This window comes from Fusicatenibacter saccharivorans (assembly GCF_015557635.1).
Taxonomy (GTDB): Bacteria; Bacillota; Clostridia; order Lachnospirales; family Lachnospiraceae; genus Fusicatenibacter; species Fusicatenibacter saccharivorans.
The window spans coordinates 57,672-167,977 of the sequence record NZ_JADNOP010000008.1; the positions used below are offsets into that span (position 1 = coordinate 57,672).

The window sequence follows — 110,306 nt, forward strand, 5'->3', positions numbered from 1 at the left end:
TGGCAGCGCGGAAATTTGCGTATGTGCCGTATTCGAAATTCCGCGTAGGCGCGGCGGTTCTGGCAAAGAATGGAGCGATTTATACCGGATGCAACATTGAAAATGCGGCGTATACACCGACAAACTGCGCGGAGCGCACCGCGGTCTTCAAAGCCGTATCCGAGGGCATAACGGAATTTGACGCGATCGCCGTCTGCGGCGGTCCGGGAGAGGCAGAGCCGGAGGATTTCTGCACACCGTGCGGTGTCTGCCGCCAGGTCCTGCGGGAATTCGTTGATCCGAACGAGTTTCTCGTTCTTCTCTGCAAGGGCGACGGTTCCTGGAAAGAGATGACGCTCGAGGAGCTGCTGCCGATGGGATTCGGAAAAGAAAATTTATAAACAGAAGCCGGAAATAGAAAAAGTCCAGGCAGATACGGAAAGTACCGTATGCCCTGGACTTTTTTGTTTAATATACGAAAAATTATTTACTGAAATTTCGGCTCACAGGTCAGATCGCATCCCAGACGCTGGAACATTTTGCGGTCCACGTCAGAGAGCATAACGCTGGAGTGTACCTGGCAGCCCTTTAACTGCGGCAGGCAGGACAGCGCTTTCTGTGCATCCTCGCTCTGTGCAGCAGTAGCGGACAGCGCGATCAGAACCTCATCGGTATGAAGACGCGGGTTCTTGCTTCCGAGGTACTTGGTTTTCAGGGTCTGGATCGGAGCGATGGATTCCGGTGAGAGAACATGTACGTCATGGTCGATGCCGGAGAGCTCTTTTAATGCATTCAGCAGAAGCGCCGCGCTCGATCCGAGCAGATCGCCGGTCTTTCCGGTGATGACGCGTCCGTCCGGCAGTTCCATGGCAGCGGCCGGTGCGCCGGTCGCCTCGGCACGGACAAGAGCCGGGGAAACGGTGGTACGGTCTGCGGCAACGATGTTTTCCTGTTTCATCAGAAGCTCGATTTTGTAAGCCTCAGTCTCGGAGCGGGAGCCGTCTGCGATACCGTCCACAGCAGTGTAGTAGCGGCGGATGATCTCCTGACGGGAAGCCTCACGGCATGCCTCATCATCAATGATACAGTTTCCGGCCATGTTGACGCCCATGTCAGTCGGGGATTTGTACGGGCTCTCGCCGAAGATCTGCTGGAAGATCGCACGCAGAACCGGGAAAATCTCGACATCACGGTTGTAGTTGACGGTTGTCACGCCGTATGCCTCGAGGTGGAACGGGTCGATCATGTTGACATCGTTCAGATCGGCGGTAGCAGCCTCGTAAGCCAGGTTGACCGGGTGCTTCAGCGGCAGATTCCAGATCGGGAAGGTCTCATATTTTGCATAGCCGGCGTTTACACCGCGTTTGTGCTCATGGTAAAGCTGGGAAAGGCAGGTTGCCATCTTTCCGCTTCCCGGTCCCGGTGCGGTAACGACAACGAGCGGACGGGTTGTCTCGATGTACTCGTTCTTTCCGTATCCCTCATCGCTCACGATCAGCGGCACATTATGTGGGTAGCCCGGAATCGTGTAGTGAATGTAAACCGGGATGCCGAGCTTCTGCAGTCTCTTCTTGAAAGCGTCTGCACTGTGCTGTCCGGAATACTGCGTGATGACAACACTGCCGACATAGAGGCCGCGTCCGCGGAACTCATCAATCAGGCGGAGCACGTCGCTGTCATAGGTGATGCCGAGGTCGCCGCGGATTTTATTTTTTTCAATATCTGCTGCGGAAATCGCCATTACGATCTCAGCCTGGTCGGAGAGCTGCATCAGCATGCGCAGTTTGGCATCCGGTGCAAAGCCCGGAAGAACGCGGGATGCGTGGAAATCATCGAACAGCTTTCCGCCGAATTCCAGATACAGCTTGTTGTCAAACTGGTTGATGCGGTCGCGGATATGCTCAGACTGCATTTTCAGGTACTTCTCATTGTCAAATCCAATCTTCATGGTATTTTTCTCCCTTTTTATCCATGGTGTCTGTTAAAAACAACTGTTTTCATTTTACTATACGGAAAAGTCTCGTGCAAGAAAAAATTATCGTGGGAACTTTAGAAAATTAAGGAAAAAAAGAGCTGAAAATAAAAAAATCTCCTAAAAAGGAGAGAGGCCGGGACTTGTTAGGGCCCCGGCGGTATGAAAAAGAAATCTATCTATTAGAAAGGTTGGCATTGGAGACATGCTTCCAAGGGTGCTTTGCTGTCTCCTGGTTAAAATTTATATAAAAACAATAGAGGTTTGTGTTTGTTTCCTTCGTTGTTGATGAGATTAGTATACGGAAAAATTGTGACCAGAATGTGTACATGAGATAAAGCTTTTCTGAAGAGAAGATGAAAACAAAACAAAGAAAATCTGACGGAATCGTAAACAGAGGAAAGTTTTGGCGGAAAAAGGGGTCATGCAGAGGGGCAGCGGTGCATAGAATGCAGGGGAAGAAGGAAAAAGCAGCGATTCCGTGACGCGGAGCAGAGACGGGAAAACGCCGCAGGTCTCAAAACGGTGCGGAGCTGCTGGAACGGAGAAAGCTTGCAGAACGTAATCCTGGATATGGTCAACCGCTTTGGATATGTCGGCGTCCTGATTCTGATTGCCGTGGAAAATGTCTTTCCGCCGATCCCCTCCGAGGTGATTCTGACGTTCGGCGGTTTTCTGACGACATGCACCCGTCTGCATCCGGCGGGCGTTGTGCTGTCATCCACGGCAGGATCGCTTCTCGGGGCGCTGGTTCTCTATGGAGCGGGAACGCTTGTCAGCCCGGAGAGCCTTAGTGAACTGCTCGACAGCCGCCCGATGAAGCTTCTCGGATTTCACGCGGAGGATGCCTGGAAAACGATTACATGGTTTCAGAAGAAAGGCCAGCGGGCCGTTCTGTTCGGCCGGTGCATTCCCATCATCCGAAGCCTCATTTCCGTCCCCGCCGGGATGGCACGGATGGAGATGCCGAAATTTCTGCTGTTTACAATCATCGGAAGCACGGTGTGGAACATTCTTCTCGTCGGAACCGGTGCTGCGGTCGGTGTGGCGTGGGAGCAGGCGGCGGGATATGTGAAGATGTATGCAGATATCGTTTTTCTCGTGCTGGCAGCCGGAGCGGTATGCTTTCCGGCGGTGCATTTATATAGGAAGAAACACAAATGAAAAAACGTAAGTTGCATGAAATGAGGGACAAAATGTAAAAAATATACTTGCAATTCGACAGGAAGTGTGCTAATATACACATCAACAAGTAAAAGGGAGTAGCGAAACGCCGCGGGAAACAAAAACGCATCCCGAGTGGGTTTGAAATCGTCAGCCGATGTCGAGAGACGTCCGTATCAAATGAGAACGCAAGACTTTTATTGTGGCAGTCGTCATGATAGGAGTCTTTTTTTATACTCCTGAATACCAAAGACAACATGAACTGCCGGAGCAATCCAAACCGTTGCCAGCGGAACAAAAGTGGCGGAAAGAGGAATGTATGAGCAGCGAGAGAGTGAAAAAAGAATTATACGAAACAGCAATGACCGGAGAAAAGGCACTGACCAGTCTGATGTATGTACAGATGACACTGTACGCAGCCAAAAGCCAGAGAACGTACGCAAAGGTACGCGGCGAGGGCAGAGCGATGATGCGCCACACAGGGATCCACATGAATCAGTATTTAAGGGCTGCAGGGAATGATCTGGAAAGCTTTCGGATCCGCTTAAAGGAAACGCACCTGCCGGATGAACTTCAGCCGAAGGCGGGAGCGTTTCTGGTTCAGACGGTACATACTTTTGATACGACAGAGAAAAATCAGATGTACCGCCAGGAACTGCTGGGACTGGAAGCGAAAGTAAAAGAAATAGCAGAACAGATTGAAGGACTGCTGAAAGGCATGCGGGAACTTGGAGCATAAAAAAGGAGAGAACAGGAATCGGAACAGCAAAACGGTTCCTGTTCTTTTTTTGCGGTCATAGGATAGAAAAACGGATTTGCAAATTATGAGAAATCCGTCCTTTTCTGACACTTTTCCGCCAACCGCCGGCTGGCAGGTGGACTTTTTTCCGGCAAAATGTTAGAATAAACCTATTCAGAGTCTGGTAAGGATAAAGGAGAAAACCGTTTTGGCAGAAGAAATTGCAGTGAAAGTGATTGCCCGGATCCACACGGATTTCCCGGAAAAGTTCGGGATTCCGCGGCAGAGCGGGTTGATTGAAGAATTAAAGAGTACGATCGTCTTTGAACCGGAGTTCCGCGATGCGAATGCGCTGCGCGGCATCGAGGAATATTCCCATCTCTGGCTGATCTGGGAGTTTTCCGAGGCTGTGCGCGACACCTGGTCACCGATGGTGCGGCCGCCGCGGCTTGGCGGAAACAAGCGGGTCGGTGTATTTGCAACGCGCTCTCCGTTCCGGCCCAATCCGATCGGGCTTTCTTCGGTAAAGCTGGAGCGTGTGGAGCAGCATCCGGCACTCGGGCCGGTGCTTCATCTGTCGGGGGCAGATCTGATGGACGGTACGCCGATTCTGGACATCAAACCGTATCTGCCGCATGTGGACAGCCATGCGGAGGCACTTGGCAGCTTTACGGAAAAAACGAAGGAATACTTCATTCCCGTTGAAATTCCGGATGAGCTGCTGAAAAAAATTCCGGCGGACCGCCGGGAGGCACTGAAAAAAGTGCTGGAGCAGGACCCGCGCCCATCGTATCAGAACAGTGAAGAGCGCATTTACGGGCTTTCCTTTGCGGGAATGGAAATCAAATTCCAGGTAAAGGACCAGGTGCTGCATGTCGTGGGGGCAGAGCGCGCCGGAACGTAAACCGGCAGGAAAAGCAGGGGGATATACAAGAAAAATGGAGAAGGAGGAAACAAAAGTATGTTATATCCAAGTATGACATCGTCCCGGTTTGTCAGTGACCTTTCGGGCATCTGGGACTTTGCGACGAGCCAGAGTCTCCTGCGCGTGCAGGGCAACAAGAAGGGAATCTTCACCCGCGACCGCAAGCCGAAACTGGAGGCACATTATTTCCGGGAGAGATGGCATCAGATTCCGGATTTTGAGTATAAAAAATAAAGAACAGACAGGAAGAAAGTATGGAACGGAACGTAGATATAGACAAGATTTCAGATGGAAAACGATATGGAGCGAATGACATGGTAAAAGTGGGCTGCGACGACTGCCGCGGATGCTCCGCCTGCTGCCGCGGGATGGGCGACTCGATTGTGCTCGACCCGATGGATCTTTACCGGCTCGAGAGAAAACTCGGCAAAACGATGGAGGAGATTCTGACGGCGGGATATATTTCACTCCGCGTAGTGGACGGTGTGATTCTGCCGCATCTGAAAATGACGGAGCAGTCAGACCAGTGCAGTTTCTTAAATGATGAGGGCCGGTGCAGCATTCACGATGCGCGGCCGGGCTTCTGCCGGATGTTTCCGCTGGGACGGCTGTATGAGAACGGAACGTTTTCCTATTTTCTTCAGGTCAGCGAATGTCCAAAGGAGAATAAGACAAAAGTCAAAGTCCGCCGCTGGCTCGACACGCCGGAGCTCGGAAAGTATGAAGCGTTTACGAACGAATGGCATTATTATCTGAAAGAAAAACAGAACGAGGCGCGCCGGACAGAGGATGACGCGCTGCGGCAGCAGATCAGCATGGGAATTCTGAAGCTGTTTTATCTGCTTCCGTATGACACAAAGACCGATTTCTATGCGCAGTTTGCGGCTCGGATGGAAGCGGCAGGGAAAAACTGAAAAATAAACAGAAACAGGACAGCAGCCGTTGGTTCGAAAACAGAACCAGCGGCTGCTGTTCTTTGTATCGGTGGAGCAAAGGCTGCAGGACATAGAAAATCAAAATCATATTATAAGCGGCGGGACAGTGTTCTGGCATAAGCGAGGAAGGCTTCGCGGGTTTCACGCTTCCGTCTGCGGCTGCAGAAGACGGTCTGTCCGTTTTTCAGCAGAACCTCGCCGGTTGCCTGCACGAGCGCAACGTGGGAGAAATTGATCAGCAGACCTTTTCCGTTGCGGAAAAAACGGCCGGTTGAGGCAAGACATACCGTCAGGCCGGCAAATGTGCACCGGGTTGAAAAGTCACCCTGAACGGTATGCAGAATCAGCCGGTGCTGACAGGCCTCCACATAGATGAGATCATCCAGCGGAAACCGGATTCGTTCTGAGGCGCCCTGTGTGATGATGACCGGAATTTCGAGAAGAACCGGATCGTTGGAATTCAATGGAAAAAACAACTCTGAGTACAAAATTACCACCTCCTGAATTACTTACCGTTTGCGTCGATGTGCAGCCGTTCACGTCGAAGCGGTTGTCCGGCGCAGGAAAACATGATACTGTAACTATGAAATCATTACAGGAACGATCATATGATTACAAACTGTAGTTTAGCACATCCATAGGATTTCATTCAAGCCGAAAGGCCTCACTTCTGATAAAATCATTCGACGAACAGTGACGCACCGCGACACCAGAACTCGAAAAAGATCAAAAAAGTAAACTCCATGTAGAAAAAACACAGAAAAGAAAGTGAAAATCGAAAGAAAAGGAGGCATAAGCAGATTGACGATGTGAGATAGATTTGGTATAATATTCCAAAAATAAATATTACATATAACATTACTATAAAAAGAAATACAAAGGGCAGATGGAGAAGATTATGAAAAAAGAAATGGAAGAAATCAGAGAAAAGGTGCATACAACAGCAGATGCAGCATTATTCTTATGTTTTCAGGAGCTGAACGGAAGCCATTCCAAAGGTGTGATCCGCCTGCCGCTTCTGCATTACGATGTTCCGTTTGCGGGATACGGGGAAATGCTGCTTCGGATGAACCGGATTTATGATTTGCTCGGTATGCCGGATGCGGGAAGCTGTATGCGAAGCCTGCGGGAAGAAGAAAAAGACGAATGGGAATTTACGGAGGATATGAAAAACCGGCAGGAGACCACGCTTCCGGCCGGAACCGAGCGGATGGTCAGCATTCAGATTCAGTTCCGCCAGCACTGCAGTCTGCAGGGATTTCTGATCTGCGGAAAGCAGAAAGCCGGTTTCCGTTCGGCGCTGGAGCTTTTGTATCTGCTCGAAGACTGTCTGCGGGAGCAGGATGCCTGAAAACGGGAGAAGATGTCGAATAGAATGAGAGCGGGAGCTATGAAGGAAGAAAAAAAGATCAGAAAAAAAATTAAAATTGAGGATTTGCTGCCTAGGGATCCGGTCCGCGTCGATCTCGATGCGATTCTCGATTATGTCCAGGGGAAAGCAGTTCTTGTGACGGGAGGAGGAGGCTCCATCGGCAGCGAGATCTGCCGACAGTTAGCTGGCCACGGTGTCGGTCATCTGATCATTTTTGATATTTATGAAAACAATGCATACCAGATCCAGAAATCGCTGGAATGGGAGTTCCCGAGGCTTCACATGACGGTGCTGATCGGTTCGGTGCGGGATGAACGGCGGCTGCAGTCGATGTTTTCCCGTTACCGGCCGGATATCGTCTTTCACGCAGCGGCGCACAAGCATGTGCCCCTGATGGAGGACAGTCCGAACGAGGCGATCAAAAATAACGTGATCGGAACCTTAAAGACGGCGCGCACGGCAAGCCGGTATCACGTAAAAAAATTTATTCTGATTTCGACAGACAAGGCGGTCAATCCGACGAACATCATGGGAGCGAGCAAACGGCTCTGCGAGATGGTGATCCAGATGATTGGAAAACACAGCACCACGGAGTTTGCGGCGGTGCGCTTTGGAAATGTACTTGGCAGCAACGGCAGCGTCATTCCGCTGTTCCGCCGCCAGATTGAGCACGGCGGGCCGGTGACGGTGACGCATCCGGACATCATCCGTTATTTTATGACGATTCCGGAGGCGGTCAGTCTGGTGCTCGAGGCGGGCGCGTATGCGAAAAACGGCCAGATTTTTGTCCTGAACATGGGAGATCCTGTCCGAATTGCGGACCTTGCGAAAAACATGATCCGCCTTTCCGGGTATGAGCCGGGAGTGGAAATCGAGATCAAGTACATTGGCCTGCGGCCGGGCGAAAAGCTGTATGAGGAGCTGCTGATGAATGAGGAGGGGATGCAGACGACAGAAAACACCCGCATTTTTATCGGCCGGCAGATTGCTTTTGATGAGACGGTATTCCGAAAACAGATGAAAGAACTCGAGCGGGCGGCGGAAAACGAATGTCCGGACATCTGCGAGAGGGTAAAGAGAATGGTGCCGGAATATCAGTACGAAGGAGAAAAGAAGCATGACGGACCTTCATATACATATTCTGCCGGGGGTTGACGACGGTTCCCCGAATCTGTCCACATCCCTTGAGATGGCGGAAATTGCGGCAAAGAGCGGAGTGCGTATCCTTGCTGTGACACCGCATGCAAACCAGACGGGAATCGAGGGCGTGGAGGATGGGTATGTCAATTACGATTCGGAGCAGCTTTTGGAGCTGTTTTACCGTCTGGAACAGGAAATCCGGAAGGAACACATCCCCATCAGTCTGGTGCGCGGCATGGAAATTATGAGCATCGGGCCGCTTAACGAAAAAATCAAAGAGAGAAAGCTGATACCGCTTCATGAAAGCCGCTATTATCTGATCGAGGTGCCGTTTGACATGGCACCGGACGGGATCAGAAGGCGGCTGATGGAATTTCCGGCCATGGGAAAGATCCCGGTGCTGGCACATCCGGAGCGGTATTTCTGCGTGCAGGATTCGCCGGAGCTTCTGTATGAGTTCCGGGAAATGGGCGCAGTTCTGCAGATGAACAAAGGAAGCGTATTTGGAAGATTTGGAAAAGAAGCAGAGCGGACAGCACAGTATCTGCTGGAAAACCGTCTGGCAGGCTGTGCGGCAAGCGATGCCCACCGCGCAAATTACCGGACACCGGACATGAGACCGATCCGGGAATTTCTGTCGGAGTGGTACGGCGAATCGTATGCGGAGCTTCTGCTGAAGGTAAATCCAAGGAGAATTCTGGAGAACCGGCCGGTTCTGTATGAGCCGTCTCCGGAACGAAGGCGGAAAAGACGCTGGTTTGTCTGAAAAACGAAAGGAGACATCAAAAGGATATGCACAAAATGAGAGCGGCTGTTCTGATTTTATTTCTTGCCTCATCGCTCGCGTTTGGCGGGTGCCTGATGCGGCAGCGAACTGGAAAAGACGGGAAAGGGCCAGAGATTTCAATGGATAACAGTGAAATTTCGGTCAGTATCCACGCGGATGAGGCGGAGCTTCTGTCAGGCGTGACGGCGTACGATGCGAAGGACGGCGATGTGACGGATTCGCTTGCGGTAGAACATATTTCCAACTTTATCGAAAAAGGGCGGCGGAAAATCAGCATCGTTGCCTTTGATTCGGACAACAATGTCACCCACGCGGAACGGGAAATGGTCTATAACGACTATACATCGCCGGTCTTTTCCCTGGATGGGCCGCTCCGGTTCAGTGTGAATGCAGATGACCTGACGGAAGGAATTTCCGCAGAGGACTGTCTGGACGGAACGATTACGGACCGCATCCGGCTCTCGTATCAGGATGAGATCAGCAGCACGCCCGGGCTGTATCAGGTAACGTATTCTGCTGCCAACCGTGCCGGTGATGTGACGAGTCTTCCGGTGACGGTGGAACTCTACGACCCGGCGGAGGAGAGCGGAAAGCCGCAGATTACCTTAAGCGAGTATCTGATCCATCTGGAACTGCAGCAGGCGTTCGAACCGAAGGATTATCTGGAGCAGGTGAATGTGGATCAGATGACGTATGAAAAAGGAGAGGACGATGAACTTCACGCGGTTTCCGCGGAAGACAAGATCCTTGGGGAAGAAAAACTTTCCATAGAGAATCCGGTTGACACCGGAAAGGAAGGTGTCTATGAAGTAACGTATACTGTGACATCGGAGGAGGGACAGACAAGCTCCATCCGCCTGATTGTCTGCGTCAATGAATGAGGAGGTTCCAGATGGGAGAATACGACAGAACAGGAAACGGACAGAACGGCGAAGCAGACTGGGATCTTCGGAGCATTCTGTGTGATATGGCAAAAAACTGGTGGATCATCCTTCTGATTGCCTGTTCGGCGGCGATGATAACCTACACGGTGCTGACGGCAGTCCATCGGGATCAGTACACGGTGAAAACCACGTTTGCCGTGATGGGGCGCGGCGAGAATGCAAATGCAGCATCGAGCCTTTCTTCGACGTATGAGATGACGCAGAAATTTCAGGCGATTCTGGAAAACAATATTTTAAAGAAAAAAGTGATGGAGGAGCTGGGATGCTCATCCTTTCCGGCGGACATGAGCGCTTCAATTGTGCCGGAATCCAATTTAATGGAGCTTTCCGTGACAGCCGATTCGCCGGAAACAGCCTTTCGGGTACTGCGGTCGGTGCTGAAGAATTACACAACCATTTCAGATTATATTATTCCCAATGTAGTATTGGAGACACTGCAGCAGCCGCAGGTTTCCGGCAATCCGTCGAACCGGATTCCGACGGAAAAGTACGCTGCAATGGCATTTCTGGCGGCCGCGCTTGGTACGGCGGCGCTGGTGGGCTTCTTTTCCTTTCTGCGGGATACCGTCAAAAATGAAACGGAATTTGGCCGCAAGATTGATGCGGATCTGCTGGGAACCGTGTACCATGAAAAAAAGAGGAAAAACAGCTCCATGCTGATCACGAATCCGGCGCGGAGCTTTCCCTATGTGGAATCCCTGAAGCGCATTGCTTCCCGTGTGCGCGGAAGACTCGACCGGAGAGGGGGAAAAGTGCTGCTGGTGACCAGTGTGGCGGAAAATGAAGGAAAGTCGACGCTTGCCGCCAATCTGGCGCTTGCCCTTTCAGAGGAACAGAACCGTGTCCTTCTTCTGGACTGTGATTTTCGTCAGCCGGCGCTGTATAAGATTTTTGAACTTCCGCAAAAGGCCGGAAAAGATTTCGGACAGGTAGCAGCCGGAAAGGAGCCGGCGTCCAGCGTTTTTGAAAAATATAAGGATACGAATGTTTACATGGGCATCTGCCGGGAACGGCTGGAGGAACCGTCGGAAGCAGTCGGCGGTGAAATTTTCCGGCGGATTCTGGATATGTGCCGGACAAACATGGATTATATTATTCTGGATACGCCGCCGATGGGCGCGGCCGCGGATGCGGAGGAGCTTGTGGAGCTGGCTGATGGTGCGGTTCTTGCCGTTCGGCAGGACGGCGTGCTGACACGGGACATCAACGATGCCATCGACGCGCTGAACCAGAAAGAAGAAAAGGTCATCGGCTGTGTGTTCGGCAATGTTTATCCGGGATTCGGCGAGCGGATCGGAGGCAGCTATGGTTACGGTTACGGATACGGCGCCTATAGCAGGGCAGAACGATGAGAGGGAGCAAAAGAGCATGAACAGAGAAACGTATGAAACCTATTCCGCAGCGGAACCAGAGAAAATAGATCTGATCGCCTTTCTGGCGGAGTATTTCCAGGCGTTCCAGAAATTTTTCTTTGGTGTGCTGGCACTTGTAATCCTTGCAGGAGGCGGCTCCTTTCTGACGGCAAAGCTGCGGTATCAGCCGGTCTATGAGGCATATACATCGTTCGTGGTCGGATCGAACCGTGCGGTCGGTTATTCTTATTACGATAATGTAACGGCAGAGCAGCTTGGAAAGACCTTTCCGTATCTTGTGACAAGCGGCGTACTGAAGGATGTTGTAGCGCGGGATCTTGGAATCGGGGCGGTGACATCAGAAATTCAGGCGAGCGTGATGGAAAATACCAATCTTTTTACTATCCGTGTGCGGGACGCGTCACCGGAGACGGCGTATCGGGTGATGAAATCCGTTATCACGAATTATCCGGAGGTGGCAGAGTATATCATTGGTGCGACGACACTGACGGTGGTGGATGAAAGCGGTGTTCCGGCAGTGCCGGTTAACAGCCAGGATGCGTTGCGGGCCGGCACGTATGGTGCAGCAGCAGGACTTGCAGCGGCCTTCCTGCTGCTGTTCCTCTATGTGAGAACAAGAAAAACCATCCATTGGGCGGATGATATTAAGAAGCTGACGAATGCGGCATTCCTTGGAAATCTGCCGCAGGCGAAGATCAAAAAAAGAAGCAGCGTAAAGGAACAGACCATTACCATCTGCAATCCAAAAGTGCCGGATGCCTTCAAAGAGGCGGTGCAGCTGATCCGGACAAGGATGGAGAACAGAATAATCGGAAAAAGTGACTGTCCGGTCCTTCTTGTGACGAGTGCCGTGCCGGGGGAGGGAAAGACGACGGTTGCCGTGAACCTGGCGGAGGCGTTTGCGAAGAAGAAATACCGCGTAGTACTGCTGGACGGAGATCTGCGGAATCCTTCGGTGATGAAGTGTATGGGATTGATCGGACGGAAAGAGCGTGGAATTGCTGCCGTGCTGAAGGGACAGATGGATTGGGAGGAGGCACTTACCGACTGCCGGGATCTGACGCTGAAAATCCTGCCGGGAGCGGGAAGCACGCAGAATCCTGCAGGGCTGCTGCGCTCGGTACGGATGAAGACCATGATCGAAAGCCTGAAAGAAGAGGCCGATCTTCTGATCATCGACACGCCGCCGTGCGGAGTGCTTTCGGATGCGGCACTGTTCGGCGGAATTGCCGACGGAGCAGTTCTCGTGGTACATCAGGGAACAACGAAAGACCGGGAAGTCCGGCGCGCGCTGGAATTTTTCGAGGATTCGCAGGTTCCGGTCTGCGGCTATGTGCTGAACGGCGTGCAGGAGGGCACGACGGGCTACGGATACAGCAGCTATGGCGGCTACGGGTATGGAAAATATGGTTACGGTTACGGAAAGTACGGCTATGGGAAAGAGAAGGAACGCCGGAACAGTGACCGGACAGCAAGGGAGCAGGGAGGAAAAGCATGAGGGAGAAGAAAAAAGAAGTTTATCAAAAGTATCTGAAAAATCTGTTGGACCGTCTGCTGGCGCTTGTGGGAACGGCAGCATTATCGTGGCTGCTGCTGGGAGTCGGCATTGCAGTCCGCCTGGATTCTCCGGGACCGGTGCTGTTCCGGCAGAAGCGGGTGGGCCGGAACGGGCAGTATTTTTGCATATACAAGTTCCGCACGATGCGCATCGACACGCCGCATGATATGCCGACACATCTGCTGAATCATCCCGATCTCTTTATCACAAGAGTCGGACGCTTTCTCAGGAAAACATCCCTCGATGAGCTGCCGCAGCTCTTCAATATTTTAAAAGGCGACATGGCGCTCGTCGGTCCGCGTCCGGCGCTCTGGAATCAGGAGGATCTGATCTCTGAGCGGGAGCGGTACGGCGCAAACAGTGTCCGTCCGGGCCTCACCGGCTGGGCACAGATCCATGGGCGGGATGAACTTCCGATCCGGGAGAAAGCGGAACTGGACGGATATTATGTGCATCACATTGCATTAGGAATGGATCTCGAATGCCTCTGTAAGACAGCCGGCGCGGTACTGCGGCAGGATGGAATTCATGAGGGAATGATGGAAAACAGATGGCAGTAAATGGGGAAGAGAGAAGAAAAAAGTAAAAGCAAAGTGGATGCTGTCGAAAACGAAAGAAAATTACTGGAAAATAATGAGAAAAGTAATTGCATATTAATGGGAAGATGATATAATTTGCAAAAGAAATAATGAAATAAGTAATTAAATGATGCGGGATATTACATGAAACGGGAAAGAGCAATGAAAAAACGACTTCTGATTGTAACAAACCATTCGTATATGTTCTGGCAGTTTCGAAGAGAACTGGCGGAAGCATTGCAGAAAGAGTATGAAGTGATTCTGGCGATGCCATTTGTCGGGCATGAAGAAGATTTCCAGAACATGGGAATCCAGTGCATTCCAATATCCATGAACCGCCGTGGGGTGAATCCATTTACGGAAGCAAAGCTGCTATGGGATTATGAGCGTCTGCTGAAAAAAGTGAAACCAGATCTTATACTCACCTATTCCATAAAACCGAATATCTACATAGGCCTGCTCAGCGGCCAAAAGTAAATTCCGTATTATGCCAATGTACAGGGGTTGGGAACAGCATTTCAAAAACCAGTCTTAACTGGGCTTGTTACAATTTTATATCGAAAAGCGTTCCAAAAAGTGAAATACGTCTTTTTTGAAAACAAAGAAAATGCCAGTGAATTTTGTAAAAGAAAAATCATATCCGCCGATCGCCAGATCGTCCTGGCCGGGGCAGGAATTAATCTGGAAAGATACAAAATGCAGCCTTATCCGAAGCACACACGAATCCATTTCCTGTATCTTGGACGAATTATGAAAGAAAAAGGAATCGACGAACTGTTTTATGCCGTCCGGCATCTGAAAAAAGAAAACGAAAACTTTGTCCTTGATCTGGTTGGTTTTTTTGAAGATGAATACAAAGAGCAGGTAAAAGAACTGGAAAAACACAGCATCGCCCATTTCTACGGCTTTCAGTCGGATCCACGTCCGTTTTACATAGAAGCAGACTGCGTAGTGCTCCCCAGTTACCATGAGGGAATGAGTAATGTCCTTTTAGAAGCCGCCGCCACAGGCCGCCCAGTCATCACAAGCAATATTCCGGGGTGCAGGGAGAGCGTAGAAAATGGGAAAAGCGGTCTGCTGGTTGAGGTAAAAAATAAAGAGATGCTGTATGACGCAATGAAAGAGATGCTGCATTGCAGCAGAGAAGAACGAGAGCAGATGGGACAGGCGGGGAGAGAGAAGATAGAGAGAGAGTTTCGGAAAGAAGTTGTGGTGGAGAAAACAGTGCAGAGTCTGCGAGAGGATGAAAAAAGAGACTTTTAGTAAAACAAAAGGAGAGATGTGAAAGATGTCCATAACGAACTATTGGTTTCAATTAATTTGGATTTTGACAGCAGGGATAATTTTGACAAGATTTCTGCCGAAAAAGCAGGAGATCGTTATGGGAAGGATCGAAGAAAGATGGCAGATGGCACCGGCGGTGCTGCTGGTGATTCCGTACATAATAGCAGCAGCATTACGATCTGATAATTTTGGAGACACCTATGCATACCGGAGAGTTTTCAGCGAAGCACCGAATAGGATAGCTGAGCTCCCATTCTATCTTCAGGGAATAAAAAAAGATAAAGGTTTTTCCGTTTTCATGGTGGTTTTAAAAAGCTTTATTGGAAATTCACCTGTTTGTTTTTTTCTGATCATAGCTGCAGTACAAATATTATGCATGGCATTTATCTACCGGAAATATAGTGAAAACTATTGGATGAGTATATTTATTTTTGTTGCAGGAACGGATTACATGTCCTGGTGTCAGAATGGTATTCGCCAGTTTTTGGCAATTGCAATTATTATGGCGGGATTTCCATTGCTTCTGAAAAGAAAATATGTATCACTGACAGTAATTATCCTGTTAGGGGCAACGTTCCATGCGTCAGCGCTTCTTATGGTACCGATTATCTTTATTGTGCAGGGGAAAGCATGGAATAAAAAGAGTGTGCTGTGTATTTTAGGATGCATTTTAATACTGATATTTGTAAACAGGTTTACAGATGGGATGAACGATGCGCTGTCAAATACACAGTATTCTAATATGGTAACGGACTGGAAAGAGTGGGAGGATAATGGAACCAATCCAATCAGAGTATTCGTCTATTCTATTCCTATGATTTTTTCTGTGGTTGGAAGCAGGCAGATCAAAGAAGCGGATAACCCGGTAATTAACATTATGACAAACTTCTCAATCCTAACAAGTGGAATTGCAGTTGTATCGATGAAAACTTCCGGTATATTCATAGGACGGCTGATTTCTTATGGATCTGTGTATTCTGCGTCCATTTTGCTTCCCTGGGAAATGGAACATATTTTTACAGAGAATTCGGCGAAAATTATAAAAAGTGCTGCTGTTTTAGGATATATTGGATTCTTTTATTATCAGATGCATTTTATATGGGGGCTTATATGAAAAATCCAGAGATCAGTGTAATTATGGGAATGTATAACTGTGCGGATACGCTGTCAGAAGCAATTGAATCGATTTTAAACCAGACAATGAAAGAATGGGAGTTGATTATGTGCGATGATGGATCATCCGATGCAACGTACGAAGTGGCAGAGCTTTATAGGAAAAGATATCCGGAAAAAATGATCTTACTGAGAAACAGAGAAAACAGGGGACTTAATTATACCTTGAACCGATGTCTGAAAGCGGCCAAAGGAAAGTACATTGCAAGAATGGATGGGGATGATATCTGTCTGCCGGAACGATTTGCGGCTGAATATGAAACATTGGAAACAGAGAAAACAATTTCAATCGTAAGCACAGATATGGGATATTTTGATCAAACAGGAATATGGGGAAAGATAAGTCATCCGGAATATCCAAAGAAAAAGGATTTTCTGTATGGATCTCCGTTTTGCCATGCACCATGTATGGTAAGAAAAGAAGCATACGATGCAGTGGCTGGATACACAGAGAAAAAAAGTATTTTACGGGTAGAAGATTATCATTTATGGATAAAAATATATGAGGCGGGATACAGAGGTAAAAATATTCCAAAACAGCTTTATCTCATGCGGGATGACAGAGCAGCATATAAGAGAAGAAAGCTTCGATACAGAATAAATGAGGCCTACGTAAAAGGAATAGCGGTCCGAAAACTGGGGCTGCCGATAAGCGGATACCTATATACGATGCGGCCAATTCTTGTGGGAATTTTGCCAGAGAAAGTCTATGACTATTTTCATAAAAGAAAATTAGAAAGCAATGCAGGAATGATAGCCAGTGAATAAAAGATGTGATAGAAAGGGATGGATACATGATACCGAAGAAAATACATTATTGTTGGTTTGGGAAAGGGAAGAAATCCCGATTAGCTTTAAAGTGCATAGAAAGCTGGCATCAGTATTGCCCGGACTATGAAATGATCGAATGGAATGAAGAAAATTTTGACATAGACATGAATGGATATACACGAATGTGCTATGCGGAAAAAAAGTATGCATATTTAAGCGATTATGTCAGACTTTGGGCGGTGGAAAAATATGGAGGCATCTATTTGGATACAGACGTGGAAGTGATTCGGCCACTGGAAAAGCTATTGCAGGAAGATGCATATTTCGGATTTGAAAATAAGCGGTATGTAAATACGGGACTGGGCTTTGGGTCCATTGCGCATGGAACAGTAATTCAGGCGATGCTGAAAGAATATGATGCACTGCTGGATGGAAAAAATGGAGTAAAAATGTGTCCGGAACTGAATACAAAAGCATTGACAGCATTAGGCTTAAAACAGAATGGGCAGAAGCAAAAAATATGGGAAGCGGCAGTATATCCGGTGAATGTTTTGAATCCATATGACAGTGCAACGGGAAAGCTGGAAAAAACAGCAGATACGTTTTCTATTCACTGGTATGCGGCATCCTGGTTGAACAGGACACAAAAATTGCGAGGGAAGATAACAAGACCGATTCATAGGATTTGGGGAGTAGATGTATTTAAGAGGTTTCGAATATGAAGAGAACAATGTTACTTGTATCACATGCGTTGGAATTGGGTGGTGCGGAAAGAAGTCTGATAGGATTTTTAGAAGCACTGGATGAAAGCAAATGGGAAATAGATCTTTTTTTGCTTCGTCAGGAAGGAGAATTAATGGATGCGATTCCGGATAAAGTCCATCTGCTTCCGCAAAAAGCTGCGTATACAGTTTTGGCGCACCCAATGAAGGCAACTTTAAAAGAGGGACATGTTTTATTAACAATGGCAAGGCTATATGGAAAAACAGCGGCAGCGATTTATGATCATAAGCATAATTACCGAGACAGTGATGTGAATTTAGAATATAGCCATAAATATACCAGTCCTTTTATGCCGCGAATACAACCCCAAAAGGAGTATGATCTGGCGGTAAGTTTTCTGACACCACATTATATTGTGACGAAGAAAGTAAATGCTAAGAAAAAGATCGCATGGATCCATACGGACTATTCCCAGGTGCAGATTGATATTTTATCCGAAACAAAAATGTGGAAGGCATATGATTATATCACATCTATCTCAGAGGCAGTTACAAAAGAATTTTTGAAGAAATTTCCTACATTAAAAAATAGAATGATATTGATAAAAAATATTTTGCCGGAACAGCTCATCAAAAGACAGGCAGAAAGTTTTTCAGTGGAAAAAGAAATGAATGCATCGGGGATAAAAATATTGTCAATTGGCAGGTTCTGCTATGCTAAAAATTTTGATAATGTGCCGGATATCTGTCGGCAAATCAGACAGAATGGATTGGAAGTAACCTGGTATTTAATTGGTTTTGGGAAAAATGAAAAGCAAATCCGTAAAAGAATATGTGAGATGGGAATGAAACAATATGTAAAAATTCTGGGGAAAAAAGAGAATCCATATCCATATATCAGGGCGTGTGATGTTTATGTGCAGCCATCAAGATATGAGGGGAATTGTGTAGCTGTAAGGGAAGCTCAAATGCTTGGAAAACCGGTGATTATTACGGGATATCCAACAGCAGAAAGTCAGCTGAGAAACGGAATAGATGGAATCATAGTGCCGCTGGAAAACAGAGCGTGTGGAGAAAAAATCAGTGAAATATTACGGGAACCGAAACGGCTTGAAAAGCTGGTGCAGGAGTGCAGGAAAAAGGATTATTCTAACAGGCAGGAAATCAACAAAATAGAGTGTATTTGCAGAGGATAGAAATGAGAATACGAATTATCACTTGCCATGATGTATATAATGCAGGCGCAAGCTTACAGGCATATGCATTAATGCAATATTTGAAAGACTGCGGTCATGAGGTGAAAATTATTGACTATAAGCCGGACTACCTAAGCAGGCATTATAGTCTGAAAGCGGTAAATAATCCAGAATATGACAGGGCAGGAATTCGAGAGATTTATTTGCTGGTGAAGATGCCAGGAAGAATAAAAAAATTATTCAGTAAAAGAAAATATAGATTTGATGCTTTCCGGAAAAATGCGTTAGAACTGACAGATACAACATATAGAACGTGTGAAGAACTAAAAAATATAGAAGAAGCAGACCTGTATCTGGCAGGGAGCGATCAGATATGGAATCCAATCTTCCCAAATGGAAAAGATCCTGCATTCTTTCTGCAATTTACGGAAAAGGGAAGAAGGGCATCGTATGCGGCGAGTTTTGCAGTTGATGAGTTAAAAGAAGAAGACCGACAGCGTATGAAGAAATGGCTTAAATCCTTTGATGCTGTTTCGGTCAGAGAGCAGACAGGAGCTGCATTGGTGAAGCAAATGGGACTTCAGTCTCAAAGAAATTGTGATCCCGTTTTTTTGCTGAAACAGTGTCAGTGGAAAAAAATACTGCCGGAAACAGAGACGAATAAAAAGTATGTGCTGCTTTATGATTTTGATAAAAACTGCGTGGCAGAGGAAATTGCGGAAAAAATTTCTAAAAAAACAAAAACAGAGATCTGGTCGGTTTTTAAAACAGAAATCTGTGACAAAGTATGTGCAGATATTGGGCCGTTGGAATTTGTAAATTTAATTTTAAATGCGGAAGCTGTAGTTTCTAATTCATTTCATGCAACAGCGTTTGCATTAATTTTCCATAAAGAATTTTTTGTGATCGAAAGAAAAGAACGTATCAATACGCGGATGAATGATTTATTGAAAGTATTTGGAGTGGAGGACAGGAAGATGGATCATGTGAAAAAACTGCAGACAGCAAAAAAGATAAACTGGCAAAGGATCGAGTCCATCCTGCAGAAAGAGAGGAAAGAAGCAGAAGAATATTTAGCGAAAATAACAGGAGAAAAGAAAAATGAATAGGCCGGTAATATCTGTTGTGATCCCCGTTTATAACGTCGAAGCCTACATAGAACGTTGTGTAAACAGCGTGCGGAATCAAACGGTAGAAAATATAGAAATCATATTGATTGATGATGGATCACCGGATCGGAGTCCGGTTTTATGCGATCAATATGCGGAAAAAGATAGAAGAGTGCGAGTGATTCATAAAAAAAATGGAGGACTTGCGTCTGCAAGAAACAGGGGAATAACAGTGGCAACTGGAAAATATATTTTCTTTTTGGACAGTGATGACTGGCTGGAAAAAGACGGACTGCAGCAGCTCTATGAGCTGGCGCAGAAATATCAGGTAGATTTCGTCAGATATAGAGCATTGCGGACAGAATGGCCAGGGCTGGAAAGAAATGTTCCATGTCGGGTGGAAACAGTAAGAGAAATGCAGGGAGGAATTTATGATAGAAAGAGAATTTTACAAGAAATATATCCAAGACTGCTGGCTACGAGGCAATTAACTTTGGGACCTGTTGTTGGGGCATGGGGAGCATTGTACAGAACGGATTTTTTGAAGAAAAATCAGATATTTTTTTTCGAAGAGATTAAGTTTAGTGAAGACATCCTTTTCAGTGCAAAAGTGATTTTATGTACACAAAAATTTTACTATAAAGAAGAAGCCGGAATTTATCATTACTGGTATAATCCAGATTCTATTTCGAAATCATTTCGAGAGGGAAGATGGGAATCGTGTAAGAAAATAATAGAACATGCAGAGATAGAATTCAAAAATAGAAAAGAGTATTGTTTTGAGCAGCAATTGAACTGGCTGACATGGTTTGTTATATTAGTTGGACTGAAGGAAAGAGGTAAAATGACAGACAGGAGGGAGCGAAAAGTGTACTGTAAGAAACTGTTGAATGATCCTGTAGTGAGAAAATGTCCATTAAAAATACAGGAACTTGATGTGCCCGAAAAACAAAAAATATTGTTGTATATGATAAAGAAAAACTGGTGGTGGATATTCAGCCTGATTTAAAGGGAGGTTGAAAATGCTTTTTAAAAGAATAGCGGCATGGATTGCTTATGAAATACGGGAAGAAAAGATTACACTTTCTTCACAGGATGCGAAGAGAATACTGATGGATGTTGCACCGCCCGTGTCGCCGGATGTATTTTCTGAAAACAGGAGCAGAGAGATTCGATATGATCTCACGATTATAGTGCCTGTATATAACTCGGAAAACTGGCTGAAGGAATGTATGGAGTCGATCGTCCTGCAAAAAACAAAATATTCCTTTCAGATAATTGCCATTGACGATGGATCGACGGATCGAAGCGGGCAAATTTTAAATCAATACATAAAAAATCCATGTGTAGAAGTTATTCGGCAGGAGAATAAAGGGTATTCGGGTGCAAGAAATGCAGGACTTGAAAGAGTAAAAAGCAAATACATTATGTTTGTTGATTCGGATGATGTTTTATTACCGAATGCAATAGAGTGTTTGCTGTCAAAAGCGTATCTGGAAGATGCGGATATTGTAGAGGGAAATGGCTATCGCTTTGATAAAAATGGTTTTCTAGGAATGATAAAAAAAGAACATTTGCCAAAAGAAAGAAATCAATATTGGGGAGGCCCCTGTTTAAAGGTGATGAAAGCAAAACTGTGGGAAGGATTGAAATTTCCGGAGGGCTATTGGTATGAGGATGCAATTATCGGAGCTGTGATTTTTCCAATGGCGAATAAAGTGGATTGTTTGTCTGATGTAGTGTATGCATATCGAATTCATGGAGAGAGTATTACACAGAAGCATGATGAAAATCCAAAAAGAGTAGATTCTTATTGGATTATGCTGTTAATGGCTGAGATTCAAAAGAAAATGGAGATTCCTTTTGACTACGAGAATTATCAAAGGGTAATGAGACAGATTGTATTTACCTGCCGGAGGATTGTTATGCTGCCGGAAAAAATAAAAAAGGCTGTATTTGCAGGGGAATGTGAATTTGTCTGTACCAACTTTAAAGAGTATCTGAAGAAAAAGGACAGATATTATTTTCTTGCAAAAGCAATTTTAAATAAAGATTATAAAAAATATTCTATTTATTGCCAGGAGTTTATATGATACCGAAAAAAATTCATTATTGTTGGTTTGGGGAAAACGAAAAACCATTGCTGGTGATCCAATGTATCAAGAGCTGGCAGAAATATTGTCCGGGTTATGAAATTATGGAATGGAACAGCAATAATTATGATGTTCATAAAAATAAATATATGGAGCAGGCGTATCAGGCAAAACGCTGGGGATTTGTATCCGATTATGCCAGACTGGATATTATTTATCAGTATGGAGGAATCTATCTGGATACGGATGTCGAACTAATTCGATCACTGGATGATTTGTTAGAGACAGATGGCTATATCGGATTTGAGAAGAAAGCGGATGAAGAAGGTAATGAAGTTTATGTGAATACGGGACAGGGGTTTGGTGCATCTGCTTTTCATCCGGTCGTGAAGGCAATGCTGGACATTTATAAAGAGATTGATTTTGTTGAGCAGGAAAAAGAAAATTTAAAAACGTGTCCTTATTATAACACAGCGGCACTGGTAAAACTGGGAATGAAGAAAGAAAATGTGGAACAGGAAATTTGTAAGTTTCATATTTATCCAGCAGAGTATTTCTGCCCGATCAATTGGAAAAGTCATAAGTGTGAATTGACAGATAATACATATTCGATTCATCATTTTGAAGCATCATGGCTTACAGAAAAAGAAAAGAAAAAAAGAAAATATCTAAGAAATATGGACTGTATGATTCATCTGCCGAACAGAATATGCAGAAGTATTTTAGGAAAAGAGAGGTATGAGAGCATAAAGGAAAAAATAAAAGGGAAAGGATAGCGTATGGATGTTTCAATTATTATTGTTAATTACAATTCCATAGACTTAACAATCGATTGTGTCAATTCAATATTTCAACAAACTGCGGATGTAGAATTTGAAATTGTTATCGTGGATAATGCATCAAAGAACAAAGAAGCAGAAAGATTACAGGAGAAATTTGAAAACAGAGTTAAGATGATAGATGCAAAAACAAATCTTGGATTTGGAAAAGCGAACAATCTGGGAACAAAATACGCAGCGGGGGATTATGTATTCTTTCTTAATCCGGACACAGTTTTGATGAATAATGCAGTAAAAATTTTATGGGAAGAGATGAAAAACAATCCAGATATGGGATGTATAGGCGGAAATTTGTATACACCAGAGAGAATGCCGTGTCCGTCTTTTTGCTTAAAGTTTGATGATTTGTGTACGGAAAAGAGATATGCATCCTGGCGGTATTTGATGCTGTCAAAAGCAAAACAAAAATTATACAGAAAACATCCTGCATTGCAGATACGAAGAAAAGATTTTAATGATACCAATCAAAAGATAGAAGCTGCCTATATATTTGGGGCAGACATGATGATGAAGAAAAAATTCTTTGAACAATTAAAAGGATTTGATGAGGATTTTTTTATGTATGCCGAGGAGGAAGAACTGTCCTGGAGAATTAAAAAAAGAGGTAAAAAAATTTATAATATACCACAGGCAAAAATTATTCACCTGGAGGGAGCAACCTTAGATAAACAGCATGATTTTAATGAAAAACAATTTAAACTTCGAATAAATGGAACGATGACGTATTTCTGGAAACGATATGGGAGAGAAGGCATATATCAATTTTATAAATTTCGTGCATTAAGATATCAGAGACTCAAAAAAATTGCTGAGATTCAGAAGAAAAGCGATGTGAGCTTTCAGTTTGAAACTCGTTTGAGATGTCTTTTGGAATGTTTTGAAAAAATCATGGAAAAAACAGAAGGTGAGGGGAAGAAAAATGGCAGAAGTTAAAGATGGGAAAGGAGTTAAGCTGATTGCATTTTACCTGCCTCAGTTTCATGCAATACCATTAAATGACCAATGCTGGGGTGAGGGGTTTACCGAATGGACAAATGTACGAAAAGCACAAGCATTATTTTCCGGACATGATCAGCCCAAAATCCCACTGGACCTTAACTATTATGATTTAATGGATGATCAGGTAAAGATCTGGCAGAGTAATCTGGCAAAAAAATATGGGATTTTCGGATTTTGCTATTATCATTATTGGTTTAAACATGGTGAGAAGTTGTTGGAAAAACCGGCGGAACAAATGCTGAAAAACAAAAAAATAGAGATCCCATTTTGCTTTTGCTGGGCCAATGAAAACTGGAGTAAGAACTGGGATGGTGGAGATCAGGAAATCATCATGGAGCAGGATTATGGCGGAAAAGAAGAGTGGGAACGGCACTTTCAGTATCTGCTGAATTTTTTTCAAGATGAACGATATATAACAGTAGATGGGTGCCCATTGCTCGTTGTTTATAAGCCGGAACAAATGATCGATATTTATAAGATGGCATCGTATTTTAGAAGAAGAGCAAAAGAAGAAGGCTTTCCGGATTTATGTCTGGCATTTCAATTTCCGGCGTATTATTCAGATATGTATTACAGAAACGATATTTTTGATTATCAAATTGAATTTGAGCCTGTATATTCACGAAATATCGAAAGCCAGGAGCTACCTGGAACAAGCAGAAAAATTTCTTTGATCAGAAAATTTTGTGGAGAGGAAATGGTGTCGTTTTATCGAAAATGTCGAAAGAAGAAAGGAAGAATGTATTGGAAGAAAGAGCAGAGTCTGGGAATGTATTTTTACGATGAGATATGGGATTTGATTTTAAATGCGAAATGGAAGAAAAATTTTTGGCCGGGGTGTTTTGTGGATTGGGATAATACGCCAAGAAATAAACATGGAGTTATGGTCAGTGGATTTTCCGTAGAAAAGTTTGCTGAATATATGAAAATACTGGTACAAAGAGCACGGAAAGAGGAAAAGCCGGTAATATTTATTAATGCATGGAATGAATGGGGAGAAGGTGCTTTTCTGGAACCGGACACAAGATATCAGTATCGAAAGCTTGAAGCAATAAAAGAAGCATTAGAATAGGGAAAAGGGTAAATGAGAAATATAATTTCCGAAAAGAATGAGACAAATTGCTGTGGATGCGGAGCCTGCAGTAAATGCTGCCCCAGACATGCGATTTACATGGAAGAGGATGAAAATGGTTTTGATTATCCTAAAATAGATGAATCGAAGTGTACGGAGTGCGGAAAATGTTTAAAAGTCTGCAGTTTTGAGAAAAAAGAGCAATCACGAAAAGAAACGTATGCGGCACAGGCAAAGGACACTGATCTGGAAGAAAATGCTTCGGGGGGAATCTTTACCGTGCTGGCGCAGGAAGTGCTAAAAAGAAAAGGAATTGTCTATGGATGTGCTATGCTTTATGAAAACCAAAACTTAGTAATAAAACATATCGGGATAGATAAAATAGAGGAACTTTGTAAATTAAAGGGTTCAAAATATGTACAAAGCAATTTGGAAAATGTATATGTTGAAATTAAGCGGCATCTGGAACATAACGAGACTGTGTTGTTTAGTGGAACGCCTTGTCAGATAGCAGGACTGAGAGGATACCTTCAGAGAACGTATGCAAATTTATATACAATAGAAATTATATGTCATGGTGTACCGAGCGCAAAATTATTCCAGAATTATTTAGGATACATAGAATCGAAAGAAGGAAAAAAAATAGCAGGATTTTATTTTCGAGATAAAAGCAGCGGGTGGAAGTTATACGGAAAAATGATATTGGAGAACAGGGATGGAAGTCAGAAAGAAAGATATTTTGAACCGGAAGAAAGCTCCTATTATCAAATGTTTTTAAATGGATACACATACCGGAAGAGCTGCTATTTTTGTCCGTTTGCATCAGAATATCGTCAGGGTGATATTACCATAGGAGATTATTGGGGGATAGAGCTGGTGCACCCGGAATATTTGAAAAAATATGGAGGTGAAATAGAGAAAGAAAAAGGAGTCTCCTGTCTGATTGTGAATAATGATCAGGGAAGGACTATGCTTGCGAAATATGGAAGTAACATTATAAAATATCCGTCATCTTATCAGCGGGCAGCAAAATATAATGCACAGCTGGTACAGCCGTCTGCATTGAAACGGCAGCGGGAGAAAGTAATGAAACTGCAAAAACAGAACTATGCATGTGTGGAACGGTGGTATCAGAAACGAAGAAACAGAATTCTGTTTGTGAGAAAACTTCGTTCCATGATACCGAAAAGAATCAAAATATTTATAAGAAAAATCAAAGTTTAAGGTTAGAGAGAAAAAGATGGAACAACAATTTAAAACAGTTATTACGGCAAATTCAAAATGGATCAATCTTCATTTAAAGGAAACATATGAGTATAGAGACCTGATTTTTTTATTTGTGAGAAGAGATTTTGTTTCAAAATATAAACAGACAATTTTAGGGCCTTTGTGGGCGGTGATACAGCCCCTGTTAACAACCATAGTGTTCACTGTGATTTTTGGTTCACTGGCAAACCTGACTACGCTGGATGTGAAAGCAACAGAAGAAACCGTAATTCCGGCATTTCTGTTCTATATGGCAGGTACGATCTGCTGGAGCTATTTTTCATCGACGGTCAGCAGTACGGCAAACACATTTATAACAAACAGTTCTATTATGGGAAAGGTATATTTTCCAAGGCTGGTATCTCCGGCAGCGTCAACCATATCTAATTTGATTTCCTTCGGTATTCAATTTGCCATGTTTTTGATTTTTTTGCTGTATTTTATATGGAAAGGGAAAATGGAAATTCGATTGTCCGGGTATCTCTTTCTATTTCCAATATTGATCATTCAGATGATGATGCTGGCGATGGGAGTTGGAATTATTGTTTCAGCGCTTACAACAAAATATCGTGATTTGGCGATGCTGATAGGCTTTGGATTACAATTATGGCAGTATGGAACGCCAGTTGCATATGGATTGCGGCTTGTACCTGAAAAATATATGAAGACTTATATGCTGAATCCAATGACACCGATCATCACTTCATTCCGCTATATTTTTTTCGGAACAGGATATTTTCATGCAGGATACTATGGAATGGGGTGGGGAAGCACAATGATCTTATTTGTACTTGGAATTGTGTTATTCAATAAAGTGGAAAGAACATTTATGGATACCATTTAAGGAGAACAGGATGGCAGAAAAACAGATTATGGTCAAAATAGATCATGTATCAAAAGAATATAGACTGGGTGCAATCGGGGGAACAACATTACGGGAAGATCTGGAACGATTCCATGCAAAAATAAGAAAAAAAGAAGATCCGACACTGAAAATAGGCCAGAAAACACAAGAGTATGGAAAACGTTTTATGGCGCTGAAGGATATTTCATTTGAGGTAGAAAAAGGAGAAGCAGTAGGGATTATCGGACACAATGGAGCAGGAAAATCGACATTGCTGAAACTGCTGTCAAGAGTAACGGCACCAACAAAAGGAAGCATTGGAATGAATGGCCGTGTGGCATCTATGCTTGAAGTAGGAACGGGATTTCATCCGGAATTAACGGGACGTGAAAACATTTATATGAATGGGGCAATATTGGGGATGAGCCGTGCAGAAATCGGAGAAAAACTGGATCAGATTATTGCATTTTCCGAATGTGGAGAGTTTATCGATACGCCTGTAAAACGATATTCCAGTGGGATGTATGTTAAACTTGCATTTTCTGTGGCAGCTCATCTGGATAGTGAAATTATGATTATGGATGAGGTTCTGGCTGTCGGAGATATGAAATTCCAGCAGAAGTGTCTTGGACGGATGGGAAAGGCGGCAAATTCAGAAGAAAAAACGATTCTTTATGTGAGTCATAATATGAATACCATTCGTCAGCTTTGCACCCGCTGCCTTGTACTGGATCACGGCGAACTGATATTTGACGGCGGGGTAGAAAGAGCAATTGATTTGTATATGGATACAGCTGTTAAAAACGGAAGTGTAGATATTGATCTGAAAAATAAGAGAATGGCACATCTGCCGCCAGTTATTAAGGCGAAAATGACACATGTGCATCTTGTGGACAAACAGGTACCGGTATATGAATTTGAGGAAAAGCTGAAATTTGATTTGTCGGTTGAGGCCAAAACAAATATTTCAAATCTATCCGTGAGGGCAGAAATAAGATCAGCAGATGGAGGATCTGTTGCAGCGGGAATTTTGCAGGAATTTACATCCTTTTTTGCAGGAAGAAGCAAAATATTGGAAATGGAATTGCTGCTGCGTGGACTTGTACCGGGAAAATATTTCGTATTGCTGGTGATTTATAATGTAAACGAAATGGGAACTTACGATGACTTGGATGCAGTGTTTCCGGCATTTACATTTGAAATTCAGGATAGTAAACATGCTTTAAAGATTAACTGGAACGTAAATGCCTGGGGAAAAATTCGATTAGACGATTTGAAATGCGTGGGTGAGAGAGATGATTCCTAAAAAAATACATTATTGCTGGTTTGGGGGAAAGCCAATTCCAGATTCGGTCAGGCGATGCATGCAAAGCTGGCAAAAGTTCTGTCCAGACTATCTTATTGTAGAATGGAATGAAAAAAATTTTAATATAAAAGAATGCCCGCAGTATGTAATTGACGCATATCATAGGAAAAAGTGGGCATTTGTTACAGATTATGTAAGACTCCGGGTTGTGTATGAATATGGAGGGATATATTTTGATACAGATGTAGAATTAGTGAAAAAGATTGATTTTCTGCTAAAATACAGTGCTTTTTTTGGATTTGAAAATAAAAAATATATTTCTACGGGGCTTGGATTTGGCGCTGAACGGGGATGCGGTTTGTTGTATGAAATGATGGAGATGTATCAAACGATCCCGTTTATTTTAGAGGACGGATCAGAAAATAAGAAGACATGCCCGGTTATTAATACAGAAATCTTTTTGAAACACGGACTGGAACAAAAGGATAAGCAGCAGATTTTAGAGGGAAATATTATGATTTTACCATCCATTTGTATGTGCCCCATTGATTTTGAAACAGGATATAGAAGAAAATCAAAAAAAACAATTTCGGTTCATTGGTTTCATGCAAGCTGGATGGAAAGAGCAGAAAAAGAGTATCATAAAAAACATCGTCAGGCATTGTTAGAGGAAAAGAAAAATGATTGGAAATATCTTCCGAATCGTATGATTAAAAAGCTTTTGGGAGAAAAAATCTACTTGAAAATAAAAGGATGGATCAGATATGATAACGGTTAGTATTATAATTCCGGTTTATCAAGGGAAAAGCTATTTAAAACGGTGTATCGACAGTGTGCTGGCACAGAGTTGTCAGGAATATGAAATTATTTTAGTGGATGATGGTTCAACAGACGGTTCGGCCGAGATATGTGATGAATATGCTGAAAAACAGAAGACAATAACGGTGATTCATAAAGAAAACGGAGGGCTTTCTTCTGCTAGAAATGCGGGCTTAGAAATTGCATCAGGGGAATACGTAATGTTTATTGATGCGGATGATGTGGTGCATAGTAAAATGCTTGAAACAGAGCTGAAAGTTTTGAAAGAGGAAAACGCGGATATCTTTATCTGCGGATTAAAACGTTTTGCTGAGATAGAAGAAGTAGATACATGCGCTGAGTTGCAAATCAAGAATTGTGTGGAAATCCAGTCTGGATTGGAAATTGAAAGCAAACTTTTTTGTGGTCAAAACGTGGAAAAATATATATCCTGTTGTGGAAAATTATTTAAGAAAACAGTATTTAATGGAATCCGTTTTCCGCAAGGGAGGTTATTTGAAGATGAATATATTACGTATCAATTGTATTATAGAAGTGAGAGAATAGCAGTAACAGATATGGTATTTTATTTCTATTTTACAAATCCGTGTGGAATAACAAAAAATTTGACGCTCAATAAACGATTTGACGAATATGATGCACAGGAAGAAAGAATAAAATTTTTTAAGAAAAAAAGGTGTAAAGAACTTTATCAGGCGGCATTGTTAAAACTGCTGAATTCAGCGCAGTGGGATTTGATAAAGTGCCAAAAATGGAAAGAAGATTTTGATAAAGAACGAGGAGAAAAATTTCAACAGCAGTATAGAAAAGCACTGGAGCAGGCAGAAAAAGAGGGGATTGTACGTTTTAAAAATAATTATGATTTTTATGTATTAGCATATCCTGAAAAAGTCAACTTTTTTAGAGTGAGAAGACAATGGCAGAATCTGCTGAGAATGATTCGATCTAAAATATAAGATGGTTAGAAATAGAATGAGAAAACGATGTAAAAACGGGTACAAGCTGCGTAGGGTAGTGGGCATATTGGTTGTTATGCTTCTGTGCATAACAGGAAAAAGTGTTATAAAATCGAAATATAATCTAAACAGCATAACATATATACTGCAATCGAAGAAAATTTCGGAAGAAATTTGTCTGATACAAATAACAGATCTCCATAACAGCATCTTTGGTTCGGATAATAAACATCTGATTTCTAAAGCAGCAATGAAGTCACCAGATTTGATTATGATCACCGGTGATCTTCTAAATGCAAATGAGCCAGATAATCATATTGCGGTAACGCTGCTGGCAGAATTATCTGCAATCGCCCCAACATACATCTCCCTCGGCAACCATGAACTGGAATACGAGCAGAACTACGGTACAGACATTACCGCTCTCTACGAATCTGCCGGCGCCACCGTCCTGAACTATGAATATAAAGACATCACCATCAACAGCCAGCCCCTCCGTATCGGCGGCATTTACGGTTACTGTCTCCCGGACAAATATCTGGAAACTGGCGAAGCGGATCCAGGAGAGTGTAAGTTCTTGTGGGAGTTTGAGAACACCGACCGTTACAAAATCCTGCTCAGCCATCTTCCGATTGCCTGGCTGAAAAATGACGGGCTGGAGGAGTGGGACATTGACTGCGTATTTTCCGGCCATCTTCACGGCGGCCAGGTCATTCTGCCTGGCATTGGCGGTGTTTATGCGCCGGACATGGGATGGTTTCCGGGACAGCTGAAGGGGATTTTTGATTCGGAGGATGGAAAACGGCATCTGGTGCTGTCGTCCGGTCTTGGAAATACGGAATTGGTTCCGCGGTTCAATAACATTCCCGAGATTGCCTGCGTGGAGCTGATGCCGGATGGAAACCTTCATAAAACATAAAAATAACACAGAGCCGGATTCCAGATGCATGGAAATCTGACTCTGTGCGTTACATGCAGCGGCCTTATACAAACAGGGTACATCCCTGTCGCTTGAACTGTTCGATCTTTTCGTCAATGAGCTCCGGCGTTACACCGAGATGCTCGGCAAGACACTGCTTGCAGAAAAACTGTTCTGCGCCGCGGTTGATAAATTTACGGTGGGCGCCGATCTCGTTATGTGTGAGTTCTTTGCCGCACTGCATACAGCGTGCCATCAGAGTTTTACGACCTTTGCACGGTATACTTTTGATGCAAACGGCTCGAGCTCTGTGACAAGGGATGCATTGTTTGCACACAGGTTCTCGCAGGTCCAGACCTCAGTAAGTTCCAGAGTATGGCCGGTGGAGAACGGAAGGCCGATTTCATCGAGATTCATGGCTGCACGTGATTTTTCATCACTGAGATTGAACATACCGATGGCGAGATCTCCGTCTGCGAGTGCCTTCACATAGATCAGAACCTTGTCATTCCATGCATGGTTTTTCACTTTATACGGCTGACGGCAGAGCGGATCCTGGTTGATGCGGATCATTTCGTCATTCATGAGAATGCGGCGGGTTTCGTCGCTCATCTCGCGGATGTCGCAGCCGATCATCAGCGGGGAGCCAAGGAATGCCCACAGTGCATAGTGTGTCTGATACTGGACATCGCTGCAGCCGGCCAGTCCAACATTTCCTTTTCCATGCATGCCGACGATCAGCATGTCCATATCGTTGAAGCAGCCGACGCCGTTGTACGGATGCAGTTTTTCCTGCTGTGCCACGAGATCTTTGACAGAATCCCAGGTATCAAAGATGTCGCCGGTGGAACGCCACATGGAAGCGCCGGTTTCTTTGATCCACTCATGCGTTTCATCGGCACCCCAGGAGCAGGCAGAGAAGAGAATGTCGCGGCCGCAGTTCTCGAGTGCCAGTCCCATGCGGCGGTACAGATATTTTCCGTGCAGGATCGGGCTGTGGTAGCAGTAGTCGTATTTTAAGAAATCAACATCCCAGGATGCGAAAGTTTCCGCATCGACAAATTCGTGCTCATAGCTGCCAGGGTAGCCGGCACACGTCATGTTTCCGGCGCAGGAATACATACCGAATTTCAGCCCTTTGGAATGAACGTAATCGGCAACGGCTTTCATACCATGCGGAAATTTTTCCGGATCTGGCACAAGACGGCCGTTTTCATCGCGTTCACGTAAAGACCAGCAGTCGTCGATGACAAGATATTCGTATCCTTTATCGCGCAGGCCGCTCTCGGCCATGACATCAGCAGTTTCAAAAATCATTTTTTCATTGATATTTTCTCCGAAGGTGTTCCAGGAATTCCAGCCCATCGGCGGTGTAAGTTTGATCATAGTATTGACCTCCCGTAAGTTTTGATGTACTTTGAGTATAGATGGATTTCCAGAGCAAAACCATGGAATTTTAAGACAAAAGCATGGATTTTTGCTTCATAAAGAATAAAATACGGGAAAAGGAAAGAATATGCTTGTATCAGAAATGAACGGGATCCGGCCTGTCGATGCCGGGCGGCAGGACTGCCATGATCTGCATTCCTGGGGGCCGGGTGTACGGCAGTGCTATATTATACATTATATTATAAGCGGAAAGGGAACGTTTACCTGCGGGAAAAAGACGTACACACTTACCGCCGGACAGAGCTTTTTAATCTGTCCAGAGCAGGTGGTGCAGTACGCGCCGGATGAGAACGAGCCGTGGGAATATGTGTGGGTTGATTTTGTCGGGGAACAATGCCGGCAGATTCTGGCACGGTCGGTACTGAACCCACAGCAGCCGGCGGCGCCGCCTCTCCGTCAGGAAAGGCTTCTGCCGTATTTTGAGCGTCTCTGCCAGATGGAACTCTATCGCCGGAACAGCCAGGAGGCCGTCGGTGTGCTGCTTGCGCTTCTGGGCGTGTACCAGGATCTGGCGGAGCCGCAGCGGGAGGAGAGAAAGAAGGAAGATCCGCGGATCATGGAAGTGATGACTCTGATTGCCGCAGGGTATCACAGGAGTGAGTTCTGCGCGGAGACAATTGCGCGGAAAATGGCGGTCAGCCGCACAACGCTGAACCGTCTGTTTCAGAAGAAAATCGGCCGGTCACCAGGACAGTATCTGCTGGAATATCGGCTGCAGCAGTCAGAAAAGCTGCTACAGATGGGGATGACGGTCAAACAGACGGCGCTGTCGTGCGGATTTGAAGATCCCTTTTACTATTCCCGTGTGTTCCGGAAACACTATGGAATGCCGCCGTCGGATTACCGGCTGCAGTTTGCAGAAATTCAGTGAACGGCGGGCGTTACCGCTCGTCGGAGAGATAATTCCGCATAGAGCGCAGGGCGGACTTTTCCAGCCGGCTGACCTGCGCCTGCGAGATGCCGATTTCCCGGGCAACCTCCATCTGGGTCTGCCCCTCATAGAAACGCATGCGGATGATCTGGCGTTCGCGCTCATTGAGACGGGCGACCGCGTCCTGCAGGGCGAGGTTCTGCACCCAGTTTTCTTCTTTATTTTTCTTGTCACTTAACTGATCCATGATATACAGGGTATCGCCGCCTTCCGTGTAGACGGGTTCATACAGACTCATCGGGCTTTGGATTGCGTCGAGGGCATAGACGATATCCTCTTTTCCAATGCCGATTTCAGCGGCGATTTCTTCGATCGAAGGCTCTTTCTGGTTCTGCTTGAGATAAAGTTCGCGGGCGCAGATGGCGCGGTAGGCAGTATCCCTGAGGGAACGGCTGACGCGGATCGCATTGTTGTCACGCAGATACCGCCGGATTTCACCGATGATCATCGGCACGGCATAGGTGGAGAAACGGACGTTTAAGGTCGTGTCGAAGTTATCAATCGCCTTAATCAGGCCGATACAGCCGATCTGAAAGAGATCGTCGGCGTTTTCACTGCTGTTGGAGAAGCGCTTGATCACGCTTAAGACAAGGCGCAGATTGCCCTGAATGTAGCGTTCGCGGGCAGCAGCATCTCCTTCGCGGGCCTTTTTCAGCAGAGTCTCCTTTTCTTCGGCATTCAGTACGGGAAGGCGTGATGTATTGACTCCGCACAGTTCAACTTTATTGATCGCCATGGTATGCATCCTCCTGAAACATGGAACGTATGGTTACCGTTCGTTACTGTTATACGTTCATGATTGGCAGTTGGCGGGACGAATATACGAGAGCCCGGAAAATTTCATAAAGTTTTAGTCCTTGACAAAGCTTTTGGAAAATGATTTCCTGCTATTGTAGAAACGGCGGAAAGTGTGATAAGATAAGGGAAGTGTACGAAATGCGAGGTCTTGTTTTATGATGAGTGGAAAGGAACGAAGAGAAGAGATTCTTCAAAGAATAACAAACAGTAAGACGCCGGTCTCCGGTGCAGCGCTGGCGAAGAGCTGTGAAGTCAGCCGTCAGGTGATTGTCCAGGACATTGCCCTGATCCGCGCTGCCGGATACGATGTGATTGCGACAAACCGCGGCTACATCTGCAGCAGCCCGGTGAGAGAGACGCGGGTCTTTGAGGTGAATCACACGGATGAGCAGATGCAGGACGAGCTGAATACAATTGTGGATTTCGGCGGCGTTGTGCTGGATGTGATTGTGCGTCACGAGGTTTACGGAGAACTGCGGGCGGAACTGAATATCAGTTCACGAAATAAGGTGGCACTGTTTATGGAAGAAATCCGGCAGGGAAAATCACGGCCGCTGAAGAATATCACATCAGGGGAACATTTTCATACCGTATCGGCAGACTCTGCGCAGACCCTGGATCTGATTGAAGAAGAACTGCGAAAGAAAGACTACCTGGTGCGGACTGTGAAATAGGGGAAAAAGCCCTTATTTTCACAAAAAACTGTTATTCGAAAAAATTTTAAAATTTTTTCAAAAAGGTGTTGACTTTTCTCTTAGGATAGTGTAATATACATGATGTCAGCGGGAACGAGTGATAAACAAAGAGTTCTAAAGCGACAAAGAAATGTGCGTTTAGCTCAGCTGGATAGAGCGTTTGGCTACGGACCAAAAGGTCGGGGGTTCGAATCCTCTAACGCACGGACGGTAACCGTCCTGGTGAAAACCAGGGCGGTTTTTTCGTATGCAGAATGAAAAATAAAACAAGCGGCCTTTTGGTCAGCAGCCAGACGGCCGCGCTTTTTGAAAAAATCATGGGGAAACAACTTGTACGCTCATTGACACAAGTGAGATACATCTCCTATAATAAAGCCAAATTTAAGATCTCGAAAGGGGACAAGTTATGGCTAAGTTAGTAATTGATGCGAACAGAAAGCTTTCAAAAATCAATAAGGAAATCCAGGGACAGTTTTCGGAGCATCTGGGAAGATGTATTTATGAAGGACTCTATGTAGGAGAAAATTCCGATATTCCGAACGTGAACGGAATGCGTACCGATGTTGTTGAAGCACTGAAAAATATCAAAGTTCCGGTACTGCGCTGGCCGGGCGGATGTTTTGCAGATGAATATCACTGGAAAGACGGTATCGGACCGAAAGAAAGCCGCAAAAAAATGATCAACACCAACTGGGGCGGTGTTGTCGAGGACAACAGCTTCGGTACCCACGAGTTTTTTGAACTCTGCCGTCAGATCGGATGTGAAACCTATATCAACGGAAATATGGGAAGCGGTACTGTACAGGAGATGTCGGAGTGGGTTGAATATATGACATTTGACGGGGTATCTCCGATGGCAGACCTTCGTGCGGAAAATGGCCACGAAAAGCCGTGGACCGTCGATTTCTTCGGCATCGGCAATGAGAACTGGGGCTGCGGCGGAAATATGAATCCGGAATTCTACGGAAATATGTACCGCAGATATCAGACCTTTGTGCGTGATTACGATGGAAACAAAAAGATCCGGAAGATTGCCTGCGGCGCCAATTCGGATGATTATGAGTGGACGCAGGAAGTGATGAAAGCATGCTTTCGCAGAATCTCCCCACAGCAGCATGGCATGATGGATGGCCTGTCGCTTCATTACTATACGGTGCCGGAAACCTGGGATCACAAGGGAAGTGCAACGGAGTTTGCGGAAAAAGACTGGTATAAGACCATGAAAAAGACGATGTATATGGAAGAGCTGATCCGTCGCCACAGCGCCATTATGGATCAGTATGACCCGGACAAAAAGGTCGGCATGATCGTGGATGAGTGGGGTACCTGGTATGATGTAGAGCCTGGAACAAATCCGGGATTTCTGTATCAGCAGAATACCATGCGTGACGCACTGGTCGCAGGAATCAACCTGAATCTTTTCAACAAACACAGCGACCGCGTCAAGATGGCAAATATCGCACAGATGGTCAATGTTCTGCAGTCGATGATCCTGACCGAGGGGGAAAAGATGGTCAAAACTCCGACGTATCATGTTTTCGATCTGTATCAGGTACATCAGGAAAATGATCTTCTGGCAAGCTCTCTGGAAACGGAGCAGGTTGGTCTGGAAGATGAATACATGGTTCCAAATCTGACGGAATCTGTTTCGGTAGATGCCAACGGTGTACTTCATATTACGATGACGAATGTGGATCTGGAGAAAGCATATCCGGTAGAGGCGGTACTTCTCGGAAAAGAAGCCGGCGAGATCAAAGCCGAGATCGTAACCGGCCATATGCAGGATAAAAACACCTTTGAAGAGCCGGAGACGGTTGGCGTTCAGGGCTTTGACGGTGTGCAGGCAACAAAAGAGGGAATTTCCTTTACCATTCCGGCGTGCAGTGTGCTTCATATCGCCGTAAAATAGGAAAACCATAAAAACCAGAAGATATCTGGGATGAAAAAAGATTCGGTTCCGGAGGAGTTTGATGGACGGAAATACCAGGATCTGTAAAAAATGCCTGCTTCGTGAGATGGACGAGGCAGGCTTTTTTCAGAATATGTATGATTATATTGCGAGAATTCCGGCGGACGATAAAACGCCGGAGGAGGAATACGAGCGGCGGCTTTCCATCTGTAAGGAGTGTGAAAAGCTGCTGTCCGGCATGTGCCGCATGTGCGGCTGCTACGTGGAGATGCGGGCAGCGATTGCACTGCGGGACTGCCCGGGGAAAAAATGGTAGCAAAAGAGAAACCCCGCACAGCGGATCCTGTGAAAACAACGGATCCCTGTGCGGGGTTTTGAGAATCAGCGAAGTCGGTAAGATCAGTTGGGACTTGTTTGCGTCTCCGTTGCGACTTTCGGATCCTTGAAATAGCGGGACAGCTTCGGCACGGAGATGAACAGCGTCAGAAATTCGGCGACCGGAATCGACAGCCACACACCGTTGGTGCCAAGCACGAGCGGCAGAAGCAGCGCGGAGAGAACGATAAAGACGAAGGTTCGCAAAAAGGAAATCAAAGCAGAGGTCTTTCCGTCTGACAGTGCCGTAAAAATGCCGGAGGCGACGATATTCGTACCGCAGAACAGATAGGCGATGGAGAACAGATAACCACCGTGGCGGGTCAGTTCAAAGCCATAGGTGCCTTTCTGCATGAAAACGGCGGAAATGACCGGAGAACCAAAGGCAGCCGCAAGTGCAATGATCACAGAGCTTACCACAACGAAACGGATACTGATGCGGTAAAGCCGGATCAGCCGCTGTTTGTTCCGGCTGCCGTAGTTGAAGCTGAACACAGGTGCAACGCCGATACTGTAGCCGAGGTAAAGCGCAACAAAGAGAAACTGTCCGTACAGAATCGCCGTGATGGCGGCAACACCGATTTCGCCCTCAAATTTCAGCATCAGCATGTTGAAAAGGTAAGTGACAACGGCTGCAGAAAGATTGCTGACCATCTCGGAGGAACCGTTGAAGCAGCTTGTGGGGAGCAGGCCTTTGGAAAATTCCGGACGGGTGAAGCGAAGGCCTTTGCGGGCAAAGGTAAAGTATAAAATGCCGGCAACGGCCGGAATGCACTGGCCAAGACCGGTGGCAAGGGCAGCTCCGGCAACACCAAGATGGAACGGAACGACAAACAGATAGTCCAGAAGCATGTTGGTAATGCCGGCGGACACCGTAAGGGAAAGTCCGAGTCCCGGGCGCCCTGCTGTTACAAAGAAGGACTGGAACAGCGCCTGGAGAAGACAGACCGGGGCAAAGGAAAGGATCGTCCGCAGATAGGCGGTACCGTAATCCATCAGCACCGGCGTTGCACCGAGCAGACTGCAGATCTGACGGCAAAACAGGTTGCCGAGCACTGCGCCCAGAATACCGATGATCAGTGTGGTAAGGGTAAGGGCCGAAAAGTTACGGTTGGCTTCCTCCTGTTTTCCCTGTCCGATCTTTGCAGCGACGAAGGCGCTGCCTCCGGTACCGAACATGATGCCGACGGCAAGAAGAATGCTGACGGCAGGATAGACGATATTGGCGGCGGAAAGCGCCATGCTGTCCACGTACTGTGCGATGAAAAAGCCATCCACAATACTGTAGAGAGACATAAAGATCATCATGATGATCGATGGAAACGCAAACTTCAGCAGGGAGCGGAAGTTGAAATCCTTGGCGAGTGACTGGCTCATAATCAAAAACCTCCTTTTTATGTGTGAAAAGCCTTTTTCAGACACGCTTTAGATGGGAAAGATTTCTTGTGAAAATTTGAATCATTTGCTATTATAAAGGATAGGGTAACCCTATAGTCAAGTGCAAAAAAGGTGAAAAACAGGAAAAATTCCGAGAGCACATATTCAGGAAAAGGAGTCAGAAATGGGAAAACAGGAGTATTTAAGCGCGGGGCGATTTGCAGCGCTGGTAGGCACGACAAAGGAAACGCTCTTCCATTATGATGAGATTGGGCTGTTCGTACCAAAAAGAAGAGGGACAAACGGCTACCGGTATTATGCGATGGATCAGATTGAAACGTTTGATGTGATCGGAATGCTGCGGGAGCTGGGCATGCCGCTGGCAGAGATTCGAAATTATCTGGAACAGCGAAGTCCTGAAAAATTTGGAGTACTGCTGGAACAGGAGGAGAAGGTGGTGCGTGAAAAAATCCAGCGGCTCCGCGAGATGCAGCGCTGGATAGGGGAAAAGAAGCGGTTTCTGGCACAGGCATCGGCGGAATGCCGTGAGGCGTTTGAAAAAGATCCCTTCTGTCCTGTGGGGATTCATACCCTGCCGTTGCAGTATCTTGTCACGAATCACAGCGAGTCAGCGGATAATCTGGCAGTCAATCAGAAAATCGGAGAGCTCTATGCTTACTGCGGGCAATACGGAAATCGAAGTTCGTATAATGTTGGGTTTGTTCAGAAACGGGAAACACTGGAAACGGGGAATTTTCTGGATTACCGTGATTTTTATCTGATTTTTGATCGTGTGCCGGCGAAAGTGCGATACACGGTTCGGCCGGAGGGAGAGTATCTTTGCTATTATTATAAAGGACCATGGCAGGGAATTGAAGCGGCGTACCGGAAGCTGTTCCGGTATGCCACGGAACAGAGACTTTTGCTGGACGACCGCTTTTATGAGGAATATATGGTGGACGCGCTGACCAGTCAGGAAATGGAACAGTATATTACGAGAATCGCCGTAAAAATTCTAAGATAGACAGGGAGGAGGAGAAAAAACAAGATTTTTACAAACTTTTTTCATTCTCCTCTTGACCATGACGCAACGTCACCCATTATAGTGAAGGTACAACAAGTTGAATTGACATAAAACTGAGAAGATAAACACACCAAAAAGGAGAAAAAGCATGAAAGTATTAGTAACAGGCGGAGCCGGATTTATCGGCGGAAACTTCGTACATCACATGGTAAACAAATACCCGGATTATCAGATCGTAAACCTGGACCTGCTGACCTATGCGGGAAACCTGGAGACTCTGAAACCGGTTGAGGACAAACCAAACTACAAATTTGTAAAAGGTGATATCGCAGACGAAGCTTTCATCATGGATCTGTTTGAAAAAGAGAAATTTGACGTTGTTGTCAACTTCGCAGCAGAGAGCCATGTAGACCGTTCCATTGAGGATCCTGGCATCTTTGTTCAGACCAATGTAATGGGAACCCGTGTACTGCTGGATGCTTCCAGAAAATTCGGCGTAAAGAGATATCATCAGGTATCTACCGATGAGGTTTACGGAGACCTTCCGCTGGATCGCCCGGACCTGTTCTTTACAGAGAATACCCCGATCCATACCTCCAGTCCGTACTCTGCATCCAAAGCAAGCGCAGACCTGTTTGTACTGGCTTACCACAGAACCTTCGGTACCCCGGTTACCGTTTCCAGATGCTCCAACAACTACGGCCCGTATCACTTCCCGGAGAAGCTGATTCCGCTTATGATCAGCCGCGCACTGGCAGACGAAGAGCTTCCGGTATACGGAAACGGTGAGAATGTCAGAGACTGGCTGCACGTATCCGATCATTGCGAAGCAATCGACCTGATTATCCACAAAGGTAAAGTAGGCGAGGTTTACAACATTGGCGGACACAACGAGAGAACAAACCTTCAGGTAGTACAGACCATCCTGAAAGCTCTGGACAAACCGGAATCTCTGATCAAATACGTAAAAGACCGCCCGGGCCATGACAGAAGATATGCAATCGACCCGACCAAGATCGAGACTGAGCTTGGATGGAAACCAAAATACAACTTCGATACCGGAATTGCACAGACAATTCAGTGGTATCTGGATAACGAAGACTGGTGGAAACACATCATCAGCGGTGAGTATCAGAACTACTTCGTTGAGATGTACAAAGACCGTCTGTAAGAGAGAAAAGTGAAATGCAAAGGCCGCAAAAAAGCGGCTTTTGCGAAGGAGTGGTGGATATGGATCAATATTATACCACTGGTGAATTTGCCCGGATGGCCCATGTGACCATTCGGACAATTCGCTATTACGACAAAAAAGGGCTGCTGAAGCCGAGCTTTATTAATGAATCCGGTTATCGGATGTATTCGGATGAGGATTTTCTGAAGCTGCAGAAAATTTTATCGCTGAAATATCTCGGATTTTCCCTGAATGAGATCGGAAATATGACGATTCACGATACGAGTGCGGATATTCTGAAATCATTGAAAATGCAGATCGGACTTGTGCACAAGAAGATGGAAAATCTGGAGCAGATGGAAAAGGCGTTGCAGAATACGACACAGATTCTGGAGGAGACGAACCAGATCGACTGGACCGGCATTCTGAACCTGATTCATCTGACCGATATGGAAAAGATGCTGGTGGAGCAGTACAAAAACGGGGAAAACCTGAATATCCGTATTTCGCTGCACGAGCAGTATTCCCAAAATAAAAAGGGATGGTTCCCGTGGCTTCTGGAACAGATGGATTTTGACGGTGCGCGCCGGATTCTGGAGATCGGCTGCGGAAACGGGCAGCTCTGGAAAAAAGCGGAGCCATCCGTGCTGAAAGGAAAGTATATCTGTCTGTCTGACCTGTCGGACGGCATGATCCGGGATGCGGCGGAAAATCTGGGAGAAGAAAAGGCATTCTGTTTTGATTTCCGGACACTGGACTGCCAGAAGCTTCCGTTTCCGGATGCGGAATACGACCGGATTATTGCAAATCATGTTTTGTTCTATGTCCAGAATCTGTCCCGCGGTCTGCAGGAAATCAGCCGTGTGCTTTCAGATGACGGCGTGTTCTACTGCAGTACGTATGGAAAAGGCCATATGAAAGAGATTACCGATCTGGTACAGGAGTTTGATCCGCAGATCAATCTTTCGGAGGTGGCGCTGTATACTATTTTTGGTCTGGATCACGGAGAAAAGCAGTTAAAGCCTTATTTTGGCAGCGTAGAGAAAAGAATCTACGAGGACAGTCTCTGGGTCGACCGGCCGGAGCCGCTTCTGGACTATATCCTTTCCTGTCATGGAAATCAGAATGAGTATCTGTATCCGAGACAGCGGGAATTCAAAGAATTTCTGGAAAAGAAAATTCAGAAACACGGCGGAATTGCGATCACAAAAGAAGCGGGTGTGTTCATCTGCAGAAAATGAAATGGGTAAAACGAAAAAACGTGGAGGCCGACATGGAAGATGTGGGTCTCTTTTTTGGTAAAAACAAAGGCAGAGCATGTTTTTTTGTTGCCAGAGATCACAAAATGATGTATACTATAATAGAATGTCTGAATGTGTGTGACTGGGAGAAAGAACTACGGTTCACACGGCAAGGAAATGTCTGCTGTTTCCTGTGCCGGGCAACTTAGAGTATGTAAAGAAACACAAAAGAGGGATAAGGTATGAAGGATTTATTTGATGTACACTGCCATATGGTTCCGGGGGTAGACGACGGTGCATCGGATCTGGAAGAGTCTCTGGCCATGCTGAAAATGGAGTATCGGGACGGAGTCCGAAACATCATCGTGACACCGCATTATCGGCGTCGGATGTTTGAAACACCGGCAAAAAAGGTACATGAGCAGTTTCAGAAGCTGCAGGAGGCGGCAAAAAAGGAGTATCCGGATCTGTCGCTTTATCTTGGATGTGAGCTTCATTCCAACATGGATCTTCAGGAAATTCTGGAAAAACGAAAATACGTGACCATGGCCGGTTCGTCTTATGTTTTGCTGGAGTTTTCCGAGGGAGATTCCGCACAGCATATCCGTGAGAGGGTATACAATGTACTGTCCTGCGGCTATGAACCGATTATCGCGCATGTGGAGCGCTATCAGGCGACGGTAAAGGATGTTGGATTTTCGGGCGATCTGGTGGACATGGGCGCAAAACTGCAGGTCAATGTGGAAAGTATTCTCGGAAAGTACACCTGGGGTGCAAAACGGTACTGCAGAAAACTGATGAAGGAGGATCTGCTCAGCTTTGTCGGCAGTGATTCCCACAATACAAAAACACGAATCCCGAACATAGGAGCAGGTGTTGCCTGTGTTTCAAAGAAAATGGGAGAGGCATACGCCAACCGGATTTTCCATGATAATCCATTGGAAATCTTAAGGGATGCCGGAGAAATCTAAAAAAAGTCAGGAGAAGAAGATGGAAACGAATCAACAGAATCAGGATGAAATTGAAATCGATTTACTGGAACTGCTTCGTGTGCTCTGGAGCAAAATCGGCTATGTGATTTTAGCTGCACTGGCACTTGGCCTTCTGATGGTACTGGTCAGCAAGGTATTGATGAAGCCGCAGTATGAATCGACAACGAAAATGTATGTACTGTCCAAACAGGACAGCAGCAATACCGTAACAAGCGGAGACCTGCAGGCAAGCTCCCTTCTGACCAAGGACTATGCGGAGCTGATCCAGAGCCGTCAGGTGGTAGAAACTGTCATTGCACAGCTGAATCTGGATCTTACGTATGAGCAGTTTCTGAAGAAACTTACCGTTACCACGCAGAACGATACGCGTATTCTTTCAATCACGGTAAAGGATGAGGATCCGTATATGGCAAGCCAGATAGCGGATGCGATCCGTGTGGCAGCAGCAGATCATATCCAGAACGTTATGAACACCGAAGCCGTAAATGTGGTAGATGAGGCAAATATCCCGGATGAGCCGGTAAGTCCGAGCATCAAGAAAAACGGACTGATCGGTGCGGTAGCAGGAGCCTTTATCGCAATCATTGTTATCATTGTTGTTTATCTGACCAACGACACGATCCAGACGTCTGAGGATGTAGAGCGTTATCTGGGTGTCAGCACACTCGGTATCATTCCGATTAGAGAAGGACAGAAAAAGAGCAAGAAGAAAAATAAAAACGGCCGTGGAAGAAAAAAATAAGGGAGGATACGGAACGTGAATCAGGTAGTAGTAAAACAGGAAAAATCGGGTTATCAGATTGTGGAAGCCTACAAATCTCTCCGTACCAACCTTCAGTTCTGCGGAGAAGATAAGAAAGTCATTGCAATTACGAGCTGCACTCCGAACGAAGGAAAGAGCAGCGTATCGATGCAGCTTGGTATTTCACTGGCCGAGATCGGAAAACGAGTGATTCTGATTGATGCCGACCTTCGTAAATCCGTTCTTCTCGGAAGAACAAAAACAGAGAAATCGGTTCGCGGACTGGCACATTTCCTTTCCGGACAGGCAAGCCTGGAGGATGTGATCTGTGCTACCAATATCAAGAATTTTTACATGATCTATTCCGGCCCGTTCCCGCCGAACCCGGCAGAGCTTCTGGGAGGAAAGAATTTCCGCAGTCTTTTAAATGCACTCCGTAAGGTATATGATTATGTAATCGTAGATACCCCGCCGCTCGGCAGCGTAATCGACAGCGCCATTGTTGCAGAAATCTGTGACGGTTCCATCATGGTGATCGAGTCCGGTGTGATCAGCTATCGTTTTGCCCAGGAAGTAAAGAGCCAGCTGGAAAAGAGTAACTGTCCGCTGCTTGGCGTTGTCCTGAACAAGGTGGATATGCAGAAACAGGCTTATGGTAAATACGGCAAGTATGGCCAGTATAAGTATTATGGCGAGTACGGCCAGGAAGAGGAAGAGTAACAGCCATGAAAAGAGGAATTCTTGCAGGTCTGATTGTCCTGTGGCTGGCGCTTTTTGCCGGTACAGCTGCAGTGATGGTAACGAGTGACCGAAAAGGACCGGAAATCGCGGTTCCGTCCGGTGCGGATGTGACGTATGAGGAGGGAAGCGATACGGCTTTGCTGCTGGAAGGCGTTACGGCAACCGATGACAGGGACGGAGATGTGACCGATTCCGTGGTCATTGAAAATATTTTTCCGAATGATGACCGTACCGGTGCATCGGTAATCTATGCGGCAAAGGACAGCCACAACAATGTGACGAAGGTGACGCGCCGTGTGAATTATAAAGCGGCAGGGGATGCAGCTGCGCCGGAGGAAAACACGGAAGCAGAGGGCAGTGATGCCGCACCGGCGGAAAACGCAGAAGCAGAGGGCAGCGATGCTGCTCCGGCGGCGGAAGAAGCACAGCAGAATGATACCGAGGGTGTGAAAAATGAGACAAATGCCAAAATGGAAATCGAAGCATTGCCATCCGAAAGCCCGAGAATGTATCTGAATACGTACGAGACGACGGTGAAAGCCGGAAGTGAGCTGGACAAAATCAGCTATATCAAAGAAATTACGGACGATGCAGACAGTCAAGAGACGCTTTTTACAGACATTCAGGTGGACGGTGAGGTTGATACCGCGACACCGGGAGATTATACCCTGACCTACCATGTGACGGACAGCAACGGAAATCAATCAAATATGGCGGTTCTTACCGTACATGTTCAGTAAAAGCAGAACTGCTCCGATGGGAAAAATCCTGTCGGGGCAGTTTTTTTCGCTTTGCCAGGGGAAAATTTGACAGCAAAAAATGAGTATGGTAGAGTGAGAAAGTAAAAAGAAAAGAAAGTAAAGAAGGGGGCCAAAAGGATGCTTCGAATCTGGAAAGCGACAGAAAGGCAGAGGCTGGTGCCTGTGGAAATGGAGACGGCGTTTCCATTTTTGCTGGAACCAGACCATGTGGTTTCGCTGCTTGGAGGCGGTGGGAAAACGACGCTGCTGTATGAGATGGCAGGCTTTGGTGTCCGAAACGGACAGAAGGTGCTGGTTACAACCTCGACGCATCTTTACCGCCCACCGGAAGAATGGCGGGATCGCACCCTAAAAGAGGTGGAAAGAAAATTTCAGGCAGGCTGTGCGGCGATTATCGGAAGTGACTGTCGGGATCCAAAAAAGATAGCGATGCCGGAGGAGCAGCTGTTTGAGACTGCACGGAAAAAAGCAGATCTGACCCTGATCGAGGCGGACGGGACAAAACATCTGCCGTGCAAGGTGCCGGCAGAGCATGAGCCGGCGCTGCTTTCCTGTTCCGATCTTGTGGTCGGCGTGACGGGACTTTCGGCGCTTGGACAGCCGCTTGAAAAGAGCTGTTTTCGGGCCAAGCTTGCGGCCGAACGGCTTGGATGTCCTATGGATCACCGCATCACGGAAGAGGATCTGGCACAGTTGATCGCAGCAGAATGGGGACAGCAAAAAGATCTGGACGGCAGAGCTTTTTATGCGGTTCTTCATCAGTATGAGGAAAAGGAGCATAAAAAGGCGGTTCGGAAAATTGCGGAGCTGCTGCAGAGGCGTGGAATCCGACAAATTTTCGTCACCTGTGTGCCAAAGAACCAGATGACGGGAGAAGGCAGCATGGCGTGTTCCTGGCATGGAAGGGCAGACACGCTCCAGAGAGAAAAATCCGGAGCGAAAGAGCCGGAGTGAAAGATCCAGAGAGAAAGATCCGGAGCGTACAGGAAAAAAACGGAGGAGAAAAATGGCAGAATTTACTCATTTTAAGAAGGACGGCAGCGCCGTCATGGTGGATGTCCATGAAAAGCCGGATACGTACCGCATTGCGCGCGCATCCGGAAAAATCAGGGTGAATCCGGAGGTATTTGCGGCAGTACGGGATCACACAGCGAAAAAAGGAGATGTCCTTGGTGTGGCGCGGCTCGCAGGTATTATGGGGGCGAAGAAGAATGCGGAGCTGATTCCGCTGTGCCACATTGTGCCGCTGACAAACTGTGAGGTAACCTTTACCCTGTGTGAAACAGACCGTACGATCACGGCTGTCTGCACGACATCGTGTGTCGGAAAGACCGGCGTGGAGATGGAGGCGCTGACCGGTGTTTCGACGGCACTGCTGACCATTTACGATATGTGTAAAGCGATGGACCGCGGCATGGAAATCAGTGAAATCCATCTGCTGGAAAAGGATGGCGGGAAAAGCGGACATTATGTGTGTGAGGAGTAGAAGAGCGGATCAGAGCTGTAAGAGAAAGGATGAAAAAACAGGATGGAAACAGCAGAAGAGAAGAAAAACGCGGCGGCTTTCCGGGTAGGAATTGTAACCTTAAGCGACAAAGGCTATCGGGGAGAGCGTGAGGATAAAAGCGGGCCAAGAATCAGGGAACTGCTGCCTAAAGAGCAGTATGAGGTTGTTTCGATGCGTATTTTGCCGGATGAGCAGGAAGGGATCGAAGAGGAGCTGATCCGTCTTTCCGATCTGGAGCGGTGTGATCTCGTTCTGACGACGGGCGGCACGGGATTTTCCCTGCGGGATGTGACCCCGGAAGCAACGCTGGCGGTTTCAAACCGTGTGGCACCCGGTATTGCGGAGGCGATCCGCGCGGGAAGCATGGCGATTACAAAACGGGCGATGCTGAGCCGGGCAGTGAGTGCAATCCGTCATCGGACGCTGATTATCAATCTGCCGGGAAGCCCGAAGGCGGTGGAAGAGAGTCTTGGATTTGTACTTGATATCCTGCCGCATGCGCTGGGACTTCTGCGCGGAACGGACGGAGAGTGCGGAAGAAGCTGAAAAAAGAGGGAACAGGTAACGATGGAAGAAGAAAAAATTATTTTCTGTAAGAGCGGCGGCTGTACGGCAAAGCTCGGGGCAGGCGTGCTCGAACATATTCTGGAGAAACTGCCGAAAGGGGAAAAGGATCCGAATCTGCTGGTGGGCTATGACAGCAAAGACGATGCATCCGTCTACCGGCTGACGGACGACCTTGCGATGGTCCAGACGCTGGATTTCTTTCCGCCGGTGGTGGAGGATCCGTACACGTTTGGAAAAATTGCGGCGGCGAATGCCTTGAGCGACATCTATGCGATGGGCGGAGAGGTGCGGACAGCCCTGAATATCGTCTGCTTTCCGGAACAGATGGATCTGAATGTCCTCGGAGAAATCATGCGCGGCGGCGCGGAAAAGGTGCAGGAAGCGGGCGGATCGCTCTCCGGCGGTCATTCGATTGCGGATGACAGTGTAAAATACGGCCTTTCTGTCACGGGAACCGTGCATCCGGACCGGATCTGGCAGAACAATACGGGCCGCGTGGGTGATCTGCTCATTCTGACGAAACCGCTCGGAACCGGCATTCTCTGTGCGGCGCACCGCGTCGGGGAGGAAAACCCGGGGGGATTTCAAAAGGCAGTGGAATCGATGATGACGCTGAATAAGTACGCCTCGGAGACGGCACGGAAGTATAACATTCATGCCTGTACCGATGTAACGGGCTTTAGTTTCCTAGGACATCTGCATGAAATGATGGAGTCGGGCGTGTCCTGCCATATCTGGGCGGATCAGATTCCGGTGTTCCCGGGGGCTGTGGAAGCGGCGGAGGAGTTTCTGATCACTGCGGCAGGCCAGCGGAACCGGAATCATCTGGAGCAGCATGTGATCTTTAAGGATATACCGTTCGGCATGCAGGAGGTGCTGTTTGACCCGCAGACATCGGGAGGGCTTCTGATGGCCGTGGATGCCGTGGATGCAGAAAAAATGCAGAGAAAACTGCTGGAGCAGGGGATTCCGGCAGCAATCGTTGGAAAAATCACAGAGCCGGCAGGAACCGAAATTTATGTGACACAGAGCAGGAAATGGTAAGGCAGGGAGGATGAAAAATGGCAGAGATGGAGAAAAAGACAGTAAACGCAATGGGTGATGTGTGCCCGGTACCGCTGGTAAAGGCAAAAAATGCGATTGCAGAACTTGCGGGAAGCGGAAAAGTGGAGGTTCTGGTGGATAATGAAATCGCCGTGCAGAACCTGGAAAAAATGGCGCAGCAGAAAGGATATGGCTTTCTGGTAAAAGAGAAGAAAGAAAAAGAGTATCATGTGGAGTTCACCGTATCGGAAACAGAGCCGGCTGAAACAGAAGAGAAAACCGTATGCCTCGTACCGGCGGCAAAGAAAACAAAACTCGTCGTTCTTTCTGCAGACCATATGGGCGAAGGAGCCGAGGAGCTGGGTAAAATTCTGATGAAGAGCTTCCTTTATGCACTGACCCAGCAGGATGAGCTGCCGGATACGATTCTGTGCTACAACGGCGGTGCAAAGCTGACCTGCGAGGGTTCCGAGTCCCTGGAGGATCTGAAAGATCTGGCAGCGCGCGGCGTTGAAATTCTGACCTGTGGAACATGCCTGAACTTCTACGGCATCACTGAAAAGCTGCAGGTCGGCAGTGTGACCAACATGTATGACATCGTGGAGCGCATGAGCAGCGCAGACCGCGTGATTAAGCCATGATTTACCTCGATTCGGCGGCAACGTCGCTGTGGCATCCAAAAGAAGCAGAGGAGCGTATGATCCAGGCACTGCGCGGCTGTGGAAATGCAGGCCGCGGTGCACACGATGCGACACTGGATGCGGGCCGCATCGTCTTTGAGACGAGAATGCGGCTGGCAGAGTTGTTTCACGCGGAGAGTCCAGAGCGGATTGCATTTACGTGCAACGATACGGAGGCACTGAACACGGCAATTTTCGGACTCTTCGGGCCGGGGGATCATGTGATCACGACAGTCTGCGAGCATAATTCCGTTCTGCGCCCGCTGTATGCACTGGAAAAACAGGGACTGGAGCTTTCCGTGATCCCGGCGGATGTATCTGGAAGGATCGATTACGATCAGATGGAAGCGGCAGTGCGGAAAAACACGAAAGCGTTTGTCGTTACGCATGCCTCCAACCTGACCGGAAATATCACGGATCTTGCGCGGGTGTGCGAAATTGCGGAACACCATTCCCTGCTTCTGATCGTCGATGCGGCGCAGACAGCGGGGATTCTGCCGATCAATGTACAGAAAAGCGGGATCGACGTGCTCTGCTTTTCCGGCCACAAGGGACTATTAGGGCCGCAGGGAACCGGCGGAATCTACGTCCGTCCCGAACTTTCGATCCGGCCGCTCAAAATGGGCGGAAGCGGAATCCGAAGCTATGAAAAAGAACAGCCTGCGGCGATGCCGGAGCACCTGGAAGCTGGAACTTTAAATGTCCACGGAATTGCGGGACTTCTGGGAGCGCTGGAATATCTGGAGAAGACGGGGATTGAAATGATTTACAAAAGAGAGAGGGAGCTGATGCACCTCTTTCTGGAGGAAATTCAGGGAATCCCGGGACTTACTTTATATGGAACAGACGATCTGCAGCAGCGGGTACCAACGGCGGCATTAAACATCGGCTCCTGTGATTCGGGATATGTCAGCGACTGGCTGTATGAGAACTATGGTATTGCAGTCCGAAGCGGGGTACACTGCGCGCCGCTGATGCACGAAGCACTCGGGACACGGGAGCAGGGAGCCGTGAGGTTCAGCTTTTCCCATGTACTGACGGAAGAAGAAGTCCGGATTGCCGCGCAGGCTCTGCGGGAGTTTGCCGAAGAAGAAATGCAGCAGTGAGAGAGGCGGCAGCCGGCATCCGGGATACAAAAGAAGCTGGAAAAAGGAAGAAACGATATGAGACAGCGAAAAGAAACCTGGATTCTGACGTTTGCGGGGACAACGCAGGCGATGCAGATGGAGCAGTATGCGAGAGCGCACGGCCTGCCGGGAAGGATGATCCCCGTTCCGCGGGAAATTACGGCGGGCTGCGGCCTTTCCTGGAAAGCAGCGCCGGAAGAGGGAAAAGAAATCCTTGCGGCACTTCAGACGGCGGGACTTGCCTATGAGGCGGAGTACCGTGTGCTGTTGTAGAGGTGTGAGGTGGAAATGGAAGAAAAAGAAGAAACATTACGACAGAAGCTGCGGTACGACATGCGGCTGCGCGTCAGCCGGACGGATCATGCCTTCGGTCCCGGTGTGGCGGAGCTGATGGAGCATGTGGAAGCAACCGGCTCCCTTTTGAAGGGCTGCAAATGCATGCAGATGGCGTACTCGAAGGGATGGAAAATCTTAAAGCGCGCCGAGGAGGATCTCGGCATCCCGCTGGTACAGGGCAACCGGGGCGGCAGCAACGGCGGCCAGACGGTACTGACCCCGGAGGGAAAAGAATTCCTGAAGCGGTACCGGAAGTTTGAACAAGAAGTCCGCGCAGGCGCCGATGCGTCGTTTCAGAAGTGGTTTGGAACAGAAGAAAAATAACATTTTTTACGGGGACACGTTGACAAAACGGGTCCTTTCCTGTATTTTTATTAATGGAAAAAGCGTTATTCTCACACGAGAATAACGAGGCAGACCGCGGAAGACGGAAGAAAACGGCGGCTGCTGAAACGAAAGAAGGAAGACAGCGAAGATGAAAAAGAAAGACCTGATCGTGGTACGGGGAGCAGGAGATCTTGCAACCGGTACGATCCATCGTCTGAAAAAAGCGGGCTTTCGTCTGCTGGTTCTGGAAGCAGAGCACCCGGCGGCGATCCGGCGGCAGGTGGCTTTGAGCGAAGCGGTATATGCCGGCAGCGCCAGGGTAGAGGACGTGGAAGCCGTGCGCATGGACGTGGATCTCGCAGAGAAAAAGAACCGGAAAGAACTTCTGGAACAGGAAATGGAGCGGATCTGGAAGAAAGATGGTGTTCCGGTGCTCGTGGATCCGGCGGGACTAAGCATTGCAGCACTTCGCCCGGCCGTCGTGGTCGATGCGATTCTGGCGAAGAAAAATCTCGGGACGACAAAAGAGATGGCGCCGCTTGTGATTGCCCTCGGACCGGGCTTTACGGCAGGAGAAGATGTGGATGTTGTAATTGAGACGAAGCGCGGTCATAATCTTGGACGCGTGATCCGAAGCGGAAGCGCGGTTCCGAACACTGGCATTCCGGGCATCATCGGCGGGTACGGAAAAGAGCGTGTGATGCATGCACAGGCGGAAGGTATTCTGCGGAATGCGGCTTCGATCGGAGACATTGTGGAAGCCAGGGCTGTGATTGCAGAGATTGAGACAGAAAACGGGACGGTACCTGTGGAAGCATCTCTCTCCGGTCTGCTGCGCGGGCTGATCCGCGACGGCTATCCGGTGACGAAGGGATTTAAGATTGCGGACATCGATCCGCGGAAAGAAGAACTGCAGAACTGCTTCACGATTTCCGATAAGGCGCGGTGCATCGCCGGAAGCGTGCTGGAAGTGATCTGCGGGGAACTGGAATAGATTCAAATAGAAAAAGTGAGGCGTTTCAGATGAAACTGATGAAAACAGAAGACGCGGTAGGCCAGGTGCTCTGCCACGATATTACACAGATTATCAAAGGTGTGACAAAAGATGCGGTATTCCGCAAAGGCCACATCATTACAGAAGAAGATATTCCGGTGCTGTTAAGTGTCGGAAAGGACAACATTTACATCTGGGAAAAGGACGATACAATGCTGCATGAAAATGAGGCGGCACAGATTCTTTACGATATGTGTAAAAACGATCACATGCATCCGTCCGATGTCAAAGAAGGAAAAATTGAACTGATCGCGGACTGCGACGGCCTTTTGAAAGTGGACCGCGAGAAGCTGAAAAAAGTAAACAGCCTCGGCGAGATGATGATTGCGACGCGCCACGGTGATACATACGTGAAAAAAGGCGACAAACTGGCGGGAACGAGAATTATTCCGCTCGTCATCAAAAAAGAGAAGATGGAGACGGCACAGGCAGTCTGTTCCTACGGGCCGATCCTGACCTTAAAGCCGTTCCACAAGAAAAAATTTGCGGTTCTGACAACGGGAAATGAAGTGTATTACCATCGGATCGAGGACACCTTCACACCGGTTATCCAGGAAAAGCTGGCAGAATTCGGCGCGGAGATGATCTTTCATGAGGTTTACGATGATGATGCATCGAAGATCACAGACGGATGCCGCCGCGCGATGGAAGCGGGTGCCGATCTTGTCTTCTGCACCGGAGGAATGAGTGTGGATCCGGACGACAAGACGCCGCTGGCGATCAAAAATACCGGAGCACGCATCGTTTCCTACGGCGCGCCGGTGCTGCCGGGAGCCATGTTCCTTCTGGCGTATGCCGAAAATGGAACACCGATCGTCGGCCTGCCGGGATGCGTCATGTATTCGAAACGGACGATTTTCGATCTTGTCCTGCCGCGCCTCATTGCAGATGATGAGGTGACAGCGGAGGAGCTGGCCGGTCTTGGCGAGGGCGGTCTCTGCCTGAACTGCAAGGTCTGCACCTTCCCGAACTGCGGTTTTGGAAAAGGCAGATAAACGATGAAGGATCAGTATGACAGAACGATAGATTACCTGCGGATTTCCATCACGGACGCGTGCAATTTGAGATGCCGGTACTGTATGCCGGAGAGTGCGGCGGGCTGTGCACTGGAGCAGGCGGAACAGAATCCACCGCTTACCGTCGAAGAGATGCTGAAGATTGTGCACGCCGCGGCTGGGCTTGGCATCACGCATTACCGGATTACCGGAGGGGAACCGCTGGTAAGAAAAGAGTGCGTGGGGCTGGTGCAGAAAATAAAAGCAGTGCCGGGCACCGCATCCGTTGGGATCACGACGAATGGCGTGCGCCTGGCATCGTGTGCGAGGGATCTGAAGGCGGCTGGCTGTGACAGTGTGAATGTGAGCCTGGATACAGTGGATGCGGCAGAGTTTGCGGCGCTTACCGGACGCGATGCGCTGGAGCAGGTAAAGCAGGGCATCTGCGCGGCCAAAGAGGCGGGTCTTTTAGTGAAGCTGAATGCGGTGCATCGAAAAGAACTGCATGCGCAGGAACTGATTGAATTTGCAGAGCAGGAAAAAGTCCCGGTGCGGTTCATCGAGGTGATGCCGGTGGGCGCCGGAAAATCGTACGTGGGTCCGTCGAATGAGGCGCTGAAAACAGAGCTGGAACAGTGGTATGGGGCATGTACGCCGGACCAGGAAAAAGAAGGAAACGGTCCTGCGGCTTATGTGCGGTACGAAAAGCTGTCGATGCCCGTCGGCTTTATCAGCGCGATCCACGGAAAGTTCTGCGGAAGCTGCAACCGCGTACGGCTGACAAGCCGCGGCTTTTTAAAGCTCTGTCTCTGCTATGAGAACGGCGTGGATCTGCGGGAGGTTCTGCAGAACGGAACGGCGGCGGATCTGCGGGATGTGATGGCACAGGCAATCTTAAAAAAGCCGATGGAACACTGCTTTGAGCGGCCGAAGGATATGACAGAGCACCACCTGATGTCCGGCATCGGCGGATGAAATGACGGCGGTTCGAAAAGAAGAGGAAACAAAAGAAATGGGAAAAATCATAGGAATCTGTATCAGTGAAAAACGGGGAACGGCAAAGCACGAGGTGGAAACGGCGAAGCTGGTGGAAGACTGGGGCATCGAGGGCGATGCACACGCCGGGCACTGGCACCGCCAGGTGAGCCTTTTGTCGTATGAAAAAATAGAAGCCTTCCGTGCAAAGGGGGCGGATATTCCGCTCGGCGCCTTCGGGGAAAACCTGATCGTGGAAGGATATGATTTCCGGAATCTGCCGGTCGGCACGCGGTTTTCCTGCGGGGATGCGCTGCTTGAGATGACGCAGATCGGAAAGGAGTGCCACAGCCACTGCGAGATTTTCAAACGTATGGGTGAATGCATCATGCCGCGGGAGGGCGTTTTCGCGGTGGTGCTGCGCGGCGGCACGATTCAAAAGGGTGACACCATCGAACTGGTGACGGAAAAGTAGACCAGAGATCAGACACAAGGAGAGGAAACATGGACGAACTTTACCGGAAACTGCTTGCACAGCTGGAAGAGGGACAGGACACGGTTCTTGCCTTTATCACCGAAGGGGACGGCTCCATTCCGCGCACGACGGGCGCCTATATGCTGGTCGGCCGGGAAGGACGGGTTTTCGGAACTATTGGCGGCGGAAACCTGGAATATCAGGCGGTTCTGCATGCGCAGGAGCTGGTGCAGGAGAAGAAAAGTGAATACAGAGAATACGATCTCGGAACCGGAGAGGGGAAGGGGCTTGGCATGGTCTGCGGCGGCAGAGTGAAGGTGTGCTTCTATTTTATGAATGGAGCGCACGGCGAAGCAGAAAGTCTGGCGCAGGCACTTGCGGCGCAGGAGCAGTACCGCAGTTACTGGATTTTTTTTGCGCTGGACGGAACCGGCATCCGCGTGCTGGAAAAAGAAGCGTGGGAAATGCTTCCGGCGGCACAGGAAAAAGCGGGCCACTGCCGGATTCTGGAACTGGACGGGAAAACGTATTACGCCGAGGAATTCTGCTACGACGGAAAGGTTTATCTGTTCGGCGGCGGCCATCTGGCCCAGGAACTCGTTCCGGTGCTGCATCATCTGGATTTCTGCTGTATCGTACTCGATGACCGGGAGGAATATGTGGACAAAGCATTGTTCCCGGATGCCGGGCAGACCATGCTGGTGGATTTTACGAAACTGGACGAGATTCTTTCGATCCGGAAAAATGATTATCTCGTGATTGTGACACGCGGCCACCGGTGCGATGCGGATGCCGAGGCGTTTGCGCTTCGCACCGGCGCGTCGTACATCGGTGTGGTGGGAAGCCGCAGAAAGACAAAGTATGTGCGCGAAAAACTGGAAGCGCAGGGTTTTACCGGAGAACAGCTCGACAGTGTCTATGCCCCGATCGGAATCGAGATCGGAAGCGAGACGCCGGCGGAGATTGCAATCAGCATTGCCGCACAGCTCATTCAGATCCGGTCAGCAAAAACCGGAAAACGAAAAGGTGCACATCCGGCGCTTCATACGTAAATATACAAAATGAGGAGTCAATTATCATGAAAACGAAAACCGTATCCATTCTTCTGATGGCAGCTATGGCACTTTCTCTTGCCGCATGCGGATTTTCCAATTCCACAGATTCTTCCAGTAAGAGCAGCTCCAAGGCAGAGAGCACATCTGCATCCAGCGCTTCTTCGGAAGCAGAGAGCGCATCCAGCGCCAAGAGCACAGCAGACGGCGAAGTATTTGACGATACCACTGTCACCGTATTTGCCGCAAAGAGCCTGAACTCCGTAATGGAGACGCTGATCAGCGAGTACAATAAGACCCAGCCGAATGTCAAACTGGTTGGAAACTATGACAGCTCAGGAACCCTGATGACACAAATCGAAGAGGGTGCATCCTGCGACGTATTCTTCTCCGCAGCAGCAAAACAGATGGATCAGCTTGAGGAAGAGAATCTTCTGGTTGAGGGAACCCGCCACAATATCGTAAACAATCAGGTCTGCGTTGTAACCTATGAGGGAAACAATACAGAAGTTACGGGCCTGGAGGATCTGAACAAGGCATCCAGCATCGCACTGGCAGACGGTTCCGTTCCGGTTGGAAAATACACAAGAGAAGCACTGGTCAATGCAGGCATTCTGGAGAAAGCAGACGACGTATCGGCTATCACAACCCAGCAGGTTTCCGAAGCGCTCGGCGGCGTGGAAATCAATGAGTGTGCAAACGTAGGAGCCGTTACTTCCGCAGTTGCAGAGGGATCCAACGAGGTTGGTACGGTTTATTATTCCGATACCTACGGTCTGGAGGACCGTCTGAAGGTTCTGCAGGTCGTTCCGTACGATCTGACCGGAAATGTCATCTACCCGGCAGCACAGGTTGTCAACAAAGAGGCAGATGAGACCGAGCAGGCAGCAGCGAAAGACTTCGTAGAGTTTCTGACTTCTGATGAGGCAGCCGCCATCTTCCGGAATTATTACTTTGATACAGAGGCAGAATAAAAAGAAGATCCCACAAAAAACAGCAGGGATTTGGAATCACCGTCCGAAAAAGAAAGATTTCGTTTCTACGGACGGTGGTTTTGCATCAGAGAAAATCCGGGCAGGATGCGTGATGCAGGTATGCAGGGCTGCCATGGATAGAAAGGAAATGTTATGCAGGAAATACTGGATTTTTTACAGTCACTGGACTGGAGCCCGCTTGTCATTTCGATCAAGACCGGTATTGTGGCGACGATTCTGTCCTTTTTCTTTGGTATTTTTGCCGCGCGTGCGGTGATGAAGCTGCGTCCCGGCGCGCGTGCCGTAATTGACGGCTTTCTGACACTTCCGATGATTCTGCCGCCGACCGTTGCAGGCTTTTTCCTGCTTCTGATTTTCAGCCTCCGCCGTCCGTTTGGTGCTGCACTGTATGAGAATTTCGGTATCAAGGCAGTACAGACATGGCTTGGCTGTATTCTGGCGGCAACGATTATCGCGTTTCCGCTGATGTACCGCAATACGAGAGCGGCATTTGAGCAGGTGGATACGAACCTGATCTATGCGGCGCGGACGCTTGGTATGTCGGAGTGGAAGATTTTCTGGAAAGTGGTCATCCCATCGGCAGGTCCCGGCGTGCTCTCCGGTACGGTACTGGCATTTGCAAGGGCGCTCGGTGAGTACGGTGCGACGTCGATGCTGGCCGGAAATATTCCGGGAAAGACGGGTACCGTTTCCCAGAAAATCGCAATGGTGATTCAGGACGGGGATTATAAAACGGCGGGTTTTTGGTCTGTTGTCGTACTGCTCGTCGGATTCCTTACGATGACAGCGATGAACCTTCTGGGTAACCGGAGAAAGAAAAATCAGAAACAGTGGTAGAGAGGATAAATCATGGCGCTTGAAGTAGATATTACGAAAAAACTGGACGGCTTTTTTATGCATATGCAGTTCCGGGCGGAGCAGGAGATTTTTGCGATTCTCGGCGCGTCGGGCTGTGGAAAAAGCATGACCTTAAAGTGTATCGCCGGAATCGAAAAGCCGGATGAAGGGCGGATTGTCCTTGACGGCAAGGTGCTGTTTGATTCGGAGAAAAAAATCAATCTGCCGCCGCAGAAGCGGAAAGTCGGTTATATGTTCCAGGATTACGCCCTGTTTCCGCATATGAATGTTGTGCAGAATATTGAGGCAGGCATGGGAAAACGGCCGGACCGGAGCCGGACGGAATCGTTGATCCGCCAGTTTCAGCTGGAAGGGCTGGAGAAAAAGATCCCGGGACAGCTTTCCGGCGGACAGAAACAGCGCGTCGCGATGGCACGGATGCTCGCAGCAGAGCCGGAGCTGATTCTGCTCGACGAGCCGTTTTCAGCGCTCGATACCTATCTGAAATGGCAGTTGGAGCAGGAGATGTACAAACATCTGAAGGAGGCCGGAAAACCGGTCATCTTCGTATCACACAACCGCGATGAGGTGTACCGCCTCTGCGATACGGTCAGCTGTATGAACCGGGGAAAGATGGAAGTCATGGAACCGCTGAAGGAATTTTTCCAGAATCCGAAGACGCGCACAGCGGCAATTTTGTCGGGCTGCAAGAACATTTCGGCGGCCGAGCGGGTGGATGCGCACACGCTGCGGGCCGTGGACTGGGGCGTAACGCTGCACGTAAAGGAGCGGGAAATTGCAGACGATATCCGCGCAGTCGGCATCCGGGCACATTTTCTGGCCACAGTAGAAAGGCCGGGTGAGGAAAATGTATTTCCGGTCAACGAATCCGAAATCTGGGAAGATCCGTTTGAATGGAACATTTCGTTCCGGAAGAATGCCGAATGCAGCTGGCTGCAGTGGAAGATCGCAAAAACAGACTGGAGCCCGGAAATGGGGATTCCAAAGGAGCTGTATCTGAAGGAGGAAGATATTCTGCTGCTGACGGATTCCTGATGCTGGTGTGACAGATTTGGATAAAAAAAGATTGTTTTCGAAATCGTAATCGTGTTTCGAAAACAATCTTTTTTCATCGTTTACAGATTCATTACATGGTGATCCAGCCGAATGCATTTGCCACGGAACTGAACAGAATGATCAGTGCAAACACCGGGCAGAGATACTGGATCATGACAAGAAAGATTTTCTTTCTGCGGAAGCGGCTCTCGCCATGGATGATTTCTTCCTCGATTTTCGCCACACCAATGACTCTCGAAACGAGAAGACAGATGGCAATGGCAGCAATTGGCATCATCACGGAGTTCGTCAGGAAGTCGAAGAAATCCAGGAACTGCATTCCAAGAATGGTGACAGAGGAAAGCGGTCCGTAGCCAAGGCAGGAGAGCGTTCCGAGCGCAATCATGATAACGCCGATCAGAACGGTCGATTTTTTACGACCCCAGCCGAGCTCATCCTCAAAGGTGGAAACGGCGCTTTCTGTCAGTGCGATGGAGCTGGTCAGTGCGGCAAACAGCACCAGAAGGAAAAACAGAATACCGATCACAGTGCCAAAGCCCATATTGGCGAATACCTTCGGGATGGTGATAAACATCAGGGAAGGTCCTGCCTGCAGGGTATCCGGATTTCCGCCGGAGAAGGCAAAGACGGCAGGAATGATCATCAGGCCTGCCATGATCGCAATGGCAGTGTCAAAGATTTCGACGTTGCGTGTGGAATCCTCAATCGAGGTGTCTTTTTTCATGTAGGAGCCAAAGGTGATCAGAATACCCATCGCAATCGAGAGGGAGTAGAACATCTGTCCCATGGCGGCAACAACGGACATCCATGAAAAGTTTTTGAGGTTCGGAACAAGGAAATACTTCACGCCTGCCAGTGCGCCCGGTCTTGTTACGGAATAAACGGCAATGATAACGGAAAGGACGATCAGAATCGGCATCATCACCTTGGAAACGCGTTCAATGCCGTTTCGCACACCGGCGTAGATGATGGCGACCGTAATAAGGCAGAAAACGGCAAAACAGAGCTCTGTGGAAACTCCGTTTGAGATGAAGCCGGAAAAATAGCCGTCCTCTGCGAGCAGGGTACTGTTGCCCTTCACGTATTCGATCAGATATTTGATGACCCATCCTCCGATGACAGAGTAGTATGGAACGATCAGAATCGGGATAATGGCGTTGATCCAGCCCCCGGCGGAAAGCCATTTCGATTTGCCGAACGACTGGAAAGCGCCGACCGGGCTTTTTCGTGTCATGCGTCCGATGGCGGACTCGGCAACGATCATGGAGTAGCCGAAGGTGAGCGCCAGCAGGATATAAATGAGGAGGAAAATTCCTCCGCCGTATTTTGCTGCGAGGTAGGGAAAACGCCAGATATTTCCAAGTCCGACGGAAGCGCCTGCTGCAGCCAGCACGTAACCGATTTTGCCGGAAAACGAGCTGCGGGATTTGTTGTGTTTGTTCATAGAGTTCCTTCCTTTTGTGTGTTACAAAAATTTTGGGTTTATGGTCAGTTCTTGAAGATTTTTTATGCTGACACCATAAAGAAGATTGTAACATTATTGGGAAGGAAAGTCACTACTAAATTTTTTATTTTTTGCTGTCCGGCAGGGATTCCCCGGCCAGTTCCGCCATCAGCTCCGGCACGGTGGTCATGTGATCGAGACGCCATGCATTTTCTCCGCAGAAAAGGAGAGCGTTGTCGGTATCGCCATCGGCAGCGCGGGTCAGGGCAGTGGTAATACAGTAGGGAATGGAGGCTTTGTCGCATTTTTTGAGGCACTGGTAGCAGTGTGAGATTTTTTCCCGTTCCTGTTCGCGTTCCGTCAGAAACGGATTGCGGATTGCGCGGCCCGGCATGCCGACCGGACTGTGCATGATCGTGATATCTTCTTTTTTTGCATTCAGGTATGCCTGTTTGTAGCGGGGATCGGCATCGCATTCTTCCGTGACAACGAAACGGGTAGCCATCTGGACGCCTGCGCAGCCAAGCGACAGATAGTGGAGGATATCCTCGTGGGTGTAGACGCCTCCGGCAAAGACGACGGGGATGGTACAGGCATATTTTTCTTCGTAGACATGTACAATCTGCAGAATTTCCCGGATTTCGTCATCGTAGCCGCGCCGTGCTGTTTCTTCCACGGTTTCGGCGGAGTAGCCGAGATGGCCTCCGGCTGCAGGACCTTCGATGACAACGAGATCAGGAACGCGGTGATAGTGATTGTCCCAAAGCTTCAGAAGAACCTTGGCAGTCCGGGGAGGGGAAACGATAGGGGCGAGCTTGATGGAGCTTCCCTTTGTGTATTTTGGCAGATCGGTCGGGAGACCGGCCCCGGAGATGATGAGATCGGCTCCGTTTTCGATGCAGCAGCGGACGTATTCCTCGTAGTGGGTCAGGGCGCACATGATATTGACGCCGATGATGCCGCCGTTTGAAATTTCTTTGGCGCGGCGGATGTGGAAGGCGAGTGCGCGGAGATTGGCACTTAAGGGATCACGCGCGAATTCCGGATCGCGCCAGCCGGGCTGGGCGGCGGAGATGATGCCGATTCCGCCGGCTTTGGCAACGGCACCGGCGAGGGATGAGAGGCTGATGCCGACGCCCATTCCGCCTTGGATGATGGGGTATTTGGCGGTGAGATTTCCTATTTTTAAATTTGGTAACATATGAATTCTCCTTTTTGATAAATGGACGATCCCGTGCCCGCCGCCGTGTCGGGGATGTTCCTCCAGGATGGCGCATTTGCAGGAGGCCTGCAAACTCTTAGGCTATGGAATTTTGCGTTGCTTGAAAAAACGGCACTGTCTGAGTGCAGCGAGTTCGCCGTTTTTTCAAGCGCCCTTAGCAAAATCCCAAAGCCTTAGAGTTTCCTGGCCTCCGAAACCGCGCCATCCTGGAGGAACATCCCCGGCGCGGCGGCGGGCACGGGATCTGGTATTGGTAAAAATGTAATGTAAAAAACCTTACTATGTGGTTTTGAAAACTAGATATATAATACTTTGAATATCAAAGTATGTCAAGAGGGAAAATGAGAAAAAGGTGATTGATAGGGGGTGGGAGGTGTGGTAGAGTGGAGATAGAAAAAAATTAAGACAGGAGGCTGATGAAAAGATGTTAAAGGATCTGGTGTTGAAGAACAGGAGTTATCGTGGTTTTGATGAGTCGGTGCGGATTTCGCGGGAGACGTTGGAAGGATTTGTGGATTGCGCGCGGCTTTGTCCTTCGAGTGTGAATAAGCAGCCGTTGAAGTATTTTCTGGCGTGGGAGCCGGAAGAAGTGGAGAAGGTGCAGGGACTGACGAAGTGGGCGCGGGCGCTGCCGGAGATGGTTTTGCCGCATCCGGGGAAACGGCCGACGGGTTTTGTTGTGATCTGTCAGGATAAGGGGATTGATGAGAATCTGAACCGGTATCAGAAGGATGTCGGGATTGTGGCGCAGACGATGCTGCTTGCGGCTGTGGAGCAGGGGCTTGGCGGCTGCATGATCGGGAATTTTCAGGCGGGCGAGGTGATGGAAGTGCTTGGACTGCCAGAGGAGATCCGGCCGCTTTTGATTGTGGCGTTTGGAAAACCGGCGGAGGAGATTCATCTGGTAGATGTGCCGAAGAGAACGCTGGCGGATGAATTGCTGAACTGAAGATAGAAACTGAAGATAGAGCCGGAAAATTCCGGAAAAATGTCGGATGAACCGTCCTAAAAAGTTAGATCTAAAAAATCTGATTTCTTGGGGCGGTTCAAAGAATCCGGCATTTTTTTACTTTACAGGAAACTTCGTTGAATTTTCCTGTAAAGTCAAAAGCCCTCCGGGCAGGATCGCACTGCGGCGGAGGGGAAAGGAAAGCACAGGCTCTTATTAGTTTCGGTGTAGCCCGAAAAAGGGAAAATGTCCCATACTTTCTGGCAATCCGGGGAGATGTCTGGTGGGCAGGAAATGGTGCAAATAAAGATGTTTTTTCCTGCAAAACAGAACCTTTTTTCTCGAAAGGGATCATGATAAAATGAGAAAAAATGGGGGAATTTTCAAAAATAAGATGGAGGAGGATATTGAAATGAAAATTTATCACGCACAGGTGAATCATCTGGAAAATCCAATGGGGTTCCGGATGGAGAGAACGGTCTTTTCCTGGAAAGTGAAAGACGCGGAAGGAAAAAAACAGAGCTATGCGAGAATCCGTGTAGCATCGGATGCAGCGATGGAGCATCTGCTGTTTGATTCCGGAGAGGATGATAAGGCGAGCAGTCTTTTCTATCCGGTGAAGCTGGATCTGGAGCCGAGAACGCGGTATTACTGGAACGTGGAAGCGGGCAGTGATGCCGGGGAGACGGCGGTGAGTGAAGTACAGTTTTTTGAGACCGGAAAACGGAATGAAGCATGGACAGGAAAATGGATTTCCTGTGACAGTAAGGAGAACCGTCATCCATATTTTGAAAAAGAAATTGTTCCGGCAAAAGAGGTAGCGAAGGCCAGGCTGTATGTCTGCGGACTTGGACTGTATGAGGTGTATGTGGATGAGAAGCGTGTCGGGGATGAGTACCTGACGCCGTACAGCAATGATTACAATGAATGGGTACAGTATCAGACGTATGATGTGACAGAGGAGGTTTCAAAACAGGGAATGCTCCGTGTGCTGCTTGGAAACGGCTGGTACAAGGCGCGGTTTGGATTCAGTGCGTTTGAGGACAAGGGATTTTACGGCAATGAGTGGAAGCTGATTGCGGAGCTGCATCTGACGTATGCGGACGGTTCGGAAGAGGTGATTGGCACGGATGAATCGTGGCAGGTGCGGCGCAGTAAAATTGCATTCTCGAATCTTTACGACGGTGAGCACCGGGACGACACGCTGTCGGAACTGCCATTGGAGAAGGCGGTTTTTTGTGAGGCACCAAAAGGAGAACTGACGGAACGCATGAGCCTTCCGGTGACGATTCATGAGACGTTTGAACCTAAAGAACTGCTTCATACTCCGGCCGGCGAGCTGGTCTTCGATATGGGGCAGGAGTTTACGGGAATTTTCAAGCTGCATGTCAACGTGCCGGCAGGAACCAAAATTCATGTTCAGACAGGTGAGATTTTGCAACGCGGCAATTTCTACAATGACAATCTGCGGAGTGCAAAATCCGAATACATCTATATTTCCGATGGAACCGAAATGGATCTTGTGCCGCATTTTACGTTCTACGGCTACCGTTACGTGAAGATCGAAGGCATTCCGGATCTGAAAAAAGAGGATTTCACGGGTCTTTCTTATTACAGCAACATCACCGCGACAGGCTGGATGAAAACAGGAAGTGATTTGGTCAACCAACTCATCAGTAATGTGCGCTGGGGATTAAAGTGCAATTTTGTAGATGTTCCGACCGACTGCCCGCAGCGTGATGAGCGCATGGGATGGACGGGTGATGCGCAGGTGTTCTCGCCGACGGCGATGTATCTCGAAGATACGTATGCATTCTATGCAAAATACCTGTACGACATGGCAAAAGAGCAGAGCGTGCTCGGCGGAAAGGTGCCGTACGTGGTGCCGTCGTGCGGCGTCGAGGATGCAGCGTGTGTCTGGGGCGATGCGGCGTGCATCATTCCGTGGAATCTGTATCTGTTTTACGGGGATAAGAGTATTCTGGAAGATCAGTTTGTGAGCATGAAATCGTGGGTGGATTACATCACGAAAGTGGATGGGGATAACCACGGCTGGCGGTATATTTTCCACTTCGGCGACTGGCTTGCGTTGGACAATCCGGTACAGGGAGCGGAGCAGGTCATGGGTGCAACGGACGAGGAGTTTATTGCAAACCTGTATTATGCGATCAGCGCAGGAATCGTGGCAAAAGCAGCCGGTGTGCTGGGATACCGCGAGGAGCAGGAGAAGTATCAGAAGCTGTCCGAGGAGCAGTTTGCTGTGGTACAGGAAGAATATTACAGCGCAACAGGCCGCTGCTGCATCAAAACACAGACGGCGCTGCTGCTGACGCTGAAATACCATCTGTCAAAGAACGAAGAGCTGACAAAACGGCAGCTTCTGAAGCTGTTTGAGCAGAGTAACCACAAACTGAAAACAGGATTTGTCGGAACCCCGCTGCTGAATAACGTGCTGACAGACAACGGCATGAACGATCTCGCCTACGAACTGTTGCTGAACGAGGAATTTCCGGGTTGGCTTTATGAGGTTAAGCTTGGTGCAACTACCGTCTGGGAACGCTGGAATTCCCTTCTTACGGACGGTACGATTTCCGGCATCAGCATGAACAGTATGAACCATTATGCTTACGGCTCCATCCAGGAATGGATGTTCCGTCACGTTGCTGGCATCAACACGATGGAATCCCATCCGGGTGCCAGGACCGTACAGTTTGCACCGACGCTGAACTGGGATTTGAGGTATGCAGAGGCAAAATATGATTCTGCATCGGGAATGTACAGCATTCGCTGGGAGCTTTCCGACAAAGAGCACGTGACCATCACCATGGATGTTCCGTTCGACTGTACCGCAGAGGCCGTACTTCCAATGGTTGCCAAAAGTGAAAAAGAAGCGGTTGCAGAAGTGCTCGGATCAGAAGAAAACGGCAGATACCTGCTGGAGCCGGGACACTATGAGGTAAGCTATCAGCTTTCCGGTTGGAAAGAAAAAACGGCAGTATGTGTGGAATAAAACCGCAGTTTTTTTCAAAAAATAAGAAGCGAGGTGAACGCTGCAATTTTACAATGGGACAAAATGAGAAAATTGTTCCAATTATTATGAAAAGAATGTAAATAAAAATAAATAATTTGGAAAATATACAAATTCATTTGTCTTATGAAAACGTTTATGGTACAATCTGACTAAGTGGTTACAAAAATGGAAGTGTGTTTTGGGGAAAATGAAACAAGACACAGATCCGAGGGTCTGACAAAAAGAGGCGGCAGAAAGGGACAGGATATGAAGAAGTGGACGGGGATGATTACCAATCTCACAATGTTGACACAATTCGGACTGTCCCTTGTGACGCCTCTTTTTCTTTGTCTGGCACTTTGCTGGTGGCTTTGCGACCGCTTTTCGGTTGGAACATGGATTTATCTGATCGGATTTTTCTTTGGGATCGGAGGCGGAGCCGTGACAGCCTGGAAATTCGGGCAGAGCGTTCTGCGGCATCAGAAACGCATCGAGACGGAGCCGGACGGAAAAAAGAAGAAAAAGAGGGTGTCTTTCAACCGACATATTTAGAACGTGTCTGAAAAAGTTTTCACAGTTGACGAAGATCAAGTGGCAGAGAAAAGATTTCAGACTGATTTTAAGGGGAAAATCCCTTAGAAAGGAAACAAGGCGATATGAGCAATTTCGGAGACAAGGTCCAACCGGCCGTAAAAAAGGAGACGAAAAATGTTGCCATCTATACTGTTGTCGGCGTGGTTGTGATGTGGGTCGGGTTTCTGATCCTGCACCTGATCTGGCCGGAAAAAATCCCATTTGACTATCGGGTGATCCTCGGGGGAATCGGAGGCGGTGCCGTTGCGGTGCTGAACTTTTTCCTGATGGGCATGGCAGTACAAAAAGCAGTGTCCGAGACAGACGAGGCGGGAGCAAAACGGCGGATGCAGGCAAGCTATTCGCAGAGAAACCTGATGCAGATGCTCTGGGCAATTCTGGCGATTGTGCTTCCATGCTTCCAGTTTGCCGCAGGAATCCTGCCGCTTTTAATTCCGGGAACGGCCATCAAGCTGAAGGGCATAAAAAACAGCATAAAGCGCTGAACCTGATCTTTGGCGAAAGCCGCAAAGACGGGACGGCGTTTTGAAGCCGAAACTGCGAAGCAGCGATTCGGTTATGAGCAAGCAGCGAAGCGGATTGTGAAGATTCGCTTTGACAAAAGGTTCAAATTTTTTATTTTATCTCATACAGAGGAGGTGAGAAAAGAGAATGGAGGTTGATATCTCCGGTGCAAAAGTCTTTTTTACGATCCCGATCGATTTTCCGCTGTTCGGGAAAATTCAGATCAGCGAAACGCTGGTGGTAAGCTGGATTGTAATGGCACTCATTACCGGACTTTGCATCTGGCTCACAAGAGATTTGAAGATACGGAACATCTCCAAACGCCAGGCGGTGGCAGAAATGATTGTGGAGACCGCAAATAAATTCGTCATCGGCAACATGGGAGAAAAATTCCGCTATCTGATTCCTTTTGTGTCGGCGCTTTTCGCGACCAGCGTTGTCTCGAACCTGATCAGCCTGATCGGACTTCGAAGTCCGACAGCAGATCTTTCCACCGAGGCGGCCTGGGCTGTTGTGGTTTTCATCATGATCACCACACAGAAGATCAAAACCAACGGTTTTGGCGGATATCTGAAAGGATTCACGACTCCGATTGCGGTTATGACACCGTTTAACGTTTTGTCGGAGCTCGCAACGCCGATCAGTATGGCGTGCCGTCACTTTGGAAACATCCTTTCCGGCGTTGTTATCAATGCCCTGATCTACGGATCTCTGGCACTGGCAAGCGGAAAGCTGCTGGGACTGCTTCCCGGCGTGCTCGGAAGAACTCTTTCACAGATCCCGATTCTGGACGTCGGTGTTCCGGCTGTTCTGTCGGTCTACTTTGACTGGTTTTCCGGCGTGATGCAGGCCTTTATTTTCTGTATGCTGACTGTCATGTACATTGCGAATGTAGCAGAGGAAGGCTAAAGAGATTAAAAAATGAGGTTTACAAAAAGAAAATACAGGAGGAAAACAAGATGGATTTTCAGATTTTAGCAAAAGGTATCGCTCTCGCAGGATGCGCAATCGGCGCAGGATGCTCCCTGATCGCAGGTATCGGACCTGGTATCGGTGAAGGTAACGCCGTAGCAAAGGCACTTGAGGCAATCGGACGTCAGCCGGAATGCAAAGGTGATGTAACAAGTACGATGCTTCTTGGCTGTGCGATCGCAGAGACCACAGGTATTTACGGTTTCGTAACCGGCCTGCTTCTGATCTTCGTAGCACCGGGAATGTTCATGAACTTCCTGAAATAGTTGCAAGGAGTAAATGATTGCTAGGAGGAAAGAAACTATGCAGGTTCAGGAACTGGTAGGAATTGTCCCCTGGACTTTTATCGCACAGATCTGCAACCTCTTCATCCAGATGTATCTGATCAAACGGTTCCTTTTCAAACCGATCAATGAAATGCTGGAAAAACGGCGTGCGGCAGCCGATGCGGAGATTACAGACGCAGAGGCGGCAAAAAAAGAAGCCAACGCCATCAAAGAGGAATATGAGCAGAATATGCAGGAGGCCAAGGCAAAGGCCAACGAGATTCTCGAAAGCGCCAGAAAGACAGCAACGCTGCAGAGCGAGAAAATCGTAAAAGAGGCTTCCGAACAGGCAGCTGCCCTGAAAAATAAGGCAGAAAAAGAGATTGCCCAGGAGAAAAAGAAAGCGGTCAATGAAGTCAAAGGCGAGATCGGCGGCATTGCCATGGATATTGCCGGAAAGGTCATTGAACGTGAGATTAATGAAAAAGACCATGAGAAGCTGATAGATGAATTTATATCGAATGTAGGTGAAGCATCATGACAGAAACTGCCAGAGTATACGGTGGGAGCCTGTATGAGCTGGCCCAGGAGGAGCATCTCGAAGAGGAAATCCTTTCCGAGATGAAGGAGATCCGAGCTCTGTTCCGGGAAAATCCGGAGTATCCGCGCCTTTTATCGGAGCCTTCGATTCCGCGAAAAGAGCGGATCGGGCTGATCGACGCGGCATTTGGCAGCCAGGCGGAACCGTATTTGGTCAATTTTATCAAACTGCTGTGTGAAAAAAATCTTCTCCGGGAATTCGGCGGATGCCAGGAAGCGTTTCAGCGCAGATACTTTGCGGCGCACAATATTGCCGAGGCAGTTGTGACGAGTGCAGCATCCCTGTCGAAGGAACAGGAAGAGCTTCTGAAGAAAAAACTGGAAACGATGAGCGGAAAAACGGTCGTGATGGAACTGAAAACCGATCCGTCCGTTCTGGCGGGTGTCCGCGTGGAGCTCGACGGAAAGCTGTTTGACGGAACCGTAAAGGGACGTTTGGCCGAGCTTTCCAGAAGAATCAGCGATACAGTGGTGTAGGAGGAAAAAATGCAACTGAAACCAGAAGAAATATCCAAGGTCATCCGCAGCCAGATCAAATATTATGAAAATGCGATCCGGCAGGATGAGACAGGCACCGTTCTGATGGTCGGAGACGGAATCGCAAGAGCCAGCGGTCTTTCGAACTGCATGGCAGGCGAGCTGCTGGAATTTGAGGATGGAAGTTATGGAATGGCACAGAACCTCGAGGAAAACAGCGTATCTGTCGTTTTATTCGGTTCCGGCGAGAACATCAGCGAGGGACAGCTTGTAAAAAGAACGGGAAAGGTTGTTTCGGTTCCGGTCGGAGAAGGCATGATCGGACGCGTTGTCAACGCGCTCGGCCAGCCAATCGACGGCGCAGGCCCGATTACGGCAGCAGAGTACCGTCCGATTGAAAGCCCGGCACCGGGCATCTGTGAGAGAAAAGGTGTTAATCAGCCGCTGCAGACCGGTATTAAAGCGATCGATTCCATGGTTCCGATCGGAAGAGGCCAGCGAGAGCTGATCATCGGAGACCGTCAGACCGGAAAGACAACGATCGCAACCGATACCATTCTGAACCAGAAAGGCAAGGATGTGATCTGTATCTACGTTGCCATCGGACAGAAACGTTCGACAGTAGCGTCCTTAGTAGAAAATCTTGAGAAGAACGGCGCAATGGCGTACACCATCGTCGTGGCAGCGACGGCATCCGAAGCGAGCCCGCTGCAGTATATCGTACCGTATTCCGGCTGTGCCATGGGCGAGTACTTTATGTATCAGGGAAAAGATGTGCTGATTATTTATGATGACTTAAGTAAGCACGCGGTTGCATACCGTGCACTCTCCCTGCTGATCCGCCGTCCGCCGGGACGTGAGGCTTATCCGGGAGATGTTTTCTATCTCCATTCCAGACTTCTGGAGCGTGCCGCAAAGCTGGACGATGAACACGGCGGCGGATCCATGACGGCCCTGCCGATCATTGAGACCCAGGCAGGCGATATTTCTGCCTATATTCCGACGAACGTCATCTCCATCACAGACGGCCAGATTTTCCTTGAGACAGAGCTGTTCCACTCGGGTGTTATGCCGGCGGTAAACCCTGGCGTATCGGTATCCCGTGTCGGTGGAAATGCGCAGATTAAGGCAATGAAGAAGGTAGCCGGAACTCTGAAACTGATCTATTCCCAGTACCGCGAGCTGGCAAGCTTTGCGCAGTTCGGATCCGATCTGGATGCCGATACAAAGGCGCGTCTGGAGCAGGGTGTGCGTATCGTGGAAGTATTAAAACAGAACCAGAATGCACCGGTTTCGGTAGAAAAACAGGTTGCTATTCTCTATGCGGTAACGAAAGGAATTCTGTCAAAGGTTGCAGCTGAGGATGTCCGCGCCTATGAGGACGGACTGTATACCTGGCTCGATACCGATGCCGAGGGTGCTGCCGTGATGCAGGAGATTTCCGCAACCGGAAAACTTGAGGCAGATACCGAGGAGAAGCTGAAAAGTGCGCTCGAATCGTACACCGAAAACTTTATCAATACAAGACCTGCAAAATAAGGAAAGAAGGAGGAGCCTATGGCTGCAAACATGAAAGCCGTAAAGCTGCGGATCAAAAGTGTCGAAAGCACGATGCAGATTACCAAGGCGATGGAACTTGTAGCGTCCTCCAAGCTGCGAAAAGCGAAGGAGCGGGCTGATACCTGCCGTCCGTATTTTCAGGAGCTGTACCGCACTTTGCAGGATATTGCAAAAGGAAACACGGAATTTTATTCCATTTATGCAAAAGAGGCAAAAAACGAGAAATGCTGCTACGTGCTGGTTGCCGGAGACCGCGGTCTTGCGGGCGGATACAACGCCAATCTGTTCCGATGCTTTGAGGCAGATGCCAAAGGAAAAGAGATCTGTGTGGTTCCGGTCGGCAAAAAGGCAGTGGAGTATGCAAAATCCCGGAAGCTGGACATTCTGACGGACAGCTTTGCCGAGATCGCAAATCTTTCCGTGGCAGACAGCTTTGAGATCGCGCGCGCACTGTGCCGTGAGTTCCGGAAAGGGACCTTCGGACATGTGGAGCTTTGTTACACAAAATTCGTGTCGATGCTGTCGCAGATGCCGGTTTCCGTGCCGATCCTGCCTCTGATTGACATTGCAAAAGAGGACGGAGAGGACCCGGAAGCGAAAAAAATCCGGAATCTGATCCTGTATGAGCCAAACGGTGTCGAGGTATTCGAAGCGATTGTGCCGGAATACTTAGGCGGCCTGATCTACGGCGGTATCTGTGAGAGTGTGGCAAGTGAGCTTGCGGCACGCCGTACCGCAATGGAGGCGGCAACGGGAAATGCAGAGGAGATGATTGAACAGCTCAATCTGTATTACAACCGTGCCCGTCAGGCAAGCATTACGCAGGAGATCACGGAGATCGTCGGCGGTGCGGAAGGCGTGTAAGAGTGGAAACAAGAAAAGTGAGGAGAAGTCGTTAAATGAGTGAAAAACACATTGGCGAGGTTGTGCAGGTAACGGGTCCTGTTCTGGACATCCGTTTTCCGGAAGGAGAGCTGCCGGCACTTCTGAATGCCATCGAGATAGACAACCACGGCGAGAAACTGGTTGTGGAAGTGGCGCAGCAGACGGGCGACAACATGGTTCGCTGCATTGCCATGAAGTCCACAGACGGACTTGTCCGCGGAACGAAAGCAGTCGACACGGGCGGCCCGATCGCCGTTCCGGTCGGAGAGGAGTGCTTAGGCCGCGTGTTCAATCTGCTCGGTGAGACCGTAGATAATAAGCCGGCACCGGAAACAGCAGAAAAATGGCCGATCCACCGCGATCCGCCGTCCTACGAGGAGCAGGTTCCGGCAACGGAAATCCTCGAAACCGGAATCAAGGTCGTTGACCTGATCTGCCCGTATGCCAAGGGCGGAAAAATCGGTCTGTTCGGCGGTGCCGGCGTTGGAAAAACAGTCCTTATCATGGAGCTGATCCACAACGTGGCAACGGCACACGGCGGACTTTCCGTTTTCACCGGTGTCGGAGAGCGTACCCGTGAAGGAAATGACCTTTACAACGAGATGAAAGAGAGCGGTGTTATCGACAAAACAGCACTGGTCTATGGACAGATGAACGAGCCGCCGGGAGCGCGTATGCGTGTCGGACTTTCCGGCCTTACCATGGCAGAATATTTCCGTGACGTGAAAAATCAGGATGTGCTGCTGTTCATTGATAATATTTTCCGATTTACGCAGGCAGGTTCCGAGGTTTCGGCTCTGCTTGGCCGTATGCCGTCCGCAGTAGGATACCAGCCGACGCTGGCAACCGAGATGGGCGCACTGCAGGAGCGTATTACTTCCACAAGAAAGGGATCCATCACATCGGTACAGGCTGTTTACGTGCCGGCCGATGACCTGACCGACCCGGCTCCGGCAACAACGTTTACCCATCTGGATGCCACGACGGTACTTTCCCGTGAAATCTCCAGCCAGGGTATTTACCCGGCTGTTGATCCGCTCGATTCTACCAGCCGTATCCTGACACCGGAAATCGTAGGCCATGAGCACTATGAGGTAGCACGTGCCGTACAGCAGGTGCTGCAGAGATACAAAGAGCTGCAGGATATCATCGCCATCATGGGTATGGATGAGCTGTCCGAGGAGGATAAGCTGACGGTCAGCCGTGCACGTAAGGTACAGCGTTTCCTGTCCCAGAGCTTCTCGGTAGCGGAGCAGTTTACCGGTATGGAAGGAAAATATGTGCCGTTAAAAGAAACTCTGCGCGGATTCCGCATGATCCTTGACGGCGAGTGCGACGATCTTCCGGAGAGCTGTTTCCTGTTTGCAGGTACCATCGACGAGGTATTTGAAAAAGCAAAAGCACTGAATCAGTAAAGGAGGAATGACGTATGAGTACATTTCCTTTACGTGTCGGCACGCCGGACGGACTTCTCTATGAGGGTGACGTAGCGCGCGTTGTCTGCAGAACCATCAGCGGCGACCTGGCAATTCTGCCTGGGCACTGCAATTACTGCACTGCACTCGGTATGGGCGAGGCGCATATTGTGCTGGAGGACGGAACGAGAAGAAATGCCGCCTGCATCGGCGGAATGCTTTCCATGATGAACGGGGTCTGCCGTGTCCTGGCAACAACCTGGGAGTGGGAAGAGGATATTGATGCAGAGCGCGCCGAGGCTGCCAAACACAGGGCCGAGCAGGCGCTGGCAAACGGCGGTCTGACAGACAAAGAATACCGTATTGCCGAAGCCAAGTTGCAGCGTGCGCTGGTGCGGTTGAGTGTAAAAGAATAAAAAAACAAAAAAAGCCTTCGACGAATCTGGGAAAATCCGATCGTCGAAGACTTTTTTAATTTTAGAACGTGTTTTTAAAGAGCAAAAATTCCGCAGATTAAGAATCCTGCTATGGCGAGAGCAGCACTGATCAGGACGTAAGGAAACTGCGACACGGCATGTGACATATTGTCAATCTCGCAGGTCGCGGAGGAAAGAACCGTTGCGTCGGAATAGAAGCATGCATGGCTTCCGAAAACACCGCCGGATACGACAGCGCCAAGCGCCAGAAGTACATTAGCATCAAGGGCGATGGCAAGCGGAACAACGATGGAAACGGCTACGGCCTCAATTCCCCAGAAAGAGCTGGTGACAAAGGTCAGAACTGCAATGACAACAAAAATAATAGCTGCCAGTGTTTTTGCATTCATATACGGAACACACAGGTTGATGACGTATTCCGAGAGTCCCATTTCGCCGCAGGCAGTCTTGATCATAAAGGATGCAAGAAGAATGGCGAGAACCGGAAGAATATCTGCAAAGCCGGCAAAGAACAGTTCCACGTACCGCGTAAAGGTCATTTTCTTCCGCGGAAGGTAAAGAATCATACAGGAAGCAAGAGCAAGAATAATCGCCTGCATCATATCCTGCGTGGCTACTGTCACACCGATCAGAATACCGATGGGGATCAGAAAATCCAGTATATTTCCGGTATTGGTATTTTCGGGCGGGTAATCAACGCTCATTCCGGCCATGGCAATGTCAACGGAAGGGGCATTGTGCATTTTTGGATGCTCCGGTGTCTTCTCTTTCTTTTCCAGATCGGTATAGGCATCTTTCATTTTTCCGAGCTTTGGCATCAGTTTGCAGGCAAACAGAACCACAACCAGAAGTGCAGTCATCGGATAAAACATATAAGGAAGCACTTTTAAGTAAACACTCATACCGGTGGAAAAGCCCATATTGAGAATGCCCGGTTCCTGAATAAAAACACCGGAATAAAAAACTACCCAGGTGGAAAAGGGAATCAGTGCACAGACAGGTGCACCGGTTGAGTCAATGATATAGGCAAGGGCCTGGCGTGGGACTTTTCGTTTATCACAGACATCCTTCATACAGGTTCCAACGGTCATGATGTTGAGATAATCATCGACAAAAATAATGATTCCGAGAAATACCGACATCATCATGGTGATCCGTTCATTTTTACAGAAGCGGCTTAACAGGTTGGAAAAACCAAGTGTTCCTTTTGCCTCGCGGAGCAGGAAGATGAAGCCTCCGAACAGTCCGCAGAGAAGAAGAATATACTGGTTATCTGCGTTGCTGATCTCCGAAAGCAGCAGATCACACCAGGGTCCGATAAAAGCTGCTTTGTACATGATGAGATAGGCAACCAGGGTTCCGAAAATCAGAGCTTCGAAAGATTTTTTCGTTTTTAATGCAAAAATCAGCATCGCCGCAGGCGGCAGCAGACATAAAACTCCATATTGCATAGCGGTTCTCCTTTGTAGTTAGAATATGTGATGCAGCGCACCGCTGTAGGAAGAGTTACAACAGGAAGAGACAGAGCTTTACTGTTTCGTCATGATACGATAAGTTTCCGGCCGCCGGTCACGGAAAAGCCCCCAGGAAAAACGTTCTTCGCGCAGGGCATCCAGATCGAAGGAGGCGTACAGGATTTCCTCGGTATCTCTTCCGGCAGATGCTACGAGTTCACCGGTTGCATCGGCAATAAAGGAAGAACCGTAGAAAGTAAGAGAAGAGGACTGGCCGCCATTTTCTTCACAGGGCGTTACGGTTTCGGTACCAATCCGGTTTGCAGCAGCAACCGGAACAAGATTTGCGGCAGCATGTCCCTGCATGACGCGCCGCCAGTGCCCGCTGCTGTCTACATTCAGGATCGGCTCACTTCCGATCGCGGTAGGATAGAGCAGGATTTCAGCTCCCTGCACAGCCATACATCGTGCTGTTTCCGGAAACCACTGATCCCAGCAGATGCCGACGCCGACGGTTCCAAAACGTGTTTCAAAGACTTTGAATCCTGTATCTCCCGGAGTGAAATAGAATTTTTCCTGATAAAAATGATCGTCCGGGATATGGGTCTTGCGGTAAACGCCAAGAATGGATCCGTCTGCATCAATCATGGCAATGGAATTAAACAGGCGCTGAACATCCCTTTCATAAAAGCTGACCGGAATCACGACCCCAAGTTCTCCGGCAACAGCCTGAAAACGCCGGATGGCGGGATTTTCTGTCAAAGGCAGGGCATAATCATAATAATCGTATCGCTTTTCCTGACAAAAATACGGTCTTTCAAATAATTCAGGAAGAAGGATGAGATTGGCGCCGTTGGAAGCGGCTTCACGGACCATGGTCTCTGCTTTGTCTATATTTTCCTGTACCTGGCTGCAGCATGAAAACTGCAGTGCGGCAATTTTTATATTTCTCATAATCTGTTTCCTCTTTTCTTTGCCGGAATCTGCTGGGTAATACAGTGAATGTTGCCTCCGCCGGTCAGAATGACGCGTGCATCGACAGGGAGGATCCGTCGATCCGGAAAGCATTTTCCGAGAATTTCTGCAGCCACGGTATCGTTTTCATCGCCGAAACGGGGAAGAAGGACACAGTGATTGGCAAGATAAAAATTGATATAGCTGGCGGCAAGGCGTTCCCCGGCTTCCCGCTGATCTTCGCCAGCTTCAAAATCATAGCCGAGAAGATCTTCTTCTGTAATACAGATGGGATGCTTTGGAATGGGCAGCTTGTGAATTACAAAGCTTCGTCCCTTCGCGTCAACGGTATGGGAGAGAAGATCAAAAGCGGCCCTGCTTCTGGCATACTGAGGATCGTTTTCGTCCTCTGTCCAGGCAAGAAGTACTTCTCCGGGCTTTACAAAGCAGCACATATTATCGATATGGCCGTTGGTTTCATCGTTGTAAATACCAAAAGGCAGCCAGATGATTTTCTCGACCGAAAGATACTGACGCAGCTTTTCTTCAATTTCCGCTCTTGTAAGAGAAGGATTGCGCCCCGGACTCAGCAGACATTCTTCGGTCGTAAGCAGGGTTCCTTCCCCGTCAACATGGATGGAGCCGCCTTCCAGAACAAAGGGGCGGGCATTATAGAAGGAATCTCCGAGAAAACTGCAGATTCGTTCCGGAACCTCACGGTCATGCTCAAAGTGGGAGTAAAGACCGTCATACTGGCCGCCCCAGGCGTTGAATTCCCATTGAATGCCTCTTCGCCCGCCCTGATTGTTAATCACAAACGTAGCGCCGGTATCTCTCGCCCAGGCATCCTCCGTTTGGGCTTCGATCAGATGAATCCGGTCGGAGGAAAGCAGTTCCTGTGCCGATGCTTTATCCTGTGGCCGGACGAAAAGATAAACCTGCTCATAAGCGGCAATTGCTTCTGCAATTTCTGCAAATGCCGCTCTTGCCGCTTTTGCCCCGTAATTCCAGGAACCGGGACGCCACGGCCAGATCATCAGCGTGCCTTCGTGGGGATCAAATTCGCCCGGCATGTAAAAGCCATCGGCTTTTGGGGTTCTAAGACAATCGGTTTTTGAAATCTTCATATCCAAACTCCTTTATCATTCGGCAGTTTCCAGCTTTGTCCATCACCGCGATGGAAGGGAGTGGGATTCCGTTAAAGGTATTGGTTTTTACCATCGAATAAATCGCCATATCTTCAAAATACAGTCTGTCACCGATCCGGATTTGGGAATCGAAGGAATATTCGCCGATTACGTCGCCCGCCAGGCAGGTATTGCAGGAAAGGCGGTAGGTATAAGGCTTTTCCCCGGGCAGTCCGCTGTCTTTGAGCGGAGGGCGGTACGGCATCTCAAGCACATCCGGCATATGGCAGGCAGCGGAAGTGTCAAGAATTAAAATTTTTCCGTTATTTTCAACAATATCGAGAACTTCTGTGACATTGTAGCCTGCGTTTAAGGCAACTGCTTCCCCGGGCTCCAGGTAAATCTGAAGACCATACGTTTCTTTCATATGGTTGATACAGGAAATCAGGCGTTCGATATTGTAATCCTCACGGGTGATATGATGTCCGCCTCCCATGTTAAGCCAGTTCATTTTAAAAAGCCACTTGCCGAATTTTTCTTCCACGGCGCGCAGCGTGGTTTCCAGATCATCCGAATTCTGTTCACAGAGGGTATGAAAATGAAGACCGTCCACAAGATCGGCCAGTTCGTCTGTAAAATCGCAGGCGCGGATGCCCATGCGGGAGCCGGGCGCACAGGGATCATAAATCGCATGGCCTTCCTGCGTGGAGCATTCCGGGTTGATGCGAAGTCCGGCTTTTGCGGTTCCGGAAGCCTTAAGTACGGGGAGGTACGTTCGGAGCTGCTTTTCTGAGTTGAAAATAATGTGATCGCAGATCTGTGCGAGCTCTTCCATATCCTGCGGGCGGTAGGCCGGAGAATACACATGATTCTCCAGCCCCATTTCTTCCTTGCCAAGCCGCGCCTCATAGAGTCCGCTGGCAGTCGTTCCGCTGATATATTTTCCAATCAGCGGATATTCCGAAAAACAGGAAAAGCATTTCTGAGCCAGCAGAATTTTTGCACCGGTGCGTTCTTCTACCTGGTGCAGGATCTTTAAGTTTTCTTCCAGTTTGCCTTCATCAATGACAAAACAGGGAGTTGGCAGTTCGTTTATCTTATACATAGGCTTAATCTACTAAAACAGGATTTTCTACGACCTTCCACGGAAGCCCCCACTTGTTGAGTGCTTCCATGTACGGATCCGGATCGAATTCATCTGTGGTGTAGACACCCGGCTTATTCCAGAGGCCGTTCACGACCATCATGGTTCCGATCATGGCCGGAACGCCGGTTGTGTAGGAAATCGCCTGAGACTCTACTTCCCGGTAGCATTCCTGGTGGTCACAGACATTGTAAATGTAAATGCTTCTTTCTTTTCCGTCCTTGATACCGGTAAAAATACAGCCGATGTTGGTTTTACCCACGGTGCGCGGACCAAGAGTGGAAGGATCCGGAAGAAGCTCTTTTAAAAACTGGATCGGTACGATCTGCTGTCCATTGAAGGTAATCGGAGTGGTCGAGAGAAGTCCTACATTTTCCAGACATTTCATATGGGTCAGATAGCTCTGGCCGAAGGTCATGAAAAAGCGGATTCTTTTTACGCCCGGGATGTTTTTGGCAAGAGCCTCAATTTCTTCATGGTGAAGAAGGTACATATCCTTCTCGCCTACCTCATCGAAGTTATATTCCCGTTTGATCGACATTGGCGGAATTTCTACCCAGTGGCCGTTTTCCCAGTAAGAGCCGGGAGCGGATACCTCGCGGAGGTTGATTTCCGGATTGAAGTTGGTTGCAAACGGATATCCGTGGTCGCCGCCGTTGCAGTCCAGAATATCAATCGTGTGAATTTCATCGAAATAGTGTTTCTGTGCATAGGCTGCAAAGACACTGGTGACGCCCGGGTCAAAGCCGGTTCCGAGAAGACCGGTGATGCCGGCTTCCTTGAAACGGTCCATATAGGCCCACTGCCAGGAATAATCAAAGTAAGCAGAAAAGCCAAGCTCTTCGCATCTCTTTTCGTAGATTGCACGCCATGCCGGATCATCCGTATTTTCTGCTTCGTAATTTGCAGTATCAATGTAAGGAACCTTACATGCAAGGCAGGCATCCATAATGGTAAGATCCTGATAAGGAAGTGCCAGGTTTAAGACGGCATCCGGCTGATACTGTTTGATTAAGGCGATTAATTCTTCTGTGCAGTCGGCATCCACCTTTGCTGTTGTGATAATGGTTTTTGTGGTCGGAGCCAGCTTTTCTTTTAAAGCATCGCACTTGGAAAGTGTGCGGCTTGCAATCATAATTTCAGAAAATACTTCACTGTTCTGGCAGCATTTGTGAATGGCTACGGATGCAACACCGCCGCATCCGATGATCATAACTTTTGACATTGTTTGGTTCTCCTTTTTCAGAAAATGGTGTTGGGTTCATCTTTGGCTATAAGCACGAAAAAAAGACAGATGACGTGCATCATCTGTCTAAAAATCGAAATTTATACATGATCGTATTGTGCAAACTTCAGGGGATGGACAAAAATCCAGGCTTCCCCCTGTTTTCCTATGCAGAAATATATAGTCACGTACTCTTATTGACCGTTTCATAAGATGATGTGCTCGTCGTAGAGCATCGATTATAAAGTAATCAACTCATAAAATTTGCGCTTTTAACGCAATCAATAATGTGGCTCTTAACCACGCTCGGCAACTACCCCTGCCTGTCCGTCGGTTTTTTACCAGGGGCATATATTTTGCATAAGAACAGAATTGTTCGCTTGCAGTTCCAAATTATAAAGTGAAATGACATGGATGTCAAGAAAAATTTGTGAAACTATTCAGAGCTATGCGAAATGGAAGATTAAAAATCACAGGGTGATCCAGTAACGCTCCAGTGTTTTGTTTTCATCGGCACGATAAGCGGTGCCGTCGAACCGGCCGCCATTTTTCAGGATCGTTCTGCGGCTTCCCTCGTTGGTATCCAGGCAGCAGACCAGAATTTCGGAAAGGCCGAGGCTTTTGCAGTACGGCTGCACATTTTTCAGCATCCAGGAGGCATAGCCTTTTCTGCGTTCCGACGGGCGGACGGAGTAGCCGATATGGCCGCCAAAGGTGCGCAGAAAATCGTTCAGGTAGTGGCGCACCTGAATCATGCCGACAAGGCGGTTGTCTGATTTGCGGATGCACAGAAACTGTGTTGCGAGAACCATGCCCTCCGGCAGAGTCTCCTCTCTGGTATACCGCATGGTATCTTCAAGATACGCCTTCATATCATCAAACCGGCGAAGCGGTCCGCAGCCGTCCATGGAATCGCTGTTTTCCAGAAAATCGTTCCGGTAGGCGGCGAGTTCGGCGAAGTATTCCTCCGACGGTTCAACTAACATCAGTTCATCGTTCATCCTTAGCATTTCTCCGGTTCCGGATACTCGACGCCGAAGGTCTCAACGGTAACGGTAGCCATTCTCTGCGGCTGCAGCGGTTTGTCGCTGTAGTCTGTGTTGACGGATGCGATTTTATCTACGACTTCCAGGCCTTCTGTTACTTTTCCGAAAGCAGCGTATGCGCCGTCCAGATGCGGAGCGGCTTTGTGCATGATGAAGAACTGGCTTCCTGCGCTGTCCGGGAACATGGTACGTGCCATGGAGAGAACGCCTGGGGTGTGAGCGAGGTTGTTCTCAAATCCGTTCTGGGAGAACTCACCCTTGATGCAATAGTCCGGGCCGCCGGCGCCTGTGCCTGCAGGATCTCCGCCCTGGATCATGAATCCCGGGATGACACGGTGGAAGATCAGACCGTCATAGAAGCCTTTTTTTACCAGACTGATGAAGTTGTTTACGGTGTTCGGGGCAATTTCCGGGTAAAGCTCTGCTTTCATCACATCGCCGTTTTCCATAGTAATTGTAACGATTGGGTTAGACATAATTATTTTCCTCCTGATTTTTAAACGATTTCTTGATAAGACGTAAGTAGCCATTTTTCGAAGAAAAATGAGCGGATTACGAATGTTTTTGATGATTGCTGGAGTGCAAAGCACGTAGCAATCTGGTATCAAAGGGCTTTTTCAGACACGTTCCAGGAATGTCTCATGGATCGCACGCATTGCCTGATCTGCGTATGCTTCGTCGATCAGGGCAGTGATGCGGATTTCTGAGGTGGTAATCATCTCGGTATTGATTCCTGCATTGGCGAGCGCGCCGAACATTTTGGCAGCCACGCCCGAATGGGAGCGGACACCGGCTCCGATGACGGAAATCTTTGCCACGTTCTCATCATAATCCAGCTTTTTGATGCCGAGCGAATCCTTATTGTCGTTCAGCACATCGATCGTGCGCAGCATATCCGGCTTTGCAACGGTAAAGGAAACGGACTTTGTGCCGTCCTTTCCGAGTGACTGGATCATGACATCGATGTTCAGATTGTTCCGATCCAGTAAATTTAAGAGGCGGAACGTGCTCTCCGGATCGTTGCCAAGGCCTGCAACACGGATTTTTGCCACATTTTTGTCGGCAGCCACGCCGCTGATTAACATTTTTTCCATTTTGGTTTTCTCCCTTACCATCGTTCCGGAATTCCGGTTCAGACTGGAGCAGACCAGAAGTTCCACGCCGTATTTTTTTGCGATTTCCACGCATCTGCTGTGAAGGACTTTTGCGCCGAGCGAAGCCATCTCCAGCATTTCATCGTAAGTTACCTCTTCCATCTTGCGCGCATTCGGTACAATCCGCGGATCTGCGGTGTAGACGCCGTCTACATCCGTGTAGATTTCACAGACATCCGCGTGCAGCTCTGCAGCGAGGGCAACCGCAGTCGTATCGGAGCCGCCGCGTCCGAGCGTTGTGATATCATCGTATTTGTTGATCCCCTGGAAGCCGGTGACAATGACAATTTTGTTGTCATCCAGCTCTTTACGGATGCGCTCGGTGTCGATCCGTTTGAAGCGCGCGTTCTGATAATCGGAGGTCGTGTGCATCGGTACCTGCCAGGCATTTAAAGAAACAGCACTGACGCCCATCTGAATCATGGTTATGGCCATCAGGGAAACGGAAACCTGTTCACCGGTGGCAAGAAGCATATCCATCTCGCGGCGGGACGGTTTTTCCGTAATCTGTTTTGCGGTTGCAATCAGTCCGTCCGTCGTTTTTCCCATCGCGGAGAGAACGACAACGACCTGGCTTCCGGCCTGCTGTTTTTCGATGCAGCGCTGTGCTACATTGCGGATGTGCGCAAGATCTGCGACGGAGCTTCCGCCAAATTTCATTACAGTCAGCATAACAGTTTTGATCTCTTTCCTTTTTGATTTACGCGGACAAAAGCGCAGAGCGTGTTTTACCGCGTTTTCCGGGCCGAAAAAACAGGAGTGGGACGTTTTTGGGCCGCGAAACTCTGATACATAGTATAGCGAAAACAGATAGAAAAAGCAAGGAAAAGCACAAGGAAAAGCACAAGGAAAAGCGGTTTCGTTCTGCGGTTGTATTACCTTTTTGTTTGTGTTAAAATGATAGGCAGAAAAAGAGGAGAAGAAAGCATATGATCATAGAAACAAATTCTGCGGCGGAGACGCTTGCCCTTGGCGAAAAGCTGGGAAAAGCGGCGAAGCCTGGCCAGATTTATACATTAAACGGAGACCTTGGTGTTGGAAAAACCGTTCTGACGCAGGGCTTTGCAAAAGGACTTGGCATCACAGAGGCAGTCAACAGTCCCACATTTACCATTATTCAGGAATATACGGAAGGACGTCTGCCATTTTATCATTTCGATGTTTACCGGATCGGTGATATAGAAGAAATGGAAGAAATCGGATACGATGATTACTTTTTCGGTGAGGGTGTCTGCCTGATCGAATGGGCAGAACTGATTGAAGAGCTGATCCCGGAGGGTGCGATTTCGATTACGATAGAAAAAGACCTCGAAAAAGGGTTTGATTACCGGAAAATTACGGTGGAATAAAAGAAAAAATCCTGAATGTGGTGGAAAAACAAAAGGAAATCGTAAAGATTCCTGTTTCCGGCAGACTGCCAAAATGAGTTGCACAGGAAGGAAATATCGGAAAGGAAACAAAAAATCATGAAAATACTTGCACTGGACAGCTCCGGCCTGGTGGCTTCGGTGGCTGTTGTTGAAAATGACGCACTGCTTGCGGAATACACCGTAAATTATAAAAAAACACATTCCCAGACTCTGCTTCCGATGCTGGATGAAATCTCGAACATGACAGAGCTGGATCTTTCGACGATCGATGCGATTGCAGTTGCCGGAGGTCCGGGCTCGTTTACCGGTCTTCGCATCGGTTCTGCAACAGCCAAGGGACTTGGTCTGGCACTTGAAAAACCACTGATTTCCATTCCAACGACGGCGGCAATCGCGTACAATATCTGGGATACTAACAAATTTGTCTGCCCGATCATGGATGCGAGAAGAAACCAGGTCTATACCGGAGTTTACTGCTACACGGATCATCGTCTCGATACGGTCTGGGAACAGGATACGATGAGCATTGAGGCACTGGCGGAGGGCCTGAACTGCCTCGACCACGAAGTGATTTTCCTCGGGGACGGCGTTGCGGTTTACCGGGAAAAATTGCAGGAGCTTCTTACGATTCCGTTTTCGTTTGCACCGGCGCACGTGAACCGCCAGAGAGCGGCCGCAGTCGCAGCACTGGCTGAGGTTTATTATAAAGAAGGAAAGATTCAGACGGCCGAGGAGCATGAGCCGAAATACCTGAGAAAATCGCAGGCGGAGCGGGAAAGAGCCGAACGGGAATCTGTGAAGCATGCCGATGTGCTGAAAAAACAGAAAAACGGAGAGAAGAGCGAATGATCACAATCCGGGAAATGCAGATCGACGATCTGGAGCAGGTGATGCCGATTGAGGAGGCCAACTTTTCGATTCCATGGACAGAAACCGGATTTTTTACATTTCTGATCCGTGACGACGCACTGTTTCTTGTAGCAGAGGAGGACGGTGAAATTTTAGGATATCTCGGAATCCTGATTTCCTTTGATGAAAGTGAGATCACAAATGTCTGCGTGGCAGAAAAAGCGAGAAGACGCGGCATCGGCCGTGCACTGATGGAAGAGCTGTTCCGTCGGATGCAGGAGAGAAAGGTGCGCGTGATTCATCTGGATGTGCGCATCGGCAATACGCCGGCACGGAATCTGTATGAGAGTCTTGGCTTTGTGCAGGACGGCCTCAGGAAGGGGTATTACGATCTCCCCAAGGAGGATGCGGTGCTGATGAGCCGGACGGATGAATCGGTTCAGAAGAGGTAGAGAGAAATTGTTATTGTATACGCATTTAACGCACAGGACTTTCCTTTCATTCCCAGTAGGAATGGCGGGAAAGATGTGTTACAATCGACAGGACACAGGAGAATCTGATTTCTGTTTTGTGTCAGGAACGAAGAAAGAAACGTTTTTTGATACACGGGAGGAAGAAAAATGCGGAAATACAACAAAAACACAAATGAGCTGGAAGCGGCGGTGTGTAACTGCTGCGGAAAAAGCATGAAAATACAGAATGGAATGCTGCTGGAGGGGATCTGCTCGGTCGACACGACGTGGGGGTACTTTTCCGGGAAGGACCTGGAAAAGCATGAGTTTGATCTGTGCGAGGAGTGCTACGATCGGATTACATTGTCGTTTGCGGTTCCGCCGGAAATTTCGGAGGACACGGAGGTTTAGAATTTCGGGCAGTTCGGCATCGTTCTGGAAGAAAGGGGAAGGTGCAATGCAAAGAGGTTTTACGATTCAGTCGAAGGTGGATGGACTGATGCTTGACGGGCTTGTGGTGGAGCCGGAGGAGGGCGTACAGCGGACGGCGCTTCTGCAGCTCAGCCATGGAATGAGCGAATACAAGGAGCGGTATCTGCCGTTTATGGAGTTTATGGCGGAACACGGTGTAGTGTGTGTGATTCATGATCACCGCGGGCACGGAAAGAGTGTGAAGTCGGAGCAGGATCTCGGATTTATGTACGGCGCAGGCGGCGCAGGGCTTGTGGAGGATCTGTTTCAGGTTACGGTATGGGCAAAAAAAGAGTACCCGGATCTGCCGTTTATTCTGATGGGACACAGTATGGGATCCCTGGTTGTGCGCACGTATGCGAAGGAACATGATAGGGAGCTGGATGCGTTGATTGTGTGCGGTTCACCGAGCAAGAATTATCTGCGGCCGCTGGGTGCGGCTGTAGGACACGCAGAAGCGGCGGTGCTCGGGGATGAGCATCGGAGCAATCTTCTGGAGGCGATGTCGTTTGGATCGTTTGCGGCGCGGTTTGCGGATGAGAAGAGCCGGTTCGCCTGGTGCTGTTCGGACCCGGAGGTGGTGCGGGAGTATGAAGAAAACCCACTCTGTGGCTTTACGTTTTCGGATGATGCTTTTTTTGCGCTGAATGACCTGCTGAAGGAGACGTATGGATTCCATGGATGGCATTGCACAAACCGGAAGCTGCCGGTGCTGTTTTTGTCCGGCGGGGATGATCCGTGTTATGTGAATGTGCGGCGCTTTAAAAAATCCATTGACCATATGCGGCTGATCGGGTACCGCAATGTCAGAGGAAAGCTGTATCCGGGAATGCGGCATGAAATACTGAATGAGAAAGAGAAGTACCGCGTGTATGGCGATGTCTGGAAGTGGTTGAAGAAAGAAAAAGTGGTGGGGAATGTGGAGGGGGGAAGCACACCCCCGCAGACCCCGGACGGCGCTCTGGCAGGGAGCGGCGGTGTTTGATCATTTTTTGAAAAAAACGCTCATCAGCAAAAAACTGATGAGCGTTTTTTTCAATGTAAGTAAATTTTTGACGATCACATGATCCATCCAAATACGGTGGAAAGGACGATCATAATCATAGAAAAGACAAACGAGTTCACCGACATCAGCGTCGCCCGCTGCCTGGACGGGATCATGTCATTGAGCAGAATATCGGTCCGGACTTCAAGAAAATCATCGGAAAAGGATCCGATAAATCCGCCGAAGACCATAAGGGCCGGCAGTCCGGTAAAGCTCATAAGAAAGGCGAAAAGTACACCGATCGTGCCAAACAGCAGAATCGCGCGGTAGCGGTATTTGTGAAAGTATGCCGTCATCCGCGATCCCAGTGCCGCGCCGAGTCCCATCACGAAGAGGGCAGGTCCAAGCAGCGCGCTGTTCATGCCGGTGAGTGGCAGCTTCGCCTGTAAAAAGAAGAGAACCAGCGTAGAAACGGCACCGATGAGTGCGTTCACCAGCATAATATTTCTTGCTTTTTTCTCACGGACAAGAAACTGCCAGCTTTCCTGCACAACCGAAACGATTTCCTGTCCAACAGGATAATGAACTGGTGTTGCGTCCGTTTTTACTTCCGCAAGGCGGAATGAAATGCCAAGCGCAATCAGCCCGAAGAAGAGATCAATCGCATACGCGCGCCGGTATCCCAGCCACAGGGCAAGGCCTGCGCAGAGCGTTGCGGTGGAATTGGTGATACGGTACAGCATCATTTCGGTAGAAGAAAAACGGGCATAAAACCATTCGTCCCCGTTCTGCTTCAGACTGTCATACGCAAGTGCCTCCCGTGTGCCGGATGCAAGGTTATAGCTGAGCGCACTGCATCCAAGCGCAAGCGCCGTTGTAGCAAAGCCGGTGGAAAAAATCATCAGCGTACCGGAAATCAGGGAGGCCATCTGACTTGCAATCAGCGTTTTCCGTCGCCCGAAAACATCGGCGACAACGCCGGAGGGGAGTTCAAAGCAGAGGCTCACGATATGGAAAATACTTTCGAGCATCCCGATCTGCAGCAGCGAAAATCCACGGAGTGCGAGCAGTGCAACCCACGAAGCCGCCGCAATCTGAAAATAGCCGACCGTGGTCATAAGATATAAAGTTCGTATTTGTTTTCTGGTATTTTTCTCAGACATAAAAAAATCTCCTTGTCAAAATATAGTAAAATTCTGATGGGGAGATACGTGCATTTTCTGTGTGATTTTAAGAATACAAGATGTGAAGTTTACTTAAAAAAGAGCGCACTATCCCCATAAACAGCTGAAACATCGCCATTTGTGAGGTGAAGAAACTGGTTTTTCCAGATCATAGTGCTACTCCTTTTGTAATCATAATTTTTTATCAGAATACCACCGGAAACGGAAAAAGTCAAAGAAAAATTTTGACGAAAATAAAAAAAACTATTGACTTTCAAGTATACTTTAATGCTACAATTTTCTCAACAATACTGAGGAAACGAAGGTTTTCCGCGGAAAAGAAAGGGGATTTTATCATGAGTGTAGATGTAACAAAAATGCCGAAATTAGGATTTGGCATGATGCGCCTTCCGGAGAAGGACGGAGAACTGGATTTGGAGCAGATCTGTAAAATGGTCGATGCGTACCTTGCCTCCGGAATGAACTATTTTGACACCGCCTATATGTACTGCGGCGGAAAATCGGAGAGCATCGTGAAAAAAGCGCTGGTAGAGCGTCATCCGAGAGAAAGCTTTACTCTGACAACCAAACTTCCGCAGTGGATGATGGACGAGGGCATCGAAGGCCGTGACCGCATTTTCAACGATCAGCTCGCGCGCACCGGAGCAGGCTACTTTGATTATTACCTGCTGCATAGCGTAGAAGACGGCGCAAACTATGAAGGCTATGTGAAATACGACTGTTTCAACTGGGCCAAGAAGAAAAAAGAAGAGGGATTGATCAAACACTTTGGTTTCTCCTTCCACGGAACGCCGGAGCTGCTTGACAAGATTCTCTCCGAGCATCCGGAGGTCGAAATTGTCCAGATCCAGATGAACTATGCTGACTGGGACAATCCGCTGATCCAGTCCGGACGTCTGTATGAGGTGCTTCGGAAATACGATATGCCGTTCCTTGTTATGGAGCCGGTAAAGGGCGGTTCCCTTGCATCAGCAGGCAAAGAGATTGAAGCAGAGATGAAACGCGTTCATCCGGATGCATCGATTGCGTCCTGGGCACTCCGCTTTGCGGCTTCTCTCCCGGGTGTTGCAACCGTGCTCTCCGGTATGTCAAACGAGGAACAGATGGAGGATAATATCAAAACCTTCCGAAATTTTGTACCGTTAAACGAGGAAGAAAAAGCAGTGATCGCCAAAGCACAGGAAGCGCTGAAAAAGAGTCCGGCAGTTCCATGTACCGCCTGTCGTTACTGTTGCGACGGATGTCCGATGGGAATCGCGATTCCAGATGTATTCAAGGCATTGAATACCATCCGCCTGTATGGAGAAGAAGACCGCGCGAAAAATTATTATAAAAAGCTGCTGGAAACATCGGGAAAAGCAGAAGACTGCGTGCAGTGCGGTCAGTGTGAGAGTGTATGCCCGCAGCATCTGCCGATCATTGACCTGTTAAAAGAAGCGTCCGAAAAGCTTGACGTGCCGGTGACGGAATAAGAGGATTGCGAATATCCGCTTTTGCATATGCTTTAGAAAAAGGCTCCCCGGAATACTCTGAAAAAAGAGTATTCCGGGGAGCCTTTTTTTCTATGGGAAATCTTGTTGGAATTTCCTGCGGAGAAAAAGATCCTTTGGGCAGGATCGCACTGCGCGGAAAAAATGTGCCACTTGCGAGAGATGTGACGGAGCGGTTTACGACCGGAAAAATGGAATGTAAAAAAGGAAAAACTCATGTTTTACATAAACTTAACATCTCTGAGATTTTGCATTTTACACGCCGTTGTTATGATGATACCTGTAAAAACGAAATGTAAAAAACATCGGGATTGCGATTTTACAAAATAGAAATCACAAAAATCCCGTGTGAAAAGAGGAGAAAAGAATATTATGAAGAGAAAAGTAATCGCAATCACCTTAACCGCAATGATGGCTGCAGGAATGCTTGCAGGATGTGGAAACAGCGACAGCAGCAGTTCTTTGGCAGCAGACACTACAAAAGAGGCTTCCACAACAGAGGCAGATGGCAGCACAGCCGGTGACAGCACCGCAGCAGGCGGAGATTTCTCCGGACAGATCAGCGTGATCTCCCGTGAGGATGGTTCCGGTACCAGAGGTGCATTCATCGAGCTGTTCGGTGTAGAAGAGAAAAACGATGCAGGTGAGAAAGTAGACAATACCACCGTTGATGCACAGATCACCAACAATACTTCCGTTATGATGAGCACAGTGGCAGGTAACCAGTACGCAATCGGTTATATCTCCCTTGGATCCTTAAATGATGAAGTCAAAGCACTGAAAATCGACGGAGCAGAGGCAAGCGCAGAGAACGTAGAAAACGGTTCCTATAAAGTAAGCCGTCCGTTCAACATTGTAACAAAAGACGGTCTTTCCGCAGATGCGCAGGATTTCATGGACTACATCTTAAGCACCGACGGACAGCAGGTTGTTTCAGATGACGGATATATTGCAATCAAAGATACCAAAGCCTACGAAGGAAACTGCAGCGGTGAAAAGGTTGTGGTAGCAGGATCTTCCTCTGTAACACCACTGATGGAAAAATTAAAAGAGGCTTATACAAAAGTAAATTCAAACGCTAACATCGAAGTACAGCAGAGCGATTCCACAACAGGTATCACTTCCGCAAGCGACGGTCTCTGCGACATCGGTATGGCATCCCGTGACTTAAAGGATGAGGAGAAATCCTCAGGGCTTACCGCAACCGTAATCGCAACCGACGGTATTGCTGTCATCGTAAACAAAGAGAACCCGACCGACGGGCTGACCAGCGATCAGGTAAAGAGCATCTATGTTGGCGACACAACCGACTGGGCAGATGTAAAATAAAGAATATATAAAGCAATGGAAAAAGAAGTAAGGGCGAACAATGGAAAATCGCTCTTACTTCCGTATCCAAAAATGTTCAGAAAAAGAAGCTGTCTTTCGGAACGTGCTTGAAAAAGCAGTTCGTAAGAAAAAACGAAAGTCTTTTTCAAACACGCTCCGCGAAACAATGAAATGAAAGGATTTATCTTATGAAACTAAGAGAAACGATCATGAAACTTGTATTCCTGATTGCGGCATGCTGCTCCGTACTGGCTGTTGCACTGATCTGCATTTTCCTGTTCATGAATGGCGTTCCTGCCATTTTTAAAATCGGACCGCTGAAATTTTTGACCGGTACCGTGTGGAAACCGGGAAACAATATTTTCGGCATCCTGCCGATGATTGTCGGCAGTATCTGCGTGACCGGTCTTGCAATCCTGATGGGTGTGCCGGTTGCCATTCTTACTTCGGTGTTTCTTTCTCGTTACTGTCCGAAAAAATTTTACGGCATCTGTAAATCAGGCATTAACCTGATGGCTGGTATTCCATCTATCGTATATGGATTTTTCGGACTGGTTGTAATCGTCCCATTGATGGCACAGCTGACCGGAAAAAACGGAAACACAATGCTGACGGCATCCATTCTTTTGGCCGTTATGATTCTTCCGACCGTGGTCGGTGTAACAGAATCCGCCATTACGAGTGTTCCGGAATCCTACTATGAAGCAAGCCTTGGTCTTGGTGCCACGCATTCCCAGAGTGTTTTCTTTGCAGTTGTCCCGGCAGCAAAATCCGGAATCCTGGCAGGTATCGTGCTTGGCATCGGACGTGCCATCGGAGAGACAATGGCAGTGATTATGATTGCCGGAAACCAGCCTCGTATGCCAAAAGGAATCACAGAAGGCCTTCGTACCATGACAGCCAATATTGTACTGGAGATGGGATATGCATCCGGACTTCACCGGGAAGCGCTGATTGCAACGGGTGTTGTGCTGTTTGTCTTTATCCTGCTGATCAATTTATCGGTGTCTATGCTGAACCGGAGGGTACCTTATGGTGATTAAAGGAAATGGAGCTGTAAATACAATGGAAGCTGTAAAAATAAATACAAAAGAAAAAGAAAGAACAAAGGTTACGTATCACAAAAGTGTTTTTTCCTCCGTGCTGACCGGAATTACCTGGGGAGCAGCCATTCTTGCACTTGCCGTTCTGGTTTTCCTGGTTGGATTCATTCTGATTCGTGGCGTGAAAAACCTGACACTGGAGCAGTTTGCCTGGACCTATAATACAGAGAATGTTACGATGCTTCCGGCGATCATCAACACTGTTACGATGACGGTACTTTCCCTTCTGCTTGCTGCGCCGCTTGGCATTTTCTCGGCAATTTATCTGGTTGAATATGCCAACAAGCGCGGAACGCTGGTTGGCCTGATCCGGATTACTGCAGAGACCCTTTCCGGTATTCCGTCGATCGTTTACGGTTTGTTCGGTATGCTGTTTTTTACGAAAACCCTGAAAATGGGATACTCGATGATGTCCGGTGCCTGTACCCTTGCCATCATGATTCTTCCGCTGATTATGCGAACAGCAGAAGAAGCCTTAAAATCGGTTCCGGATTCCTATCGGGAAGCAAGCTTTGGACTGGGAGCCGGAAAGCTTCGTACGATTTTTAAAATTGTTCTTCCATCTGCCGTACCCGGCATTCTTTCCGGTGTCATTCTTGCGACAGGCCGTGTCGTAGGAGAGACGGCAGCGCTTCTTTTCACAGCAGGAACGATTGCAAAGGTGGCAGGCCTTATGGATTCCGGCCGTACCCTTGCCGTTCATATGTATGCACTTTCCAGTGAAGGCCTTTATATGAATCAGATGTATGCAACCGGCGTCATCCTGATGCTGATTGTCCTTCTGATCAACGGCTGTTCCGGAATGATTGCGAAGAAAATTGCAAAGAAATAAAAGAGAGACGAGGAAAAAACATGAGTAAAATAGATGTATCCAATATGGATCTTTATTACGGAGACTTTCATGCCTTAAAAAATATCAATCTGAGCATTGATGCCAATGAGGTGACGGCTTTTATCGGACCTTCCGGCTGTGGTAAATCGACCCTGTTAAAATCCATCAACAGAATGAACGATCTCGTTCCGGGCTGCCGGATCACCGGTGAAATGCTGTTGGACGGAGAAAACATCTACAGCGGAAAAATGGATGTCAACGGACTCCGCAAACGGGTCGGCATGGTATTTCAGAAACCAAATCCGTTCCCGATGAGCATTTACGACAACATTGCCTATGGACCGAGAACCCATGGTGTCCGTTCCAAAGCAAAGCTGGATGATATTGTGGAGCAGTCTCTTCGACAGGCGGCAATCTGGGATGAGGTGAAGGACCGTTTGAAGAAAAGCGCACTTGGCATGTCCGGCGGACAGCAGCAGCGTCTTTGCATTGCGCGTGCCCTTGCCGTACAGCCGGAGGTTCTTCTGATGGATGAACCAACCTCGGCACTGGATCCGATTTCTACGTCCAAAATCGAAGATCTTGCGGTAGAACTGAAAAAAGATTATACTATTATCATGGTAACCCACAATATGCAGCAGGCAGCCAGAATTTCCGACAAAACCGCATTTTTCCTGTTAGGAGAGGTAGTAGAATACGGAGAGACCGAACAGATCTTCTCCATGCCGAAGGATAAACGGACAGAGGATTACATTACAGGGAGGTTTGGCTGATATGAGGGAAAGATTTGAGCAGCAGATGGAAATTCTGCACACGGAGCTGATTGAGCTTGGCGCACTCTGCGAGCAGGCAATCGGACGGACATATGAGGTTCTGCTGGAGGGAAACCAGAGAGCGGCAGAAGAGATTATCAAAAAAGACCAGGTTGTCGATGCGAAAGAACGGGAGATCGAGGATCTCTGCTTCCGCATCATTTTACAGCAGCAGCCGGTAGCACGTGATCTGCGCCAGGTATCTGCGGCATTAAAAATGATTACCGATATGGAGCGGATCGGAGACCAGGCAGCGGATATTGCGGATATCGTAAAAGTAACGAGTCTTGGTGTGCCGGATGCAAGCATCCGTCTGAAGGATATGGCGAAAGTAACAGCTTCTATGGTAACAAAATGCATCGATGCATACGTTAAGCAGGATCTGAAGCTTGCACGGGAGGTTATCGATTTCGATGATATCGTGGATGATCTTTTTGATGAGGTCAAGGATGAAATTCTGCAGGGTATGCGAAAGGGAATTACCACAGATGTCCAGTCTCTGGACTATCTGATGATTGCAAAATATTATGAAAGAATCGGTGACCATGCAACAAACATTGCGGAATGGGTTGTGTACTCCATTAACGGTCACCATAAAGGGGAATAACAGATGATCTACTGCGTGGAAGATGAAAGAAATATACGGGAACTGATCGTATACACACTGGAATCGAGCGGTTTTACCGCAAGAGGCCTGGAAAGCGGAAAAGAGCTGAATGCAGCTATTGCAGAACAGCTTCCGGATCTGATTCTCCTGGATATCATGCTTCCGGGAGAGGATGGTCTTGAAATTCTTTCACGCCTCAAGGCATCGGAAGTAACAAAGGAAATTCCGGTCATTATGGTAACGGCAAAGGGCGCTGAGTATGATAAGGTCATGGGCCTTGACTGCGGAGCCGATGACTATATTACCAAGCCGTTCGGCATGATGGAATTTATCGCAAGGGTACGTGCCGTGCTGCGCCGTGCCGGAAAAGAAGAGAAGGAAAACGATGTGCTGGAGACCGGGGATCTGCAGATCCAGGTGAAACAGCATCAGGTTCTGGCCAAAGGGGAGAAGGTTACCCTGACCTTAAAAGAGTTTGAACTGCTGAAATTTTTAATGGAAAATAAAGGAATTGTCCTTACGAGAGACCGTCTGCTCGGCCATGTCTGGGGCTATGATTTTGACGGAGAAACCCGTACGGTAGACGTTCATGTGCGTACACTCCGCCAGAAGCTGGGCGAATGCGGCGAGCTGATCGAGACGGTCCGCGGCGTGGGATACCGGATAGGAGGCTGAGAAAGTAAGATGCGTAAAAAAGTCTTTCAACATGCGGGAGCGTTGATTATCGCTGCGATTATCCTGACTTTTTTCACCATGAGCTGGGCAATGTACAACAATACGGCGGAGCAGCTTCGTGTTTCGGTGAGAAATGAATGTGAGTATTACAGGTATTTTCTGGACAAGATGGGTGATGACAGTCTGGATAAACCGGCCGGCAAGATTACGGCAAGCCGGGTTACCCTGATTGACACGGACGGAACCGTTCTGTTTGATTCGGTCGAGGATGAGAACATGATGGGAAACCATTCCGGGCGGCCGGAGGTGATTGAGGCGGAAAAGACCGGGGAAAGCAATATTTCCCGTTATTCCGAGACCCTGCGGAGCAAAACATATTATACGGCATTGCGCCTGGACAATGGAAAAATCATCCGTGTTTCCCTGACAACAGACAGTGTGTTCGGTGTGATGCTGCGGAATATATGGCTGGTGGTTGTACTGATTGCGGCAGTCCTTGTCGTGGAGCTGCTGATGGTCAGCCATATGACAAAGGCGCTTGTAAAGCCGATCAATGAGATTGATCTGAATCATCCGCTGGACAACAAAGCGTATGAGGAATTGAGTCCGCTGCTTGGAAGAATTCATCAGCAGCAGAAGCAGATTCAGCAGCAGATGGAGGAGCTCCGCCATAATCAGGAGGAGTATCTTGCCATCACGGAATATATGAAGGATGGTCTGATCGTGACAAACCAGTCGGTCGTACTTTCCATCAACCGTTCGGCACAGAATCTGTTTGATGTGACAGCGGAGGAGTGCATTAACCACAATATCGTGACAGTCAGCCGCAACGAGCAGCTGAAGGAGGCACTGGATCATGCGCTGGAGGGCAGTTCCGAGGAACGGATGCTGGAGATAAATGGAAGAGTCTATCAGCTTCTTGCAAATCCGGTGCGTGTGGACCGTGTTGTATCCGGTGCGGTCATCCTGGTGCTGGATGTGACGGAAAAACAGAAAGCCGAGGTGATGCGCCGTGAGTTTTCAGCCAATGTGTCACATGAGCTGAAAACACCGCTGATGTCGATTTCCGGATATGCGGAGATCATCGAAAATAACATGGTAAAACCGGAGGATATTCCCAAATTTGCGGGCAGAATCCACAGTGAGGCGAGCAGGTTAAGCTCTCTTGTCGAGGATATTATCAAGCTGTCCAGACTGGACGAGAACGACCAGTCGATCCCGATGGAGGAAGTGGATCTGATGCAGATCTGCCGTGATGTCGAGGGACATCTTTCCATACGGGCAAAGGAGCAGCAGGTGAAGATGACACTGAGAGGAGAGAGCTGCCGGATCAAAGGTGCACGGCAGGTTCTTTATGAGATGATCTACAATCTCTGCGACAATGCGATCAAGTACAACCGCAGGGACGGTGAGGTCGAAGTGACGGTTTCCCGCGGAAGAAACGGACGGGCAGTGGTATCTGTGGCAGATACCGGAATCGGAATTGCAAAGGAAGATCAGGAGCGGATCTTTGAACGGTTCTATCGTGTAGATAAGAGTCATTCCCGTGAAACGGGAGGTACGGGACTTGGACTTTCCATTGTGAAGCATGGAGCGATTCTTCATGATGCGAAGATTAAAATTGAGAGTACACTTGGAACTGGAACAAAGATTATTCTGGAGTTTTAAGTGAAAAACAGATACCGCAAAAGACAGCATGCGGGGACAGAACCTATATGGGAGGCTTGAAAAATTCATGATTTTTAAGTGACCAAAGCGGTTCCGTCCCCGCATGCTGTCTTTTTATGTATGGCTTTGCATCGTTACAAAAATGCAAATTCGTTGTTTTGAATAAACAGAGTATTCAATATTTGGTAAATATGATAAGGGGGTTGGGGGTTGTTTTTTGATGCAGAGTATGGTATTGTAAATATAACGAGTTCCGGAAACGTTACCGACACCGTTTCCGGAAATACAGACGAGATACCGACAGCCCTGTTTTTACGAAACAAAATGAGCTGGCTATAGGGGTTGCATAAGTTACAATTTGCTGCGTATCCGTGAACAGGAATTATGTATTTGTGGGGTCGGATGGATAGAAAAAACGACAAGGAGAAAGGGTTAAAAAATGAGAGCAAGTGGTATTTTACTTCCGGTAGCTTCGCTGCCGTCCCGATATGGAATCGGATGTTTTTCGAAAGAAGCATATGAATTTGTGGATCGCCTGGAGGAGGCCGGCCAGAGCTACTGGCAGATTCTTCCACTTGGACCGACGGGATATGGAGATTCGCCGTACCAGTCGTTCTCTACTTTTGCAGGAAATCCATATTTTATTGATCTGGAGACCCTGGTAAAAGAGGGACTTCTGACAGAAGAAGAGTGTGATGCGTGCGATTTCGGCGACAATGCAGAGTATATTGATTACGAAAAGATTTATCTGTCCCGTTTCAAAGTACTCAGAAAAGCATTTGAAAGATTTGCGGCAGATGACGTATATGATGCATTTGTATCGGAAAATGGTTACTGGCTGGAAGATTATGCGCTGTATATGGCGATTAAGGATGCACTCGGCGGAATCAGCTGGAGTGAGTGGCCGGCAGAATTAAAGGACAGAGAAGAAGCAGCACTGAATCAGAAACGGGAAGAACTTGCCGAGGAGATTGCATTTTACAAATTCCAGCAGTTTATATTCCTGAAACAGTGGAAAGCACTGAAGGCATACGCAAATGAAAAGGGTATCCGTATCATCGGTGATATTCCGATTTATGTTGCATTTGACAGTGCCGATACCTGGGCAAATCCGGTTCTGTTCCAGTTTGATGAGGACAACCAGCCAAAAGCAGTTGCCGGATGCCCGCCGGATGCGTTCTCCGCAACCGGACAGCTCTGGGGCAACCCGTTATACAAATGGGACTATCATAAGAGCACAGGTTATGCATGGTGGCTGTTACGTCTGGCTCACGTGTTTAAACTGTACGATACTGTCCGCATCGACCATTTCCGCGGATTTGATGAATATTATTCCATCCCGTTCGGTGATCAGACGGCAGAGCGCGGCCACTGGGAAAAAGGACCGGGCATGGATCTGTTCAACACCGTCAAAGAAAAGCTCGGCGATGTGGATGTCATCGCAGAAGACCTGGGATATCTTACCGAGAGCGTGATCGAAATGGTGAAAGAATCCGGCTATCCGGGTATGAAGGTGCTGCAGTTTGCTTTTGACTCCCGTGAGGCGAGTGATTATCTGCCGCACAATTACGAGAGAAACTGTGTTGTCTACACCGGAACGCACGACAATGATACCATTCTTGGATGGTATTATGTCATGAGTGAGGAAGACCGCGAATTCTCCAAAGAGTATATGGGAAATGCAAAGAGTACCGACGAGGAACTCCCGTGGGATTTCATTCGCATGTCAATGGAGAGCGTGGCAAATCTGGCTGTCACTCCGATGCAGGAATTTTTAGGTCTTGGAACGGAGGCAAGAATCAACTATCCGTCCACACTTGGAAATAACTGGAAATGGCGCCTGCTTCCGGGACAGTTTACACCGGAAATGGCAAAGAGAATTCACCGGCTGACACAGATTACAGCACGTATTGCAAAATAAAAATACGCGCCGGAGAGAAAGCAAAACAGGCCGGGAAAACAAGCCGGAAGAGATTCCGGCAGAACAGGTACAGAGTTTAAAGGAGAGGCCTGCAGAATATGGAACAGGTAACAATCAGGGACATTGCCCGCAAATGTAAGGTAGGCGTGAGTACCGTATCGAGAGCGATGAACAATCATCCGGACATCAATCCGGAAACAAAAGAGATGATCTTAAAGGTGATTGCCGAATCGAATTACGTACCGAACAACAGTGCCAGAAACCTGAAGCGGTCGAATGCCAAAGCGATTGCCATTCTGGTAAAAGGCATGGACAACATGTTCTTCAACAACATGATCAGTGTGATTGAAGAGGTTGTGCGAAAAAAGAAATACGCCTGCATTATTGAGCGAGTAGAGGAAAAGGCAAATGAGGTAGACTCCGCGATCGAGATCGTCAAAGAAAAACGGCTGCGCGGCATCATTTTCCTCGGCGGAAACTTTACGCATCCGCATGAGAAAATGGCGCAGATCCCGGTTCCGTACGTGATCAGTACAATCGGGGCGGTTTCAGACGGAGGAAAACCGTGCGCGAGCGTATCGGTCGATGACTACAGGGAAAGCTATAAGATGGTAGATTATCTCTGTGGTCTCGGGCACCGGCGCATTGCCATCATTACCGCCTGCGAGGACGACATCAGTATCGGACGCCTCCGTCTGAATGCGTACCGCCAGGCTTTACTGGATCATGGGATACCTTATGACCCTGATCTGGTATTTCATATGACGAAGGACGACACGTATTCTTTCGCCACAGGGTACAAGATAACAAAAGAAATTCTGGAAAAAAAGACGGAGTTTTCCGCGCTGTATGCCACCGCGGATACGCTGGCAATCGGTGCGTGCCGTGCCTTAAAAGAGGCCGGGCTTACCGTGCCGGATGATATTTCCGTTGCCGGATTTGACGGAATTGATGCGGGAGAGTATTATATACCCAGTATCACAACGATCCGTCAGCCGGTGGAGCAGCTTGCCGCAGAGACGGCGAAGATGCTGTTTTCCTTAATTTCAGGAAAAGAAGAACCCTGCAGCAAAGTATACGATGGGGAACTCGTCGTAAGGGAATCTACGAAGTCGCGGATCGCGCAGCAGTAAAATATTTGCTGTTTCGCTGCCCCCAAAAGTGATTCAGAAGTGAACCGTCCCATTCAGGGAAAAGCTTTGAATGGAACTGCGAAAGCTGCCAATTGCAGGAAATCTGGAATGGCAGCGCAACTAAATGACACTGTGGGAATTTATCCACAGCAATACGAGGAGAAAAAAATGGAAGAAAGAATTCAGGCAATCTTAAAAGAGCGTTTTGGAAGAGATCTGGACAACTGCACAAAGAGCGAAATCTTTGAAGCCCTGATGGTTATCACCAAACAGGAGATGGCAGGTCGCAAAAGAAACACCGGAAGTAAGAAGCTGTATTATATTTCAGCAGAGTTTCTGATCGGAAAACTGCTGTCCAATAACCTGATTAACCTTGGCATGTACGAGGAAGTTGAAAAAGCACTTGCAGCTCACGGAAGAGAGCTGACCGAGATCGAGGAGATGGAAATGGAGCCGTCCCTTGGAAACGGAGGTCTCGGCCGTCTGGCAGCATGCTTCCTTGATTCTATCGCAACGCTTGGCCTGCCGGGAGACGGTATCGGCCTTAATTATCACTTCGGTCTGTTCCGCCAGCTTCTGGTCGACCACAAACAGAAAGAAGTGAAAAATCCATGGATCACAAATGAGAGCTGGCTCGTCAGACAGCCGGTATCCTTTGCAGTTCCGTATAAAAACTTCACGATGCATTCTACCCTGTATGATATCGACGTACCGGGTTACAACAATGGCTGTAACCGTCTGCATCTGTTCGATGTAGATACGGTAGACGAGAGTATCGTTCCATCAGACAGCATCAACTTTGACAAGCATCAGATCCAGAAAAACCTGACACTGTTCCTCTACCCGGATGACAGCGACCGTGCCGGACAGCTGCTTCGTATCTACCAGCAGTATTTCATGGTCAGCAACGGCGCACAGTTTATCCTCATGGAGTGCGAGCAGAAGGGCTACGATCTGCATAAGCTGTATGATCACGTTGTGATCCAGATCAACGATACTCATCCGTCCATGGTCATTCCGGAGCTGATCCGTCTGCTGCAGGAGAGAGGCTTTACCATGCAGGAAGCCATCGATGTTGTAAGCAAGACCTGTGCTTACACCAACCACACCATCCTGGCAGAGGCACTGGAAAAATGGCCGATCGATTACCTCGAGGAGGTTGTTCCGCACCTGATGCCGATTATCCACGAGCTGGACGCACAGGCAAAGAAGAAATACAAAGATGAGAAAGTAGCGATCATCGATAAGGATCAGCGCGTCCATATGGCACACATGGATATCCACTACGGATTTTCTGTTAACGGCGTTGCAGCACTGCACACCGAGATCCTGAAAAACTCCGAGCTGAAACCGTTCTACGATATTTATCCGGAGAAATTCAACAACAAGACAAACGGAATCACTTTCCGCCGCTGGCTGCTGCACTGCAACCGTGAACTGGCACAGTATATTGAGAGCCTGATCGGACCGGGATTCAAAAAAGATGCCGACGAGCTGGAAAAACTGCTTAAATACAAAGACAACAAGAAGGTTCTTGCAAAACTTGAGGAGATCAAACACAACCGCAAACTGGATCTCAAACAGTTCCTGTATGAGACACAGAATATCGCGCTGGATGAAAATTCCATCATCGATGTACAGGTAAAACGTCTTCATGAGTACAAACGCCAGCAGATGAATGCCCTGTACGCTATTTACAAATACATGGATATCAAGAGCGGAAACAAGCCGAAAACCCCGATCACCATGGTATTCGGTGCAAAGGCTGCACCGGCTTATATCATCGCAAAAGATATCATCCATCTGATCCTGTGCCTGCAGGAGCTGATTGATAATGATCCTGAGGTAAGCCCGTACTTCAAAGTGATTATGCTTGAGAACTACAACGTATCAAAAGCTGCAAAGGTGATCCCGGCAGCAGATATCTCCGAGCAGATCTCCCTGGCATCCAAAGAGGCTTCCGGAACCGGAAACATGAAATTCATGCTGAACGGTGCCCTGACGCTTGGAACAGAAGACGGTGCAAACGTTGAGATTGGCGATCTTGTCGGAAAAGAGAACATCTACATCTTCGGAAAGAAACCGCAGGATGTCATCGACCTGTACGCAGATGCTGCTTACTGCTCAAAAGACATCTATGACGAAGATCCGGAGATTGCAAAGCTGGTTGATTTCATCGTCAGCGATGAGCTTCTTGCTATCGGCGACAAGGTTTGCTTGGAGAGACTCTACAAAGAGATCTTGAACAAAGACTGGTTCATGACGCTGCTCGACCTGAAAGAGTACATCAAGACAAAAGAAAGAGTATACAAAGACTACGAGAACAAAGATGCATGGAACAAGAAGTGCCTGATCAACATCGCAAAAGCAGGCTTCTTCTCCTCCGACCGTACCATTGCACAGTACAACGAGGATATCTGGCATCTGGCATAAGTGCAGAACATGCATACAAAACGCCGCCGCAGACGATTCGGTTCGTCCGCGGCGGCGCTTTTTAATGCAATTTTTATGAAAGATTCAGCCGTCTGCTTAAGATATAGCGGCAGATCAGGAACAGAACAACGCAGAGCACCACGGTGATGATAAGTGTGGAAACCGAGGATGTGGTAACCACAGCAGTCGGTGTGGAGTCCTGGAAAACACGGACGATGCTGATTCCGCCGAAGATCTGGATCACGGTAGTCATGCCGATGTAAGAGAGGACAGCCGTCAGAATTTTGTGGCTGGATACCAGGCTTCCGATGCTGATGGCGGCATAGAACAGAAGAATGCCAAAGAACAGCGAAGCGAAGAAGCCAACGATGGAAAACAGTGCCATACCGATGTGGTTCGTGATGCCGATCAGGGAAAAAGCAGCATCGGCAACACCGGTAATCTGTGCCCAGAGATAGGACAGAAAATCGGAAAAGGTCATGGTCTTGTTGTAAAAAAGCAGGGTGTTTGCGGTAAAATACCGGATTGCGGACGGCAGAAGCAAAAAAGCGAAGGAAGCGAGAACGGAAAGTGCGTTTAAGATGCTCCATGCGCCGAAAACCAGCATTTTGGAGAGAATATGATCCGTTGCCGATACCGGAAGGACGTTGGTCAGATACCCTTCGTCGGTAAAAAGATTTTTATAGTAGCGCTGGATCATCAGCACCTGTGTCATGACGGATGCGGCGATCACAATCAAAACGTATGCAAACAGATAGAGGACGATCAGCAGATCCGGCAGCTCAGAAATATGGGAAAAGAGGAATCCGAAGCCTCCGAGAGCGCCCATGAAAATGGCGACACCGTTCAGCAGCGCCATGTTTTTCCAGCATGCTTTCCACTCATGTTTCAGACATTTTTTTAACATTTGAATACCTCCCTGAAATAAGAATCAATCGATTCACCCTCCTGCATCCGGATATCCTCAACCGAGGCGTGCAGCTTTAACTGACCCTCCTGGATAAAGATGACCTCATCGAGAATATTTTCGACATCGGAAATCAGATGTGTTGAGATGAGGATGGATGCGTCTGGTTCGTAGTTGTTTAAAATCGTAGATAAAATGTAATCGCGTGCTGCCGGATCGACGCCTGCAATCGGCTCGTCGAGGCAGTAGAGCTTTGCGCGGCGGCTCATCGTGAGGATGAGCTGGACTTTCTCTTTCGTTCCCTTCGACATCGTTTTCAAACGGTCCTTCGGGCTGATTTTTAAGGATTCCAGCATGGCATTGGCGCGGGACATGTCAAAGTCCTCAAAGAAATCGCTGTAATACGTTAAAAGATCCGAGACGCGCATCCAGCTGCCGAGATACATTTTATCCGGCAGATAGGAGACGATCCGTTTTGTCTCAATACCGGGATGATTTCCGGCGATGAGGACTTCACCCTCACTCGGGGTCAGCAGTCCGTTCAGCAGCTTTAAGAGCGTCGTCTTTCCGCTTCCGTTGGGCCCCAGCAGTCCGATAATTTTCCCGGAATCCAGGGAAAGGTTGAGATGATCGAGCGCGGTGTGGTTTCCGAAGCGCTTCGTCAGGTCTTTACACGTTACAAGTTCACTCATGATTTTCTTCCTCCTCAATCGTTTCGGCAAGTAGCTGCCGGATTTCCTCCGGGGTTATGCCGAGCTGTTTCATGTGGGCAACAAAAGCAGATACTTCTGCGGCGGCAAGTTCTTTTTTCATCTGATGAATCAACTCCTTATCTTCGGTAATAAAGCGTCCGCTGGTCCGCTGGGAATAGATCAGTCCGCTGCGTTCCAGTTCGGAAAGCGCTTTCTGCATTGTGTTCGGGTTGACGGCGGCCTCCTGCGCGAGATCGCGGACGGACGGAAGCTTATCGCCCGGCTGATAGCGCCCGGTGATGATGTCCATCTGTACCCGCTCGATGATCTGCAGATAGATCGGCCGCGAGGAATCAAGATTCCATGGCATATGGCATTCACTCCTTTTGTACTACTGTATTAATTTGATAGTACAATCATACAATCGGTTTATGGATTTGTCAAGAAAATTAAGAAAAAATTTTAGATTTAGAGGTTAAATTGTGGTAAACTAAGCGTAAGTGCGGCACATTAGTATTAGAAGAAAAACCGCAGAAATAGTTCCGTCTAAAAAGATGGATGAAGGGAGAAATATGGCAGAAATTAAACTGAAAAAAAGAGAAGAGATGGATCCGGCGTACTGCTGGGATCTTTCGAGTTTGTTTGGTAGTGATGAAGAATTTGAGAAAACAGAGCAGGAGCTTGCGAAGAAAATAGAAGCGTTCCGCGCAAAACAGGGAACAATGAAAGAGAGTGCAAAAGCGCTGTATGACGTTCTTTCCGGTCTGGATGACATCAGCCGCGTCTTTTCCAGCCTGTATGTCTATGCAAGCCAGAAATATCACCAGGATATGGGAAATCAGAAGTATCAGGGCTATGCCGGAAAGATGGACAGCATGATGGCTGTTCTTGCGGATGCCTCTTCTTTCGTAGAGCCAGAGATCCTGGAGCTTGACGAGGAGACGGTTACAGAATTTGAAAAAGCATATGAGCCGCTCCGTCTGTACGATCGCATATTAAAAGAAAATTTCCGCAAGAAAGAGCACATTCTCTCGCCGGAGATGGAGGCGGTTCTTGCAAAAGCCGGAGAGATGGCATCCAGCCCGGATCAGATTTTCTCGGCATTTTCGAACGCAGACCTCAGATTCCAGCCGGTCACGGATGAAGAGGAAAATCAGGTTCCACTGAGCCACGGCACCTTCGTCGGATTTTTACAGTCGAAGGACCGCCGGGTCAGAAAAGAAGCGTTTGAGAAGTATTATGCGGAGTATGAAAAACACAAAAACATGCTCGCCGCAACGTTCGGTGCCAATCTGAAACAGGCCGCATTCTTTGCAGATGTAAGAAAATATCCATCTGCACTGGCTGCATCGCTGGATGGCGGAAATATCCCGGTTTCGGTTTACGACAAGCTGCTCGAGGCGATTCATGCAAAAATGCCGGCGATGTACCGCTACGTGGCACTGCGTAAAAAGCTGCTCGGTGTGGATGAACTTCATATGTATGATGTTTACGTTTCTCTGACGAAAGAGTACGAGCAGAAATATACGTATGAGCAGGCGATCGAGATCGTGAAGAAAGCGCTTGCCGTGCTCGGGGATGATTATGTGGCACTGCTGGACAAGGGCTTTTCGGAGCGCTGGGTGGATGTTTATGAGAACGAAGGAAAAAAGAGCGGTGCTTACTCCTGGGGTTCTTACGATTCCCATCCGTATGTGCTGATGAGCTTTAACGGAAATATCGATTCGGTCTTCACACTGGCGCATGAGATGGGCCATTCGCTGCATTCCTGGTATTCGAACCATACGCAGCCGTTTACGTATGCGGAGTACCGCCTCTTTGTCGCTGAGGTGGCATCAACCTGCAACGAGGCACTGCTGATCCGCTATCTGCTGAAGCATGCGAAAGAAAAAGAGGAGAAGATTTTCCTGCTGAATTATTTCCTGGATCAGTTTAAGGGAACGGTGTTCCGCCAGACGATGTTTGCGGAGTTTGAGAAGCGGATTCATGAGAAGATGGCAGAGGAAGGCACGCTGACGGCGGACGGTATTTCGGAGCTGTATCTGTCGATCAACAAGGAGTATTTCGGACCGGATATGATTTCGGATCCGCAGATCGCGCTGGAATGGGCGAGAATTCCGCATTTTTATACACCGTTCTATGTATATCAGTATGCAACGGGATTTTCGGCGGCGATTGCGATCAGCAGCAAGATCCTGGCAGGGGAGCCGGGTATCGTGGAGAAGTACAAACAGTTCTTAAGCGGCGGCTGCTCGATGGATCCGATTGACCTTTTGAAGATCTGCGGCGTCGATATGACGAAGCCGGAGCCGGTGGAAGAGGCGCTGGATGTGTTTGCTTCTTATGTGGAGGAGCTGGAGAAGCTGACCGCGGAAGCGTAAGCACAGGTTTTAAAGTTGCATAAATTTGATGGGAAATATGTGTGAAAAATATACAAAATTTGGCGCGTTTTTCCCTTGAAAAAGTTTTTGGATATGTTACAATATTATTACAGAGTAAAAATGGATGAGCTGGAAATTGAAAAATATTTGCGATTAAGAGGGAGAATTTCCGTATTTCTGTCGAATGCGGAAGATTAAACGTAAATTTTTCGGAATGCGGCTTTGCTCCTGTAAAAATGGGGAGCGGGCCGCGGCCGGCTATGAAAGAAATATTACTGTTCATTCAGCAGTGAACTGTAACAAAAACAGACGGATAGCAGATGAAGTAAGGGTGAGAGTATGAATTTATATGAGGCTATTTTTGTTAGAAAATCAGTAAGGAATTATTGTTTTGATACGCTTCCGCCGCAGACTTTGGATAAGATTTGGGAGCATTATAAGGAGATGCCGGCACTGTTTTCGGGCATCGGTGTGGACATGGCGATTCTGGACAACAGAAAAGGGCAGGAGAGAATGCTCAGTATGTTCAGTGTGAAGGCGCCGTATTATATGGCTTTTTATTCGGAGGAGTCAGAACGATATCTGATGAACGTGGGTTATATTATGGAACAGATGGTGCTGTATCTGTGCAGTATCGGACTGGGAACCTGCTTTATCGGAAGTAATCGTGTGAAAAAGGCGGAGCTTGAGAAGAACGGAAAGCGGCTGGTGGGGATCGTCGCTTTTGGTAAGAGTCATGGTTCGCATACGAGACGGCAAAGTGAAGCAAAGAGACTGCCGCTGGAGGATCTTTGTGTGTTCAAAGAGGTGCCGCGGCAGTGGATGACGCAGATGCTGGAAGCGGCGAGACTGTCGCCATCCAGTATGAACAGCCAGCCGTGGAGATTTGTGGTGTATGATAACAGGATTCATATTTTCTCGAAGAAGCACAGTGTGGAGAAGCTTCGGAAGTGGGATGAGGTGAATTTCGGGATTATGTTTGCAAATATGATGGTGGCAGCAGAGGAGCTGTGGCTGGATGTTGACCTGATCAGACTCGGGGATATTTCGCAGAAAAACTTCTCAAATAATCAGTATGTGCTGAGCGCGATTCTGAAGGCGTAGAGGTGAATACGGACGACCTCGGACAACCTCGGACGACCTCGCCCGCTGCACCGCAGGTACGAAGCCACGCGAGGTCTGACGGTGGGGACGGGGGTAAAGCGTCTGGATCCGCCAGGAGGCGGATCGGCGTGAGCATGTGGGGTTGGGAGGACGGATGGAAAGGAGTCTGGATTCGTCAGGAGGGTGGTTCGGTGTGAATTTGTGGGGGGAAGACAGCTGTGCGGGTGTCTGATGGAGAGCGAAAATTGAGGGAATCGTAGATACTTTTGATTTTTTTTGAAAAAAATTGAAAATAGGTATTGACAAATGAGGGGAGTTCCTGTATAGTATCATTTGTAAGGTGCAGCGAGCACTTAGCAAGATAAAAATTAATAAATGCGCGAGTGGCTCAGGGGTGGAGTACAACCTTGCCAAGGTTGGGGTCGCGGGTTCGAATCCCGTCTCGCGCTCTACTGGAAACCGGAATGTGTAAGCATTCCGGTTTTTGCGTTGTGGAAAAATAGATGAAAAAGAAATCTTATTTTTAAAACTTAAGAATATTGCATTTTAAATTTTCATATGCTATAATGCCGATAGGCAATGAAATGAATGGCTTGCAAAGTCAACAAAAGCCCCACGAGCTGCAACTCGTGGGGCTTTCTGTGCCTTTTGGGCAAGGCGGCTTAAACCTTAGGCTGGCTGCCAGTTATTTCTTACCGCCCAGCCATTTGCAGATATAGTAGGCTACTATACTTGCCATAACGGAAAGAAAAAATGAAATGAATGAAAAGTCTAATCCCCCAGCTATGCTGGGGAGAATAGAGTAGTCGGAAGTGGTGAGGATAACAAAATAAAGCCTCCTGTGATAGAATGAGAATGGTGTCGCAAGCCAAACTCAAAATCAAAGGAGGCGGTCCAAATGGACAATAAAAGTTTATCACATACTCGTTGGAAATGCCAGTATCACATTGTGTTTATACCGAAATTTTATATCTAATTTTCGATTATCCGCATAAACACTATACTTTCAAGTATTTTGAAGTATAGAAAACCATTCATTTTACCACGAATTTACCACGATTGAATGAGCCTTGATATGATGATAAAACGACTAAGGGAGATAGCACAAATAACTGTGCCTCTCCCTATATTTTCTTTGTTTATTCCGTTGATTACTTCATTTGATTTCAAACTTTAACGCCTTTTTATATCTCGTTTTTTTATTCCTATTATATTCATACCTCAATTCTACTTTTTAAAGCTAATAAGTTTTCCGTTGTATTTTACAATGATGAATATGATATAAAACACTCCTACAACAATCAAAGTAAGCCCTATGTAGTAGCCTAATTCAGAATGAGAGATTAAATTGATAATCGGCATAGCAATAACGCCAATGCTAACCAGCAGAGAACCTATTCCTATTCTTTTTGTAAACGCTTTTTTATCTTTTGGGTTGAGATGTGTATAATGATAACTATGTAAGAAAGTAATATTTTCTTTTATACCCACTTGATAAGATAAAAATAATAAAAACAATCCCATAACTATTTCAACAACCACTTCTTCTATTTCCATAATCATACACTCCTTAATCAAAATAAAATAATTCCTCAAATTTTTTATCTAAAGCTATACAAAGCACTAATGCTAATTTTGCTGTTGGATTGAACTGTCCTGTTTCAATAGAACTTATTGTGTTACGGGAAACTCCAACCATTTCTGCTAATTCCGTTTGCGATAATTTTTTTTCTTTTCGCACCTCTTTTAATCTATTTTTTAAAATTAAATGTTCGTTCATATTACAAACCTGCTGTCAAAAATTTATAAAAGTAATACAACATAAATAGGACAAAGAATAGGGCAGTAACAAATTTAGGTTTACTTCTTGAAAGATATGCTTCATAACTCATATATCCAAATGCTACCGACCAAATAATTGTCATTATGTCATTGTAAGGTTCTTTACAAATAACCTTAATAACAAAGATTAAAATGCAGACAAGCAACACAAACATTAGCCCAAAAGATTTCCCTTTAAGTTTAATGTGTTTTTCATACTCATCAAGATATAAGTTATCTTTTTTGTTTTGTGACAGTATTTTTTCTTTATCCATTTATATTACCCCTTTCCAAAAATACCAAGTATACTTGTCATTTTTATTATAATACTCAATCTCTAAAAGTCAATGTTTTTATACTGTTTTCTTATTATTTTATGACGGCGTATTTTTTTCCATGAGATTATACGCCGTCAATAATTATGTTACAATTTTCCAGTTACTATCCTTATGGAGCATAAGCTCATACTGTGATACTTGCGTCGCCTTTGTCTGATTGTCGATAAACTCATGACACTACACCTTGTTTCCTCTTGTCTGCCAGAAACAGAAAAGAAAAAGCCCTGTCAAGAGCCTTGCCACCATTGGTGGTGCTTTGCACTCTTTACTGGGCTTTTTGTTTGCTGTATCTTCTACAAAGAGGAAAAAAGCTATTCGTCCTCATCATCAAAATGGTTATTTTTCAATACTTCCCGTAATAATTCCATATCTTCTTTTGAATTGGGGTTTATCATTTTTACGACTTGATATGGTGTCCTATATTTATGCCCCTCTATGCTTTCCCCGAACATATCCATGCTGTATAAATCATCATAGCGGTCTAACAGTTTTTGAAATTTCAAATGCTGGATAAATTCTTTGATTGGGTAAAGGTCGGACGCTACAATGCTTTTCCCGTTGATGTAGTCGGTAATATATTCCCGTAACTTCTCTAACTCATATTCCAGCCATTCTTCCTCGCTGTCAAAGAAATTGTCATAATGCCCATGTTTCAGTTCTGCATTTAGTCTTTCTTCAATTCTTAAAAACTGACAGACTTCCTTTTCGGCTTGATTAACATACTTCCATTCTCCCGATAATAATTCATTGGGCGTTACACCCAGCACGTCCATTATCTTTTCTAATGTATCAAAGGTAGGATAATTCACACCTCGTTCAATCTTGGAAAGGCTCTGCATATTGATACCGATTTTGTCCGCAAGTTCTTGTTGTTTCATTCCTCTGTGTTTTCTTATGGTCTGTATGTTCTCTCCTAAGAAACTGATTTTCTTTTCGTAATGCTCCATGACTTAGTATAAACACTCCTTTCATTGCTTTTATTGGTATTTATAAGCATATCATACTTAATATATATCTAAAAGTCAACAAAAACTTCTTGACAAGTAATTCTAATGGCGTTATTATCGTGTTAGATAGAGTGATTAAGCACGCTAGGGTTAATCACACGCTTGAGTAAGCATAGAAAAGATATATTTTCACTTTGATAGCATGAATAAGCATGGACTATCAGACCGAAAATAAGGTTTCTGACTGGGGCTGTTCCGTTTAGCCACGAGCCTTACAAGGCTCGTGAGCGTTAAGAACGGATCAGACACAGGAAGAAAGGGAACGCCTTTAGGCGTTCATAAAGGGCGTATATGTAACACCGCCCTGCGTATACATGTCATAGTACCTAGAAACTGTGATAAATAAAGGAAAAAATGCAATTTATACCCCGCAAAAAATCGGGGCATACGAAAGGAGTAATGAAGTATCGCAACACACGAAAATTTATCCGTTAAGATTGATTACATCAGCATTGTATTTGAAACCGCAACCGCAGAAGATGTCATCATGCACATTTTAGGTTTACCGACTGACATTTTCAATGTCTATCCGGCAAGCGTTAAATTCAAGACTTATCAAGCACGCTGGCAGATTGGAGATATTTATGTATCGGGGGACGCAAGAAAGACAGAGGACAACCCACAAGGGTTAGGCTGTTATCTTGTTATGACCGGCAGAGGTTGTGATGATATTTTCCGTATTCTCGACAGTAGGAATTATACCTTTGGGGATATGTTCAAACATTGTGAGCGAAGATACGGACTGGATAATTTCCATTTCACAAGGCTTGATATTGCCATTGATGATAAGAACGAAAAGCCATTCTTTACCATAGAGCAGATAAAGAAGAAATGCGAAAAAGAGGAATTTATCTCGAATAGTGAGGGCTACCACTTTGATGAAAGCAAGTTTGATGATTTCGACACCGCAAAGACTGTTTATATCGGTGCTGGTAAATCGGGATTGTCTTACCGCTTTTATGACAAGGATAAGGAAGTATGTTCAAAACATAATAAGACACTTAATGAAGTCGGCAGTTGGAAACGGACAGAAATGCAACTGCGTGATGATAAGGCTCATGTCTTTGCCATGACATTCAAAGACAGACCGCTGGAACTTGGGAAACTGGCTTTCGGGTTATTGGCAAACAACCTACGCTTTGTTGTGCCAAACAGAAACGAAAGTAATAAAAGCAGATGGAAAACGTGTCGGTTTTGGGAACGCTTTTTAGGGGCTGTGGAAGTCTTGAAACTGCAAGTACCAAAACAGCAAAATTCCCTTGAGGAAACACAGCAATGGCTCACAGAGGGTGGCGTGATTTCTGCTGTCAAAAGTTTCTATTTCTTGGAAGAACATGACGCATTAGGTGGACTGGAACGGGTGGGAACTATGCTTGATAAGGCAAGATACAGCACTTCCCTTTCCAGTAAACTGACCGCCCATTTACAGAGGATAAACCGCACCGACCTTATCCCCTATATCCAGTATGACACGAAACATGGGAAAGGGGGTATCTGATGAATAACAACGATATTCCCGTATGGGAAAAATACACCCTTACCATTGAAGAAGCGTCAAAATATTTCCGTATCGGAGAAAACAAGCTAAGACGCTTGGCAGAGGAAAACAAGGACGCTGGCTGGCTCATTATGAATGGCAACCGCATACAGATTAAACGCCGACAGTTTGAAAAGGTCATTGATAAATTGGACGCAATCTAATGCAAATGAGCCTTGTATGTGTTATGATGAACACAAGTCATATCAAGGCTCTTTCCAACAAGGAAAGGAGCAGACACCATGAAAGAAAAAAGACGGGATAGCAAAGGACGTATCCTGCATACTGGAGAGAGCCAACGAACAGACGGGAAATACTTATATAAATATGTGGACGCATTTGGAAACACAAAATATGTGTATGCCTGGAGATTGACACCCACAGACCCAACACCAAAGGGAAAACGGGATAAACCCTCACTTCGTGAACTGGAACAGCAGATAAGACGGGATATTGAGGACGGTATCGACAGCACAGGCAAGAAAATGACGCTTTGCCAACTTTACGCCAAACAGAACGCACAGAGGGCAAACGTGAAGAAAAGCACACAGAAACAACGGGAACAACTCATGCGGTTATTAAAAGAGGACAAGTTAGGTGCTAGAGCGTGTTTGAAAATTAAAAATTGCACAAAACATATGTTTTTATGCCCTTTTTCATGATAAAATAAAGAAAAAG

112 protein-coding genes, 2 tRNA genes and 5 pseudogenes (1 of these 119 only partly in view) are annotated in these 110,306 nt (G+C 47.7%); 94 read left to right on the forward strand and 25 right to left on the reverse strand.

The window, feature by feature from the left end; translation table 11 throughout:
• Positions 1-380, forward strand: partial view of a cytidine deaminase gene (locus I2G42_RS08280; protein ID WP_117760908.1) — the 3' portion only. Its footprint begins 52 nt before the window's first position; 380 of the gene's 432 nt are visible here — the last part of the coding sequence; its start codon lies beyond the left edge, outside the window; the stop codon is at positions 378-380.
• A gap of 86 nt (positions 381-466) precedes the next feature.
• Here I2G42_RS08280 and I2G42_RS08285 read toward each other — a convergent pair whose 3' ends face one another.
• Positions 467-1,927 carry a DUF1846 domain-containing protein gene (locus tag I2G42_RS08285; protein ID WP_117802108.1) on the reverse strand — a complete coding sequence of 487 codons (1,461 nt, stop codon included), beginning with the start codon at positions 1,925-1,927 and terminating at the stop codon, positions 467-469.
• Positions 1,928-2,503: 576 nt separating this feature from the next.
• Between I2G42_RS08285 and I2G42_RS08290 the strand changes: the two genes are divergently transcribed.
• From I2G42_RS08290 to I2G42_RS08310, 5 genes and pseudogenes are all read left to right on the forward strand, one after another.
• The gene (locus tag I2G42_RS08290; protein ID WP_055228008.1) at positions 2,504-3,115 is read left to right on the forward strand and encodes a DedA family protein; all 612 of its coding nucleotides are present in this window, start codon (positions 2,504-2,506) and stop codon (positions 3,113-3,115) included.
• A gap of 319 nt (positions 3,116-3,434) precedes the next feature.
• Entirely contained in the window at positions 3,435-3,854 is a 420-nt protein-coding gene (locus I2G42_RS08295) for a hypothetical protein (protein ID WP_055227913.1), read from the forward strand.
• Positions 3,855-4,062: 208 nt separating this feature from the next.
• On the forward strand, positions 4,063-4,758 hold the full coding sequence (gene tsaA / locus I2G42_RS08300; protein ID WP_055227914.1) for a tRNA (N6-threonylcarbamoyladenosine(37)-N6)-methyltransferase TrmO: 696 nt from the start codon (positions 4,063-4,065) through the stop codon (positions 4,756-4,758).
• Positions 4,759-4,872: 114 nt separating this feature from the next.
• Positions 4,873-5,013 (forward strand): annotated as a pseudogene (locus I2G42_RS08305) (glycoside hydrolase family 2 TIM barrel-domain containing protein); the annotation flags it as partial.
• A 20-nt stretch (positions 5,014-5,033) separates the two neighbouring features.
• On the forward strand, positions 5,034-5,693 hold the full coding sequence (locus I2G42_RS08310; protein WP_055220439.1) for a YkgJ family cysteine cluster protein: 660 nt from the start codon (positions 5,034-5,036) through the stop codon (positions 5,691-5,693).
• Positions 5,694-5,803: 110 nt separating this feature from the next.
• Here the strand turns inward: I2G42_RS08310 and I2G42_RS08315 are convergent, their stop codons facing one another.
• Positions 5,804-6,202: a LytTR family DNA-binding domain-containing protein gene (locus tag I2G42_RS08315; protein ID WP_167622837.1), complete on the reverse strand. Its 399-nt coding sequence runs from the start codon at positions 6,200-6,202 to the stop codon at positions 5,804-5,806.
• 410 nt (positions 6,203-6,612) lie between these two features.
• On the opposite strand from I2G42_RS08315, the gene I2G42_RS08320 reads away from it, so the two are divergent.
• The 25 genes and pseudogenes from I2G42_RS08320 to I2G42_RS08435 all read left to right on the forward strand — a co-directional run bounded on the left by I2G42_RS08320 (position 6,613) and on the right by I2G42_RS08435 (position 30,834).
• The gene (locus I2G42_RS08320; protein ID WP_156327574.1) at positions 6,613-7,065 is read left to right on the forward strand and encodes a hypothetical protein; all 453 of its coding nucleotides are present in this window, start codon (positions 6,613-6,615) and stop codon (positions 7,063-7,065) included.
• Positions 7,066-7,128: 63 nt separating this feature from the next.
• Positions 7,129-8,241: pseudogene (locus I2G42_RS08325) on the forward strand (UDP-N-acetylglucosamine 4,6-dehydratase family protein); the annotation flags it as partial.
• Complete coding sequence (locus I2G42_RS08330; protein ID WP_055220446.1) at positions 8,204-8,992, forward strand: tyrosine-protein phosphatase; 789 nt, start codon at positions 8,204-8,206, stop codon at positions 8,990-8,992. The pseudogene I2G42_RS08325 and the gene I2G42_RS08330, both read left to right, overlap by 38 nt.
• 26 nt (positions 8,993-9,018) lie before the next feature.
• Positions 9,019-9,894: an immunoglobulin-like domain-containing protein gene (locus I2G42_RS08335; RefSeq protein ID WP_195530948.1), complete on the forward strand. Its 876-nt coding sequence runs from the start codon at positions 9,019-9,021 to the stop codon at positions 9,892-9,894.
• An 11-nt stretch (positions 9,895-9,905) separates the two neighbouring features.
• Positions 9,906-11,309 carry a polysaccharide biosynthesis tyrosine autokinase gene (locus I2G42_RS08340; RefSeq protein ID WP_055227919.1) on the forward strand — a complete coding sequence of 468 codons (1,404 nt, stop codon included), beginning with the start codon at positions 9,906-9,908 and terminating at the stop codon, positions 11,307-11,309.
• Positions 11,263-12,828, forward strand: a complete 1,566-nt coding sequence (locus I2G42_RS08345; RefSeq protein WP_207741847.1) for a polysaccharide biosynthesis tyrosine autokinase — start codon at positions 11,263-11,265, stop codon at positions 12,826-12,828. Before I2G42_RS08340 ends, I2G42_RS08345 begins: the two co-directional genes overlap by 47 nt.
• Positions 12,825-13,448, forward strand: coding sequence for a sugar transferase (locus tag I2G42_RS08350; RefSeq protein ID WP_055227921.1), 624 nt, complete (start codon positions 12,825-12,827; stop codon positions 13,446-13,448). The genes I2G42_RS08345 and I2G42_RS08350 overlap by 4 nt, the downstream gene beginning before the upstream one ends.
• Positions 13,449-13,628: 180 nt before the next feature.
• The gene (locus tag I2G42_RS16250) at positions 13,629-13,943 is read left to right on the forward strand and encodes a glycosyltransferase (protein WP_207741849.1); all 315 of its coding nucleotides are present in this window, start codon (positions 13,629-13,631) and stop codon (positions 13,941-13,943) included.
• Positions 13,944-14,042: 99 nt separating this feature from the next.
• Positions 14,043-14,729: a glycosyltransferase gene (locus I2G42_RS16255; RefSeq protein ID WP_330611293.1), complete on the forward strand. Its 687-nt coding sequence runs from the start codon at positions 14,043-14,045 to the stop codon at positions 14,727-14,729.
• A 118-nt stretch (positions 14,730-14,847) separates the two neighbouring features.
• Positions 14,848-15,864 (forward strand): EpsG family protein, encoded by a 1,017-nt coding sequence (locus tag I2G42_RS08360; RefSeq protein WP_167622839.1) that lies wholly within the window; start codon positions 14,848-14,850, stop codon positions 15,862-15,864.
• Complete coding sequence (locus I2G42_RS08365) at positions 15,861-16,691, forward strand: glycosyltransferase family 2 protein (protein ID WP_055227923.1); 831 nt, start codon at positions 15,861-15,863, stop codon at positions 16,689-16,691. Before I2G42_RS08360 ends, I2G42_RS08365 begins: the two co-directional genes overlap by 4 nt.
• 26 nt (positions 16,692-16,717) lie before the next feature.
• A complete protein-coding gene (locus tag I2G42_RS08370) occupies positions 16,718-17,416 on the forward strand; it encodes a glycosyltransferase family 32 protein (RefSeq protein WP_055227924.1) in 699 nt (232 codons plus the stop codon).
• Positions 17,413-18,612: a glycosyltransferase gene (locus tag I2G42_RS08375; RefSeq protein ID WP_195530949.1), complete on the forward strand. Its 1,200-nt coding sequence runs from the start codon at positions 17,413-17,415 to the stop codon at positions 18,610-18,612. The genes I2G42_RS08370 and I2G42_RS08375 overlap by 4 nt, the downstream gene beginning before the upstream one ends.
• A gap of 2 nt (positions 18,613-18,614) precedes the next feature.
• On the forward strand, positions 18,615-19,721 hold the full coding sequence (locus tag I2G42_RS08380) for a polysaccharide pyruvyl transferase family protein (protein WP_055227926.1): 1,107 nt from the start codon (positions 18,615-18,617) through the stop codon (positions 19,719-19,721).
• A complete protein-coding gene (locus I2G42_RS08385; RefSeq protein ID WP_055227927.1) occupies positions 19,714-20,730 on the forward strand; it encodes a glycosyltransferase family 2 protein in 1,017 nt (338 codons plus the stop codon). The genes I2G42_RS08380 and I2G42_RS08385 overlap by 8 nt, the downstream gene beginning before the upstream one ends.
• A gap of 13 nt (positions 20,731-20,743) precedes the next feature.
• Positions 20,744-21,814, forward strand: a complete 1,071-nt coding sequence (locus I2G42_RS08390) for a glycosyltransferase family 2 protein (RefSeq protein WP_055227928.1) — start codon at positions 20,744-20,746, stop codon at positions 21,812-21,814.
• Positions 21,811-22,590: a glycosyltransferase family 32 protein gene (locus tag I2G42_RS08395; RefSeq protein ID WP_055227929.1), complete on the forward strand. Its 780-nt coding sequence runs from the start codon at positions 21,811-21,813 to the stop codon at positions 22,588-22,590. The genes I2G42_RS08390 and I2G42_RS08395 overlap by 4 nt, the downstream gene beginning before the upstream one ends.
• 3 nt (positions 22,591-22,593) lie before the next feature.
• On the forward strand, positions 22,594-23,586 hold the full coding sequence (locus I2G42_RS08400) for a glycosyltransferase family 2 protein (protein WP_055227930.1): 993 nt from the start codon (positions 22,594-22,596) through the stop codon (positions 23,584-23,586).
• Positions 23,573-24,724: a glycosyltransferase WbsX family protein gene (locus I2G42_RS08405; RefSeq protein ID WP_055227931.1), complete on the forward strand. Its 1,152-nt coding sequence runs from the start codon at positions 23,573-23,575 to the stop codon at positions 24,722-24,724. The genes I2G42_RS08400 and I2G42_RS08405 overlap by 14 nt, the downstream gene beginning before the upstream one ends.
• Before the next feature lie 12 nt (positions 24,725-24,736).
• A complete protein-coding gene (locus tag I2G42_RS08410; RefSeq protein WP_055227932.1) occupies positions 24,737-25,948 on the forward strand; it encodes a Coenzyme F420 hydrogenase/dehydrogenase, beta subunit C-terminal domain in 1,212 nt (403 codons plus the stop codon).
• Positions 25,949-25,964: 16 nt separating this feature from the next.
• Positions 25,965-26,834 carry an ABC transporter permease gene (locus tag I2G42_RS08415; RefSeq protein WP_055227933.1) on the forward strand — a complete coding sequence of 290 codons (870 nt, stop codon included), beginning with the start codon at positions 25,965-25,967 and terminating at the stop codon, positions 26,832-26,834.
• Positions 26,835-26,844: 10 nt separating this feature from the next.
• Positions 26,845-28,140: an ABC transporter ATP-binding protein gene (locus tag I2G42_RS08420; protein WP_055227934.1), complete on the forward strand. Its 1,296-nt coding sequence runs from the start codon at positions 26,845-26,847 to the stop codon at positions 28,138-28,140.
• Positions 28,130-28,918, forward strand: coding sequence for a glycosyltransferase family 32 protein (locus I2G42_RS08425; protein ID WP_070103219.1), 789 nt, complete (start codon positions 28,130-28,132; stop codon positions 28,916-28,918). Before I2G42_RS08420 ends, I2G42_RS08425 begins: the two co-directional genes overlap by 11 nt.
• Complete coding sequence (locus tag I2G42_RS08430) at positions 28,905-29,915, forward strand: glycosyltransferase family 2 protein (protein WP_195530950.1); 1,011 nt, start codon at positions 28,905-28,907, stop codon at positions 29,913-29,915. Before I2G42_RS08425 ends, I2G42_RS08430 begins: the two co-directional genes overlap by 14 nt.
• 76 nt (positions 29,916-29,991) lie before the next feature.
• Positions 29,992-30,834, forward strand: a complete 843-nt coding sequence (locus tag I2G42_RS08435; RefSeq protein WP_242856707.1) for a metallophosphoesterase — start codon at positions 29,992-29,994, stop codon at positions 30,832-30,834.
• Positions 30,835-30,898: 64 nt separating this feature from the next.
• Here I2G42_RS08435 and I2G42_RS08440 read toward each other — a convergent pair whose 3' ends face one another.
• On the reverse strand, positions 30,899-31,090 hold the full coding sequence (locus tag I2G42_RS08440; RefSeq protein WP_022461561.1) for a hypothetical protein: 192 nt from the start codon (positions 31,088-31,090) through the stop codon (positions 30,899-30,901).
• Positions 31,090-32,220, reverse strand: coding sequence for a glycoside hydrolase family 27 protein (locus tag I2G42_RS08445; RefSeq protein WP_055220488.1), 1,131 nt, complete (start codon positions 32,218-32,220; stop codon positions 31,090-31,092). The genes I2G42_RS08440 and I2G42_RS08445 overlap by 1 nt, the downstream gene beginning before the upstream one ends.
• A gap of 130 nt (positions 32,221-32,350) precedes the next feature.
• Between I2G42_RS08445 and I2G42_RS08450 the strand changes: the two genes are divergently transcribed.
• Positions 32,351-33,154, forward strand: coding sequence for an AraC family transcriptional regulator (locus tag I2G42_RS08450; protein ID WP_055227937.1), 804 nt, complete (start codon positions 32,351-32,353; stop codon positions 33,152-33,154).
• 10 nt (positions 33,155-33,164) lie between these two features.
• On the opposite strand, the gene sigG is transcribed toward I2G42_RS08450, so the two are convergent.
• Positions 33,165-33,950 carry an RNA polymerase sporulation sigma factor SigG gene (gene sigG, locus I2G42_RS08455; protein ID WP_055227938.1) on the reverse strand — a complete coding sequence of 262 codons (786 nt, stop codon included), beginning with the start codon at positions 33,948-33,950 and terminating at the stop codon, positions 33,165-33,167.
• Between the two features lie 220 nt (positions 33,951-34,170).
• Between sigG and I2G42_RS08460 the strand changes: the two genes are divergently transcribed.
• From I2G42_RS08460 to I2G42_RS08475, 4 genes are all read left to right on the forward strand, one after another.
• Positions 34,171-34,686, forward strand: a complete 516-nt coding sequence (locus I2G42_RS08460; protein ID WP_055220692.1) for a transcription repressor NadR — start codon at positions 34,171-34,173, stop codon at positions 34,684-34,686.
• 153 nt (positions 34,687-34,839) lie between these two features.
• Positions 34,840-34,913, forward strand: a tRNA-Arg gene (locus I2G42_RS08465).
• 200 nt (positions 34,914-35,113) lie between these two features.
• On the forward strand, positions 35,114-36,616 hold the full coding sequence (locus I2G42_RS08470) for an alpha-N-arabinofuranosidase (protein ID WP_055227939.1): 1,503 nt from the start codon (positions 35,114-35,116) through the stop codon (positions 36,614-36,616).
• 61 nt (positions 36,617-36,677) lie between these two features.
• A complete protein-coding gene (locus I2G42_RS08475) occupies positions 36,678-36,932 on the forward strand; it encodes a DUF6171 family protein (RefSeq protein WP_055220495.1) in 255 nt (84 codons plus the stop codon).
• 83 nt (positions 36,933-37,015) lie between these two features.
• Here I2G42_RS08475 and I2G42_RS08480 read toward each other — a convergent pair whose 3' ends face one another.
• Complete coding sequence (locus tag I2G42_RS08480) at positions 37,016-38,368, reverse strand: MATE family efflux transporter (protein WP_195530952.1); 1,353 nt, start codon at positions 38,366-38,368, stop codon at positions 37,016-37,018.
• 184 nt (positions 38,369-38,552) lie between these two features.
• Between I2G42_RS08480 and I2G42_RS08485 the strand changes: the two genes are divergently transcribed.
• From I2G42_RS08485 to I2G42_RS08595, 23 genes are all read left to right on the forward strand, one after another.
• Positions 38,553-39,392: a MerR family transcriptional regulator gene (locus I2G42_RS08485; RefSeq protein WP_195530953.1), complete on the forward strand. Its 840-nt coding sequence runs from the start codon at positions 38,553-38,555 to the stop codon at positions 39,390-39,392.
• A gap of 148 nt (positions 39,393-39,540) precedes the next feature.
• Positions 39,541-40,563, forward strand: coding sequence for a dTDP-glucose 4,6-dehydratase (gene rfbB / locus I2G42_RS08490; RefSeq protein WP_195530954.1), 1,023 nt, complete (start codon positions 39,541-39,543; stop codon positions 40,561-40,563).
• 59 nt (positions 40,564-40,622) lie between these two features.
• The gene (locus I2G42_RS08495) at positions 40,623-41,804 is read left to right on the forward strand and encodes a MerR family transcriptional regulator (protein ID WP_055220499.1); all 1,182 of its coding nucleotides are present in this window, start codon (positions 40,623-40,625) and stop codon (positions 41,802-41,804) included.
• A gap of 242 nt (positions 41,805-42,046) precedes the next feature.
• Positions 42,047-42,775: a CpsB/CapC family capsule biosynthesis tyrosine phosphatase gene (locus I2G42_RS08500; RefSeq protein ID WP_195530955.1), complete on the forward strand. Its 729-nt coding sequence runs from the start codon at positions 42,047-42,049 to the stop codon at positions 42,773-42,775.
• Between the two features lie 19 nt (positions 42,776-42,794).
• Positions 42,795-43,538 (forward strand): YveK family protein, encoded by a 744-nt coding sequence (locus I2G42_RS08505; RefSeq protein WP_195530956.1) that lies wholly within the window; start codon positions 42,795-42,797, stop codon positions 43,536-43,538.
• 15 nt (positions 43,539-43,553) lie between these two features.
• Entirely contained in the window at positions 43,554-44,258 is a 705-nt protein-coding gene (locus I2G42_RS08510; protein WP_118719266.1) for a polysaccharide biosynthesis tyrosine autokinase, read from the forward strand.
• Between the two features lie 5 nt (positions 44,259-44,263).
• Positions 44,264-45,019 carry an immunoglobulin-like domain-containing protein gene (locus tag I2G42_RS08515; RefSeq protein WP_195530957.1) on the forward strand — a complete coding sequence of 252 codons (756 nt, stop codon included), beginning with the start codon at positions 44,264-44,266 and terminating at the stop codon, positions 45,017-45,019.
• A 138-nt stretch (positions 45,020-45,157) separates the two neighbouring features.
• Positions 45,158-45,994 (forward strand): selenium cofactor biosynthesis protein YqeC, encoded by an 837-nt coding sequence (yqeC, locus tag I2G42_RS08520; RefSeq protein ID WP_195530958.1) that lies wholly within the window; start codon positions 45,158-45,160, stop codon positions 45,992-45,994.
• A 52-nt stretch (positions 45,995-46,046) separates the two neighbouring features.
• Entirely contained in the window at positions 46,047-46,526 is a 480-nt protein-coding gene (moaC, locus tag I2G42_RS08525; RefSeq protein WP_118719399.1) for a cyclic pyranopterin monophosphate synthase MoaC, read from the forward strand.
• 42 nt (positions 46,527-46,568) lie between these two features.
• Positions 46,569-47,093, forward strand: coding sequence for a MogA/MoaB family molybdenum cofactor biosynthesis protein (locus I2G42_RS08530; RefSeq protein WP_195530959.1), 525 nt, complete (start codon positions 46,569-46,571; stop codon positions 47,091-47,093).
• A gap of 21 nt (positions 47,094-47,114) precedes the next feature.
• Positions 47,115-48,158, forward strand: a complete 1,044-nt coding sequence (gene selD / locus I2G42_RS08535; protein ID WP_195530960.1) for a selenide, water dikinase SelD — start codon at positions 47,115-47,117, stop codon at positions 48,156-48,158.
• 26 nt (positions 48,159-48,184) lie between these two features.
• Positions 48,185-48,799: a sulfurtransferase-like selenium metabolism protein YedF gene (gene yedF / locus I2G42_RS08540; protein WP_082424948.1), complete on the forward strand. Its 615-nt coding sequence runs from the start codon at positions 48,185-48,187 to the stop codon at positions 48,797-48,799.
• On the forward strand, positions 48,796-49,944 hold the full coding sequence (locus I2G42_RS08545; RefSeq protein ID WP_055227947.1) for an aminotransferase class V-fold PLP-dependent enzyme: 1,149 nt from the start codon (positions 48,796-48,798) through the stop codon (positions 49,942-49,944). The genes yedF and I2G42_RS08545 overlap by 4 nt, the downstream gene beginning before the upstream one ends.
• 57 nt (positions 49,945-50,001) lie before the next feature.
• Positions 50,002-50,238: a putative Se/S carrier protein gene (locus I2G42_RS08550; protein ID WP_022462466.1), complete on the forward strand. Its 237-nt coding sequence runs from the start codon at positions 50,002-50,004 to the stop codon at positions 50,236-50,238.
• A 15-nt stretch (positions 50,239-50,253) separates the two neighbouring features.
• Positions 50,254-50,625, forward strand: a complete 372-nt coding sequence (locus I2G42_RS08555; RefSeq protein WP_055227948.1) for a winged helix-turn-helix domain-containing protein — start codon at positions 50,254-50,256, stop codon at positions 50,623-50,625.
• Between the two features lie 151 nt (positions 50,626-50,776).
• A complete protein-coding gene (gene yqeB / locus I2G42_RS08560) occupies positions 50,777-51,622 on the forward strand; it encodes a selenium-dependent molybdenum cofactor biosynthesis protein YqeB (RefSeq protein WP_022462464.1) in 846 nt (281 codons plus the stop codon).
• Between the two features lie 29 nt (positions 51,623-51,651).
• A complete protein-coding gene (locus I2G42_RS08565; RefSeq protein ID WP_055227949.1) occupies positions 51,652-52,677 on the forward strand; it encodes a molybdopterin-binding protein in 1,026 nt (341 codons plus the stop codon).
• Positions 52,678-52,680: 3 nt separating this feature from the next.
• The gene (moaA, locus tag I2G42_RS08570; protein WP_055227950.1) at positions 52,681-53,652 is read left to right on the forward strand and encodes a GTP 3',8-cyclase MoaA; all 972 of its coding nucleotides are present in this window, start codon (positions 52,681-52,683) and stop codon (positions 53,650-53,652) included.
• Positions 53,653-53,689: 37 nt separating this feature from the next.
• On the forward strand, positions 53,690-54,127 hold the full coding sequence (locus I2G42_RS08575) for an MOSC domain-containing protein (RefSeq protein ID WP_022462461.1): 438 nt from the start codon (positions 53,690-53,692) through the stop codon (positions 54,125-54,127).
• Between the two features lie 29 nt (positions 54,128-54,156).
• Positions 54,157-55,179 carry an XdhC family protein gene (locus tag I2G42_RS08580; protein ID WP_118741612.1) on the forward strand — a complete coding sequence of 341 codons (1,023 nt, stop codon included), beginning with the start codon at positions 54,157-54,159 and terminating at the stop codon, positions 55,177-55,179.
• A gap of 26 nt (positions 55,180-55,205) precedes the next feature.
• Entirely contained in the window at positions 55,206-56,153 is a 948-nt protein-coding gene (gene modA / locus I2G42_RS08585; RefSeq protein ID WP_055227952.1) for a molybdate ABC transporter substrate-binding protein, read from the forward strand.
• Positions 56,154-56,306: 153 nt separating this feature from the next.
• On the forward strand, positions 56,307-57,011 hold the full coding sequence (modB, locus tag I2G42_RS08590; protein ID WP_055227953.1) for a molybdate ABC transporter permease subunit: 705 nt from the start codon (positions 56,307-56,309) through the stop codon (positions 57,009-57,011).
• A 12-nt stretch (positions 57,012-57,023) separates the two neighbouring features.
• A complete protein-coding gene (locus tag I2G42_RS08595; RefSeq protein WP_022462457.1) occupies positions 57,024-58,067 on the forward strand; it encodes a sulfate/molybdate ABC transporter ATP-binding protein in 1,044 nt (347 codons plus the stop codon).
• Positions 58,068-58,158: 91 nt separating this feature from the next.
• Here the strand turns inward: I2G42_RS08595 and I2G42_RS08600 are convergent, their stop codons facing one another.
• A complete protein-coding gene (locus tag I2G42_RS08600; RefSeq protein ID WP_118697643.1) occupies positions 58,159-59,532 on the reverse strand; it encodes a sodium-dependent transporter in 1,374 nt (457 codons plus the stop codon).
• A gap of 124 nt (positions 59,533-59,656) precedes the next feature.
• Positions 59,657-60,733, reverse strand: coding sequence for an NAD(P)H-dependent flavin oxidoreductase (locus I2G42_RS08605; protein WP_207741855.1), 1,077 nt, complete (start codon positions 60,731-60,733; stop codon positions 59,657-59,659).
• A gap of 445 nt (positions 60,734-61,178) precedes the next feature.
• Between I2G42_RS08605 and I2G42_RS08610 the strand changes: the two genes are divergently transcribed.
• The 12 genes from I2G42_RS08610 to atpC all read left to right on the forward strand — a co-directional run bounded on the left by I2G42_RS08610 (position 61,179) and on the right by atpC (position 72,402).
• Entirely contained in the window at positions 61,179-61,703 is a 525-nt protein-coding gene (locus tag I2G42_RS08610) for a nitroreductase family protein (RefSeq protein WP_195530961.1), read from the forward strand.
• A 412-nt stretch (positions 61,704-62,115) separates the two neighbouring features.
• Positions 62,116-64,713: an alpha-L-rhamnosidase gene (locus I2G42_RS08615; RefSeq protein WP_195530962.1), complete on the forward strand. Its 2,598-nt coding sequence runs from the start codon at positions 62,116-62,118 to the stop codon at positions 64,711-64,713.
• A 267-nt stretch (positions 64,714-64,980) separates the two neighbouring features.
• Positions 64,981-65,265, forward strand: a complete 285-nt coding sequence (locus I2G42_RS08620) for an AtpZ/AtpI family protein (protein WP_055220696.1) — start codon at positions 64,981-64,983, stop codon at positions 65,263-65,265.
• 104 nt (positions 65,266-65,369) lie between these two features.
• Positions 65,370-65,792: a hypothetical protein gene (locus I2G42_RS08625; protein WP_055227959.1), complete on the forward strand. Its 423-nt coding sequence runs from the start codon at positions 65,370-65,372 to the stop codon at positions 65,790-65,792.
• A 166-nt stretch (positions 65,793-65,958) separates the two neighbouring features.
• Positions 65,959-66,720: a F0F1 ATP synthase subunit A gene (locus I2G42_RS08630; RefSeq protein WP_195530963.1), complete on the forward strand. Its 762-nt coding sequence runs from the start codon at positions 65,959-65,961 to the stop codon at positions 66,718-66,720.
• A gap of 50 nt (positions 66,721-66,770) precedes the next feature.
• Positions 66,771-67,049 (forward strand): ATP synthase F0 subunit C, encoded by a 279-nt coding sequence (gene atpE, locus I2G42_RS08635; RefSeq protein WP_022462449.1) that lies wholly within the window; start codon positions 66,771-66,773, stop codon positions 67,047-67,049.
• 37 nt (positions 67,050-67,086) lie between these two features.
• Entirely contained in the window at positions 67,087-67,590 is a 504-nt protein-coding gene (atpF, locus tag I2G42_RS08640) for a F0F1 ATP synthase subunit B (protein ID WP_022462448.1), read from the forward strand.
• On the forward strand, positions 67,587-68,126 hold the full coding sequence (atpH, locus tag I2G42_RS08645; protein ID WP_022462447.1) for an ATP synthase F1 subunit delta: 540 nt from the start codon (positions 67,587-67,589) through the stop codon (positions 68,124-68,126). The genes atpF and atpH overlap by 4 nt, the downstream gene beginning before the upstream one ends.
• Before the next feature lie 9 nt (positions 68,127-68,135).
• Positions 68,136-69,665, forward strand: coding sequence for a F0F1 ATP synthase subunit alpha (gene atpA / locus I2G42_RS08650; RefSeq protein ID WP_195530964.1), 1,530 nt, complete (start codon positions 68,136-68,138; stop codon positions 69,663-69,665).
• Positions 69,666-69,683: 18 nt separating this feature from the next.
• Positions 69,684-70,550, forward strand: a complete 867-nt coding sequence (gene atpG / locus I2G42_RS08655) for an ATP synthase F1 subunit gamma (protein ID WP_055220552.1) — start codon at positions 69,684-69,686, stop codon at positions 70,548-70,550.
• A gap of 35 nt (positions 70,551-70,585) precedes the next feature.
• On the forward strand, positions 70,586-71,986 hold the full coding sequence (atpD, locus tag I2G42_RS08660; protein WP_022462236.1) for a F0F1 ATP synthase subunit beta: 1,401 nt from the start codon (positions 70,586-70,588) through the stop codon (positions 71,984-71,986).
• A gap of 14 nt (positions 71,987-72,000) precedes the next feature.
• Positions 72,001-72,402, forward strand: coding sequence for an ATP synthase F1 subunit epsilon (atpC, locus tag I2G42_RS08665; RefSeq protein ID WP_022462237.1), 402 nt, complete (start codon positions 72,001-72,003; stop codon positions 72,400-72,402).
• Positions 72,403-72,476: 74 nt separating this feature from the next.
• On the opposite strand, the gene I2G42_RS08670 is transcribed toward atpC, so the two are convergent.
• From I2G42_RS08670 to I2G42_RS08705, 8 genes are all read right to left on the reverse strand, one after another.
• Positions 72,477-73,874: a Na+/H+ antiporter NhaC family protein gene (locus I2G42_RS08670; RefSeq protein WP_195530965.1), complete on the reverse strand. Its 1,398-nt coding sequence runs from the start codon at positions 73,872-73,874 to the stop codon at positions 72,477-72,479.
• A gap of 78 nt (positions 73,875-73,952) precedes the next feature.
• Complete coding sequence (gene aguB / locus I2G42_RS08675; protein WP_195530966.1) at positions 73,953-74,831, reverse strand: N-carbamoylputrescine amidase; 879 nt, start codon at positions 74,829-74,831, stop codon at positions 73,953-73,955.
• Positions 74,828-75,958: an agmatine deiminase gene (gene aguA / locus I2G42_RS08680; protein WP_195530967.1), complete on the reverse strand. Its 1,131-nt coding sequence runs from the start codon at positions 75,956-75,958 to the stop codon at positions 74,828-74,830. Before aguA ends, aguB begins: the two co-directional genes overlap by 4 nt.
• A complete protein-coding gene (nspC, locus tag I2G42_RS08685; protein ID WP_195530968.1) occupies positions 75,930-77,063 on the reverse strand; it encodes a carboxynorspermidine decarboxylase in 1,134 nt (377 codons plus the stop codon). Before nspC ends, aguA begins: the two co-directional genes overlap by 29 nt.
• 4 nt (positions 77,064-77,067) lie before the next feature.
• Positions 77,068-78,327 (reverse strand): saccharopine dehydrogenase family protein, encoded by a 1,260-nt coding sequence (locus tag I2G42_RS08690; RefSeq protein WP_022462242.1) that lies wholly within the window; start codon positions 78,325-78,327, stop codon positions 77,068-77,070.
• A gap of 470 nt (positions 78,328-78,797) precedes the next feature.
• Complete coding sequence (locus I2G42_RS08695; protein WP_022462243.1) at positions 78,798-79,328, reverse strand: GNAT family N-acetyltransferase; 531 nt, start codon at positions 79,326-79,328, stop codon at positions 78,798-78,800.
• A 2-nt stretch (positions 79,329-79,330) separates the two neighbouring features.
• Entirely contained in the window at positions 79,331-79,849 is a 519-nt protein-coding gene (locus I2G42_RS08700; RefSeq protein WP_055227969.1) for a peptidylprolyl isomerase, read from the reverse strand.
• Between the two features lie 141 nt (positions 79,850-79,990).
• Positions 79,991-81,199 (reverse strand): aspartate kinase, encoded by a 1,209-nt coding sequence (locus I2G42_RS08705; protein ID WP_022462245.1) that lies wholly within the window; start codon positions 81,197-81,199, stop codon positions 79,991-79,993.
• Between the two features lie 257 nt (positions 81,200-81,456).
• Between I2G42_RS08705 and tsaE the strand changes: the two genes are divergently transcribed.
• The 5 genes from tsaE to I2G42_RS08730 all read left to right on the forward strand — a co-directional run bounded on the left by tsaE (position 81,457) and on the right by I2G42_RS08730 (position 84,654).
• Entirely contained in the window at positions 81,457-81,876 is a 420-nt protein-coding gene (tsaE, locus tag I2G42_RS08710; RefSeq protein WP_195530969.1) for a tRNA (adenosine(37)-N6)-threonylcarbamoyltransferase complex ATPase subunit type 1 TsaE, read from the forward strand.
• A gap of 117 nt (positions 81,877-81,993) precedes the next feature.
• On the forward strand, positions 81,994-82,746 hold the full coding sequence (gene tsaB, locus I2G42_RS08715; protein WP_195530970.1) for a tRNA (adenosine(37)-N6)-threonylcarbamoyltransferase complex dimerization subunit type 1 TsaB: 753 nt from the start codon (positions 81,994-81,996) through the stop codon (positions 82,744-82,746).
• On the forward strand, positions 82,743-83,198 hold the full coding sequence (rimI, locus tag I2G42_RS08720) for a ribosomal protein S18-alanine N-acetyltransferase (RefSeq protein ID WP_207741857.1): 456 nt from the start codon (positions 82,743-82,745) through the stop codon (positions 83,196-83,198). Before tsaB ends, rimI begins: the two co-directional genes overlap by 4 nt.
• Before the next feature lie 168 nt (positions 83,199-83,366).
• Positions 83,367-83,609 carry a hypothetical protein gene (locus I2G42_RS08725; protein ID WP_022462249.1) on the forward strand — a complete coding sequence of 81 codons (243 nt, stop codon included), beginning with the start codon at positions 83,367-83,369 and terminating at the stop codon, positions 83,607-83,609.
• Positions 83,610-83,655: 46 nt separating this feature from the next.
• Entirely contained in the window at positions 83,656-84,654 is a 999-nt protein-coding gene (locus tag I2G42_RS08730) for an alpha/beta fold hydrolase (RefSeq protein WP_118595005.1), read from the forward strand.
• 74 nt (positions 84,655-84,728) lie between these two features.
• On the opposite strand, the gene I2G42_RS08735 is transcribed toward I2G42_RS08730, so the two are convergent.
• Positions 84,729-85,817, reverse strand: coding sequence for an MFS transporter (locus I2G42_RS08735; protein ID WP_117804710.1), 1,089 nt, complete (start codon positions 85,815-85,817; stop codon positions 84,729-84,731).
• Between the two features lie 356 nt (positions 85,818-86,173).
• Between I2G42_RS08735 and I2G42_RS08740 the strand changes: the two genes are divergently transcribed.
• The 11 genes from I2G42_RS08740 (at position 86,174) to I2G42_RS08790 (ending at position 99,841) form a co-directional block, all read left to right on the forward strand.
• Complete coding sequence (locus tag I2G42_RS08740; RefSeq protein WP_226906298.1) at positions 86,174-87,310, forward strand: aldo/keto reductase; 1,137 nt, start codon at positions 86,174-86,176, stop codon at positions 87,308-87,310.
• A 390-nt stretch (positions 87,311-87,700) separates the two neighbouring features.
• Positions 87,701-88,657, forward strand: coding sequence for a substrate-binding domain-containing protein (locus I2G42_RS08745; RefSeq protein WP_195530971.1), 957 nt, complete (start codon positions 87,701-87,703; stop codon positions 88,655-88,657).
• A gap of 188 nt (positions 88,658-88,845) precedes the next feature.
• Entirely contained in the window at positions 88,846-89,700 is an 855-nt protein-coding gene (gene pstC / locus I2G42_RS08750) for a phosphate ABC transporter permease subunit PstC (RefSeq protein WP_226906297.1), read from the forward strand.
• A complete protein-coding gene (gene pstA / locus I2G42_RS08755) occupies positions 89,690-90,592 on the forward strand; it encodes a phosphate ABC transporter permease PstA (protein WP_226906296.1) in 903 nt (300 codons plus the stop codon). The genes pstC and pstA overlap by 11 nt, the downstream gene beginning before the upstream one ends.
• A 20-nt stretch (positions 90,593-90,612) precedes the next feature.
• Entirely contained in the window at positions 90,613-91,365 is a 753-nt protein-coding gene (gene pstB / locus I2G42_RS08760) for a phosphate ABC transporter ATP-binding protein PstB (protein ID WP_117802078.1), read from the forward strand.
• 1 nt (position 91,366) lies between these two features.
• Positions 91,367-92,011, forward strand: a complete 645-nt coding sequence (gene phoU / locus I2G42_RS08765; RefSeq protein WP_118697653.1) for a phosphate signaling complex protein PhoU — start codon at positions 91,367-91,369, stop codon at positions 92,009-92,011.
• Positions 92,012-92,014: 3 nt separating this feature from the next.
• Complete coding sequence (locus I2G42_RS08770; protein WP_022462258.1) at positions 92,015-92,686, forward strand: winged helix-turn-helix domain-containing protein; 672 nt, start codon at positions 92,015-92,017, stop codon at positions 92,684-92,686.
• 9 nt (positions 92,687-92,695) lie between these two features.
• Complete coding sequence (locus I2G42_RS08775; protein WP_118594997.1) at positions 92,696-94,354, forward strand: sensor histidine kinase; 1,659 nt, start codon at positions 92,696-92,698, stop codon at positions 94,352-94,354.
• Positions 94,355-94,793: 439 nt separating this feature from the next.
• Entirely contained in the window at positions 94,794-96,275 is a 1,482-nt protein-coding gene (gene malQ / locus I2G42_RS08780) for a 4-alpha-glucanotransferase (RefSeq protein WP_195530972.1), read from the forward strand.
• A 98-nt stretch (positions 96,276-96,373) separates the two neighbouring features.
• Positions 96,374-97,408 (forward strand): LacI family DNA-binding transcriptional regulator, encoded by a 1,035-nt coding sequence (locus tag I2G42_RS08785; RefSeq protein WP_117802081.1) that lies wholly within the window; start codon positions 96,374-96,376, stop codon positions 97,406-97,408.
• Positions 97,409-97,576: 168 nt separating this feature from the next.
• Positions 97,577-99,841 (forward strand): glycogen/starch/alpha-glucan phosphorylase, encoded by a 2,265-nt coding sequence (locus I2G42_RS08790; RefSeq protein WP_055227980.1) that lies wholly within the window; start codon positions 97,577-97,579, stop codon positions 99,839-99,841.
• Between the two features lie 73 nt (positions 99,842-99,914).
• Here I2G42_RS08790 and I2G42_RS08795 read toward each other — a convergent pair whose 3' ends face one another.
• From I2G42_RS08795 to I2G42_RS08805, 3 genes are read right to left on the reverse strand one after another with little or no spacing between them, the layout of a single operon-like run.
• A complete protein-coding gene (locus I2G42_RS08795; RefSeq protein ID WP_195530973.1) occupies positions 99,915-100,748 on the reverse strand; it encodes a hypothetical protein in 834 nt (277 codons plus the stop codon).
• Positions 100,742-101,440, reverse strand: a complete 699-nt coding sequence (locus tag I2G42_RS08800) for an ATP-binding cassette domain-containing protein (RefSeq protein WP_055227982.1) — start codon at positions 101,438-101,440, stop codon at positions 100,742-100,744. Before I2G42_RS08800 ends, I2G42_RS08795 begins: the two co-directional genes overlap by 7 nt.
• Positions 101,433-101,810, reverse strand: a complete 378-nt coding sequence (locus tag I2G42_RS08805) for a GntR family transcriptional regulator (protein WP_022462266.1) — start codon at positions 101,808-101,810, stop codon at positions 101,433-101,435. The genes I2G42_RS08800 and I2G42_RS08805 overlap by 8 nt, the downstream gene beginning before the upstream one ends.
• Positions 101,811-102,012: 202 nt before the next feature.
• Here I2G42_RS08805 and pepF point away from each other — a divergent pair, with 202 nt between their 5' ends.
• The 4 genes and pseudogenes from pepF to I2G42_RS17090 form a co-directional block, all read left to right on the forward strand.
• Entirely contained in the window at positions 102,013-103,821 is a 1,809-nt protein-coding gene (gene pepF, locus I2G42_RS08810) for an oligoendopeptidase F (protein ID WP_227093653.1), read from the forward strand.
• A gap of 339 nt (positions 103,822-104,160) precedes the next feature.
• Positions 104,161-104,925, forward strand: a complete 765-nt coding sequence (locus tag I2G42_RS08815) for a nitroreductase family protein (RefSeq protein ID WP_022462268.1) — start codon at positions 104,161-104,163, stop codon at positions 104,923-104,925.
• 377 nt (positions 104,926-105,302) lie between these two features.
• Positions 105,303-105,374, forward strand: a tRNA-Gly gene (locus tag I2G42_RS08820).
• A 449-nt stretch (positions 105,375-105,823) separates the two neighbouring features.
• Positions 105,824-105,892: pseudogene (locus I2G42_RS17090) on the forward strand (IS200/IS605 family transposase); the annotation flags it as partial.
• Between the two features lie 260 nt (positions 105,893-106,152).
• Here I2G42_RS17090 and I2G42_RS08825 read toward each other — a convergent pair.
• The 5 genes and pseudogenes from I2G42_RS08825 to I2G42_RS08845 form a co-directional block, all read right to left on the reverse strand.
• On the reverse strand, positions 106,153-106,482 hold the full coding sequence (locus tag I2G42_RS08825; RefSeq protein ID WP_003127052.1) for a hypothetical protein: 330 nt from the start codon (positions 106,480-106,482) through the stop codon (positions 106,153-106,155).
• Between the two features lie 13 nt (positions 106,483-106,495).
• On the reverse strand, positions 106,496-106,705 hold the full coding sequence (locus tag I2G42_RS08830; RefSeq protein ID WP_003127053.1) for a helix-turn-helix transcriptional regulator: 210 nt from the start codon (positions 106,703-106,705) through the stop codon (positions 106,496-106,498).
• A 1-nt stretch (position 106,706) separates the two neighbouring features.
• Positions 106,707-107,021 (reverse strand): DUF6442 family protein, encoded by a 315-nt coding sequence (locus tag I2G42_RS08835; protein ID WP_003127054.1) that lies wholly within the window; start codon positions 107,019-107,021, stop codon positions 106,707-106,709.
• 144 nt (positions 107,022-107,165) lie between these two features.
• A pseudogene (locus I2G42_RS16820) lies at positions 107,166-107,255 on the reverse strand (conjugal transfer protein); the annotation flags it as partial.
• Between the two features lie 140 nt (positions 107,256-107,395).
• Positions 107,396-108,031 (reverse strand): helix-turn-helix domain-containing protein, encoded by a 636-nt coding sequence (locus I2G42_RS08845; protein ID WP_003127055.1) that lies wholly within the window; start codon positions 108,029-108,031, stop codon positions 107,396-107,398.
• A 496-nt stretch (positions 108,032-108,527) separates the two neighbouring features.
• Between I2G42_RS08845 and I2G42_RS08850 the strand changes: the two genes are divergently transcribed.
• The 3 genes and pseudogenes from I2G42_RS08850 to I2G42_RS08860 all read left to right on the forward strand — a co-directional run.
• Positions 108,528-109,589 carry a replication initiation factor domain-containing protein gene (locus I2G42_RS08850; protein WP_256756141.1) on the forward strand — a complete coding sequence of 354 codons (1,062 nt, stop codon included), beginning with the start codon at positions 108,528-108,530 and terminating at the stop codon, positions 109,587-109,589.
• Entirely contained in the window at positions 109,589-109,792 is a 204-nt protein-coding gene (locus I2G42_RS08855) for an excisionase (RefSeq protein ID WP_002610247.1), read from the forward strand. The genes I2G42_RS08850 and I2G42_RS08855 overlap by 1 nt, the downstream gene beginning before the upstream one ends.
• A 78-nt stretch (positions 109,793-109,870) precedes the next feature.
• Positions 109,871-110,251: pseudogene (locus tag I2G42_RS08860) on the forward strand (integrase DNA-binding domain-containing protein); the annotation flags it as partial.
• Positions 110,252-110,306: the final 55 nt, after the last annotated feature.

What these genes read in the sequence shown, in the direction of transcription:
- I2G42_RS08285 (WP_117802108.1), bottom strand. Translation starts at nt 1,927, where the DNA reads ATGAAGATTGGATTTGACAATGAGAAGTACCTGAAAATGCAGTCTGAG.
- I2G42_RS08295 (WP_055227913.1), top strand. Translation starts at nt 3,435, where the DNA reads ATGAGCAGCGAGAGAGTGAAAAAAGAATTATACGAAACAGCAATGACC.
- I2G42_RS08310 (WP_055220439.1), top strand. Translation starts at nt 5,034, where the DNA reads ATGGAACGGAACGTAGATATAGACAAGATTTCAGATGGAAAACGATAT.
- I2G42_RS08320 (WP_156327574.1), top strand. Translation starts at nt 6,613, where the DNA reads ATGAAAAAAGAAATGGAAGAAATCAGAGAAAAGGTGCATACAACAGCA.
- I2G42_RS08330 (WP_055220446.1), top strand. Translation starts at nt 8,204, where the DNA reads ATGACGGACCTTCATATACATATTCTGCCGGGGGTTGACGACGGTTCC.
- I2G42_RS08335 (WP_195530948.1), top strand. Translation starts at nt 9,019, where the DNA reads ATGCACAAAATGAGAGCGGCTGTTCTGATTTTATTTCTTGCCTCATCG.
- I2G42_RS08340 (WP_055227919.1), top strand. Translation starts at nt 9,906, where the DNA reads ATGGGAGAATACGACAGAACAGGAAACGGACAGAACGGCGAAGCAGAC.
- I2G42_RS08345 (WP_207741847.1), top strand. Translation starts at nt 11,263, where the DNA reads ATGGTTACGGTTACGGATACGGCGCCTATAGCAGGGCAGAACGATGAG.
- I2G42_RS08350 (WP_055227921.1), top strand. Translation starts at nt 12,825, where the DNA reads ATGAGGGAGAAGAAAAAAGAAGTTTATCAAAAGTATCTGAAAAATCTG.
- I2G42_RS16250 (WP_207741849.1), top strand. Translation starts at nt 13,629, where the DNA reads ATGAAAAAACGACTTCTGATTGTAACAAACCATTCGTATATGTTCTGG.
- I2G42_RS08360 (WP_167622839.1), top strand. Translation starts at nt 14,848, where the DNA reads ATGGGAAGGATCGAAGAAAGATGGCAGATGGCACCGGCGGTGCTGCTG.
- I2G42_RS08365 (WP_055227923.1), top strand. Translation starts at nt 15,861, where the DNA reads ATGAAAAATCCAGAGATCAGTGTAATTATGGGAATGTATAACTGTGCG.
- I2G42_RS08370 (WP_055227924.1), top strand. Translation starts at nt 16,718, where the DNA reads ATGATACCGAAGAAAATACATTATTGTTGGTTTGGGAAAGGGAAGAAA.
- I2G42_RS08375 (WP_195530949.1), top strand. Translation starts at nt 17,413, where the DNA reads ATGAAGAGAACAATGTTACTTGTATCACATGCGTTGGAATTGGGTGGT.
- I2G42_RS08380 (WP_055227926.1), top strand. Translation starts at nt 18,615, where the DNA reads ATGAGAATACGAATTATCACTTGCCATGATGTATATAATGCAGGCGCA.
- I2G42_RS08385 (WP_055227927.1), top strand. Translation starts at nt 19,714, where the DNA reads ATGAATAGGCCGGTAATATCTGTTGTGATCCCCGTTTATAACGTCGAA.
- I2G42_RS08390 (WP_055227928.1), top strand. Translation starts at nt 20,744, where the DNA reads ATGCTTTTTAAAAGAATAGCGGCATGGATTGCTTATGAAATACGGGAA.
- I2G42_RS08395 (WP_055227929.1), top strand. Translation starts at nt 21,811, where the DNA reads ATGATACCGAAAAAAATTCATTATTGTTGGTTTGGGGAAAACGAAAAA.
- I2G42_RS08400 (WP_055227930.1), top strand. Translation starts at nt 22,594, where the DNA reads ATGGATGTTTCAATTATTATTGTTAATTACAATTCCATAGACTTAACA.
- I2G42_RS08405 (WP_055227931.1), top strand. Translation starts at nt 23,573, where the DNA reads ATGGCAGAAGTTAAAGATGGGAAAGGAGTTAAGCTGATTGCATTTTAC.
- I2G42_RS08410 (WP_055227932.1), top strand. Translation starts at nt 24,737, where the DNA reads ATGAGAAATATAATTTCCGAAAAGAATGAGACAAATTGCTGTGGATGC.
- I2G42_RS08415 (WP_055227933.1), top strand. Translation starts at nt 25,965, where the DNA reads ATGGAACAACAATTTAAAACAGTTATTACGGCAAATTCAAAATGGATC.
- I2G42_RS08420 (WP_055227934.1), top strand. Translation starts at nt 26,845, where the DNA reads ATGGCAGAAAAACAGATTATGGTCAAAATAGATCATGTATCAAAAGAA.
- I2G42_RS08425 (WP_070103219.1), top strand. Translation starts at nt 28,130, where the DNA reads ATGATTCCTAAAAAAATACATTATTGCTGGTTTGGGGGAAAGCCAATT.
- I2G42_RS08430 (WP_195530950.1), top strand. Translation starts at nt 28,905, where the DNA reads ATGATAACGGTTAGTATTATAATTCCGGTTTATCAAGGGAAAAGCTAT.
- I2G42_RS08435 (WP_242856707.1), top strand. Translation starts at nt 29,992, where the DNA reads ATGCTTCTGTGCATAACAGGAAAAAGTGTTATAAAATCGAAATATAAT.
- I2G42_RS08440 (WP_022461561.1), bottom strand. Translation starts at nt 31,090, where the DNA reads ATGGCACGCTGTATGCAGTGCGGCAAAGAACTCACACATAACGAGATC.
- I2G42_RS08445 (WP_055220488.1), bottom strand. Translation starts at nt 32,220, where the DNA reads ATGATCAAACTTACACCGCCGATGGGCTGGAATTCCTGGAACACCTTC.
- I2G42_RS08450 (WP_055227937.1), top strand. Translation starts at nt 32,351, where the DNA reads ATGCTTGTATCAGAAATGAACGGGATCCGGCCTGTCGATGCCGGGCGG.
- sigG (WP_055227938.1), bottom strand. Translation starts at nt 33,950, where the DNA reads ATGGCGATCAATAAAGTTGAACTGTGCGGAGTCAATACATCACGCCTT.
- I2G42_RS08460 (WP_055220692.1), top strand. Translation starts at nt 34,171, where the DNA reads ATGAGTGGAAAGGAACGAAGAGAAGAGATTCTTCAAAGAATAACAAAC.
- I2G42_RS08470 (WP_055227939.1), top strand. Translation starts at nt 35,114, where the DNA reads ATGGCTAAGTTAGTAATTGATGCGAACAGAAAGCTTTCAAAAATCAAT.
- I2G42_RS08475 (WP_055220495.1), top strand. Translation starts at nt 36,678, where the DNA reads ATGGACGGAAATACCAGGATCTGTAAAAAATGCCTGCTTCGTGAGATG.
- I2G42_RS08480 (WP_195530952.1), bottom strand. Translation starts at nt 38,368, where the DNA reads ATGAGCCAGTCACTCGCCAAGGATTTCAACTTCCGCTCCCTGCTGAAG.
- I2G42_RS08485 (WP_195530953.1), top strand. Translation starts at nt 38,553, where the DNA reads ATGGGAAAACAGGAGTATTTAAGCGCGGGGCGATTTGCAGCGCTGGTA.
- rfbB (WP_195530954.1), top strand. Translation starts at nt 39,541, where the DNA reads ATGAAAGTATTAGTAACAGGCGGAGCCGGATTTATCGGCGGAAACTTC.
- I2G42_RS08495 (WP_055220499.1), top strand. Translation starts at nt 40,623, where the DNA reads ATGGATCAATATTATACCACTGGTGAATTTGCCCGGATGGCCCATGTG.
- I2G42_RS08500 (WP_195530955.1), top strand. Translation starts at nt 42,047, where the DNA reads ATGAAGGATTTATTTGATGTACACTGCCATATGGTTCCGGGGGTAGAC.
- I2G42_RS08505 (WP_195530956.1), top strand. Translation starts at nt 42,795, where the DNA reads ATGGAAACGAATCAACAGAATCAGGATGAAATTGAAATCGATTTACTG.
- I2G42_RS08515 (WP_195530957.1), top strand. Translation starts at nt 44,264, where the DNA reads ATGAAAAGAGGAATTCTTGCAGGTCTGATTGTCCTGTGGCTGGCGCTT.
- yqeC (WP_195530958.1), top strand. Translation starts at nt 45,158, where the DNA reads ATGCTTCGAATCTGGAAAGCGACAGAAAGGCAGAGGCTGGTGCCTGTG.
- moaC (WP_118719399.1), top strand. Translation starts at nt 46,047, where the DNA reads ATGGCAGAATTTACTCATTTTAAGAAGGACGGCAGCGCCGTCATGGTG.
- I2G42_RS08530 (WP_195530959.1), top strand. Translation starts at nt 46,569, where the DNA reads ATGGAAACAGCAGAAGAGAAGAAAAACGCGGCGGCTTTCCGGGTAGGA.
- selD (WP_195530960.1), top strand. Translation starts at nt 47,115, where the DNA reads ATGGAAGAAGAAAAAATTATTTTCTGTAAGAGCGGCGGCTGTACGGCA.
- yedF (WP_082424948.1), top strand. Translation starts at nt 48,185, where the DNA reads ATGGAGAAAAAGACAGTAAACGCAATGGGTGATGTGTGCCCGGTACCG.
- I2G42_RS08545 (WP_055227947.1), top strand. Translation starts at nt 48,796, where the DNA reads ATGATTTACCTCGATTCGGCGGCAACGTCGCTGTGGCATCCAAAAGAA.
- I2G42_RS08550 (WP_022462466.1), top strand. Translation starts at nt 50,002, where the DNA reads ATGAGACAGCGAAAAGAAACCTGGATTCTGACGTTTGCGGGGACAACG.
- I2G42_RS08555 (WP_055227948.1), top strand. Translation starts at nt 50,254, where the DNA reads ATGGAAGAAAAAGAAGAAACATTACGACAGAAGCTGCGGTACGACATG.
- yqeB (WP_022462464.1), top strand. Translation starts at nt 50,777, where the DNA reads ATGAAAAAGAAAGACCTGATCGTGGTACGGGGAGCAGGAGATCTTGCA.
- I2G42_RS08565 (WP_055227949.1), top strand. Translation starts at nt 51,652, where the DNA reads ATGAAACTGATGAAAACAGAAGACGCGGTAGGCCAGGTGCTCTGCCAC.
- moaA (WP_055227950.1), top strand. Translation starts at nt 52,681, where the DNA reads ATGAAGGATCAGTATGACAGAACGATAGATTACCTGCGGATTTCCATC.
- I2G42_RS08575 (WP_022462461.1), top strand. Translation starts at nt 53,690, where the DNA reads ATGGGAAAAATCATAGGAATCTGTATCAGTGAAAAACGGGGAACGGCA.
- I2G42_RS08580 (WP_118741612.1), top strand. Translation starts at nt 54,157, where the DNA reads ATGGACGAACTTTACCGGAAACTGCTTGCACAGCTGGAAGAGGGACAG.
- modA (WP_055227952.1), top strand. Translation starts at nt 55,206, where the DNA reads ATGAAAACGAAAACCGTATCCATTCTTCTGATGGCAGCTATGGCACTT.
- modB (WP_055227953.1), top strand. Translation starts at nt 56,307, where the DNA reads ATGCAGGAAATACTGGATTTTTTACAGTCACTGGACTGGAGCCCGCTT.
- I2G42_RS08595 (WP_022462457.1), top strand. Translation starts at nt 57,024, where the DNA reads ATGGCGCTTGAAGTAGATATTACGAAAAAACTGGACGGCTTTTTTATG.
- I2G42_RS08600 (WP_118697643.1), bottom strand. Translation starts at nt 59,532, where the DNA reads ATGAACAAACACAACAAATCCCGCAGCTCGTTTTCCGGCAAAATCGGT.
- I2G42_RS08605 (WP_207741855.1), bottom strand. Translation starts at nt 60,733, where the DNA reads ATGTTACCAAATTTAAAAATAGGAAATCTCACCGCCAAATACCCCATC.
- I2G42_RS08610 (WP_195530961.1), top strand. Translation starts at nt 61,179, where the DNA reads ATGTTAAAGGATCTGGTGTTGAAGAACAGGAGTTATCGTGGTTTTGAT.
- I2G42_RS08615 (WP_195530962.1), top strand. Translation starts at nt 62,116, where the DNA reads ATGAAAATTTATCACGCACAGGTGAATCATCTGGAAAATCCAATGGGG.
- I2G42_RS08620 (WP_055220696.1), top strand. Translation starts at nt 64,981, where the DNA reads ATGAAGAAGTGGACGGGGATGATTACCAATCTCACAATGTTGACACAA.
- I2G42_RS08625 (WP_055227959.1), top strand. Translation starts at nt 65,370, where the DNA reads ATGAGCAATTTCGGAGACAAGGTCCAACCGGCCGTAAAAAAGGAGACG.
- I2G42_RS08630 (WP_195530963.1), top strand. Translation starts at nt 65,959, where the DNA reads ATGGAGGTTGATATCTCCGGTGCAAAAGTCTTTTTTACGATCCCGATC.
- atpE (WP_022462449.1), top strand. Translation starts at nt 66,771, where the DNA reads ATGGATTTTCAGATTTTAGCAAAAGGTATCGCTCTCGCAGGATGCGCA.
- atpF (WP_022462448.1), top strand. Translation starts at nt 67,087, where the DNA reads ATGCAGGTTCAGGAACTGGTAGGAATTGTCCCCTGGACTTTTATCGCA.
- atpH (WP_022462447.1), top strand. Translation starts at nt 67,587, where the DNA reads ATGACAGAAACTGCCAGAGTATACGGTGGGAGCCTGTATGAGCTGGCC.
- atpA (WP_195530964.1), top strand. Translation starts at nt 68,136, where the DNA reads ATGCAACTGAAACCAGAAGAAATATCCAAGGTCATCCGCAGCCAGATC.
- atpG (WP_055220552.1), top strand. Translation starts at nt 69,684, where the DNA reads ATGGCTGCAAACATGAAAGCCGTAAAGCTGCGGATCAAAAGTGTCGAA.
- atpD (WP_022462236.1), top strand. Translation starts at nt 70,586, where the DNA reads ATGAGTGAAAAACACATTGGCGAGGTTGTGCAGGTAACGGGTCCTGTT.
- atpC (WP_022462237.1), top strand. Translation starts at nt 72,001, where the DNA reads ATGAGTACATTTCCTTTACGTGTCGGCACGCCGGACGGACTTCTCTAT.
- I2G42_RS08670 (WP_195530965.1), bottom strand. Translation starts at nt 73,874, where the DNA reads ATGCAATATGGAGTTTTATGTCTGCTGCCGCCTGCGGCGATGCTGATT.
- aguB (WP_195530966.1), bottom strand. Translation starts at nt 74,831, where the DNA reads ATGAGAAATATAAAAATTGCCGCACTGCAGTTTTCATGCTGCAGCCAG.
- aguA (WP_195530967.1), bottom strand. Translation starts at nt 75,958, where the DNA reads ATGAAGATTTCAAAAACCGATTGTCTTAGAACCCCAAAAGCCGATGGC.
- nspC (WP_195530968.1), bottom strand. Translation starts at nt 77,063, where the DNA reads ATGTATAAGATAAACGAACTGCCAACTCCCTGTTTTGTCATTGATGAA.
- I2G42_RS08690 (WP_022462242.1), bottom strand. Translation starts at nt 78,327, where the DNA reads ATGTCAAAAGTTATGATCATCGGATGCGGCGGTGTTGCATCCGTAGCC.
- I2G42_RS08695 (WP_022462243.1), bottom strand. Translation starts at nt 79,328, where the DNA reads ATGAACGATGAACTGATGTTAGTTGAACCGTCGGAGGAATACTTCGCC.
- I2G42_RS08700 (WP_055227969.1), bottom strand. Translation starts at nt 79,849, where the DNA reads ATGTCTAACCCAATCGTTACAATTACTATGGAAAACGGCGATGTGATG.
- I2G42_RS08705 (WP_022462245.1), bottom strand. Translation starts at nt 81,199, where the DNA reads ATGCTGACTGTAATGAAATTTGGCGGAAGCTCCGTCGCAGATCTTGCG.
- tsaE (WP_195530969.1), top strand. Translation starts at nt 81,457, where the DNA reads ATGATCATAGAAACAAATTCTGCGGCGGAGACGCTTGCCCTTGGCGAA.
- tsaB (WP_195530970.1), top strand. Translation starts at nt 81,994, where the DNA reads ATGAAAATACTTGCACTGGACAGCTCCGGCCTGGTGGCTTCGGTGGCT.
- rimI (WP_207741857.1), top strand. Translation starts at nt 82,743, where the DNA reads ATGATCACAATCCGGGAAATGCAGATCGACGATCTGGAGCAGGTGATG.
- I2G42_RS08725 (WP_022462249.1), top strand. Translation starts at nt 83,367, where the DNA reads ATGCGGAAATACAACAAAAACACAAATGAGCTGGAAGCGGCGGTGTGT.
- I2G42_RS08730 (WP_118595005.1), top strand. Translation starts at nt 83,656, where the DNA reads ATGCAAAGAGGTTTTACGATTCAGTCGAAGGTGGATGGACTGATGCTT.
- I2G42_RS08735 (WP_117804710.1), bottom strand. Translation starts at nt 85,817, where the DNA reads ATGTCTGAGAAAAATACCAGAAAACAAATACGAACTTTATATCTTATG.
- I2G42_RS08740 (WP_226906298.1), top strand. Translation starts at nt 86,174, where the DNA reads ATGAGTGTAGATGTAACAAAAATGCCGAAATTAGGATTTGGCATGATG.
- I2G42_RS08745 (WP_195530971.1), top strand. Translation starts at nt 87,701, where the DNA reads ATGAAGAGAAAAGTAATCGCAATCACCTTAACCGCAATGATGGCTGCA.
- pstC (WP_226906297.1), top strand. Translation starts at nt 88,846, where the DNA reads ATGAAACTAAGAGAAACGATCATGAAACTTGTATTCCTGATTGCGGCA.
- pstA (WP_226906296.1), top strand. Translation starts at nt 89,690, where the DNA reads ATGGTGATTAAAGGAAATGGAGCTGTAAATACAATGGAAGCTGTAAAA.
- pstB (WP_117802078.1), top strand. Translation starts at nt 90,613, where the DNA reads ATGAGTAAAATAGATGTATCCAATATGGATCTTTATTACGGAGACTTT.
- phoU (WP_118697653.1), top strand. Translation starts at nt 91,367, where the DNA reads ATGAGGGAAAGATTTGAGCAGCAGATGGAAATTCTGCACACGGAGCTG.
- I2G42_RS08770 (WP_022462258.1), top strand. Translation starts at nt 92,015, where the DNA reads ATGATCTACTGCGTGGAAGATGAAAGAAATATACGGGAACTGATCGTA.
- I2G42_RS08775 (WP_118594997.1), top strand. Translation starts at nt 92,696, where the DNA reads ATGCGTAAAAAAGTCTTTCAACATGCGGGAGCGTTGATTATCGCTGCG.
- malQ (WP_195530972.1), top strand. Translation starts at nt 94,794, where the DNA reads ATGAGAGCAAGTGGTATTTTACTTCCGGTAGCTTCGCTGCCGTCCCGA.
- I2G42_RS08785 (WP_117802081.1), top strand. Translation starts at nt 96,374, where the DNA reads ATGGAACAGGTAACAATCAGGGACATTGCCCGCAAATGTAAGGTAGGC.
- I2G42_RS08790 (WP_055227980.1), top strand. Translation starts at nt 97,577, where the DNA reads ATGGAAGAAAGAATTCAGGCAATCTTAAAAGAGCGTTTTGGAAGAGAT.
- I2G42_RS08795 (WP_195530973.1), bottom strand. Translation starts at nt 100,748, where the DNA reads ATGTTAAAAAAATGTCTGAAACATGAGTGGAAAGCATGCTGGAAAAAC.
- I2G42_RS08800 (WP_055227982.1), bottom strand. Translation starts at nt 101,440, where the DNA reads ATGAGTGAACTTGTAACGTGTAAAGACCTGACGAAGCGCTTCGGAAAC.
- I2G42_RS08805 (WP_022462266.1), bottom strand. Translation starts at nt 101,810, where the DNA reads ATGCCATGGAATCTTGATTCCTCGCGGCCGATCTATCTGCAGATCATC.
- pepF (WP_227093653.1), top strand. Translation starts at nt 102,013, where the DNA reads ATGGCAGAAATTAAACTGAAAAAAAGAGAAGAGATGGATCCGGCGTAC.
- I2G42_RS08815 (WP_022462268.1), top strand. Translation starts at nt 104,161, where the DNA reads ATGAATTTATATGAGGCTATTTTTGTTAGAAAATCAGTAAGGAATTAT.
- I2G42_RS08825 (WP_003127052.1), bottom strand. Translation starts at nt 106,482, where the DNA reads ATGGAAATAGAAGAAGTGGTTGTTGAAATAGTTATGGGATTGTTTTTA.
- I2G42_RS08830 (WP_003127053.1), bottom strand. Translation starts at nt 106,705, where the DNA reads ATGAACGAACATTTAATTTTAAAAAATAGATTAAAAGAGGTGCGAAAA.
- I2G42_RS08835 (WP_003127054.1), bottom strand. Translation starts at nt 107,021, where the DNA reads ATGGATAAAGAAAAAATACTGTCACAAAACAAAAAAGATAACTTATAT.
- I2G42_RS08845 (WP_003127055.1), bottom strand. Translation starts at nt 108,031, where the DNA reads ATGGAGCATTACGAAAAGAAAATCAGTTTCTTAGGAGAGAACATACAG.
- I2G42_RS08855 (WP_002610247.1), top strand. Translation starts at nt 109,589, where the DNA reads ATGAATAACAACGATATTCCCGTATGGGAAAAATACACCCTTACCATT.